Source organism: Streptomyces sp. NPDC015345 (assembly GCF_043078805.1).
Taxonomy (GTDB): domain Bacteria; phylum Actinomycetota; class Actinomycetes; order Streptomycetales; family Streptomycetaceae; genus Streptomyces.
On sequence record NZ_JBIBTX010000005.1, the window covers coordinates 511841 to 627183 of the forward strand.

Sequence of the window (115343 nt, forward strand, 5' to 3'; positions counted from 1 at the left end):
AGGTCAAGGACGGCCACCTGACCGCCGCGCAGCGGAACAAGTACAAGGTGTTCCCGAAGCTCCAGAACCCGCGGTCGAACACCCAGCTGGGCGGCCAGACCGGTTACCTCGTGGACCTGGCCAAGGCTTATGTCATCCGCAACACGGACATCACCGCCGAGCAGCTCCAGCAGGGCGGCTACGAGATCCACACGACCTTCGAGAGGAAGAAGGTCAAGGAACTCGAGAACGCGGTGAACAAGGTCCGCAAGGAGAAGATCAAGCCGAAGCTGCGTCCCGAGAAGGACACGCACGTCCAGTTCGGCGGTGCCTCCGTGGATCCCAAGAGCGGCGCCATCAAGGCCATCTACGGCGGTGAGGACGCGACGAAGCACTTCACCAACAACGCCGACCAGACCGGCGCCCAGGTGGGTTCGACGTACAAGCCGTTCGTGCTGGCCGCCGCCTTCAAGTACGGCGTACGCAACCCTGATGGCCCGGAGGTGCAGAGCAATGCCGAGCGCACTGTGGTCAACCCCAAGAGCCTGTACAGCGGCAAGAACGAGCTGAAGATCAAGAACTACAACCGCAGTGTCTGGACCGACCGCGAGGGCAAGGAGTGGCTCCAGAAGAACGACGGAGACGCGTCCTACAACCCTCCGAGCTACCAGATCGACCTTCGTGAGGCGATGCGGGAGTCGGTCAACTCGGCCTATGTGCAGCTCGGTATGGATGTCGGTCTGGACAAGGTGAAGGAAGCGGCCATTGACGCCGGCCTCAAGGACGACAGCTCCATGGCCAGCGCCAACTACCCCTCCTTCTCGCTCGGCACCTCGTCGCCGAGTGCGATCCGGATGGCCGGGGCCTACTCCACGTTCGCGGCCAGCGGCAAGCAGAACGAGCCGTACTCGGTCAAGGAGGTCGAGTACAAGGGCGACTCTGTCTACGAGCACGAGATGAAGACCAAGCAGGCCTTCACCTCGCAGGTCGCCGACAACGTCACCGACGTGCTGAGGACCGTCGTGGAGAAGGGCACCGGCACCTCGGCCCAGCTGAGCGGCCGCCCGGTCGCGGGCAAGACCGGTACGACGGACGGCAACAAGTCCGCCTGGTTCGTCGGTTACACCCCGCAGCTCTCGACGGCGATCAGCATGTACCGGCTCGACGACGACGAGACCAACAAGAAGCGCGAGTTCCTGGAGATGTTCGGCACGGGTGGCGAGGAGAAGATCCACGGCGCCTCGTTCCCGGCGAAGATCTGGCAGGACTACATGTCGAAGGCGCTCAAGGGCGAGCCCGTGCGGTCCTTCCCGACGCCGGGGCCGATCGGTCAGCTCGTCGGTGAGACACCGCCTCCGCCGCCGAGCCCCACGGCCACCAAGGAGCCGGAGGACGAGCCCTCGTCCCCGACGCCCACGGAGACGGAGACGACCAAGCCCCCCACGACGCAGTCACCCGACCCCGAGGAGTCCTGCAGCCAGTGGGACTGGGAGTGCAACAACGACGGCGGCGCGGACGGCGGTGCCGAGGACGGTGGCGCCAACGGAGACCCGGGTGGGGAATCACCGCCGCCCACGGACGATCCGCCGGGCGACGACCGGGGGAACCAGAACGGCGGAGGGATCTTCGGCGGCCCGAGAGGCTGAGCCGGGGCCTCCCCCGCGGATGTTTCACGTGAAACGAGGGCCGCCACACCGACCGGTGTGGCGGCCCTCGGCGCGTCCCCAGCCGCGTACGGCAGGATGTCGGGCATGCCCAGTGCAGACCCCAGCGCCGGTCCCGGCGCAGAGACGCCGAGCACGAGCGCGTACGAGCCCGTGAGCCCGCAGGAACCGGAGCCGGTGCGGCCGACGAAGGAGGACGAGGTCGCCCGGGCCGGCAGTGAGCTGCTCGGCGGTCCCCTCGGCCGAAGAGCGCTGTCCGTGGCGCAGTGGTGGTCTCCCGTCCGCGTCATCGCGCTCATCGCGATCGGGATGTTCGCGCTGGGCATGGTCCAGAAGCTGCCGTGCTACAACGGCGCGTGGTTCTCCGGGGCGAGCTCGCAGTACACGCGCGCGTGCTACTCCGACATCCCGCATCTGTACGAAGGGCGAGGCTTCGCCGACGGCCTGGTGCCGTACTTCGACAAGCTGCCCGGCGACATGGAGTACCTCGAGTACCCGGTCCTGACCGGCATCTTCATGGAGATGGCCTCCTGGGTGACGCCTGGCAGCGGATCCATCCAGCACCAGGAGAAGATCTACTGGATGGTCAACGCGGGGATACTGATGGTCTGCACGGCCGTCGTCGCCGTCTGTGTGGCACGAACGCATCGGCGTCGCCCTTGGGACGCCCTGCTCGTCGCCCTCGCACCGGCCTTCGCGCTGACGGCCACCATCAACTGGGATCTGCTCGCCGTCGCCCTCACGGCCGCCGCGATGATGATGTGGGCACGCGCGCGTGCCCTCGCCTTCGGCATCCTCCTGGGGCTCGCCACGGCCGCCAAGCTCTATCCCGTGCTGCTGCTGGGGCCGCTGCTGATCCTGTGCTGGCGCGCGGGCCGCTGGCGGGAGTTCGGGGCCGGCCTGCTCGGCGCCGTGGGCACCTGGCTGGCGGTCAACCTCCCGGTGATACTGCTCGCCGGTGAGGGCTGGTCGAAGTTCTACACCTTCAGCCAGGAGCGGGACGTCGACTTCGGGTCGTTCTGGCTGATCCTCAACCAGCGCATGCAGTCACCGCTGCCCGTCGATACCGTCAACACCTTGGCGGTGGCGCTGATGCTCCTGGCCTGCCTGGCCATAGGAGCGCTCGGGCTGACCGCGCCGCGTCGGCCGCGCTTCGCGCAACTCGCCTTCCTGGTCGTGGCCGCCTTCATCCTCACCAACAAGGTCTACTCACCGCAGTACGTCCTGTGGCTGATCCCGCTCGCCGCGCTCGCGAGGCCCCGCTGGCGCGACTTCTTGATCTGGCAGGCGTGCGAGGTCGCGTACTTCCTCGGGATCTGGATGTACCTGGCGTACACGACCAGCGGAGACGCGCACAAAGGCCTGCCCACCGAGGGCTATCAGGTCGCCATCGCCGTCCACTTGCTGGGGACGCTGTACCTGTGCGCGGTGGTCGTACGCGACATCCTGATGCCGGAGCGGGACGTGGTGCGCCGGGGAGGCGACGACGACCCGTCGGGCGGCGCCCTGGACGGCGCGGAGGACGTCTTCGTGCTCGGGCCCGTGGCGCAGCCGGCGCGGCCTGTGGCGCACTCGGCCGAGGGGCCGTTCGTGAAGTGGGGGACGGCGACCGATCTGCCGCGCTGAGCTGTCCCGCCGTCAGGCGCGCGGCGGGTGTTCGCCCTGAGCGAACATGAGGAGAGCGGCGGCGGACAGGGCCGTCATACGGCCGAGGGGGCCCGGACACGACGCATGTCGTGTCCGGGCCCCCTCGGTGTGGTGCGGGGTGCTCCGGCAGTGCCTCAGCGGTCCACCATGCGGTCGAACTGGGTCGTGGTGTGCCGCAGATGGGCCACCAGTTCCTCGCCGACCCTGGGCTCCTGCGCGTCGGAGGGCACGAAGAGGATGGAGACCTGCATGTGCGGGGGCTCCGCGAACCAGCGCTGCTTGCCCGCCCAGACGAACGGCGAGAGGTTGCGGTTGACGGTCGCGAGGCCCGCCCGGGCCACGCCCTTGGCGCGCGGCATCATGCCGTGCAGCGCCTTCGGGGCCTCCAGGCCGACGCCGTGTGAGGTGCCGCCCGCGACCACGACCAGCCAGCCGTCGGACGCGACCTTCTGCTGGCGGTAGCCGAAGCGGTCGCCCTTGGCGACGGCGGTGACGTCCAGGACGGCGCCGCGGTACTCGGTGGCCTCGTGGTCGCCCAGCCAGAGATTCGTGCCGATGCGCGCCCGGAAGCGGGTCTGCGGGAACTGCTGCTGGAGGCGGGCCAGTTCGTTGGCCTTGAGGTGGCTGACGAACATCGTGTGCAGCGGCAGACGGGCGGCGCGCAGGCGGTCCATCCAGCCGATGACCTCCTCGACGGCGTCGGAGCCGTCGGTGCGGTCCAGCGGCAGGTGGAGCGCGAAGCCTTCGAGCCGTACGTCCTCGATGGCGGCGTGCAGTTGCGGGAGCTCCTGCTCGCTGATGCCGTGGCGCTTCATCGAGGACATGACCTCGATGACGACGCGGGCGCCCACCAGGCCGTGCACGCCGTCCAGCGACGACACGGAGCGGACCACGCGGTCGGGCAGCGGCACGGGCTCCTCGCCCCGCCGGAACGGGGTCAGGACCAGCAGGTCACCGCTGAACCAGTCCTTGATCCGGGCCGCCTCGTAGGTGGTACCCACGGCGAGGATGTCGGAGCCGAAGCGCGTGGCTTCCTCGGCCAGGCGCTCATGACCGAAGCCGTAGCCGTTGCCCTTGCAGACCGGGACGATGCCCGGGAACTGCTCCAGCACGTGCTTGTGATGTGCCCGCCAGCGCGCGGTGTCGACATAGAGCGTGAGCGCCATGGCTGGATCCCGGAACCTTTCTCGTGTCTGCGGTGTATCAGAGTTATGAAGCGAAATTGTGCGGGATCAGCGGCGCGACATGTAGATGTCGAGCGCCTTGTGCAGCAGCTTGTTGAGCGGGAAGTCCCACTCGCCGATGTACTCGGCGGCCTCACCACCGGTGCCCACCTTGAACTGGATCAGACCGAAGAGGTGGTCCGTCTCGTCCAGGGAGTCGGAGATGCCGCGCAGGTCATAGACCGTGGCGCCCATGGCGTACGCGTCGCGGAGCATCCGCCACTGCATCGCGTTCGAGGGCCTGACCTCGCGCCCGATGTTGTCCGACGCGCCGTAGGAGTACCAGACGTGCCCGCCGACGACGAGCATCGTGGCGGCCGACAGGTTCACGCCGTTGTGCCGCGCGAAGTACAGCCGCATGCGGTTGGGGTCCTCGGAGTTGAGGGCCTGCCACATCTGCTGGAAGTAACCGAGCGGCCGCGGGCGGAACTTGTCGCGGATTGCCGTGATCTCGTAGAGGCGCTGCCACTCGGCGAGATCCTGGTAGCCGCCCTGGACGACCTCGACGCCGGCCTTCTCGGCCTTCTTGATGTTGCGCCGCCACAGCTGGTTGAAGCCCTTCTGGACCTCGTCCAGAGAGCGGTTGGCCAGCGGCACCTGGAAGACGAACCGGGGCTGTACGTCACCGAAGCCGGCGCCGCCGTCCTCGCCCTGCTGCCAGCCCATCCGGCGCAGCCGGTCGGAGACCTCGAAGGCGCGCGGCTCGATGAACGTCGCCTCGACGTCCCGCAGCCGCTTCACGTCCGGGTTCTGGATGCCGGCCTTGATCGCCGGAGCGTCCCAGCGGCGGATCACGACCGGCGGGCCCATCTTCACGGAGAAAGCGCCCTGCTGCTTGAGGTGCGCCAGCATCGGCTGGAGCCACTCGTCCAGGTTCGGGGCGTACCAGTTGATGACCGGCCCCTCGGGGAGGTACGCGAGATACCGCTTCAGCTTGGGCAGCTGCCGGTAGAGCACCAGGCCCGCACCGACCAGCTCGCCGGTCCTGTCGTCGAACCAGCCCAGGTTCTCCGAGCGCCATTCGCTCTTCACGTCAGCCCATGCCGGGACCTGGCAATGACTCGCCGACGGCAGTGTCTGGATATACGCCAGATGCTGCTCGCGGCTGATGGTCCTCAGGGTCAGACTCATTCGGGGCGCTCCTCGGGCTGGTGTGTCCCCATGGGTTCAGGGGCTCCGGCTCTCGCGCCGAAGCCTACTGCGCCCCGCGAGCGCCCCGACTGGCCGTACGCAACCTCGACCCCCGGCCCCGCCCGGGACCGGGGTGCCGAGGGGCGGTCAGCCGACGATTCCGCCGAAGAGTCCGCCGTGTGCCATGCCCAGGAAGAACCCGATCGCCGCGGCGCCCATGCCCAGGATCAGGCCGAAGCGTTCGCGGGTCGTCGCCGAGATGAACTGGCCGTACGCGCCGGTGAGGATCCCGACCAGGCCCGTCCACGAGCTGAGCAGATGGAGGTTGTGGAACATCGCCGTCACGAACGCGATCGCACCCAGCACCAGCGTCACGCCGACCAGCGTGTCCTGGAGCGGATGGGACTTGCCGTCCGAGGCGAAGAGCGAGGTAGTGGTGTTGTGTCGCACCGTCTGTGCCATGTGAGGCACCTCCTGCGGAGAGCGGCGCATCGTAGCGCCATACACACCCGATGTGTACAGATTCTGCCCGTCCCCCGCCGGATTTCAACCGGAAGCCTCGGTGCGGGTAGTCTGTACCGTCTGCACCCGTGTCTGCCCGGGCCACGGCAGGAGCTCCCGCTCGCGGAAGCCGATTGTCAGTGGCGGCCGATACGGTTGCGTACGCATCACGACCCTCCTGCCACGGAACGACCGTGGCCGCTGAGTCCAAAGGAGGTGGGTTCCACATGCGTCACTACGAAGTGATGGTCATCCTCGACCCCGATCTCGAGGAGCGCGCTGTCTCCCCGCTGATCGAGAACTTCCTCTCCGTCGTCCGTGAGGGCAACGGAAAGGTCGAGAAGGTCGACACCTGGGGCCGTCGTCGTCTGTCCTACGAGATCAAGAAGAAGCCCGAGGGCATCTACTCGGTCATCGACCTCCAGGCCGAGCCTGCGGTCGTCAAGGAGCTCGACCGACAGATGAACCTGAACGAGTCGGTCCTCCGGACCAAGGTCCTCCGTCCCGAGATGCACTGAGCTTTCTAGCTCAGCGGCACCCGGGAATCGAGTAGCAGCAACAAGCAGCCAGCAGCAAACCCGCCGAGAGGTTCCCCCATGGCAGGCGAGACCGTCATCACGGTCGTCGGCAATCTTGTCGACGACCCCGAGCTGCGCTTCACCCCCTCCGGTGCGGCGGTCGCGAAGTTCCGTGTCGCGTCCACCCCCCGCACCTTCGACCGTCAGACGAATGAGTGGAAGGACGGCGAAAGCCTGTTCCTGACCTGCTCGGTCTGGCGTCAGGCGGCGGAGAACGTCGCGGAGTCGCTCCAGCGAGGCATGCGCGTCATCGTGCAGGGCCGACTGAAGCAGCGGTCCTACGAGGACCGTGAGGGCGTCAAGCGCACGGTCTACGAGTTGGACGTCGAGGAAGTCGGCGCCAGCCTGAAGAACGCCACGGCCAAGGTCACCAAGACCACCGGTCGCGGTGGCCAGGGCGGCCAGGGTGGTTACGGCGGCGGTGGCGGCGGCGGCCAGCAGGGCGGCGGCTGGGGCGGTGGCTCCGGCGGCGGTCAGCAGCAGGGCGGCGGCGGTGCTCCCGCCGACGACCCCTGGGCGACCGGTGCTCCGGCCGGCGGCGGCCAGCAGCAGGGCGGCGGCGGTGGCGGCTGGGGCGGAAGCTCCGGCGGCTCCGGTGGCGGCTACTCGGACGAGCCCCCCTTCTAAGCCTCAGGGCTTCTGGCCTTCGGGCCGAGGGTGGGTCGTACCCCCACTTCTTGATCACACAGGAGATACACCATGGCGAAGCCGCCTGTGCGCAAGCCTAAGAAGAAGGTCTGCGCTTTCTGCAAGGACAAGGTCACGTACGTGGACTACAAGGACACGAACATGCTGCGGAAGTTCATTTCCGACCGCGGCAAGATCCGTGCCCGCCGCGTGACCGGCAACTGCACGCAGCACCAGCGTGACGTCGCCACGGCCGTGAAGAACAGCCGTGAGATGGCGCTGCTGCCCTACACGTCCACCGCGCGATAAGGGAAGGGTGACCGACTAATGAAGATCATCCTCACCCACGAGGTCTCCGGCCTCGGTGCCGCCGGCGAGGTCGTAGACGTCAAGGACGGCTACGCCCGCAACTACCTGATCCCGCGGAACTTCGCGATCCGCTGGACCAAGGGTGGCGAGAAGGACGTCGCGCAGATCCGTCGTGCGCGCAAGATCCACGAGATCGCGACGATCGAGCAGGCCAACGAGATCAAGGCGCAGCTCGAGGGCGTCAAGGTCCGTCTGGCCGTCCGCTCCGGCGAGGCCGGTCGCCTCTTCGGTTCCGTCACCCCGGCTGACGTCGCTTCGGCGATCGAGGCTGCCGGTGGCCCGAAGATCGACAAGCGTCGCGTCGAGCTGGGCTCGCCGATCAAGACGCTGGGCGCCCACGCGACGTCCGTGCGTCTGCACCCCGAGGTTGCCGCGAAGGTCAACGTCGAGGTCGTCTCCGCCTAAGCACTGCGCTTGGCTGGACTGAGTGAAGGGGCCGCACCCGCTGGGTGCGGCCCCTTTCTCGTGGGGTGGCCCGTTCTACTCGTGGGGGTGGCCCGTTGTATGCGCTACGTCCGTACCGCCGGTGCCGTGGTTTCACGTGAAACAGCGTGAAGCGTTCAGCGCGTGGCGCCCGTGACGATCCAGCGGCCGGAGCGGGAGCGCAGCCAGAGGGTCAGCATGCGCACCGTCATCATGAGGGTCATCGCTGCCCACAGGGTGGTCAGGCCGCCGCCTAGAGTCGGCACCAGCAGGGCGGCCGGTGTGAACGCCGCGAGCGTGAGCAGCATCGCCCAGGCGAGGTACCGCCCGTCACCGGCGCCCATCAGGACGCCGTCGAGCACGAAGACGATGCCGCAGATCGGCTGGGCGAGCGCCACGACGATGAGAGCGGGCAGTGCCGTGTCCTGGACGGCGGCGTCGCTGGTGAAGAGCGGGATGAAGAGCGGTCGGGCCAGGACGACGAGCAGGCCGAGCGTGACGCCCGAGGCGATGCCCCACTGCACCATGCGTCGGCAGACGGCGCGGGCGCCTTCCGCGTCGTTGGCGCCGAGGTAGCGGGCGATGATCGCCTGCCCGGCGATGGCGATGGCGTCCAGCGCGAAGGCCAGAAAACTCCACAGGGCGAGAATGATCTGGTGAGCGGCCACCTCGGCGTCACCGATGCGTGCCGCCACCGCGGTGGCGATCATCAGGATGGCTCGCAGGGAGAGCGTGCGGACCAGGAGCGGAACCCCCGCTTGTGCGCAGGCCCGGATCCCGGCGGCGTCGGGGCGCAGTGAGGCGCCGTGGCGTCTGGCACCGCGTACGACGACGAAGAGGTAGACCGCTGCCATGCCGCATTGGGCGATGACGGTGCCCCAGGCGGAGCCGGCGATGCCCAGGTCGGCGCCGTAGACGAGGCCGACGTTGAGGACGCCGTTGGCGACGAAGCCGCCGATGGCTACGTAGAGCGGGGTCCTGGTGTTCTGCAGGCCGCGCAGTACACCGGTGGCGGCGAGCACGACGAGCATGGCGGGGATGCCGAGTGAGGAGATCCGCAGATACGTGACCGCGTATCCGGCCGCCGCGTCCGAGGCGCCGAACATCTCCACGAGCGAGGGTGCTGCGGGCAGGACGACGGCGATGACCGCAGCGCCGAGCAGCAGTGCGAGCCAGATGCCGTCCATGCCTTGGCGGATGGCTGCCGACAGGTCGTCGGCGCCGACGCGGCGGGCGACGGCGGCGGTGGTGGCGTAGGCGAGGAAGACGAACACGCTCACCGCGGTGGTGAGGAGGCCCGAGGCGACTCCGAGGCCGGCCAGTTGCGCGGTGCCGAGGTGGCCCACGATGGCGCTGTCGGCCATCACGAAGAGGGGCTCGGCGACCAGCGCGCCGAAGGCGGGGACGGCGAGCGCGATGATCTCTCGGTCGTGCCGGCCGTACCGTTGGCGGTTGTCCTTGGGCGCGGCGGAAGCCTGTGTCATGGGCACCAATCTAATCTTCCACAGGTAAGAGATGCAAGACGCCTGAGACCCTTACCTGGACGGCCGCTGGACGCTGCTTGACGCGCCGTTTGTCGTGATCTTGGTCCGCTGGGGAAAGTTTTTCTTCTGCACAGCCGGTGGACGGGAAAGGTGCAGGTCAGGGCGGGTGTGCGGCGGCAGCTGAGGGCTTGTTCACAAGGCTGTCCACCGGGCCGTGCACAGGTTTGACGGGTTTCTCCACAGCATCGGGCCCGTCATCCACACCGCCTGTGGATAACCAGATTGGCTGACGGTGCCCGCAGGCCTACCGTGGTCCGGCGCCCGCCTCGTCGTACGACCTCGGAAACCCAGGAAAACCGACGCGTCAGAACCGGAGTTGGGCCCCCTGATTTGTCAGTGTCGTGCCGTAGGAAATGGGGCACGGCGAGGTCCGCGCGGCGGACGGGAGGAGGTGGCCCGGTGAGTATCTCCGAGCCTTTGGACGACCCCTGGGCCGACAGCGGTCCCAGTGACCGTCTGCCCGTCTCCCGCCAGCGCCGCGACGGAGGGCGAAGCCGCGACGAGCAGCACGAGCGCGGACGCGAGGGCGGCTGGGACGGCGGGGGCTCCTCCTTCGAACGCGTCCCCCCGCAGGACCTCGACGCCGAGCAGTCGGTGCTCGGCGGCATGCTGCTCTCCAAGGACGCCATCGCCGATGTCGTCGAGGTCCTCAAGGGCCACGACTTCTACCGGCCCGCGCACGAGACGATCTACGCCTCGATCCTCGACCTGTACGCCAAGGGCGAGCCGGCCGACCCGATCACGGTCGCCGCCGAGCTCACCAAGCGCGGCGAGATCACCAAGGTCGGCGGCGCCTCGTATCTTCACACGCTCGTCCAGACGGTCCCGACCGCGGCGAACGCCGAGTACTACGCGGAGATCGTCCACGAGCGCGCGGTGCTGCGCCGCCTCGTCGAGGCCGGCACCCGCATCACCCAGATGGGGTACGCGGCCGACGGCGACGTCGACGAGATCGTCAACAGCGCCCAGGCCGAGATCTACGCGGTCACCGAGCAGCGCACCACCGAGGACTACCTCCCGCTCGGCGACATCATGGAAGGCGCCCTCGACGAGATCGAGGCGATCGGCTCGCGGTCGGGCGAGATGACGGGTGTGCCGACCGGTTTCACCGACCTCGACCAGCTCACCAACGGCCTGCACCCCGGCCAGATGATCATCATCGCGGCCCGTCCCGCCATGGGTAAGTCGACGCTGGCGCTGGACTTCGCACGGGCCTGTTCGATCAAGCACAACATGCCGAGCGTGATCTTCTCCCTCGAAATGGGGCGCAACGAGATCGCGATGCGTCTGCTGTCCGCCGAGGCACGCGTGGCGTTGCACCACATGCGTTCCGGCACGATGACGGACGAGGACTGGACCCGGCTCGCCCGCCGCATGCCGGACGTCTCGGCCGCCCCCCTCTACATCGACGACTCCCCGAACCTGTCGATGATGGAGATCCGCGCCAAGTGCCGCCGCCTCAAGCAGCGCAACGACCTGAAGCTCGTCGTCATCGACTACCTCCAGCTGATGCAGTCCGGCGGCTCCAAGCGGGCCGAGAGCCGACAGCAGGAAGTCTCGGACATGTCGCGAAACCTGAAGCTGCTGGCCAAGGAGCTGGAGCTGCCGGTGATCGCGCTCTCCCAGCTGAACCGTGGCCCAGAGCAGCGTACGGACAAGAAGCCCATGGTCTCCGACCTGCGTGAATCCGGGTCGATCGAGCAGGACGCGGACATGGTGATCCTGCTGCACCGCGAGGACGCGTACGAGAAGGAGTCGCCCCGCGCGGGCGAGGCGGACATCATCGTCGGCAAGCACCGTAACGGCCCGACGGCGACGATCACGGTCGCCTTCCAGGGCCACTACTCGCGTTTCGTGGACATGGCACAGACCTGATCCAGGACGGGTGTAGCGTCCAATTTCTGACGCCATATTCCAGATCGCTGTGACCACCGTCTGACGGATTGGTCGTTGGACTTGGACACTTCATGCCCGCCGAGCCATCCCAAGCGGTGGTTTGGGGCCGCTTCCTGCATCTTGTGCCGTCTGCCGGAGAGCGTTCCCGCGTCAGACGGAGGTCTGGTCTGGCGGGCACAGCTGACCCGCCTGGATCGCGGGGGTACAGCGTGGATCGTGGGGTTGGCACCGTGCTGGTGCAGGTGCGGCGTACGGACGGGGTCCTCGATGAGGAGCTGTCCTGGCCGGCTGGGCAGGCGGAGGCGTTTCAGCCTGCGGCGCCCTGGCGGACGTTCCGCTGGTTCTACGGGCAAAAGCACTACTCGGGCACGTACTGGTCCTCGACCATGAGCGATCACGTGATCTACGAGTCCCGACTCGAGCTGACCCGGCTCCTCTATGCCGACTTCGATCACCAGGTGCGGGCCGTCTACGCCCAGCCGTTCCTGATGAAGACGAAGATCGACGGAAGGATGAGGCGGCACGTCCCCGACTTCCTGCTCCTGCGCGAGGGGAACGTGCCGCTGGTGGTGGACGTCAAGCCCAGGAAGCTCCTGCCGAGACCGAAGGTGAGGTTCTCGCTGGGATGGGCCCGGGACGTGGTGGAGTCCCGGGGCTGGGAGTTCGAGGTCTGGACGGAACCGCCCGCGGACGAGGTCGCGAATCTACGGTTTCTCGCCGGATACCGCCGCGACTGGTTGTTCTCGTCTTCGCTCTTGCGGGAGATCCGCGCGGCCGACCTGGAGGGCAAGACGCTCGGGGAGGCATTTCGCTCGTTGCCCGGCAGGCCGGTGGAGCTGGCTCGTGCCGCAGTGCTGCATCTGCTCTGGCGCCAGCATCTAGTGACGGACCTGACGACGCCACTGTCGGCGCGGCACGTGTTGCGCACCGGGCCTGCGCAGGTGAAGGGGACCGGCACCCGCAGCCTGCCCCCGGTATCGGAGCAACGATCAGACCCGGAGTCCGGCCGGGACGCGGGGCGGCGACCGGTCGTGAGGGTCTCGGGAGGGGGCAGGATGCGCGGGGCCGCTGTCCGCGTCGGGGTGGGCACGCGATTCCACTACGACGGCGAAGTCGTCGTAGTGGAGGAGATGTTCGGAGCCGCCACTGGCAACGAGGTATTGGTACGCGACGGGCGGGACCGCAGATTCCGGCTGTCGCTGAGGGAAGTCCTCGCCTCGGGCCGCGCCAGGGTGATCGCGGATGACCCGGGCCCGTCCGCGGACGATCCGGGAGAAGCCGCCTCGGTGGTTCTGGCCCAGCTGGACGACGACGAGCTGAAGGTGATCAGGGAACGGGCCGCTCATCTCAACGAACTCCTCTACGGCTACCGCTCGGGATCGAGTGAGATCGCCGCACCCGGTGAACCGCGCCCCGAGTACGCTCCTGGACTCCCCAAGATGGCCCGCTACCAGGCGAAAGCCGATGAACTGGAGGTGAGCCTGAGCACGATTCAGCGCTGGGTCAGGGCCTTTCACACCGAGCGGGAGGCCGGCCTGGTCCGCGACCGGCCGGCCGCACCGGAGTCGGGTGGGCTGGGGCGAGCGGATCCGCGCTGGGTGGAGATGGCCCTGGAGGTCATGGCCGAGTACGAGGAGGAGTCCACTCCAGGCAAAGCCCAGGTCATCCGGTCGATCGGTCCGAGGCTGATCGCCCGCTACGGCGAGGGGGAGGTGAAACTGCCGAAGCGGTCCACGGCCTACTCCTGGCTCACGGAGTTGGAGAACCGTCTGCCGACCTTCCGGCTGAGTGCCAAGCGGAACCGGGACATCGCGGCCCGTCCGGGCAGGGCCTACGGAAAGCTGCGGCCCACCCGTCCGGGCGAGTACATGTTGCTGGACACCACGCGGCTGGATGTGTTCGCCCTGGACCCGCTCACGATGCGATGGGTGCAGGCTGAACTGACCGTCGCGATGGACTGGTACTCGCGTTGCATCACCGGTCTGCGGCTGACGCCGGTGTCCACCAAGTCCGTGGACGTCAGCGGAACCCTCTTCCAGGCATATCGCCCGCGCCCGGCGGGCAAGGACTGGCCGGCTCACGCGGTCTGGCCCGATCACGGGATTCCGCACGGGATCGTCCTGGACCGCGATGCCATGGAGGGACCGATGGTGGACGCGGCGACGCCCGAGGGCGTCGCCGGGCCGGCGATGGTGCCGGAGACAATCGTGGTCGATCACGGCAAGCCCTACGTCTCCGAGCACATCACCAGCGTCTGTCAGCGAATGGGCATCTCCATCCAGCCGGCCCGGCTGCGGACGGGCCGGGACAAGGGGCCGATCGAGAGATTCTTCCGGACGCTGCGGGACGGACTGCTTCAGTCCTTGCCGGGCTACAAGGGACCGGACCTCTATGCCCGCGGTCTGAACCCGGAGGGAGAGGCGTTCTTCTTCCTCGACGAACTGGAAGCGATCATCCGGGAATGGGTCGCGGTGGTTTATCACCACCGGCCCCATCGCGGCCTGGTCGACCCGAGGATGCCGGGGCTGGATCTGTCACCAGCGGCGATGTTCGACCACGGGATCGCCCGCGCCGGCTACATCGAGGTCCCCCGCGATGCGGAGTTGGCTTTCGAGTTCCTGAAGACCGAGTGGAAACCGGTCCACCACTACGGAATTGAGATCCGTGGATGCCGCTACAACGGCGACGGCCTCAATGACGTCAGGAACGTGACCAGCCCCTACACCGGGCCGAAGGCGAAGGGCGGCTGGCCGGTCCAGGCCGATCCCGACGACATTCGCTACGTCTACTTCCGTCACCCGAGGACCCGTCGCTGGCACACCTTGGAGTGGGAACACGCTCCGGCCCTGAAGTTCCCGGTCAGCGAGGAGGCCCTCGAGCTCGGCCGGAAGATGGCCGCGGCGAAGTACAGCTACCCCGACGACGAGGTCGCGGTGGCCGAGCTGCTGGAGCGCTGGAACCTGGGCTTGGGCCTCACCCGGACCGAGCGGCGCATGGCACTGCGGCTGGTCCGGGAACAGAGAACGATCGAGGTCCCGGACACCGATGACGATGACGTCACCACCCTGCCCTCCGTCGCACGGGTCCTGGCTCTGCCCGACAGCAGAGCGCCAGAGGCCGAGGACAGGGGCCCGGAGGCGGTTGATCCGGAGGAGCCCGAGGACGTGCTCGCCGGTGACGACGACGAGGAGGACGAACTGGAACCCCAGGACGCCGACGACTTCTACGCCGACGCCTTGGAGGACGCGTGACCCACACCCCCGCCGACAGGCCGGAAGACCTCTATCCCAAGCTGGACAACCTCACGCTCTCCCGCAAGGAGGGGTTCCGGCGAGTGGCCGAGGCGCCGCCCCGCCAGCAGCCGGACTTGCTGACACGGGCGCAGTTGCGGGCCCTGAGCCCTGCGGCCAGAAAGTCGTACGACAAGCTGCGGCGGATCTGGCACGCGAACCTCGGCCCCATCAAGACGCCTCAACTCAAGGCGCTGCAGGAAGACTTGTGGGACATCGTCGACAGCAATCTGCAGGACGGTGACAAGCCGAAGGGCGCGATCGCCGTCGATGCCTTCCCTGGGCTCGGCAAGACCACTGCGGTGCTGAACTTCGCGAAGAAGTTCTACCTGCGTGAGATCGAGGAAGAGGGGGCGTTCACCGAGGCCGGGCACGAACGGTGGCCTGTCGCCCGGGTCGGGCTGACCAGCAACATCGGCATGAAGGACTTCAACCGCGCCCTGCTGGAGTTCTACGCACATCCCGGCCGCACCACCGGCACGGCCACCCAGTTCGTCCAGCGGGCCCTGGACTGCGTTTTGCAGTGCGAGACGAAGCTCCTGGTCATTGATGACCTGCACTTCCTGAAGTGGAAGTTCAAGAACGGCAAAGAGGTCAGCAACCACTTCAAGCACATCGCTAACGAGTTCCCCGTCACCCTGGTCTTCGTCGGCGTCGAGCTCGAGCGACGCGGCCTCTACTCCGAGGCCGACGACAGCGGGGACGTCACCCTCGCGCAGACCGCACGCCGCACCACCCCGCTCGGCATGGACCCCTTCACCGTCAACAACGACCAGCGCCGCCACGACTTCCGCAGCTTCCTCCTGGCGGCTGAGAAGCGGCTCGTGCTCAGCGAGAAGCACCCGGGCATGCTGGCCGACGATCTCGCCGACTACCTCTACATCCGTACTGCCGGACACATCGGCTCGCTGATGACGCTCATCAACCGGGGCTGTCACCGGGCGGTCCGCAGCGGCACCGAACGTCTCGACGAAGACCTGTTGGACGGGGTGAAGCTGGACGCGGCCTCAGAAAAGGTACGCAAGGTCCTGGAAGCCAAGTTCAAGAGCCGGCGGATGACCGCCCGCCCGCGTCCCACACGGAAGCGGAACGCCGCGTGACCACGCTCAGGACCCTGCCGATCCGCATTCCGCCGCTTCCTGGCGAGGCCCTTGACTCCTGGCTGGAGACACAGGCTCACCTTCTTCACACTCCGTTCAGGGATCTGATCCAAGCGCTCGGTCTCGGCACGGAGCAGGACGACCAGCGGTGGCATCCGCGTGACTTGACTATCCGAATCCACCCTCAGCAAGCAGCCGCCGTCGCGACTGTCACCCGCACAGATCCCGACACCATCCTGGCCATGGTGCTGGCCCACTATGACCAGCGGGCGGTGCTGTTCGACCCCGCCACCGGACGAGTGGAGCGACGGCGCCTCTGGGGCCGAGGAAGCGGCTCCCGCTACTGCCCGGAATGCCTCGCTAACAACGGAGGCCGCTGGATGCTGACTTGGCGACTGGGCTGGTCCTACGTCTGCCTCACCCACCGTCGGCTCCTCGCCGACCTCTGCCCCTCCTGCGGACGCCTCCAACGACGCACACCCCACCCGAAGTACGGCATCCCAGCCCCAGGCCGGTGCACCAGCCCCCGTGACGATGCGGTCGCCGGCAGCAAGCCCCGCTGCGGGCACGACCTGATCACTGCCCACCCTCTGCCCCTGCCCGACGGACACCCCGCGGTGACCGGACAGCGAGTCATACTGGAGGCGATCGAGAACGGCGTTGCCGAATTCGGTGCTTACCGCAGTGCCCCGCAGCCGATCGAGGCGGCGCTCGCGGACGTCCGAGTCCTGGCCCACAGGGCGCTGTTCCACGCACTGCCGGCACCGCTCGCCGCCGAGATGCCCACCGATCTCACCAGAGCATGGCGGCACGCGGATGAAGAAGAGTCCAGGCGCCGTGGTCGCAACAACACCCCCACCCGCCCCGGATTCATGGCACCCACCAGGGCGGAAACCACAGCTCTCGCTGTCACTGCGGCCCTGCACATCCTGCGACAGCCCGACACTCGGCGGGCCGCAGCAGAGCTGGAGAAGCTGCTGAATGGAAGCGAGATCACGCCCACCGCTGCCCTGCACTGGGGCAAAGGAATCAGCCCAGTCCTCCGCGCCATCCAACTCAAGGCACTCGCGCCGAGGATGCTGCCGGTCCGTGAACTGCGTTACCGGGCGGCCTCAGACTTCCCCAGGGACCCAGACCCCACCGAATCGATCAGCAGACGCCGGGCCTGCTCGATCCCCTCAACTCTCTGGCCGTCCTGGGCCCTGCGACTGTCTCCTCCGCAAACCCGATACCCACGCATGACATGGCCCGCGCTGTCCTGCCTGCTCATGATCATCGGCAGCCGAATGGAAATCGGAACAGCCGCAGGACACCTTGGCAGCTCTCTCGAAGAGAGCGACTTCATTGCCCGCCTCCCAACCATCCTGAGAGACGAACCCGGGTGGCAGGCCATCCAGAGCGCACTGTTGCGGCTCGCCGACCACCTCGATACTCGTCCCGCCCCGATCGACTACGACCGGCGTCGCGCACTCGATTACACCGAGCTTCTACCGGAGGCCGAATGGCGCAGAATCTGCCGCGAGACTCATACCCGTCCGGGCGGGGAGTGGCGAAGGCGGATCGTCCGCGGTCTGCTCTTCGAACGCATCAGCAGCCTCTCCGCCGATCACGCGCCCGCTGCCTTCGCCTGCTCAGATTCGGGGTTCCGGACCGCGATGGCCGACTTCGTCGTCAGAACCACTCCACACCTGGCCATGGCCCTCGACGAGGTCGCACACTGCTTCCTGCGCGACCGCGGAGTCACGAACGAACCGCTGACCTGGGAGCCGCCACTGGACCTGATCGATGGTCTTCCCCTGCCGGGACCCGACGTGAGGACCGTGGACATCGGCAGGGTCCACGCACTGGCCCGGCAGCGCGACAGCCCACCAGTCGGAACCATCGCCCACGAACTCTGCACCACCATCGAGGTCATCCGCTACGTCCTCAAGCACCACCCGGCTCCAGAGCGAGAACACACAAGACACGAGCTCAGGGCAACCGGCGGAGTGCGCTATCGACTTCGCCAAGCCCTTCCAGCACCCGAGTTCGAAGCCCTCTACGACACGATCCCGCTCGAGGAGATCGCGAGACGCCACGGCGTCAGCCAAGGCGTCGTCAACGCCCTCCGCGAGGAATACGGCATCCCGGTCAAGAGCGCTTCCTGGTGGCGGAATCTCCCGGATCGGGTCTCCCGCGAGTGGTTGACCGAGCAGTACGTCGACCGCCGTCGAACGATCAAAGACATCGCCGTCGAAACCGGCGCGAGCAAGACCACCATCACCCGGTGGGCGAGAGAGTACGGCATCCCTCTTCGCAGCCGCGGAGGAGTGAGCCACGACAGGGCGCTCAAGAGCATCCTGGACGATCAAGCCGTCCCACCCATCCTCAGGCCGGCCACCGGCACTCCAGGCGCCGGCCTTCGGCTCGCCCGCTTTGCCGCCGCCACCCGCTACCCCTCGATCAGATCAGCAGCACACGGCGTCGGCCTGCACTCGCACAACCTCGTCGAACAGATCAACCGGCTTGAACGCGACCTCGGGGCACAGCTCCTCCACCGAGCGCAGAGGAACCACGCCATGAGGCTGACCGAGTTCGGCGAACAGGTCCTTGAAGCAATTGAGGCTCTCGCCGACGTCCTGCCTGAACTGCAGAGCGCGGAAGGCTAGATGACGATTCCCCGCCTAGTCAGTGCCAACGAACGCTCCGTCGACGAGGATGGGGACGACATCGCAAGCGTCTTGCTCTGTCGCGATGGCGACATCGTCTGCATAACCGCTGTTGATGAGCTCTTGGCCCGATGCACAGGCCGCGACAGTGGCGCCCACGTCTGACACGCCGTCGAAAGCCGCGGCCGCGATTGCCGCCTCCGGCGAGAGGTTGCTCCGACCGAATTGGCGCAGTGCGGCGATCACGGATCCGGCGCCGACGAGGTCTTCGAGCGCGGGCCTGAGACTGCCGTCGGGCCAGCGCTCACCCGAGGCAATCACCAGTACTGGTTGCTCGGGTGTTCCATAGCCTCGATCTGCCAGCCATTGGCCGACAGCAGATGCGTTCCTCAGTGCCCCAGCAACCACCGTCGCCTCCCCGGCCGCAACGGCGATGGTCGATCCATTAGGCGAAGGGAGCACCAGCCGCGGAGCGAATGGAGCACGTCGCAGCGCAGCTGGCGACAACGACCACGGTGACGTCTCGCTGGCCATGCTCCGCCCCACGGCCAGTTGGGCCCCCACCTCGGCAGCGAAAGTTTCAGCGGTCTCGTCACGCCAGCGATATGGGAAAACCTGAGTCCCCGCCTCGACCGCAACCGTCACCGACGTCGTGAACGACAACACGTCGACAACGACAAGACAGGCGGTGTCCTGCGCGAGAAGCTCCGCGCCGACTGGTCCCCACTCGAACCGCACGCCATGGTTTGCCTGCACGAACCAATCACCCATGAGCGGGATCATGCCAGAGCTTCCTGATTGGGCTCCCTGAGCGGAGACTGCCCCCTCGACGCCGGGGAACCCCGATGCGGCCACTGATTGGTCAAGCTACTCGGACGTTCGGCCGGTGACATCAACTTGGACGAGAGCTGGAACTCCAGCTCACAGGGCTGAGGTTAGTCAGAAGAGTCGGCTCCCTACAACGGGTATCGGCCGGTTCGGTTCATCGGATCTCGGGTTCCGGGTGACGTGGGCCGCCGGGCGAGGCAGCGCCACGCAGCGCCGCTTCGACTCGGCGGTTGCTGGTCATGGTCGCCGTGACGGCGGTCATGGTGAGGAGGAGGCCTGCGGCGGCGTAGAGCGGGGTGCGTACGTCGTAGGCGGTGGCCAGCCAGCCGCCGAGGAAGGCGCCGAACGGGGCGGCGCACATGGCGAGCATGCGGGAGGTGGAGGCGACCCGGCCCATGAGGTGGGCGGGGACGATGGTCTGCCGGAGGGAGGGCCCGAGCACCATCGTGGCGCCCATACCCGCTCCGCAGACGGCGAGCGCGAATCCGGCGACGTATGGGTTCGGGGCAGCGGCAAGGCCCAGGATGGCGAGTCCCTCGACTGCGGCCGTGCAGGTCAGCGCGGTGCCGGTGCCGAGTCGTCGGCCGAGGAAGGAGGCGATGCCCGCGCCGAGCAGACCGCCGGTGGCCTCCGCCGTGAGGAGCAGGCCGAAGCCGAAGGTGCCGATGCCGAGACGATCGTGCGCGAAGAGGGCGAGGACGGTCTCCACGGCGAGGAAGGCGACGTTCCCGACCGCCGGACGCAGTGCGAGCCCGAGCAGCAACCGATCCCGCAAGACGTACGAGGCCCCGGCCCGCGCCTGCCGCAGCAGCGACTCGCGGGCCTGCGGTACGGGCCGCGGCGCGGCGGGCAGCGACCGTACGAGAGCGGCGGAGAGCGCGAACGACACCGCGTCGGCGAGCAGCGGAACCGCCCGCCCGAGTGCGAGGAGCGCACTGCCCGCGGGCGGCCCCGCGAAGCCGGACGCGGCGGTCTGCGTGCCGCGCAGGCGGGAGTTGGCGCGCTGAAGGAGTGCGGGGTCGCGGCCGAGCAGATCCGGCAGATAGGCCGTGGCGGCCGTGTCGAAGAAGAGTCCGCCGAGGCCGAGAAGGAAGGCGACGGCCGCGAGCAGGGGAACGCTCAGCACGTCGAGCACGGCCGCTGCCGCCGGTATCGCGAGCAGCACCGCACGTGCCGCGTCCGTGACCCACATCGTGCGCCGGCGGTCCCAGCGGTCCACCAGCGCACCGCCGAGCACCCCGAAGAGCAGCCACGGCAGCGTGCCGGCGGCCGTGATGACGGCCAGTGCCATCGGGTCCCGCGTCAACGTCAACGCGAGCAGCGGCAGCGCGGCGTGCGTCACCCCGTCACCGAACGAGGACACCGTCTGCGCGGTCCACAGCCGTCCGAAGCCGGCCGGCAACTTCTCGACAGGCGGCGTCACTCGGAGTCCGCCTCGGCCTGCTCGCGCGGCGTCGGTCTGAACAACGCGAAGGCGAGCGAGGCGTCCGGCAGCGACGGGTCGGACCGCTCCCGGTACTCGTCCGCCAGCGCCTCCAACCGCGCCCCCAGCTCCGCGAACTGCTCATCGGTGAGCCGCAGATGCGCCATCCGTACGTGCCGCTCGCCATCCGCCGGCGCCGCCTCCAGGTCGGCGACCGCGTGCCGCATCAGCACGTCCGGGTGCCCCGCCCCCGGGTCCGGCAGGGTGATCGACCGTGCGGCCATGGCGTAGTACCGCTCGGTGACCCCCCGGACCTTCCGCGTACGTACCACCTTCACCAGGCCGGCCCGTTCGAGCAGCCGCACGTGGTAGCTGGAACTCCCCTTCGCGAGGCCGACCCGCTCGGCGATCTGTGTGATCGTCGCCGGCTCGAAGCGGAGCACGGCCATGATCCGGTGACGCGTGAGATTGGAGACGGCGCGCAGCTGGTCGTCAGTGGTGACGTGAAACGTCTCGGGCAGGTCGTCGGTAGTCATGCGGCCAATGGTCAACGTTCCTTGACCATTGAGCAAGGGGATTATTCCGTGCGCGCAGCCCATGTTCCGAAGTCGTACGTACGTGCCGTCAGGCGGGGGTCACAGGTCGGCCTCGCCACCCCTTGGGGTTCGCGGGCACCCGGTCTCGTCCGCCGGCGGCCTCACTCCGTCACGGGAAGGCACTCGGCGAGGAGGCCGACGATGTCGCTCCAGGCTCGCTGCGCGTGACGTGCGTGGTAGCCGACGCCGGGGAGCACGGTCTGGTCGACCGGCGGGTGGTGGAAGGCGTGCAGGGCGCCGCCGTAGACCACCAGGCGCCAGTCGACGCCGGCGTCCTGCATCTCGGCGGCGAAGGCTTCTCGCTGCTCGGGCGACATGATCGGGTCCTTTGACCCGACCCCGGCCCATACCGGGCAGCGGATGCGCGCCGCCTCGCCCGGCCGGCCCGTGATCGTGGCGTTGACCGTCCCGATCGCGCGCAGGTCGACGCCGTCGCGCCCGAGTTCGAGCGCGATGGCGCCCCCGGTGCCGTAGCCGATGGCGGCGATCCGGTCGGGGTCGGTCCGTGGTTCGGCGGGCAGTACGTCGAGTGCCGCGTGGCCGATGTCCCGCATCCGGTCGGGCGAGGCGAGCAGGGGCGTCGTGTGCGCAAGCATCTCCTGCGGGTCGGTGAACCAGCGTCCGCCGTTGATGTCGAAGGCCAGCGCCACGTAGCCCAGTTCGGCGAGGGCGTCGGCCCGGCGGCGCTGGAAATCGTTCAGGCCAGGTCCCTCGGGCCGATCAGGACCGCGGGCCGGCGGCCGGCGCCGGCGGGGAGCGCGAGGTGTCCGATCATCGTGAGGCCGTCGGCGGGATACGTGACTGTTCGCGTGGTGACCGTCGTCATGAGGCCCGACGGTAGTGATCGTCAGGCGGCCGCGGGCCGGCCTTAGCCGTGGGCAGAACGGCGTGGACGCGGGCCCGGACCCGCGGCTCCCGGCGTGACGGTTGACCCTTCCCCAGAGGCAACCTTTCAGCATGGTCGGCATGACTACGAGAACCAGTGCGATCGAGGTCGTCGGGCTGCGCAAGGCGTTCGGCGGCCGTGAAGTGGTCGCCGGTGTCGACCTGACCGTCCCCGCGGGCACCGTCTATGCCCTGCTCGGGCCGAACGGCGTCGGCAAGACCACGACCGTCCGGATCCTGTCCACGCTCCTGCCCGCGGATGCCGGGGAGGTGCGCGTCGCCGGGTACGACGTGCGCCGGGAAGCCGATCAGGTGCGTGCGTCGATCGGGGTGACCGGGCAGTTCTCCGCCGTCGACGAGTTGTTGACCGGGCGGGAGAATCTGCGGTTGATGGCCGACCTCGGTCACCTCGGCCGCCGTGGCGCGCGGGACATGGTCGGCCAGTTGCTTGAGCGGTTCGGGCTGGTCGAGGCCGCCGACCGGCGTGCGGCGACGTACTCGGGTGGCATGAAACGGCGACTCGATCTGGCGATGACCCTGGTGCCCGGGCCCCGGCTGATCTTCCTCGACGAACCGACCACCGGACTCGATCCGCGCAGCCGCCGCGATCTGTGGGAGATCGTGCGGGAGTTGGTGGCTGACGGCGTCACCGTCTTCCTCACCACCCAGTATCTGGAGGAGGCCGACCAACTGGCCGACCGGATGGGTGTGCTCGACGGCGGCCGGCTGGTCGCCGAGGGCACCGCCGCCGAGCTGAAGCGGCTGGTCCCCGGTGGCCATATCGAGCTTCAGGCCGCCGACAGTGAGGCGGTGGCCGAGCTGGCGCGACGGTTGCCACGGGCGAGTCCGAACCCCGGGGCGCTCACCGTGACCCTGCCGCACGACGGCAGTCTCACCGCGCTGCGGCGGCTGCTCGACGGGATCGACGACCGCGTGGTCACCGGGCTCGCCGTGCACACCCCGGACCTGGACGACGTGTTCATGGCCCTCACCGGCCGCCCCACCACGGACGAACGGGTTTCCGAGGAGGTTCCGGTATGAGCGGGGCCGTCGGTACGTATGCCGTTCGGGACTCGATGACCATGCTTCGGCGCAATCTCAGGCACATGGTCCGGTACCCGTCGATGACACTGGTCCTGATCGGCCAGCCGCTGGTGTTCCTGCTGCTGTTCGTCCACGTCTTCGGCGGCACCATGGGCGCCGGACTGCCGGGGGCACCGACGGGGGGCCGCGGCGACTACCTGACATTCATCACTCCAGGGATCCTGATGATGGCGGTGGCGAGCGTCTCCATCTCCACCGCGGTGTCGGTCTCCACCGACATGACCAACGGTGTCATCGACCGGTTCCGGACGATGGCCATAGCCAAGGTCTCGGTGCTCACCGGGCACGTGCTCGGCGCGATGATCCAGACCGCGCTCGCGCTGGCTCTGGTCTTCGCCGTGGCGTTCCCGCTCGGGCTGCGGAGTGCCGCCTCGGTGACGCAGTGGTGCGGACTGGCCGGACTGCTCGGCCTCGTCTCCTTCGCGATGACCTGGTTCACGGTGGCGCTGGGCCTGGCCTCTCCTAATCCGGAGACCGCGAGCAACTGGCCGATGATTTTCGTGTTGTTGCCGTTCGTCGGCAGCGGGTTCGTGCCGGTCGATTCGATGCCGACCGGGCTGCGGTGGTTCGCGGAGCGTCAGCCATTCACGCCGATCATGGACGGCTTCCGAGGGCTCCTTGCCGGAACACCGGACGGTTCCGACATGTTCTGGGCCATCGGTTGGTGCGTGTTGATCGGCTCGGGCGGATACCTCTGGGCGCGGCGCCTCTACCGGACCCGCGCCGGGCGCTAGGAGACTTGCCTCGTGCTGACCATCGGTGAACTGGCGTCGTACGCCGGAGTGACAGTGCGCGCGGTGAGGCACTACCACGCGAAGGGGCTGCTGCCGGAGCCGGAGCGCGACCACTCCGGGTATCGGCGGTACGACGCCGGGGCCGTGGTCGAACTGATCCGGATCCGGACCCTGGCCAAGGCCGGGGTTCCTCTCGCACGCATCCGTGAGCTGCTCCAGGCGGGCGGGGAGGAGTTCGCCGCGGCGGTCGCCGAGATCGACGAGCGGCTGCGGGCGGAGATCCGGGAGCGGCAGCTGCACCGTGAGCGGATCGCCCGCCTCACCGCCGGGGACAGCCTGGCGCTGCCCCCGGAAGTCGTCGGGTTCCTCGACCGGCTGCGGGCGCTCGGCGTCGACGAACGGATCATCCGGGTCGAACGCGACGGCTGGATCCCGCTGGCCGCCCACTCGCCCGAGCGGGTCCCGGAGTGGGCGGCGCGCAAAGGCGAGCAGCTCGATGATCCGCGGCTCGTCGACTTCTACGTCACCCTGGGCCAGGCGCTGGACGGGGCCGACGACGACCCGCGCCTGGTCGAGCTGGCCGACAGGCTGGCCGCCTACATCACGCGGGTGGCCGAGGAGCAGGGCGAGGATTACGTCGACGACGCCGACATCGAGCCGCCGTTCACCAAGCTGATGGACGCGCTGGCCTTTGACACCGCGCCGCCGGCCCGTCGACTGTTCGAGCTGCTGAAGGAACGGGGCTGGGCGGGCTGGACGAAGCTGGAGCGGGTGGAGCCCGTGCGGCGTCGGTGGTGACGGCGGTGACGGTGGGCGGTGTTCCCGGGCCGAACGGGGCATGGTGCCCGGGGAGGGTTCGGGTCCCGGTGTGCGGGGACAGAAGGCGAATTGGCTCGACGCACCGGCTCCACCCAGGTGAACTGTCCCCATGACAACGCCCCACGAAGAACTGCTCCCCACCACCCGCCGCGCCCTCCTGCACCGCATCGCCACCGCACAGGCGGAAGGCCGGACCCCTTCCCTGGTGGCCGCCGTGGCCAGGGACGGCGAGGTGGTGTGGAGCGGCGCCCGCAGCATGGTGGACGGGCACGCGCCGGATGAGAACGTCCAGTACCGCATCGGGTCGATCACCAAGACCTTCACCGCCGTCCTGGTGATGCGACTGCGGGACGAGGGACTGCTGGACCTGCGGGACCCGCTGGAGAAGCACCTGCCGGGGACGGGCGCGGGGGAGGCCACCATCGCCGAACTCCTCGCGCACACCGGCGGATTGGCGGCCGAGACGCCGGGGGAATGGTGGGAGCGCACGCCCGGGTCGACGCGCCCGGAGCTCACCGACGTCCTCGGTGAGCAGCCCTTCCGGCACCCCGTCGGCCGCCGCTTCCATTACTCCAACCCCGGTTATACGTTGCTCGGTTCGCTGGTGGAGACGGTGCGGGGCGCCTCGTGGGAGGACGTGCTGCGCCGCGAGGTGCTCGAACCGCTGGGGCTGAACCGCACGAGCGCACAGCCGCAGGCTCCGCACGCGGGCGGTTGGGCGGTGCATCCGTGGGCGGACGTGATGATGCCGGAGCCCGCCGAGGATCTGGGGCTGATGGCACCTGCCGGCCAGCTGTGGTCCACGACGGCTGACCTGGCGCGCTTCGCCTGTTTCCTGGCGAAGGGTGACGAGCGGGTCCTGGGCGCTGAGTCCGTCCGGGAGATGCGGACCCCGTCGGCACCGTCGCAGCCGGAGAGCTGGGACAGGTCGTACGGCCTGGGCCTGGACCTGCTGCGGTGGGAGGGACTCAGCCTGGCCGGGCACACGGGTTCGCTGCCGGGCTTCCTCGCCGGTTTGTGGGTGAGCGAGCAGGAGGGGGTGGCCGCGGTCGCGCTGGCCAACTGCACCTCCGGGCCGCTGGTGGCGACGCTGGCAGCGGACCTCGTGAAGATCGTGGCCGAGGCGGAGCCGCGCATCCCCGAGCCGTGGCGGCCGCTCCCCGAAGTCGACGAGAAGGTGCTGGAGCTGGCAGGTCCTTGGTGCTGGGGGACGCAGGTGCTCGCGCTCCGTCTGTCGGCCGACGGAGGCGTCGAGCTCGGCCCGCTGTCCGGCGCGGGACGCCAGGCGCGGTTCCGGTCCAACGGCGACGGCACCTGGACGGGGCTCGACGGCTATTACGCGGGAGAGCTGCTGCGGCCGGTACGGCGGACGGACGGCTCGGTGAGCCATCTCGACCTGGGGTCGTTCGTCTTCACGCGCAAGCCGTACGACGAAGGGGCGCCGGTGCCCGGTGGCGTGGCCCCGGAGGGATGGCGGGGTTTCTGACGGACGGTGACGAGGGGCCAGAGGCGGCGGGTCAGAGGCGACGGGCCAGAGGCGAGGGGCCATGTTTCACGTGAAACATGGCCCCTTCCGCGCCGCCTCAGAGCTGAAGCTTGAAGCCCAGATGCGAAGCGCTGAACCCGAGCCGCTCATAGAAGCGGTGGGCATCGGTGCGGGTGGCGTCGGAGGTCAACTGGACCAACTGGCAGCCTTGGCGGCGGGATTCCTGGATCGCCCACTCGATGAACCGGGTGCCGAGCCCGCTGCCGCGCTCGTCGGCGTGCACGCGTACGCCCTCGATGATCGACCGCGTGGCGCCCTTCCGGGAGAGCCCCGGAACGATCGTGAGCTGAAGCGTGCCGACTACGCGGCCCTCCCGTACGGCGACGACCAGACGCTGGTTGGGATCGTCGGCCAGGCGCTGGAACGCGGCGACGTACGGGGTGAGGTCGTCCGGCGACTCACGCGTGGCTCCCAGGGGGTCGTCGGCGAGCATGGCGACGATGGCGGGCAGGTCGTCGGCTACGGCCGGGCGTATCTCAAGATCTCCCATGGCCGCAGCCTATGCGGGCCACCGCTTCAGGAGCAGGCCTCTCTCCGGACGAGGAGCGGGCAGCCCTAGGCAGGCACGCGCAGTGTCTCGACGGCCTTGACCAGCGGAGCGAGCTCAGGATTCCGGGCGGCCTCGTCGAGGGCCTCGCGCAGGGCCGCGTCATTGGTGGGGCGCGCCTCATTGAGCAACGCGGTGCCGGCCTCGCTCACGTCCGTGTAGATGCCGCGCCGGTCGGTGGGGCACAGGTAGCGCGAGAGCAGCCCGCGGTCCTCCAGGCGGCTGACCAGGCGCGTGGTGGCGCTCTGGCTCAGGACCACGGCGTCCGCGACCTGCTTCATCTGCAGATGGCCGCCCTCGCCGTCGTGCTGGCGGCTGAGCACGTCGAGCAGGGAGTACTCGCGCACGCTCAGCCCGTGCTCGGCCTGAAGGGCGCGCTCGATGTGGCTCTCGATCTGCCCGTGGAGCAGGGAGAGCGCGCACCACCCCTGAGCAAGGGCGGTGAGTGCGGGATCCGTCGCTGTCATGGCTCTTGTTTCCTCCGTCCCGGAGTGACTACGACCCAGGATAGTCCACCCGTGCAATATCCAGCGCTTGCAATTAACCCGCGTCTGCAACTATTGTGGACGCACGTTAAGCGCACCTGCAACCGTCTGGAAGGTAGTCCCATGCCTCTCGCGCTACTGGCCCTCGCGATCGGCGCCTTTGGAATCGGCACCACCGAGTTCGTGATCATGGGGCTGCTCCCCGAGGTCGCGGGTGACTTCGGCGTCTCCATCCCCACGGCCGGCTTCCTCGTGACCGGCTACGCCCTCGGTGTCGTCCTCGGCGCCCCGCTGATGACCGTCCTCGGCACCAAGATCTCGCGCAAGCGGATGCTGATGCTGCTGATGGGCCTGTTCATCGCGGGCAACCTGCTCTCCGCCGTCGCCCCGGTCTTCGGCGTGATGCTGGCGGGCCGTGTCGTCGCGTCCCTCGCCCACGGCGCCTTCTTCGGCATCGGTTCGGTCGTCGCGGCCGAGCTGGTCGCCCCCGAGAAGAAGGCCGGCGCCATCGCCATGATGTTCACGGGCCTGACCGTGGCCAATGTGGTCGGTGTGCCCCTCGGTACCTTCGTCGGGCAGACGCTCGGCTGGCGCATGACCTTCGGACTCGTCGCGGCGCTCGGTGTCGTCGGCCTCGCGGGCATCGCCAGGCTCGTCCCCGACCTGCCCAAGCCCGAAGGTGTCCGGCTGCGCCACGAACTGGCCGCCTTCCGCAACGTACAGGTGCTGCTGGCCATGGCGATGACGGTCCTCGGCTTCGGCGGCGTCTTCGCCGCCGTCACCTACCTGGCGCCGATGATGACGGACGTCGCCGGCTACGCGGACTCCTCCGTCACCTGGCTGCTCGTCCTCTTCGGCCTCGGCATGGTCGCAGGCAACCTGATCGGCGGGAAGTTCGCGGACCGCGCGCTGATGCCGCTGCTGTACATCTCGCTGGGCGCCCTGGCCGTCGTACTCGCCCTCTTCACGCTCACCGCGCACAACAAGATCGCCGCCGCCGTGACCATCACGTTGATCGGCGCGCTGGGATTCGCGACCGTACCGCCGCTCCAGAAGCGCGTCCTCGACCAGGCCTCCGGCGCCCCCACCCTCGCCTCGGCCGTCAACATCGGCGCCTTCAACCTCGGTAACGCCCTCTCGGCCTGGCTCGGCGGGATCGTCATCGCCGCGGGCCTCGGCTACACCGCCCCGAACTGGGTGGGCGCCGTCCTCGCCGGATCGGCTCTCGTCCTGGCCATTCTCTCGGCCGCCCTGGAGCGCCGCTCCGCCGCGGCGGCCCCCAGCCTCGTCGTGACCGGCAAGGCCCCCGCCGAACAGGCCGCGCCCGTACACCACTGACCCTTCTTCCGCCCCTCTCAGTACCGCACCGCAAGGAGAAACACCGTATGAGCCCCGCCACCGCCACCGCCGTAGCCCCGCTGACCATCGAGGACGCCGAAGCGCTCGTCACCGCGGCCCGCCGCGCCGCCGAGGCGGCCGACGTCACCGTCAGCGTCACCGTCCTCGACGCGGGCGGCCACCTCCTGGCCTTCCGGCGCGACGACCGGGCCGTGCTGATCTCCGGTGAGACCAGCACCCGCAAGGCGTACACGGCCCTCCAGCTGAACGCCCCGACCGCCGACCTGGTCGACGCGGTCCAGCCCGGTGGCCTTTTCCACACCCTGCCCACCGCCCTCGACCGGCCGCTGCTCTTCATCGCGGGCGGCGTGCCGGTCCACCGTGACGGTCGCCTGATCGGCGCGATCGGAGTCGGCGGCGGCGCCCCCGAGCAGGACCACGGCTTCGCGACGGAGGCCGTGGAGGCCCTCGCGTAACCCCCGTACGCGACGGAGAGGCCCGCGGGTGCTCTCAGCCCGCCGCTACCGTCAGCGGTGCGAAGCGGCGGGTCCAGTCGCCGGGCAGCTCCGGCGTGCCGTGGGCCATCACGGCGTTGAAGGCGACGGGGGCGAGACCGCTCTCCTTCAGCCAGTCGAGCAGCTCTTCGTGCCGTACGTCGATGTCGGTGCGCAGCGGCCGGTCGGTGTGCGCGCCGAGCGAGGCGATGAGCGCCTTCGCGGTCTCCGTGTCCCGTGCGATGAGCGGGCCGACGACGTGGGTCTCCATGTTCGGCCAGGCGCCCGCGTAGCCGATGATCTCCCCGTCGGCCTCCGCGACCCGGAGCTGGTCGGTGAAGGCGGGCAGCCGGGTGATCACGTGGGTCCGGTCATGCCCGAACACCTCGGTGTCGAGCCGGAGGATGGCGGTCAGGTCCTCCGCGGTGGCCGGGCGGGTCGCGATGCCGGGAAGCGGCCCGGCGGGGACCAGATGGCCGCGGACCATCTCGGCCCGGCCGATCACCTTGAAGCCGAGCTGTTCATAGAGGGGGCGGCCGTTCGGTGTCGCGTGGAGCGTCACCGGGATGGTGGCGGTCTCCTCGATGGCGTACCGCATCAGGCGGCGGCCGATGCCATGGCGGGCGTACCGCTCGGCGACGAGGACCATGCCGATCGCCGCGAGGCCGGGCCGCTCCTGCGGGCCGTACCGGGTCACTACGTAGGCGCCGATGAGGCCGTTGCCGTCGGGGTCGTCGATGCCGTAGCCCGTTCCGGCCGACAGCAGGAGACCCCACTTGTGTTCCTCACGGGGCCAGCCCCTGTCCTCGGACAGGTCGGCGCAGGACGCCAGATCGCGGGGGGTGAGTCGGCGGATGGGCAGTGCGGAGAGGGAAGGTGTCGACACTCGGGTCAGGCTGTCTGACGTATGTCCCCGGCGTCCACCCGTTTGTGGGCAGAAGCACGTTGCTTTTGGCCACGTCGGGTGAGCCCCCAGGGCTTGAGCACCGACAGGACCGTCATGAACAGGTAGGCGCTGAGCGAGATGAGTGGGCCGGCGATCAGGCCGGCCGTGTCGGGTACCGGATTGCCCACGGACACGGTCGCGGCCGACTCGTCGACACCGGGACGCAGCGCGAAGGCCGACGCGAGGGTGGTGGCCAGGGTGAGCCAGAACTTTGTGTAGACCCAGCGGTGCCTGGCGAGGCCCCACTGGGTGCCCAAGGACAGCACCAGTCCACTCACCAGGGTCATCAGGGCGAGCGGGAGAACCAGCCAGTCCGCGAAGACCTTCATCGAGCGGACGGAGGCTTCCACGGCCGCGGGGGCGTCCGTCGTGATCGCGGTGAGGGCGAGGGCGGCGAGCCCGAGCGTGAGCCCGAGCCAGCAGGCTGCGCCGATGACATGGACGACCAGGGTGGCCCGGCGAGCGGGGCGGCTAAGTTTCACGTGAAACACAGTGCCGACCGAGGCGGGGCCAGGGCGTCTGACAGCGGGAGTAACCGCGGGTACTAGCCTCGGCGTACATGGCACGACTGCACCTCTTCGATCTGGATGGGACGCTGCTGCACGGCACGGCGGCGCCCGTAGAGATATCGCGGCAGCTCGGACTGGACGCGGAGATCACGGCGCTGGAGCGGGACTTCGTCGCCGGGCGCATCGACTCGCCGGAGTACGCGGTGCGCGTGTGCTCCCTGTGGGCGGAGCTCACGGACGCGCAGGTGACCGCCGCCTTTGAGGGGGCGCCCTGGCTCTCCGGTGTCCGAGAGACCTGGGCCCGGATCCGCGAGGCCGGTGACTACTGCGCGGTGGTGTCGCTCTCGCCGTCCTTCTTCGTGGAGCGGCTCGTCGAGTGGGGCGCGCATGCCGCGCATGGGTCACTTTTTCCGGCCGTGCCGTTCACCGAGCCCGTCGAACCGGCGGGCATTCTCGACGCCGCGGCCAAGGTGAGGATCGCGGACCGGCTCTGTGAAGAGTTCGGGATACACCGAAGCGATTGCGTCGCGTACGGCGACTCGCTGTCCGACCTGGAGCTCTTCGGCGTCGTACCGGTCTCTGTCGCGGTCAATGCGGACCCACGGCTGGTCAGCCTGGCCACCCACTCTTATGTGGGGCGCGACCTGCGTAAGGCGTACGAATTGGTCCGGCACGCCCGTTAATTGAGGGAATTGGCAGGCGGATGCATTGAATTACCGAGGAAGGGCAGGGGACTTGTATGTCGCGCGGCTGCCGGTATGGTCGACTCCGGTTCGTGCCGGGTGCGCTTCTTCGCATCCTGGGGGGCACGCGCGCAGGTCAACGAAGCCTAACGGGGCAGAGAGATCCAGAGCCGGTACTTCTCGTTATGCAGCCGATGCGGTGACGCCGAATGGGATGCTGCCGTGAGTCACTGCGGCCAATGTCACATTCTCGACCTACTTGTCCGTAGGGCCCGGTAACTCGGGGTTCAATGTGGCCGGATCGGCCATCGAGGCAGAGCGGGGAAAGCAGGCGGCTTCCGACAGGAAGTGCACAGACCGACCGAGAGATGTTCGAGGCGAGGCACAGCATGGACGCTCCGACCACCACGTCGTCGGACGACGGCACTTCCGGCGGCGGGGGTGGCTGGTTCACTCCGCGCAGGCCCCCGAAGCGGCCGGAGGACGGCCACCCGCAGCAGCCCGGCGCCGATGCGCACCAGGCCTCCGAGGGTCGGCGGCCCGCTTCCATACGTCCCCTGGGCCGGCCTGAGGGCCCCGTGCCCGCCGCCGAGCCTGTCGCTGAACCGGGGGAAAGGCCGTCGGACGAGGCGGCGGCCGACTCCGCGGCCGGCTCCGCGGGCAGCTCGGCGGAGGAGCGAATACTGGCTGCCGCTTCGGTCGGCCCGTCCCCCGCAGTTCAGTCCCAGCCCACTCCATCCCCGGCGACACAGTCGGCGCCACCCCCCGTGGTGAAGGACTCCGTGGCCAAGCCGTCCCGACCGGCGTCGCCCGACGCCGCCCTGGTGCAGCGCACGATGGCCGAGATCGGCCCTGTCGCCGACCAGGTCACCTCGTACTTCTACGCGCTGCTCTTCACCCGCCACCCCGACCTGCGCCCGATGTTCCCCGCGGCGATGGACACCCAGCGGGACCGCCTCCTCAAGGCGCTGCTGACAGCGGCCGAGCACATCGACCACACCGACGTACTCGTCTCGTATCTGAAGAACCTCGGCCGGGGGCACCGCAAGTACGGCACCCGCCCCGAGCACTATCCGGCCGTCGGTGAATGCCTGATCGGTTCGCTGAGCCGGTACGCGAGCGCGATCTGGGACGAGGAGACCGAGGCCGCCTGGGTCCGCACATACACGACGATCTCCCAGGTCATGATCGACGCGGCGGCTGAGGACGAACTGCGCGCCCCCGCCTGGTGGTTCGCGGAGGTCGTCTCACACGACCTGCGGACACCGGACATCGCCGTGGTCACGGTCCGCCCGGACCAGCCGTATCCGTTCCTGGCCGGGCAGTACACCAGCCTGGAGACCCCTTGGTGGCCGCGGATCTGGCGGCACTACTCCTTCGCGTCGGCGCCCCGCTCCGACGGGCTGCTCTCCTTCCACGTCAAGGCCGTCCCGGCCGGCTGGGTCTCCAACGCACTCGTGCACCACGCCCGTCCCGGGGACGTCCTGCGGCTGGGCCCGCCGGGAGGCTCGATGACCGTCGACCACACCACCGACAGCGGCCTTCTCTGTCTGGGCGGCGGCACGGGCATCGCGCCGATCAAGGCCTTGGTCGAGGACGTCGCCGAGCACGGCAGGCGGCGCCCGGTGGAGGTGTTCTACGGCGCCCGCACCGATCACGACCTGTACGACATCGACACGATGCTGCGGCTGCAACAGAGCCACCCCTGGCTCTCCGTCCGCCCGGTCGTGGACGAGCGGGCCCAACTGCCGGACGCCGTGCGCGAGTACGGCCCGTGGAACGAGTACGACGCCTATCTCTCGGGTCCGCCCGGCATGATCCGCAGCGGTGTGGACGCGCTGCGAGACGTCGGCATCCCCGAGGCACGCATCCGCCATGACTCCGTGGAGGAGCTGGTGGTCGCGGGGGAGTGACCCACAGCCCGGTTCAGCCCAGATCAGGGGCGTGCATCGCACGTACGCCCTCGATGTTGCCGTCCAGATAGTGCCGCAGCGACAGCGGTACGAGGTGGACCGAGGCGATGCCGACCCGGGTGAAGGGCACGTGCACGATCTCGTACTCGCCGCACGGCTCCTCGATCTCGGGGCCGTGCCGCAGGCCGGTGTCCATGGACTCCAGACGGCAGACGAAGAAGTGCTGCACCTTCACGCCGGTCGCGCCGCCGTCCTCACCGATGTGCTCCACGGTGTCGACGAAGCAGGGCACGACATCGGTGATCTTGGCGCCGAGTTCCTCGTGCACCTCGCGGTGGAGTGCGTCGACGACGGTGGCGTCCTCCGGTTCCACGCCGCCTCCCGGGGTGATCCAGTACGGATCGACGCCGGGCTTGGTCCGCTTGATCAGGATCAGGTCGTCTCCGTCCAGCAGGACGGCGCGCGCGGTGCGTTTGACCACGGGTCGGACGGTCATGGGGGGAATGTGGCCCGGACTGTTCCACGTGAAACATCGCGGCCCACTCGGAACCGCCATCAAGCCCAGTCGCCGACCGTCCCTCAAGACCATTCGGCGGCGGCCCGCAGCAGCCATTCATGCGCCCGAGCGATGTGGGGCATGGCCGGCGTGCCGGTGCGCACGACCAGGAAGTACGTACGCAACGGCGGTACCGGGGGTTCGAGGAGGGCCAGGACATCCCCGCGCTTCAAGGCGTCGGCGCAGAGGTAGCGGGGCAGTACGGCGAGTCCGGCGCCCGAGGCCGCGCAGGCGAGGACCGCCCGCAGGTCCGGCACGATGACGGCGCCGGAGGCGGCCGGGCGGGCGTCGAAGACAGCGGCCCAGTAGCGGGAGACGAACGGCAGCGTCTCGTGCACCTCGACCACCGGCAGGTTCTCCAGCGGCAGCGCTCCCCCGCGGCCCAGTCCCCCGCGGCCGAAACCGCGGGGGCCCGGCCCGCCGGGTCCCGGCCCACCGAGACCGAGACGGGCGGCCCACCGCTCCCCCGCGACCAGGACGTGCTCCTCGTCGCAGAGCGGCGTCGCGGTGAGCAGCGCGCCGCGCGGCCGGGCCGTGGCGATGGCCAGGTCGTGATGTCCGGCCGCGAGCCCCTCCAGGACCTCGTCGGCGGTGCCGAACGAGGCGCGCAGGGCGTACCCGTGGCCGTCCTGTCCGGTCAGGGCGGTGAGCGCGGGCAGGGCACGCTCGGCGGTGAACTCGGGCGGTCCCGCGAGGTGGAGGGTGCGCATGGGCGACTCCTCGTCGGGCCCGGCCTCGGCGATCTCCATGAGCGCGTCCAGGTGCGGGGCGGCCTTGTGGGCGAGTTCGTCGCCGATGGTCGTGGGGGTCACGCCGCGGGCCTGGCGCAGGAAGAGGGGGCGGCCGAGCTGCCGCTCCAGGGTGCGGATCTGGGACGTGACGGCAGGCTGTGAGAGGCCGAGCAGTGCCGCGGCGCGGGTGAAGGAACCGGCCCGGTGCACCGTCACGAAGGTGCGTAACAGGGCCAGATCCATGACGACGTCCCTCCCCTTCGCCCCCAGGGTGCGCACAACTATAAATATGTCGATAGGTCCCTGCCGCTACTGTGATTGGACACTGACACACAGTCAACTAGCCTTGTGAGCGCGGTTCTTCGCACGCGGAACCGGGACGGTCCGAGCCACGAGGGGGGAGGCTCGGACCGTTCGTCGTACGTAGCCCGGGTGTCGTCCGGGGCCGAGGGCGGCGTCGGCGCACAGGAGCGGCCGGGCCGTCGGCAGTTCTCACTCGGCGGACGCGTCCAACGCGCGGAGCACGTCATCCACCAGGTCATGCGGGTCCTCGGCGCCCGCGGAGAAGCGGATGAAGCCCTCCGGGACGTCATCGCCGCCCCAGCGCCCGCGCCGCTCGGCCGTGGACCGCACACCGCCGAAGCTCGTCGCGTCGTCGACGAGACGCAGTGCTTCCAGGAACCGCTCGGCACGCGCCCGGGTGGGCAGCGTGAAGGAGACCACGCACCCGAAGCGCCGCATCTGCCGCGAGGCGATCTTGTACGAGGGGTCGTCGGGCAGCCCGGGGTAGCGCAGCCCCGCCACCTCGGTCCGTTCGCGCAGCGCCTCGGCGAGGGCCAGGGCGTTCGCGTTCTGCCGGTCGGCACGCAGGTGGAGTGTGGCGAGCGAGCGGTGCGCGAGCCAGGCCTCCATGGGGCCGGGGATGGCACCGACGATCTTGCGCCAGCGCCGTACGGAAGCGGTCAGCTCCGCGTCGCGGCAGGTGACGTACCCCAGGAGGATGTCTCCGTGGCCGGTGAGCATCTTCGTGCCGCTGGCCACCGCGAAGTGGGCGCCCAGTTCCAGGGGGCGCTGGCCGAGCGGTGTGGCCAGGGTGTTGTCGACCGCCACCAGGACGCCACGCGCGCGTGCCGCATCGGCGAGGCGACGCACGTCGCACACGTCGAGGCCGGGGTTGGACGGCGTCTCGATCCACAGCATCTTGGCGCCGTCCAGGACGTCGAGCTGGGCGTCACCGGCCGTCGGGGCGGTGCGCACCTCGATGCCGTACGCCGTGAGCTGCTCGCGGACGAGGGGGAGCACTTGGTAGCCGTCGTCCGGCAGGACCACCGCATCCCCGGCGCGCAGCTGGGAGAAGAGCACCGCCGAGATCGCGGCCATGCCGGAGGCGAAGGCGAGCGTCTCGACGTCCGCACCGGCGCCCGGGGCCTCCAGCTCGCCGATGGCGCGTTCCAGGTGCGTCCAGGTGGGGTTCTCGTCGCGTGCGTAGGCGTAGCCGCCGGTGGGGTCACCGGGGAGGTGGAAGTGCGCGGCGAACACCGGGCCGGGCAGCGTGGGTTCGTGCTTCACCGGCTCGGGCAGCCCGGCCCGCACCGCTCGCGTCCCGTCACCGATGCCTGTCGCCGAAGAGTCCGTCATGCCGATCAGTCCTTGTCGTCCGGGAGCACCATGTTCATGGCCCAGGACACGATCGAGATGATCAGGCCGCCCAGGACGGCGGTCCAGAAGCCCTCCACATGGAAGCTGACGTCGAGCTTGTCGGCCAGCCACGAGGTGAGCAGCAGCATCAGGGCGTTGACCACGAGGGTGATCAGTCCGAGGGTCAGGATGAACAACGGGAAGGTGAGGACCTTCACCACCGGCTTGACCAGGAAGTTCACCAGTCCGAAGAGCAGCGCGACGACGATCAGGGTGCCGACCTTCTTGCCGGTGCTGCCGCCGGTCAGCGTGATCTTGTCGAGCAGCCATACGGCTACGGCCAGGGCCGCGGCGTTGGCGATCGTCTTGACTACGAAATTCTTCATGTGTCTGATCGTGGCAGACGTGGACCGGAAGCGGTCGGGTCACGAGACCGGCGGAATCCGCGGGACATCCGCGGACATCCGCGGAACGAGCACCAGCGAGGGGCGTACGAGGGCGATGAAGGCATTCCGGCTGGACGATCTGGAGGCGGAGCGCGCCGCGAACGACGGGGCGTATCTGCAGTTTCTGCGGGAGCGGAACATGTCGGTCGGTCTCTACGCGCTCGACGCGGGGGAGTCCGACCCGCAGCAGCCGCACGGGCAGGACGAGGTCTACATGGTCGTCAGCGGCCGTGCCTCGATCACGGTCGGCATGGAGACCACGTCGGTCGCGCGCGGCAGCGTCGTGTACGTGCCGGCCGGGGTGGCCCACAAGTTCCACCACATCAGCGAGGACCTGCGGGTCCTGGTCGTCTTCTCCCCGCCCGAGGCCTGAGGGCGGGGTCTGACCTCGGGGTTCTCTCAGGGTCGGATCAGGGAAGGACAAGGGCTGCGCGGCCCCCGCAGCGGGCTTTGGCGCTCTAGCATCGAATGCAAGGAGCCGGGAGCCTGCGGACATTCAGGATCCCGCACCGACGTGAAGTGCGCGGAGAGAGGTAAGGACGATGGCGGCGAAGGAGATCTTTGCGGGAATGCCGTGGTGGGTGAAGTGGGTGGCCGTGCCCGTCATCGCCTTGGTCGTGTTCGGCGGTGTGATAGCGACCGTTGTCGGGTTCGTCGTCGGCCTGCTCTTCAAGGCGCTGCTATTCGTCGCCTTGGTCGGTGGACTCATTTATGTCGTACGGAAGTTCATATCCGGCTCGTCCTCGTCCCGCACCGATTGGTGATCGCCGCCGCATACATCGGGCACTGATCACCTGCAACCGTCGCTGAAGTGGTTACTCGCCGATTGGTTACTACCTGGTGGTGACTTTTCGAAACGGGTCCCTCGGCCGAGGGATGTTTCCCCGCAGACGGCCGCAGAGCGGTGGCCAAGGGTTAGAGTCCGAAAACCGACGCGGGGTTGCTCCCCGCGGACGGGCGCATTGCCCTCCCGTGTTTCTCCGGGCACGGGCGGCCCCCCACGCGCTTCGGGAGTGAACCTTGGCCGCGGTCGACGCCTCCACTTCACCGGTCGGTACCCCCACTTCACCGGCCGCCACCTCCACCGCACGGGCCGACGCCACCCCATTACCGGCCGACGCCAGCGCCCTTCCACCGGCGGACGCCACGGCCACGGCCGCCGCCCCCGTCACGCCCACCCTCATCGGCTCCGTGCAGCGGGCCATGCGGCTGCTGGAAGCCGCCTCCACGCACCCGGACGGCGCGCCCGCCAAGCAACTGGCCCGCGAAGCGGGGCTCGCGCTCCCCACCGCCTACCACCTGCTGCGCACGCTGACCCACGAGGGCTATCTGCGCCGCGAGAAAGGAGTGTTCGTACTCGGCGAGGCGGCCGAGCGGCTCAGCAGCAGCGGGGCGCAGCAGAATCGTCGCGGCACGATCGGTGACGCGCTGGCGCACTGCCGGGACGTCATCGGGGTGCCGGTGTACTTCGCGGTCTACCGCGAGGGCGAGATCGAGATCGTGGCGGTCTCCGACACCCCGGGCAATCCCGCGGTCGAGGAATGGGCAGACTTCCGGGAGACGGGTCACGCCCACGCCATCGGGCAGTGCCTGCTCTCCCAACTCGACGACGAGGCCAGGCAGGACCACCTCGACCGCTATCCGGTTCAGTCGATCACGCGTTACTCGGTCCGCGACGACCGCACGTTTCTGCGTCGGCTCGAGGCGATGGAGCGGATGAGGCCCGTGGTGGAGCGACAGGAGTACGCGTTGGGGACGGTCTGCGCGGCGATTCCGATCTTGGCGGGAGACACCGCGGCGACCTTGGCCATTTCCGTGCCCGCAGGTCAGGCGGACAGGCTGCTGCCCGCGGCGGAGAGATTGCAGCGTGAGATCGGAAAGCTACTAGGGACACTCGCCTTCTCTATCAGCATCTGAAAACTCACTCCTTGTGATCTGGTGTGTACTTTAAGCAAGATGCCATGAGTGTCAGGGAGTTGGTTCCTGGCCACTTGAAGGCCAAGTGACGGGGTAGGGCGGCGCGATGGACGAGACGGTTCAGGCAGAGGTCATGATGAGCTTCCTTGTTTCCGAGGAGCTGTCGTTTCGTATCCCGGTGGAGTTGCGCTATGAGACCGGTGATCCTTTTGCCGTGCGGCTGACGTTTCATCTGCCCGGTGACGCTCCGGTGACGTGGGCATTCGGCCGGGAGCTGTTGATCGACGGAGTGGGCCGGCCGTGCGGGGTCGGGGATGTGCGGATCGAGCCCACTGATCCCGAGTTGATGGACGAGGCGCTGATCAGGCTTCAGGTCGGCCCGGATCAGGCGCTGTTCCGGGTGGGCATTCCGCCGCTGCTCGCCTTCCTGGACCGTACGGACAGGTTGGTGCCGCTCGGGCAGGAGCGGACGCTCGCCGACTTCGACGCGCACCTCGACGAGGCGCTCGACCGGATCCTGGCGGAGGAGCAGAACGCGGGCTGACCGCCGACCGGTGGGCAGATATGAATGGCAGATTGGTGCATTTCGCGGCTTCTCCCGGCTCAAAGGGCCGCGCGGGCCCCTCCGGCGTCAGGCCTTGCGGCGGCGGCCCTTCCCGCCACGGGAGGATCGCGGAGCGGGGGTGCCGGTGGCCGCGGCCGGGCCGCCGGGCCCGGTGGTGGCGGAGCGGTCGGCGGAGACCACCAGGGCGGCCAGCGCGGTGGTCACCGGCACCGACGCGACCAGGCCGATCGAGCCGATCAGGGTGCGCACGATCTCCTCGGCGACCAACTCGCTGTTGGCGACCGTGCCCACGCTGGACTGCGCGATCGAGAAGAGCAGCAGCAGGGGCAGCGCGGCGCCCGCGTAGGCGAGGACGAGGGTGTTGACGACCGAGGCGATGTGGTCGCGCCCGATGCGGATGCCCGCGCGGTAGAGGCCGCGCCAGCCCATGGTCGGGTTGGCCTGGTGCAGTTCCCAGACGGCTGAGGTCTGGGTGACCGTCACGTCGTCCAGGACGCCGAGCGAGCCGATGATGACGCCCGCGAGCAGCAGGCCGCTCATGTCGATGGACGGATACAGGCCGTGGATGAGGCCGGTGTTGTCGTCCGTGTTGCCGGTCAGCGCGGCCCAGCCGATGAACAGGGAGCCGAGCAGGCCGATCAGGAGGAGGGAGATGAGGGTGCCGAGCACCGCGACCGAGGTACGGGCCGTGAGGCCATGGCAGAGGTAGAGCGCGACCAGCATGATGGCGCTCGCCCCGATCACCGCCACGACCAGGGGGTTCGACCCCTGGAGGATCGCCGGCAGGATGAAGAAGGTCAGCACCAGGAAGCTGATGGCGAGTGCCACCAGGGCCATCACACCGCGCAGCCTCCCCACCACCACGACGGCGAGCGCGAAGATGCCGGCGAGCAGCGCCATCGGGATCTTGCGGTTCACGTCGGTGACCGAATACTGAAGGCCCTCGGGGGCCTTGGGCTCGTAGGCGACCACCACCTCTTGGCCCTTGCGCAGTTGCCGGGGCGAGTCCGGCTGGATGATCTCGGTGAACGTGCGGCCCTTGTCGTCACCGCTGGTCACCTCGATCAGCGCCTTCTTGCAGGTGCCCTCGGCCCGGGACTGGGCGCTCTGGCCCTCGGGAGTGGAGGTGTCGCCGTTCGGCTGCGGCTGCGAGGGGTTGAGGTCCTTGCAGGGCAGTTCCTGCACCTTGGCGACCGTCGCCGACTGTGTCTGCCGGTCGAAGCCGACGCCGGTGCGTTCATGGCTCGGCGTCCCGCCCGGCCACAGGACCAACAGGCCCACGACGACCGCGGTGGCGAAGGGGATCAGCACCGCCGCGATGACCTTGCGCAGGTGCTGGGAGACGGGCGCGGCGGGGCCGTGGCTGTGCGTATGGCCGTGTCCGTGTCCGTGCCCGGAGCCGTCGGGGGACGGGCCGGAGCGGGGCGGTTGCGAGGGCGGAGGCGGCGGCGGGGGTGTGGTGGTCACGGACCGATCATCGCAAGAACGGGAGGGGCCCTCTGTTCAGCGCGCCCGACATGACGCTAGCGTGGAGCCACCTTTGCAATCGCGGGAGCTCGGAGCACCGGGCTGAGAGGGCGCTGACCTCCGTACGAAACGGCACGAGTCGTGCATGAACGTACGGAATCCGCTGCGTCGACCGCCGAACCTGTTACCGGGTAATGCCGGCGTAGGGAGTAGGTCTCATGACCACATCGGACGCACGCACGCCTGCCTCCAGCAGCGACGAGCACGTTGAGAACGCTGTCGCGGCGGAGGCCGGGAAGTCCATCGGCTGGCACAAGGCGTACATCGAGGGTTCACGCCCCGATCTGCGCGTGCCGGTCCGCCAGGTGCACCTCACCAACGGCAAGGCCGTCACCCTGTACGACACATCGGGTCCGTACACCGACCCGTCCGCCGAGACCGACGTCCGCCGCGGCCTGCCGCCGCTGCGGGAGAACTGGATCATCGCCCGCGGCGACACCGAGGAGTACGTGGGCCGTCCGCCCCGCCCCGAGGACGACGGCATCAAGCACACCTCGCCGCGCGGCGGGCTCAAGAACCTCGACGCGGTCTTCCCCGGCCGCCCCCGCCAGCCACGCCGCGGCCGCCCGGGCCAGGCGGTGACACAGCTCGCGTACGCCCGGCGCGGTGAGATCACGCCCGAGATGGAGTTCATCGGGATCCGCGAGAACATGGACCCCGAGGTCGTGCGGGCCGAAGTCGCCGCGGGCCGCGCCGTGATCCCGGCCAACGTCAACCACCCGGAGATCGAGCCGATGATCATCGGCAAGAAGTTCCTGGTGAAGGTGAACGCCAACATCGGCAACTCCGCGGTCACCTCCTCCATCGAGGAGGAGGTGGACAAGATGACCTGGGCGACCCAGTGGGGCGCCGACACGGTCATGGACCTCTCCACCGGCCGCAACATCCACACCACCCGCGAGTGGGTCCTGCGCAACTCCCCCGTGCCCATCGGCACCGTGCCCCTCTACCAGGCCCTGGAGAAGGTCGACGGCAAGGCCGAGGAGCTGACCTGGGAGATCTACAAGGACACGGTCATCGAACAGGCCGAGCAGGGCGTGGACTACATGACGGTGCACGCCGGTGTGCGCCTGCCGTACGTCCCGCTCACCGCCCGCCGTAAGACCGGCATCGTCTCGCGCGGCGGCTCGATCATGGCCGCCTGGTGCCTCGCGCACCACAAGGAGAGCTTCCTCTACGAGCACTTCGAGGAGCTGTGCGAGATCCTCGCGGCGTACGACGTGACGTACTCGCTCGGCGACGGCCTGCGGCCCGGTTCGATCGCGGACGCCAACGACGAGGCGCAGTTCGCCGAGCTCCGGACCCTCGGGGAACTCAACACGATCGCCAAGAGGCACAATGTACAGACGATGATCGAGGGCCCCGGTCACGTCCCGATGCACAAGATCAAGGAGAACATCGACCTCCAGCAGGAGATCTGCGAGGAGGCGCCGTTCTACACGCTCGGCCCGCTGACCACGGACATCGCGCCCGCCTACGACCACATCACCTCGGGCATCGGCGCCGCGATGATCGGCTGGTGGGGCACGGCCATGCTCTGCTACGTCACGCCGAAGGAGCACCTCGGCCTGCCCAACCGCGACGACGTGAAGACCGGCGTCATCACGTACAAGATCGCGGCGCACGCGGCCGACCTCGCCAAGGGGCATCCGGGCGCGCAGGACTGGGACGACGCGCTCTCGGACGCGCGCTTCGAGTTCCGCTGGGAGGACCAGTTCAACCTGGCCCTCGATCCGGTCACGGCGCGGGAGTTCCACGACGAGACGCTGCCGGCCGAGCCCGCGAAGACAGCGCACTTCTGCTCGATGTGCGGGCCGAAGTTCTGCTCGATGAAGATCTCCCAGGACATCCGCCGCCAGCACGGCGGTGACCTGGCGGAAGGCGAGATCGAGGCGGGCATGGAGCAGAAGTCCAAGGAGTTCGCCGCCGCCGGCAACCGGGTCTATCTGCCGATCGCCGACTGAGCGAAACCTCGTAGGCACGTAGGGGGTGCCCGCAGAGTGTCGCGACGACCGGCTCTGCGGACACCCTTGCCTACTCGGGCTTGTGTTCGGGTCCGCCGAAGTCCGGGCTGGAGAAGTCGGGGCTCGAAAAGCTCGGCCGCGACCCTGTCGCCCGGCCGCCGTCCGGGCTGCTGAACCCGGGCCGGTTGTAGCCGAGTTGCGGCATGCGGCCACCCGCCGCGGCTCCTCCGGCCCCGTGCGACGGCGCGCGGGCCGCGGGAGCCGCGCCCGGATCCGTCAGGGCCTCACGGAGGAACGGCACGACGCCCCGTTCGAGGAGCGCCTGACTCCAGGCTTCCCTGGCTCGGGACACTTCCTCGTACTGCTCGCCGTGGAGTCCCGCCTGGAGCGATGTGGCGCCGTTTCGCAGGGCCGTCAGGAGCAGACCGACCGCGGCGACCAGGATGCCCCCGGCGGTGAGCGCGCCGAACAGCCATCCCGCGGTGAGCAGGGTGTCCGCGAAGGCGGGCTCGGGGTTGAGCATCTTCAGGATGTAGCCGACGAGCAGGAAGATCGCGGCGGCCGTCCCGGCGAGGACGGGGGCGAGGACCGCCACCACGGCGATCGCCCCGGCTCCTGCCGCCGCCGCGGGTTCCGCGACCTCCCCCATCGTCGTGGCGATGCCGATGCCGCCGGAGCCCGACTCCGCGGCGCTGTGTCCACTCCCTTCGCGAATCGAGGTGGAGGACGGTCGAGGTTCGCGCAACTCCTCGCGAACCTTCACGTAGTGCGCGTACTCGGCCGTGGCGGCGGCCGTGATCAGTGCTGTCGCGTTCAGGGCCATGGTGCGCAGTTGTTCGGTGTTGAGCCGCTGGCCCACTGCGGCGAGTTCAGGACGGTCAGGTGCGGTGCGCAGCGCCTCATCGAGGATCCGCTCGTATTCGGGGCGGTCCTCATTGAGCAGGTGTGGAGCGCTGTTCATGTGCATCCCCCGATGCTCCGTAGGGCTAAGGCTCGCATGGCTACGAGCCGTCGGGCAGAAACGGAGGGGAGCCTGCTACGGATAAGCCGATGGTAGAGCCGTGACGGCACGCGGTGACAGGGGGTTTCCAGAATTGGCACCCCCGGTCGGCGTGATCCTGTAAGGGGGCGCCTGCCCAGCGAACGCTCAGATACCCAGGGGGAGTTGGCAGACCAGTAGCTTTCCGGCCATGGTCACTCCACCGTCCATGGCGATGGCCAGGCCGTCGGCGTAGACGTGCGGTCCCTCGATGACCGGTCCGCCACCGTCCGACTCGTCCTCGGAGCCGACGTCACCCAGGAGGTAGGGGATGGGGCTGTGGCCGTGGACGATGCGCGTGCCGCCGTACATGTCCAGCAGCTCGCGTACGGCCGAGGAGCCCGACTCGTCGCGGAAGGCGAAGCGCTTGGTGAACTTGCGGAAGAGGTCCCAGCACTCGTCGGCGTCGTTGCGGGTGAGGGTCTCGCGGATGGTGTCGTTCACTGCCTCGATCGAGTCGCCGTAATCCAGGTAGGCGGTCGTGTCGGAGTGCACGAGCAGGTGGCCGTCGGCCTCCTCCATCGCGTCCAGCCGGGCCATCCACTGGAGGTGGTGGTCCTCCAGGCGCTCCATGTCGGTCTTCTGGCCGCCGTTGAGCAGCCAGGCGGCCTGGAAGGTGGCGGTGCCCGCGCCGGAGTTGACGGGCGTGTCGCCGAAGCGCTTGGCGCCGAGCAGGAGCAGCTCGTGGTTGCCCATGAGCGCCTTGCAGTAGCCGCCGGCGGCCGCGGCCTCGGCGGAGAGCCGCATCACGAGGTCGATGACGCCGATGCCGTCGGGCCCGCGGTCGGTGAAGTCGCCGAGGAACCACAGGCGCGCGTTGCCCGCGGACCAGTTGCCGTCGGCGTCGATGAGGCCCTGCTCCTGGAGGGCCGCGAGGAGCTCGTCCAGATAGCCGTGCACGTCGCCCACGACGAACAGCGGGCCGAGCTCGTCGCCCGGCCTCGGCTGCGGGGGATCCGGCATGACCTGCACCTGGACCGTGTCGCCGCGGTTGATGACCGGCAAGTCACGCTGGGTGGGGGTGTAGCCGTCGTCCGGCAGTCCCCCCGGAGCCGGCGCCGGAGGGCTCACCTCGGCGGGGCCGGTCGTTTCATGGACGTACGCCGGTACGCGGAAGTCGCGCAGCGTCGCCGTCCGCACATCGGGTCCCTGACCGGCCCCCTGAGTCATCGACCCCTCCACCACCATTGCGCCGCATCTGCACCGAGAACGGACTGCCTGGTCGCAGCGGCCCGCGGTGTCGTCCGCCCATCATAGGAATGCGGCTCCCGCTGTGTGGTGCACCAGGGGTGGGGAATCGGTCCCAGACCCCGGTTCACCGAGGTTTTCTCCCGAATTGGGCAGAGGTTTCCCCCCTGGTGGCGGGTTGGTAGCCCACCTCTGCCCGAAATCGTCTGAGTCAGCGTCCGGGTCAGCCCGAGCCCGAGGAGCGTGGCGGACTGACCGTCGTGCGCGGCGGACGTCGCTCGGACGAGGTGCGCACGATCAGTTCGGTCGGTATCACCTGTTCGACGGGCCCGCCCGAGTCGAGCCCCTCGATGGCGTCGATGAGGAGCTGTACGACGGCCGTTCCGATGCGTCTCGGCTTGAGGGAGAGCGTGGTGATGGGCGGTTCCGTGGTGGCGTACACCGTGGACTCGCTGCAACAGACGAGCAGCAGGTCGTCGGGGACCCGCAGGCCGTACCGCCGGGCGGCGGCGAGCAGGTCGGTGCCGTTGGGGTCGAAGAGGCCGTAGACGGCGTCGGGGCGGTCGGGCCTGGCGAGCAGTCGGTCGGCGGCCACGGCGCCCGCGCACGGGTCGTGGGCGGGGTAGGACTCGTAGACCGGGTCCTGTCCGACGCGCTCGCACCAGCGGAGGTACGCGGTCGTGGACAGGTGGGTGTAGGTGTCCGTGGTGTTGCCGGTGAGGAGGCCGATCCGGCGGGCGCCCGCCGCCGCGAGGTGGTCGAGGATCCCGAGGACCGCGGCCTCGTGGTCGTTGTCGACCCAGGCGGTGACGGGCAGCGACCCCGCGGGGCGGCCGTCGGAGACCACCGGCAGGCCCTGTCTGACCAGCTCGCTGACGACCGGGTCGTGGTCGGAGGGGTCGACGACGACGGTGCCGTCGAGCGCGACGTTGGACCACACGTCGACCGGACTGCGGCGCGAGGTGGCCGGGAGGATCACCAGGGCGTAGCCACGGGCGAGGGCGGCGGAGGTGGCGGCTCTGGCCATCTCCGCGAAGTAGGCGAATTCGGTGAAGGTGAAAGGTTCATCCCCGTACGTGGTCACGGTCAGGCCGATGAGGCCGGACTTGCCGGTACGGAGGGTTCGGGCCGCGGCGGAGGGGCGATAGCCCAGCCGCTCAGCGACCTCGCGGACATGGCGTCGGGTGGCGTCGGGCAGCCGCCCCTTGCCGTTGAGGGCATCGGAGACAGTCGTGATCGAGACACCGGCGGCCGCGGCGACGTCTCTGATGCCCGCTCGGTTCTGCCGGTTGCTCCGGCGGGCGGTCTCCGCTCGGCTCACCTGGTGCTTCCCTGCTGCTGTCATGGCGAGCCGATAGTAGGGCTCATCGGGGTGGGTAGCGCGGACGCATATTCACTCGTTGACAGGCACGTTTCTGCATGGCTCCAGCGCGCCAATGACCATGGAACGCAGGGTAGTTGGACGTTGTGAGCGTTAGTTGCCGCTGATCGTCTGGCGCGGTCCTGTCAGATGCGCGAGGTCTCGAAGAGGTCTCAACTCACCTTCACGAGGGATGCGCGCCACGGAGTGAGCCACCGGCGCACGGAACACCGCGGGGCGCTCCCCCTTGCCGCGCGCCTTCCGGAGACGGATCTCCGTAGGCCATTCGCACCAGCCTCGAATCCTCATAAGGTGAGCAGTATTCGAACTGTCGCCGGTACCGGTACGAGGAGGACTGCGGTGAGCGAGACGAGCCCGAGGCTGCGCGCCGAGCTGGAGGGTATCCCCACCTACAAGCCGGGCAAGCCCGCCGCGGCCGACGGTCCGGTGGCCTACAAGCTGTCCTCCAACGAGAACCCCTATCCGCCGCTCCCGGGCGTCATGGAGAGCGCGCTCGCCGCGGCCGGGTCCTTCAACCGTTACCCCGACATGGCCTGCACGGCCCTGATGAGTGAACTGGCCGAGCGCTTCGGCGTGCCGCTCTCGCACATCGCCACCGGCACAGGCTCGGTCGGCGTCGCCCAGCAGCTGCTCCAAGCCACGTCCGGTCCGGGCGACGAGGTCATCTACGCCTGGCGGTCCTTCGAGGCGTACCCGATCATCACCCAGGTCAGCGGCGCGACGTCGGTGCGGGTGCCGCTCACGCGGGGCGAGGTCCACGACCTGGACGCGATGGCCGACGCGATCACCGGACGCACCCGCCTCATCTTTGTCTGCAACCCGAACAATCCCACCGGCACCGTGGTCCGCAGGGCCGAGCTGGAGCGCTTCCTCGACCGGGTGCCGCGTGACGTCCTGGTCGTGCTGGACGAGGCGTACCGCGAGTTCATTCGCGACCCCGAGGTCCCGGACGGCATCGAGATCTACCGCGAGCGGCCGAACGTCTGTGTCCTTCGTACGTTCTCCAAGGCGTACGGCCTCGCGGGTCTGCGCGTGGGTTTCGCGGTCGCCCATGAGCCGGTGGCCGCCGCGCTGCGCAAGACGGCGGTGCCCTTCGGCGTGAGCCAGCTGGCACAGGACGCGGCAGTGGCCTCGCTGCGGGCCGAGGACGAGCTGATGGGCCGCGTCGGCTCGCTGGTCGCCGAGCGCACGCGGGTGGTCGAGGCGCTGCGCGGGCAGGGCTGGACGGTGCCCGAGACGCAGGCGAACTTCGTGTGGCTGCGGCTCGGGGACCGTACGAACGACTTCGCGGCGGCGTGCGAGCGGGCGGGCGTGGTGGTGCGGCCGTTCGCGGGTGAGGGGATGCGGGCCACGATCGGCGAGACCGAGGCCAATGACATCTTCCTCCAGGCGGCGGAGGCGTTCCGCAAGGAGCTGTAGCTCCTGGGCGCCGGCCGGAAGGCCCCGGAGGTACGCCTCCGGGGCCTTCCCGTGCTTCCGGCGGTTTCCGGCGGTTACAGGGGACCCCCCGTTTGGGTGAAGAAACCCAGTACGACATAATGCTTGTGAATGTGAACGCGTTCACAAGCGTGCCCCGGTTCCTCCGGAGATCAGTGGGACAAGCAGGGGCAAATCGCTGCGGTGGCCACGGCCAGCAAGGTGATTGAGGCGAGTAGGCGAGTAAGGAGAGACGCAGTGGACCTGGCTCTGGCGCCGGAGACTCTGGCGCGATGGCAGTTCGGCATCACGACCGTCTACCACTTCCTGTTCGTGCCGCTGACGATCTCGCTGGCCGCCCTCACGGCGATCCTCGAGACGGCATGGGTGCGCACGGGCAAGGAGCACTACCTCCGGGCGACCAAGTTCTGGGGAAAGCTGTTCCTGATCAATATCGCGATGGGTGTCGTCACCGGCATCGTCCAGGAGTTCCAGTTCGGCATGAACTGGTCCGACTACTCGCGCTTCGTCGGTGATGTCTTCGGGGCGCCGCTGGCCTTCGAGGCCCTCATCGCCTTCTTCTTCGAGTCGACCTTCATCGGCCTGTGGATCTTCGGCTGGGACAAGCTGCCGAAGAAGCTGCACTGCGCCACGATCTGGATCGTCTCGATCGGCACGATCCTGTCGGCGTACTTCATCATCGCCGCGAACGCCTTTATGCAGCACCCCGTCGGCTACAAGATCGTGGAGCGGGACGGCGCCAAGCGCGCGGAGCTCACCGACTTCGCCGAGGTGCTCTTCCAGGAGACGACGCTGGTCAACTTCTTCCACGTCATCTCGGCGGCCATCCTGGTCGGCGGCGCCTTCATGACCGGCATCGCCATCGTCCACCTGCGCAAGAAGCAGCACATCCGCACCATGCGCATGTCGCTGCGGCTCGGCCTGGTCACGGCCTTCGTCGGCACCCTGCTCACCGTGGTCAGCGCCGACACGCTCGGCAAGGTCATGTACGAGCAGCAGCCGATGAAGATGTCGGCGGCCGAGGCGCTCTGGGAGACGGAGAAGCCGGCGCCCTTCTCGATCTTCGCGTACGGCGATGTCGCCGAGGGCCACAACAAGGTCGCCATCGAGGTGCCCGGAGTCCTGTCCTTCCTCGCCAAGAACAACTTCAGCGCCGAGATCCCCGGCATCAACGACCTCAACAAGGAGGCGCAGGAGAAGTTCGGGCCCGGTGACTACCGGCCCAACATCCCCACCGCCTACTGGTCGTACCGCTGGATGATCGGCTTCGGCGGCGTCTCGATGGCCCTGTGCACCGCCGGCCTGTGGCTCACGCGGAAGAAGTTCTGGCTCGCCCCCGAGCACCGCACCGGCGCGGACGACATCCCCAAGCTGATGCTCACCAAGAACAAGGAGCTGGCGCCGAAGCTGGGCTCCTGGTGGTGGCGGCTCTCGCAGTGGACGCTGATCTTCCCCCTCATCGGCACCGCCTGGGGCTGGATCTTCACCGAGACGGGCCGTCAGCCCTGGGTGGTCTACGGGGTCCTGCGCACCGAGGACGCGGTCTCCCCCGGTGTCTCGCAGGGCGAGGTGCTCACCTCGCTGATCGGGTTCACGCTCATCTACGCGATCCTCGCCGTCGTCGAGGTGAAGCTGCTGCTCAAGTACATCCGCCTCGGCCCGCCCGAGCTGACGGAGGCGGACCTCAACCCGCCCACCAAGATCGGTGGACCGGGCTCGGGATCCGGCAAGGACTCCGAGGCCGACCCCGATGCCGACGCCGACCGGCCCATGGCCTTCTCGTACTGAAGGAAGGAGCGCTCAGGACATGGAACTCCACGACATCTGGTTCGTACTGATCGCCGTTCTGTGGATCGGCTACTTCTTCCTGGAGGGCTTCGACTTCGGTATCGGCGTCCTGACCAAGCTGCTCGCCCGCGACCGGGTCGAGAAGCGGGTCCTCATCAACACCATCGGCCCCGTGTGGGACGGAAACGAGGTGTGGCTGCTCACGGCGGGCGGCGCGACCTTCGCGGCCTTCCCCGAGTGGTACGCCACGCTCTTCTCCGGCTTCTACCTGCCTCTGCTGATCATCCTGATCTGCCTCATCGTGCGCGGTGTCGCCTTCGAGTACCGCGCGAAGCGGCCCGAGGAGCGGTGGCAGACCAACTGGGAGCACGCGATCTTCTGGACGTCGCTGATCCCGGCGGTGATGTGGGGCGTGGCCTTCGGGAACATCACGCGCGGCGTCAAGATCGACGCCCACAAGGAGTACGTGGGCACCTTCGGGGACCTGCTCAACCCGTACGCGATCCTCGGCGGTCTGGTCACCCTGACGCTGTTCACCTTCCACGGCGCGGTGTTCGCCGCGCTCAAGACGGTGGGCGACATCCGGATGCGGGCGCGGAAGCTGGCCCTTGGCCTCGGGCTCGTCACGGCCGTGCTGGCGCTGGGCTTCCTGACGTGGACCCAGCTGGACAACGGCGACGGCAAGAGCCTGGTCGCGATGGCCGTGGCGGTCGTGGCGCTGCTCGGTGCCATCGTGGCGATCAGGGCGGGGCGCGAGGGCTGGTCGTTCGCACTCTCCGGCATCACGATCGCGGCGACCGTCGCGATGCTCTTCCTGACGCTCTTCCCGAACGTCATGCCGTCGTCGCTGAACGAGGAGTGGAGCCTCACGGTCACCAATGCCTCGTCCAGCCCGTACACCCTGAAGATCATGACCTGGTGCGCGGTGATCGCGGCGCCCGTGGTGATGCTCTACCAGGGGTGGACGTACTGGGTGTTCCGCAAGCGGATCGGTACGCAGCACATCGCGCCCGATCCCGCCCACTGAGCCTCCCCGTGGTTTCCCGGAAGGTGTGTTTCACGTGAAACCGATCGACCCGCGCCTGTTTCGGTACGCCCGTGCCACTCGTCTCTTCCTCGTCGCGGTGGTGGCGCTGGGGTTGGTCGGTGCGGGCCTGGTCATCGGGCAGGCGATGCTCATCGCCGAGATCGTGGTGGGCGCCTTCCAGCAGGGCCTCTCCGCCGGCGATCTGGGCAGGCCGCTGCTGCTGCTCGCCCTGGTCGCGGCCGGACGGGGCCTGGTCTCCTGGCTGACCGAGCTCGCCGCGCACCGGGCGAGCGCGGCGGTCAAGTCCGAGCTGCGCGGGCGGCTCCTGGAACGGGCCGGCGAGCTGGGACCCGGGTGGCTGACCGGGCAGCGGACCGGTTCGCTGGTGTCCCTCGCGACGCGTGGCGTGGACGCGCTCGACGACTACTTCTCGCGCTACCTGCCGCAGCTGGGCCTCGCGGTGGTGGTCCCGGTGGCGGTGCTCGCCCGCATCGTCACCGAGGACTGGGTCTCGGCGGCGATCATCGTCGTGACGCTGCCGCTGATCCCGGTCTTCATGATCCTGATCGGCTGGGCGACGCAGAACCGCATGGACCGTCAGTGGCGCCTGCTCTCAAGGCTCTCGGGACACTTCCTCGACGTCGTGGCGGGCCTGCCCACCCTGAAGGTGTTCGGCCGCGCCAAGGCACAGGCCGAGTCGATCCGGAGGATCACCGGCGAGTACCGGCAGGCGACGATGCGCACACTGCGCATCGCCTTCCTGTCCTCCTTCGCCCTGGAACTGCTCGCCACCATCTCGGTCGCGCTGGTCGCGGTGACCATCGGCCTGCGGCTCGTCCACGGCGAGATGGACTTGTACGTCGGTCTCGTCATCCTCGTCCTCGCGCCCGAGGCCTATCTGCCGCTGCGCCAGGTCGGTGCGCAGTACCACGCGGCGGCGGAGGGCCTGGCCGCCGCCGAGGAGATCTTCGAGGTCCTTGAGACCCCGGTGCCGACCGCCGGGGCGGGGGCCGCGCCCACGGGTGCACTGAGCGTGGAGGGTGTGACGGTCCGCTATCCCGGGCGGGCCACGGACGCGGTCTCCGGGGCGTCCTTCACCGTCGCGCCCGGGGAGACCGTGGCGCTCGTGGGGCCCAGTGGGGTGGGCAAGTCGACCCTCCTGAACGTGGTGCTCGGCTTTGTGCGGCCCACCGAGGGGCGGGTGCGTGTCGGGGACGTCGACCTCGCGGACGTCTCGCCGGAGCGGTGGCGCGAGCGCATCGCGTGGGTGCCGCAGCGGCCGCACCTCTTCGCCGGGACCATCGCGGAGAACGTACGGCTCGCGCGGCCCGATGCCTCCGAGGCGCAGCTGCGGGAGGCCCTGCGGGACGCGGGAGCCCTGGAGTTCGTGGACGCGCTGCCCGCCGGGGCCGAGACCCCGCTCGGGGAGGACGGGGCGGGGCTCTCCGCCGGGCAGCGGCAGCGGCTCGCGCTGGCGCGGGCGTTCCTGGCCGATCGGCCCGTGGTGCTCCTCGACGAGCCGACGGCGGCGCTGGACGGCGGGACCGAGGCCGAGGTCGTCGAGGCCGTCCGGCGGCTGGCCGTCGACCGGACCGTCCTGCTGGTCGTGCACCGGCCGGCGCTGCTGGCCGTCGCGGACCGGGTGGTGCGGTTGGCCGGCACGGATCGGGTGGTGCGGCCGGCTGGTGCGGACCGGATGGTGCGGCTGGGGGCGGGCCGGCCTCCGGGGGCCGGGGCGGCCGAAGCCCTGGTCGATGCCACCGGGGGCGCCGGAGCCTTCGGTGACCCCGTGCCGCCGCTGGACGGCTCGCGGGCGGTCCGGGCCCGGCACGGGGTCCTGGCCCGGGTACGGGAGGCCGCGGGGACCCGGCGCGGGCAGCTGGCGCTCGCGCTGCTCCTCGGCTCGCTCGCGCTCGGCAGCGCGGTGGGGCTCATGGCGACGTCCGGGTGGCTGATCTCGCGGGCCTCGGAGCAGCCGCCGGTGATGTATCTGATGATCGCCGTGACGGCGACCCGTGCCTTCGGCATCGGCCGTGCCGTCTTCCGGTACGCCGAGCGCCTCGTCTCGCACGACGCCGTGCTGCGGATGCTGGCCGACACCCGCGTCGCCGTGTACCGGCGCCTGGAGCGGCTCGCCCCCGCCGGGCTGCGCGCCACCCGCCGGGGCGACCTCCTCTCCCGGCTGGTCGCCGACGTCGACGCCCTTCAGGACTACTGGCTGCGCTGGCTGCTGCCCACGTCCGCCGCGGCCGTGGTGAGCACGGGAGCCGTCGGCTTCACCGCCTGGCTGCTGCCCGAGGCCGGTGCGGTGCTCGCCGTCGGCCTGCTCGCCGCGGGGGTCGGGGTCCCGCTGCTGAGCGGCGCCGTGGCGCGCCGCGCGGAACGGAAGCTGGCTCCCGCGCGCGGGGTGCTCGCCACGCGGGTGGCGGACCTGCTCACCGGCACCGCCGAGTTGACCGTCGCCGGTGCGCTGAAGCGTCGTACGGCCAAGGCCAGGGAAGCCGACGCCGAGCTGACGCGGATCGCCTCCCGGGGCGCCACCGCCACCGCGCTCGGTGACGGGCTCGGCGCGCTCGCCACCGGGCTGACGGTGACCGCGGCCGCGCTCGCCGGTGTGCAGGCGGTGCAGGACGGGCGGCTGAGCGGTGTCGTCCTCGCCGTGGTCGTGCTCACGCCGCTCGCCGCCTTCGAGGCGGTGCTGGGGCTGCCGCTCGCCGTGCAGTACCGCCAGCGGGTCAAGAAGAGTGCCGAGCGCGTCCACGAGGTCCTCGACGCGGCCGAGCCCGTACCGGAGCCCGCCGTGCCCGCCCAGGCGCCCGGCTCGCCCTTCCCGCTGCGCGTCGGAGCACTGCGCGCCCGCCACGAGGGGCAGGCGGGGGACGCGCTCGCGGGCGTCGACCTGACGTTGGAGCGGGGGCGGCGGATCGCCGTGGTCGGCCCCTCCGGTTCCGGCAAGACGACGCTTGCCCAGGTGCTGCTGCGGTTCCTGGGGGCGTACGAAGGGACGTACACGCTCGGTGGTGTGGACGCGGCCACGCTGGACGGCGACACGGTGCGCGGCATGGTCGGGCTGTGCGCCCAGGACGCGCACATCTTCGACAGCTCGGTGCGCGAGAACCTGCTGCTCGCCAAGAAGGACGCCACGGAGGGCGAACTGCGGGACGCCTTGGAGCGGGCGCGGCTCGACGGCTGGGTCGGCTCGCTGCCCGACGGGCTCGACACACTCGTCGGTGAGCACGGCGCGCGGCTCTCCGGAGGGCAGCGTCAGCGGCTCGCGCTGGCCCGCGCGCTGCTCGCGGACTTCCCCGTCCTGGTGCTCGACGAGCCCGCCGAGCACCTTGACCTGCCGACCGCGGACGCCCTCACCGCCGATCTGCTGGCCGCGACGCAGGGGCGTACGACGCTGCTCATCACGCACCGGCTGGCCGGGCTCGACGCGGTCGACGAGGTGATCGTCCTCGACGCGGGGAGGGTCGCGCAGCGCGGCACGTACGCGGAGCTGGCGGCGGTGGAGGGTCCGCTGCGGCGGATGCTGGAGGTGGAGCGAGCGGCGGATCTGCTCACGGTGGGCTGACACGGCAGGTACTGAACCTCGGAAACCTTGGACCGGTGCGCGGGCTGGACCTTGGACCGGAGCTCGGACTGGACCTTGGACCGGCGCGCGGGCTGGACCTTCGCTTCAACTTTCCCCTGCAAATAGGACTAACTAGGCTCAAAGGCATGTCAGTCCCCTCGGCCTCCGCCGACCCCCCTCTCCCCGACGGCCCACCGGACTCGGCGGACTCGGCGGCGCGGGCGCCCCACAGCCTTCAGGGGCTCTCGCCCGAGCTGGCCTCGCGGGTACCGCAGCTCCTCGAAGCCATGCGGTCGGTCGGCACCGGGCTCGAACTCCACACCACCCTGGACCGCATCTGCGAGACCGCCGCCGAGCTGGCGGACGCCCACTACGCCGCGATCGGCGTCGTCTCCGAAGACGGCGACGGGCTCTCCGACTTCGTCTTCCACGGCATCGACGCGCGGACGGCCGAGCGGATCGGGCGGCTGCCCGACGGCCACAAGGGGCTCCTCGGCGCCCTCATCCACCAGCCGAGGACGCTGCGCCTCGCCGATCTCTCCACCGACCCGCGCTCCTGCGGTTTCCCTGCCCACCACCCGCCGATGCGGACCTTCCTCGGCGTCCCCATCCGCGTCCAGGGGGAGATCTTCGGCAACCTCTATCTGACCGAGAAGCGGGACGGAGCCGAGTTCAACGACTACGACGTGCACATGGTGCGCGTCCTGGCCACCGAGGCCGGTATCGCCATCGGCAACGCGCGCCTCTACGAAGCCGCCAAGCAGCGCGAACGCTGGATCGACGGCTCCGTGGCGGTCACCACGGCGCTGCTCTCCGGAAGTGACGCGGACGACGCCCTCGCCGTCGTCGCCGAGCAGGCCAGGCACCTCGCGGACTCGGCCGCCGGAATCGTGCTGCTGCCCGACGACGAGGGCGGCATGGAGGTCGTCGCCGTCTCCTCGGACGAACCCACCGGGGCACTCGGCATGGTCGTCCCCGCGGAGAGCCGCATCGTCTCCCAACTGCTCGAAGGGCAGGCGGTCTTCATCGACGACGCGGCGACCGACCCCCGTACCGTGACGCACCTTGCCGGCCGCTACGGCCCCGTCATGATGCTGCCGTTGCAGAGCGACGGCCGGGTCCTCGGCACCCTAGTGACGCCCCGCGCGCGCGGGGCACGTCCCTTCACCGAGGCCGAGCGGACGCTCGCCGCCCAGTTCGCCTCGCAGGCCGCGCTCGCGCTGATGATGGCCGAGGCGCAGCGGGACCGGGAGCGGCTCGCGGTGTACGAGGACCGCGACCGGATCGCCAGGGACCTGCACGACCTGGTCATCCAGCGGCTCTTCGCCACCGGGATGATGCTGGAGAGCGCCCAGCGCAGGTCTGTCGTGCCGGAGGTGCAGGTCGGCGTCGGCAAGGCGGTCGACGAGCTGGACGTGACGATCCAGGAGATCCGTACGGCGATCTTCGCGCTTCAGCAGGGACCGGCCGAGGCGCCGTCGGGGCTGCGCACCCGAGTGCTCCGGGAGATCAACATGGCCGCCGTCCCGCTCGGCTTCAAGCCCTCGCACCACTTCGTGGGCCCCGTCGACACCGTCGTGGGCGAGCTGACGGGGAAAAACCTCATCGCGGCCCTGCGGGAGGCCCTGTCCAACGCCTTCCGGCACGCGCACGCCGCCCGCATCGACGTCGTCGTCGACTCGACGGTGCTGCTGCCCGGCGACCGGCGGGGCGTGCGGCTGACGGTCGCCGACGACGGGGTGGGCATCGCGGAGGGCGGCCGGCGCAGCGGCCTGAAGAACCTCAAGAGGCGGGCCGAGTCGCTGGGCGGCGACAGCTGGTACGGACCCGGCATCGGAGAGGACGGCGGCGGCACGACGGTGGTCTGGCAGGCGCCGTACTGATCTGCGGCGGGGCGGCACTGGCCGCCGGCCGGGCAGCGCCCCCCGGCAGCCCTGTTCGGCGGTATCTCCGTGGCCCGTACGGGGCACCGTGCCCCCCAAGTGCACGAGTCCAGCCGCGCCCGCGCCACCGCCGCGGGCAACGATCCGTGACATGCGCCAGAGCCACCGTCGTCCGCACCCTCTCCTCAGTGTGTCGGCACTGCTGTGCGCGCTGCTCGGGCCCACCCCGCCCGCTGCCGCCTCCGAGGGGCCAAGTACGAGCGCGGATGTGGCACGCCTCTACGAAGAGGCCTCCCTCGCGACGGCCCGCTACGAAGAGGGCCGACGGGCGGCACACCTCCAGAGGGCGAAGGTTCGGAAACTGAACCGACTCCTCTCCGAGAAACAGCACGACGTCGCGGTGCTCCACGGTGACCTCGGTCGGCTGGCGAGCGCCCAGTACCGCACCGGCGGCGGCCTCCCTTACACCGCGCAGCTGCTCCTGGCCGACAGTCCCGACGCGCTGTTGCGCGGCAAGCAGGTCCAGTTGCAGGCCGACCTCGCCGTCAACAGTGCCGTCATGAAGACGCGCCGCGCCGTGGCCCGCCTCACGGCCGCCAAACGCGAGGCGGACCAGGCCGAGCAAGGCCTGGACCGGCGCCTGACACGCCTGGCGGTGCTGAAGCGTGGCATCGAGCGGAAGCTGGAGTCGGCCCAGTGGGCCCTCCAAGGTGAGGCCGACCGGGCGGTGGCCGCAGGGAAGTGCCGGGGCGCCGTCCGTCTGCGCCAGCCGAAGAAGAAGGCCTCCACGCGCGCGTGGGTCACGCCCGTGAAGACGTACGAACTCTCCGCGGGCTTCGACAGCACCGGGAAACGCTGGGCGCGCCGGCACACCGGGCAGGACTTCGCGGTCGACATCGGGACGCCCGTGCGGTCGGTCGGCGCGGGCCGGGTGGAGAGCGTGTCGTGCGGCGGGGCCTTCGGCATCGAGGTCCTGGTGCGCCACCCCGGCGGGTACTTCACGCAGTACGCGCATCTAGCGGCCGCCGCCGTCGATCAGGGGGACAAGGTGCGCACCGGCCAGTGGATCGGCCAGGCCGGCACGAGCGGCAACTCGACCGGGCCGCATCTGCACTTCGAGACGCGGCTCACCCCGTATCTCGGGTCGGGCGTCGACCCGCGGAAGTGGCTGGCGGAACGGGGCGTCGAACTCTAGGAGTTCCGCTCCCGGCGCTCCGCCACGATCCGCTCGATCACGACGGCGACCCCGTCGTCGTTGTTGGCGACCGTGCGCCCGGAGGCGGCGGCTATGACGTCCGGGTGGGCGTTGCCCATCGCGTACGACGTACCGGCCCAGGTCAGCATCTCGATGTCGTTCGGCATGTCTCCGAAGGCGACGACTTCCTCGGGGGAGATGCCGCGCTCGGCGCAGCACAGCTCCAGTGTGCTGGCCTTGGAGACGCCGGGACCGCTGATCTCCAGGAGCGCGCTGGGGCTGGAGCGGGTGACCGTCGCCCGGTCGCCGATGGCCGCGCGGGCCAGCACCAGGAAGTCGTCGGGCGCGAGTTCGGGGTGGAAGGCGAGGACCTTCAGGACGGGCTGCTCGGCGACGACCGGGTCGCCGGGGTCCTCGGCGAGCAGCTTCTCGGCGGGCGCGACGCTCTCGCCGGGCTCCATGTGCAGCGGCGGATACGTTTCCTCGTGGTGCAGTCCCCCGGTCCGCTCCACCGCGAAGGACGTGCCCGGCGAGGCGGCGCGCAGCCTGCGGACCACGTCCAGCGCGCACGCCCGCTCCAGCTCGCGGGTCTTTACGAAGCTGTGGGTGCCGGGGCCGCCGTGCAGGTCGACCACCGCCGCGCCGTTCCCGCAGATGGCGAGACCGTGGCCGTGGACGTGGGCGCTGACGACGTCCATCCAGCGGGCCGGGCGGCCGGTCACGAAGAAGACCTCGATCCCGGCCTCCTCGGCGGCGGCGAGCGCGGCGACCGTGCGGTCGGAGACCGACTTGTCGTCGCGCAGCAGCGTGCCGTCCAGGTCCGTCGCGATCAGCCGGGTCCGCGGGCGCTGCCCGGCGGGGGCGGGAGCGGCCGGGGCGGTGTCGGCCGGGGGCTGGGGCCCTGGGTTAGCTGAGGTCACGCCGTCGATTCTCCCGCATATGCCGCACGGCCGTGCGCTGGGGCGCACATTTGAGTGCCGTCGGTCTCCCGCCCTGCCCAGGACTGACTCATGGGGTCCCGGTGGCCGCCGGGGCCTGTGCGCGTCACCGTAAGCTCGGAGGCATGAGCCTGCGTCTGAGCACCGTGATCCTTCCCGTCCGTCGCTGGCACGAAGGCGGGCGCGACCAGTGGCTGCGCGCCGAGGAGCTGGGCTTCCACGCCGCGTACACATACGACCACCTGGCCTGGCGCAGTTTCCGTGACGGCCCGTGGTTCGGCGCGGTGCCCACGCTGACCGCCGCGGCGGCGGCCACCGAGCGGCTGCGCCTGGGCACGCTCGTGACCTCGCCCAATTTCCGTCACCCGGTGACCCTCGCCAAGGAACTGATCTCGCTCGACGACATCTCCGGCGGGCGGATCACCCTCGGCATCGGCGCTGGCGGCAACGGCTTCGATGCCACGACGCTCCTCAAGAAGGACCAGGAACCCTGGACGCCGCACGAACGTGCCGACCGGTTCGGTGAGTTCGTCCCGCTGCTCGACCGCCTGCTGACCGAGGACTCGGTGACGTACGAGGGAACCTTCTACTCGGCGACCGAGGCCCGCGACATCCCGGGCTGCGTCCAGCGGCCCCGGCTGCCCTTCGCGGTGGCCGCGACCGGCCCGCGCGGTCTGCGGCTCGCGGCGCGGCACGGCCAGGCGTGGGTGACCACGGGCGACCCGAAGCTCTCCGAGGGGGGTACGCCCGAGCAGTCCCGCGAGGCGATCCAGGGGCAGATCGAGAAGCTCGACAAGGCGTGCGCGGACATCGGGCGTGACGTGGCCGAACTGGACAAGGTCTTGCTGACCGGCTTCACCCCGGACCGCAACCGGCCCCTGGAATCCCTCGACGCCTTCGTCGACTTCGCGGGCAAGCACGTCGAACTGGGCTTCACCGAGATCGTGGTCCACGCCCCGGTCCCCGACTCGGACTTCGCCGCCGACCAGGCCGTCTTCGAGCAGATCGCCACCGAAGCCCTGGCGCAGCTGCGCTGAGCGCGGGCGGTACGGAGGTACGGAGGCACGCGGTACGGACGGTACGCCGCGGAAAGCCCGGACGGCGGGGCTCAGGGCACCCGGCGCCTGGCACCTTGTCTTTCCGGAGGCCTTTTTGGAGGCGCTCGCTCAACGGACCCGGGCGCTGAGCCAGGGCGTGAGGGTGACCATCGGGATGAACTCCTTGTACGTCTCGTCGCCGGGCAGCGGCACGATCAGGCGGTAGCCCGGCGGGAAACGTCTGCCCCTGACGTACGCGAGCCCGCTGAGGACCGACCGTACGAAGGCGGGCACGGAGTCCCGCGGCACGTCCGGGCACTCGACGCCCTCCACGGTGATCAGCGCGTCGGCGTCCCCGTCGTCGTCGGGATAGAGCCGCACCGAGATCCGGGGCGAGCCGCCGAACTGCACGAAGGCCTCGTGCGGCAGCGACCCGTCGGGATCCGCCGTCACGCCGACGCCCGCGGCGGTGCGGCGCGAGGTCTGGTCGGCGCCGATGTCGTGCGAGACCTCGATCTCCCGGCCGTACTCGCGGGCGATCGAGCGCAGGGCGGTGAGGGCGGCCTCGGTGCTGTGCAGATGCTCCATGCAACCGATCATGCCCGCCCGCTCAGTGGGGGCCGGGGAAGCGCAGGCACTCAGGCGGTACGGCGGCCGTGAGCCAGACGCCATTGCCGCTGACCTGGAAGACATGGCCGTCACGGTGCATCGCGCCCGCGTCGACGGACAGGACGACGGGCCGCCCACGCCGGGCACCGACGCGCGTCGCGGTCTCGCGGTCGGCCGAGAGATGCACGGCGTGCCGGTTCATGGGACGCAGCCCTTGCGCACGGATCGCGGCCAGGTGGGCGGCCACGGTGCCGTGGTAGAGGTACGCGGGCGGGGTCGCCGGGGGCAGGCCGAGGTCGACGCCCACGGAGTGTCCCTGCTGAGCGCGGATCCGGCCGCCGTCCACGGCGAAGCGCTGCTTGTCGTTGACGGCCACCACGTGGTCGAGCTCGGCACGGGTGAAGGGGAAACGGTGCGCGGCGGCCGCGGCCAGAAGCGCGTCGATCTCCACCCAGCCGTTCTCGTCGAGGGCGAGCCCGATCCGGTCGGGCTGATGCCGCAGGTGCCTCGACAAATACTTGGACACTTTCACGGTGCGCCGCTCATCGGGGGAGCGCCCCCGCCGGTCCGCCGCGTCATGTCGTGAGTCGGCGTCGGGGGGTCCTTCTTGCATGCCCCAGCGTTCCGCTGATTCGTTCTCCGCGCACTTGATTTTTGTCCACCGACCTTTCATCTATGAATTCGGGCCCGCAGGTTTGATCCACAGCCAAGTGCGGTTATCCACAGGCCAGTTGATAATTCTGTGGACAACCAACAAGCTATAGGCGGGACTTACCCAACAATGTTCTAATTATGGTCAGTTGTCGCAAGTGCGTCCAATGTCCGCGCCTGCACCTCGCGTTCCGTGGCTGCCGCTATGAACGCCGCCGCGTTGCTTTCCCCAACCAGCGCCCGAACCGCGCGCATTGTGGATGCCGGGAGGGCGACGCTTTGCGGCTCCTCGACCGGATCGGCCGCGAGGGCCGGGTCGAGCTGCTGACGCAGGTGGCGGGTCGCGAACAAGCGCATGGCACGAGCGAGTTCGGCGTCCACCGACTGCTGGGCGAGTGGTCTGAGCCTGCGTACGAGCGACGCGGCCTCGGCGGCATCCGCCTCCGTCGGAGGATGGTGACCCAGGTAGCGCGCGAAAACGTGCTCCGTGGTGAAGTCCAGGAAACGGGAAGCTATATGTTCGACCTGCGCCCTCAACTCCCGCAAATGCCCGGCAATCGCCGACAACGGAACGCCCGCCGCATGCAACTCCACTGCCACGGCCAGCTCTTGAGGGCTCGGTACCAGGAACTCGTCCTCGCGTCCCGCCACCGGCTCCAGCACCCCGAGCGAGACCGCGTCGGCCACCGCAGCCTCGTCCGGGACGCCGCCGAACGCGGCGTCGAGCTCCGCGCGCGTGATCCGGTCAGCCTTCTCGTCCGTCCAGGGACCGTCGACCTCCGCGGCCAGGCCGAGCACCCCGCCGAGGCCCCGACCGGTGTCCCAGGCCTCCAGGAGTTCCTTGATGGAGGCCAGGGTGTAGCCACGGTCGAGCAGGTCGGCGATCTGCCGGAGCCGCGCCAGATGGGCCTCCCCGTACACATTGGACCGGCCGCGCCGCTCCGGGCGGGGGAGCAGCCCGCGGTCCTGATAGGCGCGGATCGTGCGCACCGTCGCGCCGCTGTGGTGCGCCAAGTCCTCTATGCGGTACTCCACGCTGACCTTCCTCCCCCGTGCCTCGCTCACAACGGGGGCTCCAACCGGGCTATCGCCCGCAGGGCCTTCGGTGTGAAGCGGGACATGAGATGGGCGCCGCGGGCCTCGGGGGTGACCGGGACGACCGCCTGATTCCCGACGACGGCACGCAGGATGGCGTCGGCGACCTTCTCCGGCGGGTAGTCGCGCAGGCCGTAGAGCCGGGAGGTGCGCTTCTGGCGGCGCTTCTCCTCGACGGCGTCGACACCGACGAAGCGGGCCGTCGCGGTGATGTTCGTGTTCACGAAGCCCGGGCATATCGCGGAGACCCCGATGCCCTGCCCCGCCAGCTCCGCGCGCAGGCACTCGCTGAGCATCAGGACGCCGGCCTTGGATGTGCTGTAGGCGGGCAGCGCCTTGGAGGGCTGGTACGCCGCTGCCGAAGCGGTGTTGACGATATGGCCGCCCTGGCCGCGCTCGGCCATCTGCTTGCCGAACAGACGACAGCCGTGGATGACCCCCCACAGATTGACGTCCAGGACCTTCCGCCAGTCCTCGGTGCTGGTGTCGAGGAAGGAGCCGGAGAGGCCGATGCCCGCGTTGTTCACCAGGACGTCCACGACGCCGTACTCCCTGGCGACCTTCTCGGCGAGCTTCTCCATGGCCTGCTCGTCGCTCACGTCGACCGCCTCGCCCCAGGCTTCGGGAGCACCGATCAGGTGGGACATCTCCGCGGTGCGGGCCGCGCTCTCGGCGTCCCGGTCGACGGCCACCACACGCGCCCCCGCCTCGGCGAACGCGAAGGCGGTGGCCCGCCCGATGCCGCTGCCCGCGCCGGTTACCAGGATGAGTTGGCCGCCGAACCGGTCGGCGTGCTTCCCCGTGGCCCGGCTGTCCTTGGCCGGCATGCCGTCCTCATTGGAGGTCACGAACTCGCTGATCCAGGCCGCCAGTTGGTCGGGGCGGGTGCGCGGCACCCAGTGCTTGGCCGGCAGGGTCCGCCGGGTCAGCCGGGGGGCCCACAGCTCCAGGTCGTCGTAGAGCCGCTCGGACAAGAAGACGTCACCGGAGGGCGTGATGAGCTGCACGGGCGCGTGGGCGTACGCATCGGCGCGGGGCCTGCGCAGCCTCGCGCGGATGTTGTCGCGGTAGAGCCAGGCGCCGTGGGCGGCGTCCTGGGGCAGGGACGGCGTCGGATAGTCGCCCGCCGGAACCTTCTCCACGCGCTCAAGGATCCTGGGCCAGCGCTTGCCGAGCGGGCCGCGCCAGGCGAGCTCCGGGAGCACGGGCGTATGCAGCATGTACACGTACCAGGACTTGGCGCCCTGGCCGAGCAGCTGACCGACCCGGCGCGGGGTGGGCCGGGACATCCGCTTCTTGATCCAGTGCCCGAAATGGTCGAGCGAGGGCCCTGACATCGACGTGAAGGACGCGATCCGCCCCTCGGTCCGCTGGACCGTGACGAACTCCCAGGACTGCACCGAGCCCCAGTCATGCCCCACCACGTGCACCGGCCTGTCCGGGCTGACCGCGTCGATGACCGCCACGAAGTCGTCGGTCAGCTTCTCCAGGGTGAAGCCGCCGCGCAGCGGTCGCGGCGCGGTCGACCTGCCGTGCCCGCGCACGTCGTACAGCACGACGTGGAAGCGGGGGGCGAGTCGCTCGGCGACCTCGGACCACACCTCCTTGGAGTCCGGATAGCCGTGCACGAGCACGACGGTGGGCCGCTCCGGGTCGCCCAGCTCGGCGACGCACAGCTCCACCCCGCCCGTGCGCACCCAGCGCTCGCGCGCGTCCCTCATCTTCTCCGTGTCCGCTCCGGTGGTCATGCGGCGGCCCTCTCCTCAGCCCAGCGCCGCACATGCGGCAGATCGTCGTCCAGCCAGAACGCGCTCTGTTCGGGGTCCTTGGAGTCGGTGACGACCAAGATCTCCTCGAACTTCGCGCCCGTACCCCTGAATCCGAGGTGCGGCTCGACCGCCCAGAGCCCCTTCCGAGGCGGGTGGTCGGAGAACTTGTAGGGGGACCACAGCGGTGACCAGCCCTCCCGGTGGCCCCGGAGGGCGTCGCTCGCCAGGCCCTTGAGCGACTGCGTGCCGAACCCGAAGAGGTGCGGTGACAGGCGACGCTCCTTGACCCGGTCGACCTTGTGCGCGATGACCCCGAAGGGATACGCCCGATGACGGTTGGCATAGCCCTGGCGGACCATGAGGCGGTCCACGTCCTCGTATATCTCGCGCAGCGGCCGGCGCTCGCGCACCTCGCGCAGGATCAGCTCGCGGTGCGCCTCCAGGTCGGCCAACAGCTTGTCGTGCACGGGATTGAGGCCCAGACAGCCGGAGTAGCCGATGTCGGCCGTGAAGCCCTTGTAGACCGGGGCCATGTCGAGGATGAAGGGCATCCCCGGCTCCAGCTCGCGGTGGGTGGGGAAGAACTGCAGCGGTATCCGGAAGTTCGCGAACGCCGTGCGGTCGCCGAACCAGGCGAAGGGCAGGTGGAACCAGTCCCGCACGCCCCGCTCCCGGAGCCACTCGCGCTGCATCCGCGCGGCCCCGCGCTCCGTCACACCCGGCTTGAGCTGGGCCGCGACCGCCTCCGCGCATTCATACGCGAGGCTCTGCACTTCCCTGAACCCCCGCAGTTCCGCGGAGAGTTCGCCTGCAACTGCTGAGGTCATGCCACCGTCCGTCCCGAGCCCGGTCCATCCCGTGTCCGGCTCGTCGCCGTACGCGGTCGTAACTTGACACTGATGAATGTGACAATGCTCGGCGGCTGCGTCAATAGTTCTGCCCGAGCCTGCGGGAGAGGTCCGGAAGTTCCCCCAGGGGTAGACCTCCGTTCGACCCTTACGGGCCCGTAATACTCCAGAGTGAGAGCAGGGCAAGCCCGTGGTCTGACGACTGGTGTGGCCTGCGCCACTACCGTCGAAAACGTGACTGTGATCGCGACCGAAAGCCTGAGCAAGCGGTTCCCGAGGGTGACCGCGCTTGACCGGCTCTCCATGGACATCGAGCCCGGCGTGACCGGACTCGTCGGGTCCAATGGCGCCGGCAAGTCCACTCTGATCAAGATCCTGCTGGGTCTGTCCCCCGCCACGGAGGGCACCGCCGCCGTGCTCGGCCTCGACGTCGCCACCAGCGGCGGCGAGATCCGCGAACGCGTGGGGTACATGCCGGAGCACGACTGCCTGCCACCCGACGTCTCGGCCACCGAGTTCGTCGTCCATATGGCGCGCATGTCGGGGCTCCCGCCCACCGCGGCCCGCGAGCGCACGGCGGACACCCTGCGGCACGTGGGGCTGTACGAGGAGCGTTACCGCCCCATCGGCGGCTATTCGACGGGCATGAAGCAGCGCGTCAAGCTCGCCCAGGCCCTCGTCCACGACCCCCAACTGGTCTTCCTGGACGAGCCGACGAACGGCCTGGACCCGGTCGGACGCGACGAGATGCTCGGCCTGATCCGCCGCGTCCACACCGACTTCGGCATCTCGGTCCTCGTCACCTCGCACCTCCTCGGCGAGCTGGAGCGCACCTGCGACCACGTCGTCGTCATCGACGGCGGCAAGCTCCTGCGGTCCAGCTCCACCACCGACTTCACGCAGACCACCACGACCCTGGCCGTCGAGGTCACGGACACCGACGAACACCCCGACGGCACCGGAGCCTTGCGGGCGGCGCTGACCGGACGCGGCATCGACACCCGGACCGGCGGCGAGCTGCCCGGCGCGGGCCACACGATCCTGCTCACCGCCGAGGGCGAGGAGACGTACGACCTCGTGCGGGACCTCGTCGCCGACCTCGGCCTCGGCCTGGTCCGGATGGAACAACGCAGGCACCACATCGCCGAGGTCTTCAAGGACCAGGACCAGGACGACGACCGGCATCAAGACCGGCATCAGGACCAGCACGCGCGTCCGGAGCCGGGCTCCGAGCACGCCGCCACGTGGGCCGCCACCGCACAGCAGACAGGAGGCGGACGCGATGAGCAGTGAGTCCACCCAGATCCACAACATCGGGTACCGGAACTACGACGGCCCGCGCCTCGGCCGGGCCTACGCCCGCCGCTCCCTCTTCTCCCAGAGCCTGCGCGGCGCGTACGGCCTCGGGCGCTCCGCGAAGTCCAAGGTCCTGCCCATGATCCTCTTCGCGGTGATGTGCCTCCCCGCCGCGATCATGGTGGCGGTCGCCGTAGCCACCAAGGCCAAGGACCTCCCGGTCGACTACACGCGCTACGCGATCGTCCTACAAGCCGTCATCAGCCTCTTCCTCGCCGCCCAGGCGCCCCAGACCGTCTCCCGCGACCTGCGCTTCAAGACCGTGCCGCTCTACTTCTCACGCCCCATCGAGCGCGGTGACTACGTCCTCTCGAAGCTGGCCGCGATGACGTCGGCCCTCTTCATCCTCACGGCCGCCCCGCTGCTCGTGCTCTACGTGGGGGCGCTGCTCGCCAAGCTCGACTTCGCGGACCAGACGAAGGGCTTCGCGCAAGGCCTGGTCTCCGTGGCGCTGCTCTCCCTCCTCTTCTCCGGCATAGCCCTCATCATCTCCGCGATCACGCCCCGCCGCGGCTTCGGCATCGCCGCCGTCATCGCCGTCCTGACCATCACCTACGGCGCGGTGTCCACGGTCCAGGCGATCGCCTACGAACAGGGCAGCACCGGGGCCATCGCCTGGCTGGGCCTCTTCTCGCCGATCACGCTCATCGACGGCGTACAGACCGCCTTCCTCGGCGCGACCTCCGCCTTCCCCGGAGGAGAAGGCCCCTCGTCCGGCGTGGGCGTCGTCTACGTACTCGTCGTCCTCGGCCTCATCGCGGGCTGCTACGGCGCGATGATGCGCCGCTACCGAAAGGTCGGGCTGTGACCACGATCAACATCGACCACACCTCACGCTGGTTCGGGAACGTGGTCGCCGTCAACGACATCACCATGAACATCGGCCCGGGAGTCACGGGGCTCCTCGGTCCGAACGGCGCGGGCAAGTCGACGCTCATCAACATGATGGGTGGCTTCCTCGCCCCTTCCACGGGCAGCGTCACCCTCGACGGCAGGCCGATCTGGCGCAACGAACAGATCTACAAGGAGATCGGCATCGTCCCCGAGCGCGAGGCGATGTACGACTTCCTCACCGGCCGCGAGTTCGTCGTCGCCAACGCCGAGTTGCACGGCCTGGACGAGCGCGCCGCCAAGAAGGCCCTCGCGACGGTCGAGATGGAGTACGCGCAGGACCGGAAGATCTCCACGTACAGCAAGGGCATGCGCCAGCGCGTGAAGATGGCCTCCGCCCTGGTCCACGACCCATCCGTGTTGCTGCTCGACGAGCCCTTCAACGGCATGGACCCGCGCCAGCGCATGCAACTGATGGAACTGTTGCGGACGATGGGCGCCCAGGGCCGCACCGTCCTGTTCTCCTCGCACATCCTCGAAGAGGTCGAGCAACTGGCCTCACACATCGAGGTGATCGTCGCCGGACGGCACGCGGCGAGCGGTGACTTCCGCAGGATCCGCCGGCTGATGACCGACCGGCCCCACCGCTACCTGATCCGTTCCAGCGACGACCGTGCCCTGGCCGCCGCGCTGATCGCCGATCCGTCGACGGCCGGCATCGAAGTCGACCTCAAGGAGGGCGCGTTGCGCATCCAGGCGGTCGACTTCGGCCGGTTCACGGCGCTGCTCCCCCGCGTCGCGCGTGAGCACGGCATCCGGCTTCTGACGGTCTCGCCCTCGGACGAGTCCCTCGAGTCGGTCTTCTCCTACCTCGTCGCGGCCTGAAGGAGCGATCGTGTACGACCCCACAGTCGCCCGGCTCACCTACCGGGCCCTGCTCGGCCGCCGCCGGGCTCTGATCCTCTTCGCCCTGCCCGTCCTGCTGATCGTCATCGCCGGTGCGGTACGCGGCTTCAGCGGCGCCGACGACCAAGTGGCCGTCGACGTCCTCGGCGGTTTCGCGCTCGCCACGATGGTGCCGATCATCGGTGTCATCGCGGGCACGGGCGCCATCGGCCCGGAGATCGACGACGGCTCGGTCGTCTATCTCCTGTCCAAGCCGGTCAAGCGGCCGACGATCATCTTCACCAAGCTGATCGTCGCCATAGCCGTGACCATGGCCTTCTCCGCCATTCCCACGTTCATCGCGGGGATGATCCTCAACGGCAACGGCCAGCAGATCGCCGTGGCGTACACGATCGCGGCGCTGGTCGCCTCCATCACATACGCCGCGATCTTCCTGCTCCTCGGCACGATCACCCGGCACGCCGTGGTCTTCGGACTGGTCTACGCCCTGGTGTGGGAGGCACTCTTCGGGTCGCTGGTCGTGGGTGCGCGGACGCTGAGCGTGCAGCAGTGGTCCCTCGCCGTGGCCCAGAAGGTCGGCGACGGCGACCTGATCACCTCCGACGTCGGCCTGCCGACGGCGACGGCCCTGCTGGTCGTCGTCACCGTGGCCACGACCTGGTTCGCGGGGCAGAAGCTGCGGTCGCTGAAGCTGGCCGGGGAGGAGTAGCGGGTTATTCGGTGGCGGTGAACTCCGGGTGCGGGCACAGTGGTTGATGTCACCGCGCCAGCACCTGGCGCTCACCGTCCGGGAGAGGAGCCGACGTGTCCGTCAGTAGTCCGTCGAGTTCCCGGCAGGGCAGCCCGCGGCAGGCTCCGGAGTAGTTACTCACTCCGTCGAGTTCCGCTCAGGGGGAGATGCCCGGGGCGGCCGCTTCGAGCGCGCAGATCACCTTGCTGCGCGGGCCGCCCACCCGGAGGATTGGCCGAGTGGTAAGGCAGCGGCTTGCTAAGCCGTCGTCAGGGCTGACGCCCTGCGCGCGTTCGATCCGCGCATCCTCCGCGGGACGTTGCACTGGGCTTGGGCGGATATCGGCGCCCGGAACCGGGGGCGGCGCCCGTCACCGGCTCCGCCGAGTTCGTCCTCAAACGCCGGACGGGCTGAAGATGCCGGTCCCGCTCGAGGCCGGTGGGCCTGGGCCAGGAGTGGCCGCCCCGCGCAACACCAGGTGGGCCTGGGCCAGGAGTGGCCGCCCCGCGCAACACCAGGTGGGCCTGGGCCAGAAGTGACCTTTCCGGCCTCAAAGCCGACCGGGCCGGGGACGGCCGTCCGTCGGCTCAAAGCACCGGCCGGGCTGAGGAGGTAACCCGTCCTGCTCAAGAGCCGGGCGAGCCGTAGAGGGCCGTCTGTCCTGCTCAAAGGCCGGGCGAGCTGTAGAGGGCCGTCTGTCCTGCTCCAAGGCCGGGCGAGCTGTAGAGGGCCGTCTGTCCTGCTCAAAGGCCGGGCGAGCTGTAGAGGGCCGTCTGTCCCGCTGAAAGCCGGGCGAGCCGTAGAGGGCCGTCCGTCAGGCTCAGAGCTCCGGTCCGGCTGGAGGTGGCCGGCCCCGAGAGGGCCGTCGCCGTCCCGTTCAACCCAGCAGGCGTTCCAGGACCACCGCGATGCCGTCCGCCTCGTTCGACGTCGTTACCTCGTCGGCTACCGCCTTGAGTTCCTCGTGGGCGTTGGCCATGGCCACGCCGTGGGACGCCCAGGCGAACATCGGGATGTCGTTCGGCATGTCGCCGAAGGCGATCGTGTCCGCGGCCTTCGCGCCCAGGCGGCGGGCCGCAAGGGAGAGGCCCGTGGCCTTGGAGAGGCCGAGCGGGAGGAGTTCGACGACGCCCTCGCCGGCCATGGTCACGCCGACCAGATCGCCCGCCACCTGACGTGCCACGTCGGTGAGCGCGTCGTCGTCGAGGCCGGGGTGCTGGATGTACACCTTGTTCAGCGGGGCGGCCCACAGGTCGGCGATCTCCGTGAAGGGGATGCTCGGCAGGGGGCCGTCCTGCACCGCGTACCCCGGCCCGACCAGGACCTCGCCGTCGATGCCGTCACGGCTCGCCGCCAGGGCGAGCGGGCCGATCTCCGCCTCGATCTTCGCCAGCGCCAGGCCCGCGAGCTGCCGGTCGAGCGTCACCGAGGTGAGCAGCCGGTGCTCCCCCGCGTGGTAGACCTGCGCGCCCTGCCCGCACACCGCTATGCCGTCGTAGCCGAGGTCGTCGAGGATGTGCCGGGTCCAGGGCACGGCACGGCCGGTGACGACGATGTGCGCGGCGCCCGCCGCGGTGGCCGCGGTGAGCGCCTCTCGCGTCCGTATGGAGACCGTGTCGTCGGGCCGCAGCAGCGTCCCGTCGAGGTCGGTCGCGACGAGCTTGTAAGGGAAGGACGGCGTGGCCGGAGCTGGCTGGCTCACTTGGCGATGGGCTCCAGGATCTCTCGTCCGCCGAGGTACGGCCGCAGCACCTCGGGCACCACCACGGAGCCGTCGGCCTGCTGGTGGTTCTCCAGGATCGCCACGATGGTGCGCGGGACGGCGCAGAGCGTGCCGTTCAGCGTCGAGAGCGGCTGCACCTTCTTGCCGTCGCGGTACCGGATGGACAGGCGGCGGGCCTGGAAGCCGTCGCAGTTCGACGCGGAGGTCAGCTCGCGGTACTTGCCCTGGGTGGGGATCCACGCCTCGCAGTCGAACTTGCGCGAGGCCGAGGCGCCAAGGTCACCCGTCGCCACGTCGATCACCTGGAAGGGCAGGCCGAGGCCGGTCAGCCACTGCTTCTCCCACTCGAGGAGCCGCTTGTGCTCGTTCTCGGCGTCGGCCGGGTCGACGTACGAGAACATCTCGACCTTGTCGAACTGGTGGACGCGGAAGATGCCGCGGGTGTCCTTGCCGTATGTGCCGGCCTCGCGGCGGTAGCAGGGCGAGAAGCCCGCGTACCGCAGAGGCAGCTTGTCGGCGTCGATGATCTCGTCCATGTGGTACGCCGCGAGCGGGACCTCGGAGGTGCCGACCAGGTAGTAGTCGTCCTTCTCCAGGTGGTACACGTTCTCCGCGGCCTGACCGAGGAAGCCCGTGCCCTCCATGGCGCGCGGGCGGACCAGGGACGGCGTCAGCATCGGGATGAACCCAGCCTCGGTCGCCTGTGCGATCGCCGCGTTGACGAGGGCCAGCTCGAGGAGGGCGCCGACGCCGGTGAGGTAGTAGAAGCGCGATCCGGAGACCTTCGCGCCGCGCTCGACGTCGATGGCGCCGAGCGCCTCGCCGAGCTCCAGGTGGTCCTTCGGCTCGAAGCCCTCGGCGGCGAAGTCGCGCGGGGTACCGATCGTGTCCAGGACGACGAAGTCCTCCTCGCCGCCCACCGGGACGTCGGGGTGGACGATGTTCCCCAGCTGCTGGAGGAGCAGCTTGGTCTCCTCGTCGGCCTCGTCCTGGGCGGCGTCGGCCGCCTTGACCGCGGCGGAGAGCTCGCCGGCCTTCTTCAGGAGCTCCTGCTTCTCCTCGGGCGAGGCCTTCGGGATCAGCTTGCCGAGCGCCTTCTGCTCGGAGCGCAGCTCGTCGAAGCGGACGCCGGACGACCTGCGCCGCTCGTCGGCGGAGAGCAGGGCGTCGACGAGCGCGACGTCCTCTCCACGGGCGCGCTGGGAGGCGCGAACACGGTCGGGGTCCTCACGGAGCAGGCGAAGGTCAATCACCCCTCAAGGCTACCGTTGCGTGGTTCCGGGCCACGACCCGATATTCCATTGCGTACGTTATGACCGGTTTGCCGGAATAAATCCACGGAGATCAAGCGCGGTAGGCGCGGCCGGAAAAGCGCGTCAGGGCAAACGCGGACGCCCGGTCAATAAAAGGGACGCCACTCCCCGAAAGGGGCAGAGCGCGCCTGCCCTCTTGACCCGACCCCCTTGCGGGAGGCGGGACTTGAGGCCTCTGTCCACGCCGGTTGTCCACAGGAATGACTACCTCCGGGGAGTTATCCACAGGGTGTGCGAAAGATCTGTGGATGCCGGACGTGGCTGTTCCGAAAGCCGCGAGTCCGGCGAAGCATTCCCTTCCCAAACCCACCCCTCACCCACTTTCGAGTGGAAATGGTTCCCCCCAAAGAGTTGATCAATGGAAAAGGGTGGACGAGGGGTGACGTGCGGGACTGTGGACGGACTTGAGGGCTGTGAGCAGATTTGTCGACCATGTCGCGCTTGGTTGTCGACTTGTCCCCAGGTCGAGATGCGCGCCTGTGGATAACTTCTGTGGACGACGTAAATCTGCAGGTAGGAACGGCACCCGGAGGCTTCCCCCGGGTGCCGCAGAGTCATCAGTGCCCCGAAGTGGCTAGAAACGACCGTCCTGGCAGCGCGTCAACCAGTCCGAGGCCGCCGCGAACTCGCCGTCCGACGTACCGGGCCGCAGCGGCCGCGCATCCGCCGGGGTCACCGCGGCCCGCGGGTACGAGCCGAGGAAGCGCACCTGCGGGCAGATCCGCTTGAGCCCCATCAGGGCTTCGCCGACACGGCGGTCCGTGATGTGTCCCTCGGCGTCCATCGAGAAGCAGTAGTTGCCGATGCCCTGACCGGTCGGGCGCGATTCGATCCGCATGAGGTTGACGCCCCGTACGGCGAACTCCTGGAGCAGTTCGAGCAGGGCACCGGGATGGTCGTCGCCCAGCCAGATGACCACGGAGGTCTTGTCGGCGCCGGTCGGCGCGGCGGGGCGGGCCGGGCGGCCGACCAGGACGAAGCGGGTGGCGGCATTGGCCGCGTCGTGGATCTCGCTGACCAGCGGTTCGAGGCCGTACGTGACCGCCGCGAACTCCCCGGCGAAGGCCGCGTCGAAGCGGCCCTCCTGGACCAGGCGCGCACCGTCGGCGTTAGAAGCGGCCGACTCCCACAGGGCGTCGGGAAGGTGGGCGGCCAGCCAGTTGCGGACCTGGGGCTGGGCCACGGGGTGGCCGGTCACCGTCTTGATGTCCTTGAGCTCCGTGCCCGGACGCACGAGCAGCGCGAAGGTGATCGGCAGGACGACCTCGCGGTAGATCATCAGCGGTTCGCCCTTGGCGAGTTCGTCGACCGTGGTGGTGACACCGCCCTCGACCGAGTTCTCGATCGGCACGAGCGCGGCCGCCGCCTGGCCGCTGCGGACCGCGTCCAGCGTGGCCGGGACGGACACCATCGGGACGAGTTCCCGGGCGGCCGCCTCGGGCAGCGTACGGAGAGCGGCCTCGGTGAAGGTGCCTTCGGGGCCGAGATAGGTGTAGCGCGTCGCCGACATACCGTCACCCTAATGGGCCCGACGTGACACGGCTCATGCGTCTCACAAAGCGGCACCCGCACCGCCCGTAAGTCGGCACCGCCCGTAAGCCCCCCGTCCGATGCCGAGGCAGGGCCCTCCCTCACTCCTCCAGCAGCCGCTGCCCCACGTACTCGCCCTTCGCCACTCCGCCCGGCACCGCGAAGAGGCCGCTCGCCTCGTGGCGGATGAACTCCGACAGGGCGTCCCCCCGGTCGAGCTTGCGCTGCACCGGCACGAACCCGCGCATCGGGTCGGCCTGCCAGCAGACGAAGAGCAGACCCGCGTCCGGCTCCCCGTGCGCGTCGAAGCCGTCGTGGTACGAGAACGGCCTGCGCAGCATCGCCGCACCGCCGTTCTGATCGGGGCGGGTGATGCGGGCGTGCGCGTTGAGGGGGATCAGGACCCTGCCGTCCGGGCCCGTCTTCTCCAGGTCCGGGTCGGTCGTCTCCGTGCCGCCAGTCAGCGGCGAGCCGTCCTTCTTGTGCCGCCCGATCACCGCCTCCTGCTCCTTCAGGCCGAGCTTCTCCCAGACGTCGAGGAGCATCCGGATACGGCGTACGACGGCGTAGGAGCCCCCCGCCATCCACGCGGGGTCGCCGTCGGCGGGCACGAAGATCCGCTCGTCGAAGTCCTTGTCCGTCGGCTTCGGGTTGTTCGTGCCGTCGACCTGGCCCATCAGATTGCGTGTCGTCATCGGGTGCGCGGTGGCACCGGGCGAGCGGTTGAAGCCGTTCATCTGCCAGCGCACCCGCGCCACCCCGGCCGCCTCCTTCTGGAGCGCGCGCAGTGCGTGGAAGGCGACGAGCGGGTCGTTCGCACCGATCTGCACCCACAGGTCGCCGTTGCTGCGCGCCTTGTCCAGGTGGTCCGAGGAGAAGTCGGGCAGCGGATCCAGGGCGGCCGGGCGCCGCTTCTCCAGACCCGTGCGGGAGAAGAAGGAGGCGCCGAAGCCGAAGGTGACGGAGAGGGAGGAGGGGCCGGCGTCCCGCGCGACCGCCGTGTCGTCGGAGCCGACCGGCTCGCCCGCCATCAGCCGCTCGGCAGCCGCCGACCAGCGGCGCAGCAGGGCCGCCGCCTCCTTGCGGCTCGCGCCCGAGGTCAGGTCGAAGGCGACCAGATGGCCGCGGGACTGCGGAGGCGTGGTGATGCCGGACTGATGTTTCCCGTGAAACATCACCTCGTCCGCGCCGAGGGACGCCAGGGCGGCCTTCGACGCGCCGGACGCGCCGGACGAGCCCGACCCGGCCGAGGGTGCCGCCGCGTACCCGACGGCGCCACCCGCCGCACCGAGCGCGAGACCGGTGGCACCGGCGGTGCCGAGCAGCCGCCGCCTGGAAATCCCGTTGTCCGTCATGCCTGTTCAGCCGATCTGCGTGTTCTTGTTCAGGGTCACTTGGTCGATGTCGGAGGTCCGCACGGTCACCGCGATCTTCCAGTCGCCCGCCATCGGGATCTGCACCCCGCTCGCCGTCCAGTGTCCGGTGCCGATGTGGCTCGGTGTGACGGGCAGCGGGCCCAGGTCCTTCGACTTGAGGGTGAAGGAGACCTTCACCTCGGGGATGTCGAAGGCGCTGCCGTTGGGCCGCTTCACGTAGACGTGCAGGTCGTTGCTGCCGGTGCGGCCCGGGTCCAGTTCGAGGCGCACGGTGCCCTTGCCGTCCTGGCCACCCGTGTCGAAGGGCACCTTCAGGGTGAGCGGGCCCGAGCGCTGCGCCTCGGCCACGGCGGCGGTGGCCTTGGCGGCCTCCTCCTGCGTGCGGCCCGGCTCGGTGGTCGTCAGGGCCGTCGTGACGGCGAGCAGGACGACGGCGACGCCCGCCTCGGTGAGCACCGAGCGGCGCAGCCCGGAGCGGTGCGGGTCGGCGTCGCGGATGCGCTTCTCGCGCGCGGTGGCCATGGCCGCCCGCTGGCGCGCGAGCTGGGCGGAGCGCTCGGAGTCCCCGGAGTAGTCCTCGGAGTCTTTGGAGTCCTTGGAGCCGCCCGCACCGGCGGTGTCAGCCGCTTCCCCGGCCGGGGCCGTCACCGTGACCGACTTCTTCGCGGCGCGCTGCTCGACCACCGCGGCCGCCGCCGCCTCGGGTGCGACGCCGCCCGCCTCGGAGGTGATCCGGCCGGTCCAGCGCCGCGAGACGGAGGCGACGCCCACCAGGACTGCGACCAGGCCGATTTTGACGAGGAGCAGCTGCCCGTACGACGTACCGGTCAGCGCCGACCACGAGCCGACCTGCCGCCACGACTGGTAGAGCCCGGTCGCGGCCAGTACGACGACGCTGGTGAACGCCACGCGCGAGAACCGCCGCACGGCCGCCGCCTCCACCGAGGACGTGCGGAACAGCGCGACGACCAGCGCCGCGAGCCCGCCGAGCCAGGCGGCGACGGCCAGCAGGTGCAGCACGTCGACGGGCATCGCGATGCCCGCCTGGATCCCGGTCGAGGCGTGCTCCGCCATCGCCCAGGTCGCCGCGATGCCGATGGCGACGACCGTGCCGCCGATGGCGAGCCCGAAGGTGAGGTCCTTCTTCGCGGCGGCCTCGTCCGGCCCGTCGCGCTTCACGTACGCCCCGAAGAGCACCGCGATGAACAGCGCGGCGGCGGCGAGCAGCAGCAGCCGGGAGACCAGGGCCGCGCCGGTCTTGGTGTTGAGCACGTCGCCGAGCGCGCCCATGTCGAAGGCGTCGGCGAGCTTCCCGGAGCCGGTGTAGGGGGCGCGCAGCAGGAGCAGGGCGAGCGTGGCGCCGGTGAGCGTGACCCAGCCGTACGTCACGAGGCGCTGCACGGGCCGTACCCCCGCGCCGCGCGGCCAGCAGCCGAGCACGAAGGCGGCGCCGCCGACGACCAGGATGAACCCGCCGTAGGAGAGGTAGCGCGCGATGTCGTAGAGCACGCCGACGAGGCCACCGCCCGCCTCCTGGTCGGGCAGGGTGGCCTTTGTGGCGGAGGGCGCGCCGATGGAGAAGGTGAAGGCACCGGCGACGGGGTGGCTGTCGGCGGACACGACTTGGTAGGCGACGGTGTAGGTGCCGTCGGACAGGCCCTTGCGGAGCTTCACGCCGTACGTGTTGGCGCCCAGGTCGGTGGTCTTGCCGGTGTCGGCGCGCTTGCCGGACGGGGCGAGCACCCGCACGGAGCCGTCCGCCATGGCGACCTTCTCAGAGAAGGTGAGCTTCACCTGGGCGGGGGCCTCGTCGACCACCGCTCCCTGCTTCGGGTCGCTGCCGGTGAGCGCGGCGTGCGCGGAGGCCGGCGCGGCGCCGGCGAGGAACGCGCCGGTCATGGCGACGAGCACGAGAAGAAGCCGCCAGAGGCGGGGAGCGGCTCCGGCCCGGGGAACGTTCCTGGAGCGGGGAGCGATGGTCTGCATCAACGGTCCGTCCCTCAGTGCGTCGTAAGCGACGTATGCGACATATGAGTGCCGTGCGAGGCGTTCGAGCCGCTGTCGTGCTGCTGCCCGGGGCGGTACGTCGCCTCCTTGACCGGCACCTCGATCGTGATCGGATCCGACTTCTGGAAGCGCAGCGTCATGGCGACCTTCTCGCCCCGCTTCGGCTTGCGCTTGAGCTTTTCGAGCATCAGGTGGTTGCCGCCGCTCGCGAGGACGAGTTCGCCGTCCGCGGGCACGGCGAAGGACTTCTGCTCCTTCATCGCGCCGTCCTTGGTGCTGTGCAGGGTGACGGTGCCCGCGATGTCACTGGTGACGGAGGTGAGCCGGTCGGCGCCGCCCTTGTTCGTGAGCGTGAAGAAGCCGGCCGCCATGTCGTCCATGGTGGGCTCGGGGATGTACGCCCCGCCGACCTCGAGCCGTGGCTTCTTCGCCGTCCCGGCGTCCGGGCCCGAGTCGTCGCCGCAGCCCGCCATGGTGAGCGCCGCCGCCAGCGCCATCGCCCCGCCGAGGAGCGCACGGCGACGGACGGCGGTGCGGACGGCGGTGCCTACTGCGGTGCCGCGGCTCACGGAGTCGCCCCCTTGATGAGCTTCGGGAGGTCCTTGGTGTAGTCGCCCGCGGTGGCCTCCTCGCCGTACAGCACGTACCCCACGTCGGTCTTCGGCGAGAAGGCGATGACCTGCTTGCCGTGCACCGAGACGATCTTGCCGTTCTTGTCCTTCTGGGACGGCTCGATGCTGATGCCGAGCTGGCGGGCCCCGGCCTGGATGGTCGCGAAGTCGCCGGTCAGACCGGTGAAGTCGGCGTCCACGCCCTTGAGCCACTTGCCGAGTTCGGCGGGGGTGTCGCGCTTGGGGTCGGTCGTGACGAAGACGACCTTCAGCTTCTCCTGGTCGGCCTTGGGCAGGGCCTTCTTGGCGACCGCGATGTTGTTCATCGTCAGGGGGCAGACGTCGGGGCAGTGCGTGTAGCCGAAGTAGATCAGCGTCGGCCGGCCCTTCGTCTCCTCGCGCAGGTCGTACTTCTTGCCCCGGGTGTCGGTCAGGACGAGGTCCGGCTTCTCGAACGGCTTGTCCAGAACCGTCGCCGCCTTGCCCGAGTCGGTCTCCATGGAGACGTCGGCGACCGGCTTCTTGTTGTCGTCACCGCCGCCGCAGGCGGTCAGGGTGAAGGCGGCCACGGCCAGCAGGGCAGCGGCGGCGAGCTTCTTCTCGGTGCTCTTGGTGCCCTTGGTGCTCGTGGAGCTCTTCGTGCTCTTCGTGCTCTTCGTGCTCTTCGTGCTCTTCGTGCGCATACGAAAATGTCCCAGATGTGAGGGGGCCGGGGTGCACCGGGGCAGGCGTCGGCCGCCCCGGCGCACCCCGAAGGATGACGGGCCCGGCGGGTCAGCCGGTGGCGCCGCGGCGCTTGGCGAGAAGGCCGAACGCGAGGCCCGCGGCGCCGACGACGATGCCGACGATGCCGAGGACGCGGGCGACGGTGTCACTGCTCTCGGAGGAGTCGGAGGCGGTGCTTTCGGACTTCGCGTCGTCCTTGGCATGGTCCGACTTCGCGTCGTCGGACGCGGTGCCCGAGCCGTGGTGGTCGTCGGACGCGGCCGTCAGCTGGAGGGTGGGCGCGGGGTGCTCCGGCTCCTCCTGGCCCTTCTGCTGCGGCTCGATCCAGCGGACGACTTCCTTGTTGTCGTACGTCTGGACGGCCTTGAACACGAGCTCGTCGGTGTCCTCGGGCAGCTGCCCCATGGAGACCGGGAACTTCTGGAAGGTGCCGGGCCGGATGCCCTTGCCGTCGGCGGTCCAGGTGACCTTGGTGACGGCCTCGTCGATCTTCTTGCCGTGGATCTCCAGCGGCTTGTCAAGCTTGCCCTTGGTGACCTTCGCGGTCCAGCCCGGGACGGGCTGCGTCATCACGGAGGCGAGCGGGTGGTCGCCGGGGAAGGAGACCTCGAGCTTGTTGGTCGAGGCGTCGTCCATCTCGTTCGGCACCTTGAAGTTGACCGTCGCGTAACCGCCCTTGGCGGCCTCACCCTCCGGCGAGACGCTGACGTGCGCGAACGCGGGCGCGCCGAGCACGAGGACGGCGGAGGCGGCGACGGTGCCGACGGCGGCGATGCGGGACATCTTCATCAGGGAAACACTCCACTTTTCGGCAGGTGTGACGAGTACGCGGTGAGCGGCGCGCACGCGGTACGCAAGGTGCGGTACGCAACGTGCGGTACGCAGAGCACAGCGCCCGGTACTCAGTACGAGGGGGATGCGCGCGGCCTGGTTGGCGGGTACGCGCGCGTGCGTGCCGAGCGACCCCTCCGTACCGCTGAGTGGAGTACGTCGCGTCAGGCAGCGAGTTCGATGTCGCGGGCGCCGGCCGGCGGGCCGCGGCGGATCACCGCGTCCTCCAGCGTGACCATGCGCGGCCTCGGTGGCGGGAGCAGCGCGGTGCACGGAGCCTGCGGCCCACTGGTCCCGGGCGCTCCGGGCAGACCGGCCCGCAGGGCGCGTACGAGGGTGAGGGCCGAGCGCAAGGAACGTACGAGCGCCGCCTCGGCGACCCCGTGCGCCCCGTGCGCGAGCCGGACGAGCCGGAGCAGGGCGAGATCGCCACGGCGCAGCAGCCAGCCCGCGGCGACGGCCGCGAGGATGTGGGCGACGAGCATCGGCAGGGAGGGCAGGAGCGCCATGGCGCCCATCGAGCCCGCCGAGTGCGCCGAGCCCACCGAGTGCGCGGCGGCGGCCGACTGTCCATGGTGGTGCACGGCCGAACCGCCCCCTCCCCCGCCCGGGGTGATCCCGGCCGTGGTGAGGATCCGGTGGGCCTGCGCGGGCGTGATCGTCGCCGCGCCCGCCCCGCAGACCAGCCGCGCGGCCCGCTCCACCAGGGAGGGGTCACCGCTCACCGGAGCGGCGGCGGCCGTGCCGTGCTGGCCGAGGCCGAACAGCGCGTGCAGCCCGACCTGGCCCACCGCGAGGAGCGCGGCGATGCCGGGCAGCGAACGGGCCCGCCCGGCGAGCGGCAGCGCGACCGCGAGGACGGCGAGGAAGCCCGCGCCGAGCGTCCACAGCGGGACGGCGACGCAGGAAGCGAGCACATGGCCCCCGGCGGACAGCACGACACAGACCGCGGCGAACATCGCGGCCCTGAGCAGCCAGAGATCGGCGCCGTCACGCGGCTGGCGCTGGTGGGGGGCGTTCATGGCGGGGCCATCATCGCACTGGGCCCACCCGGTGCGTACGGCAGGTCCGGAAGGTCCCGTTCCAGACGATGAGCACGGATGAGCACGGCTGTGCCTGCCTCATGCCCGCGTGGGGCGCCCGCCGAGCCGCCGTCCTACACGAGCCGCGCAAGCCGCGCGTCCGCCGTATGGGCGGCATCACGCCGCCGGGGCGCTTATCCACACGCCCTTGCGGCAATACGTATCGGTATGTCGAGCCGCAGCCAGGAGGCTGGAGCATGAGCATCTGGTGGTCTCTCCATTTGCGGCGCGAAGCTGCGAGCGTTCCGCTCGCCCGCCGCCTGCTGATCGGCACGATGGAGACGGCGGGCGTGGATCCCGACGTCTCCTTCGACCTGTCGCTCGCCCTCAGCGAAGCCTGTGCCAACGCCGTGGAGCACGGCGGCGCGGGTGCCGCGGGCGGGACGGGCGCCTACCGCGTCACGGCCTACCTGGACGGCGAGAAGTGCCGCATCGAGGTCGCCGACTCGGGCCCCGGCTTTCCCGGAGCGTCGCGCGGCTGTCCGACGCAGGCGCCCCGCCCGGCCGCCGCGGAGACGGACGAGCACGGCCGGGGCCTCTGCCTCATCAGGGAACTCGCCGACCACGTGCACCTCGGCAACAAGCCGGGCACGGGTGGCGGCGCGGTGATCAGCTTCGACAAGATGCTCAAGTGGCGCGAGGGCGCACCGCTCATGACGGCCTGACGCGCCCCCCTCCCAAAGGGGAGCGCCAGTCGTGTCCCGCGCCTCTCTCAGCCCTTCTCAGCCCTTGAGCCGCGCCATCCACGCCTCGACCTCGTCCGAACGCCGCGGCAGCGAGTCCGAGAGGTTCCGGTTGCCGTCCTCCGTCACGAGGATGTCGTCCTCGATCCGCACGCCGATGCCGCGGTACTCCTCCGGCACGGTCAGGTCGTCCGCCTGGAAGTACAGGCCGGGCTCGACGGTGAGGCACATGCCGGGCTCCAGCGTGCCGTCGACGTACGACTCACGGCGCGCGGCGGCGCAGTCGTGGACGTCCATGCCGAGCATGTGACCGGTGCCGTGCAGCGTCCAGCGGCGCTGGAGGCCCAGCTCCAGGACGCGCTCGACGGGACCCTCGACGAGGCCCCACTCCACCAGCTTCTCGGCGAGCACACGCTGCGAGGCGTCGTGGAAGTCGCGGAACTTGGCACCCGGCTTCACGGCCGCGATGCCGGCCTCCTGGGCCTCGTACACGGCGTCGTAGATCTTCTTCTGGAGTTCGTTGAAACGGCCGTTGATCGGCAGCGTGCGGGTGACGTCCGCCGTGTAGTACGTGTGCGTCTCCACACCCGCGTCGAGCAGGAGCAGCTCTCCGGAGCGCACGGCTCCGTCGTTGCGCACCCAGTGCAGCGTGGTGGCGTGCGGACCGGCGGCGCAGATGGAGCCGTAGCCGATGTCGTTGCCCTCGACGCGGGCGCGCAGGAAGAACGTGCCCTCGATGTAGCGCTCACTCGTCGCCTCGGCCTTGTCGAGGATCTTGACGACGTCCTCGAAGCCGCGCGCGGTCGAGTCGCAGGCCTTCTGGAGCTCGCCGATCTCGAACTCGTCCTTGACGAGACGGGCCTCGGAGAGGAAGACGCGCAGCTCTTCGTCGCGCTCGGCGGTGACCTTGTCGGTCAGCGCGGCCTCGATGCCGGCGTCGTACCCGCGCACGACACGGACGGGCCCGGTCGCCTCGCGCAGCGCCTCGGGCAGCTCGCGCACGTCGGAGGCGGGGATGCCGTACAGCTTCTCGGCCTCGGTCAGGGAGTGGCGGCGGCCGACCCAGAGCTCGCCCTGGCCGTCGAGCCAGAACTCGCCGTTCTCGCGGTTGGAGCGCGGCAGGAGGTAGATGGTCGCGTCGTGGCCGGTCTTGGTCGGCTCCAGGACGAGGACGCCGTCCTCCGTCTGGTTGCCGGTGAGGTACGCGTACTCGACGGAGGCGCGGAAGGCGTACTCGGTGTCGTTCGAGCGGGTCTTGAGGTTGCCCGCGGGGATCACGAGGCGCTCGCCCGGGAAGCGCGCGGAGAGCGCGGCGCGGCGGGCCGCGGTGTTCTCGGCCTGGGGGATCGGCCGCAGGTCGTGCAGCTCGGTGTCGGCCCAGCCGGACTTCATGCTCTCGGCGAGCTCGTCGGACACGCCGGGGTACAGGCCGTTCTTCCGCTGCTTGATCGGCTCCTCTTCGGTCTCCTCCGGGATCGCCGGGGTCTCCGGGTTGAGAGCGTCCGACACGGTCTGCCTCCTAGGTACGACACTGGGCCACCCTCCATCGTACGGGCGTACGGAAGGGGGCCCAGGGCCGTAAGACCACTTACCGCGCGTGGCCGTGGCCTCACGCGAAGCGGGCCGCGAGGAGCACCACGTCCTCCTCGTCGTCCACGGTGTCGAGCCCGTCCGGGAGGACCGTGCGCAGGACGTGGTCGGCGATGGCGCCCGGGTCGTCCCTGAGGGGTTTGGGCACGCTCGCCGCCGCCGCGTGCAGCCGCGCGAACGCCCGGTCCATCGCCTCCCCGGTGCGGTGGAGCAGGCCGTCGGTATAGAGAAGCACCGTTTCTCCGGGCTCCGGGGAGATCTCCACGCTCGGCGCCTCCCAGCAGGCGAGCATCCCGAGCGGCGCGGACAGGGAGGTCTCCACGAACTCCGTGCGCCGCTCCCCGATGATCAGCGGCGGGCTGTGCCCGGCCCCGGCGAGCACGACCTTGCGCAGGGCGGGCTCGCAGTAGGCGAAGAGGGCGGTGGCGGACCGCGCGGGTTCGGTGAGCCGCAGCAGCAGCTCCAGATCGGAGAGTACGGCGACGGGGTCCTCGCCCTCCATCACGGCGTACGCCCGCAGGGAGGCCCGCAGCCGCCCCATCGCGGCGACGGCGCTGGGCCCCGACCCGGTGACCGACCCCACCGCGAGGCCGAGCGCCGCGTCCGGCAACGGCAGCGCGTCGTGCCAGTCGCCGCCGCCGCGCGGCCCGGTGCGGTGCCGTGCGGCGAGCTGCACCCCGGCGACCCGCGGCAGCCGTGCGGGCATGAGCTCCTCGCGCAGGGTCGCGGTGGTGGCGCGAGCCCGGTCCAGCTCCAGCAGGCGGGCCAGGTGCTCGGTGGCGTAGGCCGCGTAGCGCCCGGCGAGGTGGCGTCTGCGCTCGGCCGGCTCGGCGGGCTCGTCGTACAGCCAGACCACGGCGCCGATCCGGCCCGCCGCCTCGGTGGCCAGGGGCAGCGCGTAGCTCGCGGCGTAGCCGAGGCGGGAGGCGACCTCGCGGTGGCGCGGGTCGAGGCCGTCGTCGGCGAGCAGGTCGGGTTGGACGATCTCGGTGGCGGGGCCGGGGGCGCCGGCCGTCGGGGCGTCCAGGATCCGGCCGTACGACGTCGCGCCGCGCGGCACCGTCTCGATGTGCCCCAGCTCGGCGCGGGTGAGCTCCAGGCCGGTCGTGGTGTCCGGGCCGAGCCCGTCGGCCGGTTCGAGGACGGCGAGGCCGCGCCGGGCGCCGACGAGGGCGGCGCCGGCCCCCAGGAGCTCTCGCAGGGCCTCGCCGAGGGTCTTCGTGCGGGCGAGCCGCTCGGTGAGTTCGTGCAGCGTGGTGAGGTCGGAGACCCAGCCCGCGAGGCGGTCCTGGAGCACGGCGCCGGGGGCGCAGGGGGTGGGGGAGGCCGCCGGTTCGGGCGTGGTGGGCGCGGTGGGCGCGACAGTGTGGGCGGGTGGCGGAACAGTGGAATCGATTCCGGCCACTTTCGGAAGGTGCGGGGCGTTCATGGCTTACGGCTTTCCGGCCGGTGCGTAATGCTCAATAGCATCGCAAACCCCCATGTCATTCTGCGCCGGCAGCAATGTCTCCAGATGTACACGCCCTGGTGAGGGGATGTCCAGCATTGTCCAGCTGGGATTCCTGGTGTCCGTGGGAATTCTGAGCCCAGTAAATGATCTTGTTAAGTTGGCTGAAAACCGCGCCGGGTTATGGCATATTGCGGTCGACTGACGTTGTTCCGCAGAGCGTTGCGGCGGTCGTGCTGGGTACGTACTCAGTGATGACCAGGGGCAGTTGGGACCCGTCCGGAACCTCGCGGAGGAGCCGGACGTCTTAACTCACGACGACCGTGCCCCATCCTCCCGTGGGGGAGGCGGCAAGCAATATCGCGCGACGGCAAACGCCAGGCGCCGCCACCCCACGCCACGTCAACGCTCGGTTCAGAGTGGTTCCCCATGCCGCAGGCTGGGGTCGGATGTGCCAGCTCGTACGTACAGCGAAGTGATCCACACGAAGTGATCGAAGCGATCCACGCATGGTGTAGTGATCCACACTTGGTGTGATGTGGCCCGCAGTCTCCCCGGCGTCACACGCCGGCGTGCAACGGAAAGGAACGAGCGCTCATGCGCGAGATCCTCGGAAGGCGACGCAGGCTCCTGTCCTGGCGAATGGGAAGGAAGCCCGGCCGGAGTACCGGACAGATCGGCGCGGCCCTGACCTTCGCGACCGCGTGGCGGTGGCCCGTCCTGCCGGGCGTCGGTCTCGACCGGCGTGACGGCAGCAGGTGCGCCTGCCCCGACCCCGACTGTGTGGTGCCGGGCGCCCACCCCCTCGACCCGGGGCTGCTCGCCGCCACCACCGATGAGCGAATGGTGCGCTGGTGGTGGACCAACCGCCCGGGTGCCCCGATCGTGCTCGCCACGGGAGGCCGCGCCCCCTGCGCCGTCAGCCTCCCCGTGGACGCGGGCGCGCGCGCCCTCGCCGCGCTCGACGAGGCGGGCATCAGGCTCGGCCCGGTGGTCGCCACGGAGAGCCGCCTCTATGTGCTCGTCGCGCCCTACTCCCTGGCCCAGTTGGGCGAGCTGCTCTACGCCAAGGACTACGTCCCCGGCTCGCTCCGCTTCCACGGCGAGGGCGGCTATCTCGCCCTGCCCCCCTCCGGCACGGGTCAGGGGCCCGTCCGCTGGGAGCGCGCCCCACTGCCCGGCTCAGCCGCCCCCTGGGTGCCCGGCGTCGAGGCGGTCGTGGACGCCGTCGTCGACGCGCTCACTCGTACGGGTGTGAGCGCACCCGAGTTGTAGGCCAATGGGTGCGCGGCGAACGGGCCGCGCGCCCACCTGTCGTTATGTTCGGCCCATGCAACCCCGCCTGATCGTGCTTCTGGGCGTCGTGGCCGTCACGGTTCTCCTTCCGCTCGCCGGCGCGTCCGCGGGGCCGGTCGGCGACGGTGACGCGAAGTCGCCCCTTCCCGCCCCCTCGCCCCTCCCTTCGAACACCCCTCCACCCCCCGCGGAGAAACCGGAACCCTCGCTGCCGGGCCTCTCCGGAGCGAGCGCCGAGGCCCACTGCGGACCCGAACTGTCCTCTCCCGACGGCATCGAGGCCCAGACCTGTGTGCTCACGCAGGGCCACGACACCTGGGCCCGTACCTATTACCGCAATGCCACCGGCGACGACCTGAACGCCGTACTGACCGTGATGGGCCCCGACGGGCGCACCGTGCAGACGCACTGTGCGGTGGGCGCGGGGGACGAGCCGGGAGCCTGTGAGACCCCGCGTGAGCGGTCCGTGGGGGAAGCGGCGGAGTACTCGGCGGTGGCGGAGTTCGCGGCCAGTGAGTCGGCGGCGCTGCTGCTGCGCTCGGGGAGCAACTCGGCGTCGCCTCAAGGCAGTTGAGCCCTGAACCGGACCCGGACATGGAAGGGCCCGGTTGCTGGCGACGGGGGATGCACCAGCAACCGGGCTACCTGAACGGTAACAAGAGATCGGCTCCTGGCAAATTCGATCTCAGTTATCCGGACAGGGATTTACCTGCGAGTACGGGGAGTTGTGACAGGAGTCACGCGTTCCCTACCGACTGACTGGTGGGTCAGCCGCGTGTGACGCGCGGTGCCGACTCAGCGTGACGTGGGCGCGTCGGTCCGGCCGAGGCGTCAGCTGAGCGTGACCTGGCGATTGGTGAGGCCGCCGCGCGCCCTGCGCTCGTCCGGGGTCAGCGGGGCGTCGGAGGCGAGCGCCGACGCCAGCCGCTCGGCGAACTCGGCGGCCGGCTTCTCGACGTCGTCCGCGCCGACGCCGCTCGGCAGGTCCCACACCGGCACGATGACACCGTGCGCGCGGAAGGAGCCGACGAGGCGGGTGCCCTCACCGAGGCTCGACGTACCGGCCGCGTGCAGCCGGGCCAGCGCGTCCAGGAGCTGCTCCTCGGGGTGCGGCATGACCCAGCGCAGGTGGTTCTTCTCCGGGGTCTCGCACCAGTACGCCGCGTCCACGCCCGAGAGCTTCACGGTCGGGATGGCGGCGGCGTTCGCCCGCTCCAGGGAGGCGGTGACCTCCGGCGTCGCGTTCTCCGAGTCCGGTACCCAGAACTCGAAGCCGGCGTGCACCACCGGCTCGAACGGCGCCTCGGTGTCGAGCACGTCCTGGAGGCGCGGCCCGTCGGCGGGAGCGCGGCGGCCCTGCACCGGCGTGCCCGGCTCGGCCTCCAGGGCGCGCCGCAGGGTGTCGGCGAGGTCGCGGCTGATGTCGCCGGACGAGGTGTCGTTCTGCAGCCCGATCAGGACCGAGCCGTCGTCGCGGCGCAGCGCGGGCCACGCCATCGGCAGCACGGTGGCCAGGGTGACCGAGGGAACGCCGTCGGGCAGCCCGTCCCGCAGCGTCAGCTCGGCGGTCGCGGCGGGCACCAGCTCGCGCAGCGCGACCCAGTCGCACTCGCCGGGCAGCCCCTCGAAGGGGCGCTGCACCAGCTCGGCCACCGCCTGCGCGGCGGCCCTGCCGTGACAGGCCTTGTAGCGGCGGCCCGAACCGCAGGGGCAGGGTTCGCGGGCGCCGACGGCCGGATAGCTCTCGTTGGCTCCGCCCTTGAGCGGCTGCTGCTGCTTGCCCTTGGTCTGGGGGCGCTTCTTGGCCATCTTGGGTGTCTCCCGGCTGCGGCTCTCTTGCTCTCTTGCGTACGGGCGCGAGCCTAGCCGTTGGTGCGAGGGCCGCCGGGATTCACTCCGGGGCGCCGGGAGCGTCCGGTGGGCTTCGGTGGTCTGCGGTGTACTCCGGCGGACTCCGGTGGTCCGGTGGGCCTCAGTCCGAGTCGTCGAAGGGATCGGCGAAGGCGAGGTCGGCCAGCGCGGCCGCCGACGGTGCGGCGACGCGCGTAGCGAAATCCTCGGGGCGGTGTCCTGCCTGCACGACGACCCAGACGGTGACCTCGCCGTGCACGTCGTCGCGTACGCCCCATGTATCGGCGAGCGCCGAGATGATGTTGAGCCCCCGGCCGCCGTGCGCCGTGACCGAGGGCGTGGCCGGAACAGGGCGGGTCGGGCCCCCTCCGTCCGTCACCTCGACCGTCAGCCGACCGGTCTTGTCGACGTGCCAGGCCGCTCGTACATCGCCGTCACCGACCATTCCGCGGCCCAGCGGCCTGCCGTGCCGGCAGGCATTGCTGAGCAACTCCGAAAGGATCAGTACGGCATCGTCGATGACCGACTCGGACACTCCGCCGACGCGCAGTTGATCCCGCATCCGGTGTCTTGCTTCCCCCACGCCCGCAGGGCCATGGGGTACGGCCATGCTCGACGACGTGGGCACCTCCCGTGCCACCACCAACGCCACCCCCGAGACCTCCTTTGCCCCACGCCACGGTGTGGATGCCCCAATGGACTGGACCGGAAACCGGCCAATCGCCCTCCGGTGACGCACTCGTAACGATCGAATACGGACCGAACGCGCCGGTGCACTCCCTGTAACGGAAGTTAACGGAGTCCCAGACGATCCAGTTGGGTCAGAACTTGCCTGGGGCGATTGGTGATGATCGCGTCGACACCGAGTTCGGCGCAGAGCTCGACGTCCTCGGGCTCGTTCACCGTCCATACGTGCACCTGGTGTCCCGCGCGTTTCAGCTTGGCCACGTAACCGGGGTGGTTGCGAACGATCCGCAGGGCGGGACCCGCGATGCGTACCCCCGGGGGCAGGCGGCCGTCGCGGTGGCGGGGCGAGACGAACTGCATCAGGTAGACGGTCGGCAGCGTCGGCGAGGCGGCCCGCACGCGGTGCAGCGAACGTGCCGAGAAGCTCATGACCCGTACCGGAGAGGCCCCCTCCGAGGGCGGCGCGTCCAGACCGAAGCGCTTCAGGAGCAGGAGCAGGCGCTCTTCCACCTGGCCCGCCCAGCGGGTGGGGTGCTTCGTCTCGATGGCCAGCCGCACCTGGCGGCCGGAGGCGTTGCTTTCGACAACGAGCTCAAGGAGCCGCTCCAGGGTGAGGACGGAGGTGTCCGCGCCCGCGGAGCCCTCCCAGTCCGGGCCCTCACCTTCCACGGCCTCGTCGTGGTGCCGCTTCCAGGAGCCGAAGTCGAGCGCGGCGAGATCGGAGAGTTCGAGGGCCGAGACGGCCCCGCGGCCGTTCGAGGTGCGGTTGACGCGGCGGTCGTGGACACAGACGAGGTGGCCGTCCGCGGTGAGCCGCACATCGCATTCGAGGGCGTCGGCCCCGTCGTCGACCGCCTTCTTGTACGCGGCCAGCGTGTGCTCGGGGGCCTCCTCGGAGGCTCCGCGGTGGGCGACGACCTGGATCTGGTGCTGTCGTGCGAGGGTCACCGCGTCATGGTGCCATCACGGGGTACCCGCAGGCTCGCCGGAGGGCCGCGTCTCGCAGCGCCGGACACACAGGCTCGGCTTATGGTGCCCTGACAGCCCATGGGAAAAGCTGACTGCATACAGATGCACAGTTGGCACAGCCAGGCCGTGACCGAGAACGCAAGCCACGACAGCATGGACCGAGGAGAAGAGCTGTGAGCACCGAGAACGAGGGCAACGCGGTACCGAAGGCCCCGTCCGCACCTCCCGTGCCGGTGGACGCTCCCGCTGCTTCCGCCGACCCTGCCGGCTCTGCCGACTCCGCTGCTTCTGCCGCCGATCCCCGTGCCGCGGCTGCGGGGTCCGTGCCTTCGGGGGCTGCTGGTGCCGGTACGGCTGGTGCTCATTCCGGGGCTGGAGTGGGTGCCGGTGCCGGTGCCGGAGCCGGTTCCGCGGCCGCAGGCGCCGCGTGGCCGCCTCCGCAGCCGCCGGCCGTTCCGTCGTACGCCGCGGGTGGCGGCTCCGGTTCCGGCTGGGGCGCCTCGTACCAGCCGCAGGAGCCGAAGCCCGGGCGCCGGCGCGGTGGTCTGGTCGCCGCGGTGCTCGCGGCCGCGCTGGTCGCGGGCGGTGTCGGCGGTGGCATCGGCTACTGGGCGGCGGAGCGCAACGACAACGACACCGGCTCGACCACGGTCGCCGCCGCGGACACGCCCGCCGATCTGAAGCGTGAGCCGGGCTCGGTCGCCAGGATCGCGGCCGACGCGCTGCCGAGCGTCGTCACCATCGAGGCCCAGAGCGGCAGCGGCGAGGGCGGCACGGGCACCGGCTTCGTCTATGACAAGCAGGGCCACATCCTCACCAACAACCACGTGGTGGCATCGGCCGCCGAGGGCGGCAAGCTCCAGGTGACGTTCTCCAACGGCAAGAAGTACGCCGCCGAGGTCGTCGGCCGCGCCGAGGGCTACGACGTGGCGGTCATCAAGCTCAAGAACGCCCCGGGCGACCTGAAGCCGCTGGCCCTCGGCAACTCCGACCGCGTGGCCGTCGGCGACTCCACGATCGCGATCGGCGCCCCCTTCGGCCTCTCGAACACCGTCACCACGGGCATCATCAGCGCCAAGAACCGCCCGGTGACCTCCAGCGACGGCGGACAGAGCGGCAAGAGCTCGTACATGAGCGCCTTGCAGACCGACGCCTCCATCAACCCCGGCAACTCCGGCGGCCCGCTCCTGGACGGACGCGGCGCGGTCATCGGCATCAACTCCGCGATCAAGCCGGCCGACAGCGGCGGCCTCGGCGGCTCCGGCCAGTCGGGCTCCATCGGCCTCGGCTTCGCGATCCCGGTGAACCAGGCGAAGAACGTCGCCCAGCAGCTGATCAAGACCGGCCAGCCGGTCTACCCCGTGATCGGTGCCTCGGTCTCGATCCAGCAGGACACCTCGAACGGCGCGATGATCTCCCAGGAGGGCGCGAGCGGTTCGGAAGCGATCACTCCGAACGGACCGGCGGACAAGGCGGGCCTCAAGCCCGGCGACGTCATCACGAAGCTGGACGACATGGTCATCGACAGCGGTCCGACCCTGATCGGCCAGATCTGGACCCACAAGCCGGGCGACACGGTCAAGATCACCTACGAGCGCGACGGCAAGGAGCACACGGTCGACGTGACCCTGGGCCAGCGCAAGGGCGACAGCTGAGCCGCTGTTCCGCCGACGGCCCAACCCGCTAGTCTTGTCCCCGCGCCGTCCCGGTTTCCCGGCGGTCGGCGCGGGGTGGGTTGCCCGAGCGGCCTAAGGGAACGGTCTTGAAAACCGTCGTGGCGCGAGTCACCGTGGGTTCAAATCCCACACCCACCGCAGTGATTGACGGCCCCTGACCAGGCATTCCGGTCGGGGGCCTTCGTCATGGGCGCTTCCTGGCCCTCGGCCTTCCGTCGGCCGGCGCGCACGGGCAGCGCATGGGCGGGGGACCGAAGGGGTGAATGTCCGAGCCCGTTGCTATGGGCACCCTTACTTTGTCTTTCTACGCGGATAGAATAAGAATGGAATCAAAGCTTCCGCACTCACTGGCAGTGATATCGGCCTGTGTAAGAAAAAACTTCCGATCCACAGCCTGAGGATGGCGAAAGGCCAGCTCAGGGTGGGTCTGTGGAATAACTTGTGCGCTCTCGCACCGCATTGTCCACCGATCGGTACACAGATTCCTGCTAGTTGCACACAGTGATAGGCGAGTTATCCACAGAGCCCGCCGACAAGCAGATTGGCGACAGACTCACGCGCTGTCACTATTGCCGCTGACGGGTGGCGTGGTCGCAAAAAGGCGGCCCCCGCTGGCACGGGAGCCGCCCTGACCCCACTTCAGAGAGGTCAGTCATGACGGTACCCACGAACGCCGAAGGCGCGCACTTCAGGAAGTCCCGTACGGTCGGCCCCGTCCTGCCTCTGCCGGACACCGTGCCGGCGCGGAGGCGGAGGCGGGGGCTGCTGATCAGCGGGGTCGTCGCGGTCGGGCTCGGGGTCGTGGCCCTGGTGCTGGCCTTCCCGCGCCTCGCGGCCCCGATCGGCACCGCCGCCGGTGTGGTCGCCGTTCTCGTTCCGCTGGTCCCCAGGGTGGGATACGGCGAGTCGTCCGACAGGGGCAGCGGCGGGTAAGCCGTGGCGCTCCGCGTGGCGGGGCAGCTCGTTCACGCCTGCCCGGTGAGGCGTGCCGCCGAGGCGATCGTCGAGTGGGCCTCGCGGTGCGTGAGGCCCACGCGGAGTGCGGCTTCCGTGAGTTGGGGGGCCAGGGCCTCGCCGATGCCGTTCTCGTAGGCGCGGCAGGCGGCCCAGAAGAGGCGGGTGTTGCGCTGCCCCTCGTGCGCCGCGAGGACGAACTGCACGAGGCCTTGGCCCTGTTGTACGGCAGTGTCGGGGCCGGTCCGTGGGGGCGCCGTGTGAGGGGCGCGCGGTGGAGGCATGAGCAGCCGCAGCAGCGCGGGTGGGCAGGGCGCGGGCGGCAGTCGGGCGGTGCCGGGCACGGTGCCGTAGACGCCGTGTTCGGTACGGGAGCCGGGGCCGACGAGGTAGCCGCCCGCGCCGCGGATGTCGATGCCGGGCGCGAGCCGCCCCGCGGAGTTGGGGACCACGACGTCGGGCGGTCCCGACAGCCAGATGTGGCGGCCGCCGCTCGGCGTGGTCACGACGACGGTCTCGGGGATCGTGAACAGGTGACGCAGCGCCAGTTCCCGCAGCGCCGCGGAGGCGTCCGCGCCGGACTTGGTGTCGAGGTCGACGCCGATCAGATGGTGCGGAGGCAGCCCGCAGGCGATGCCGTATCCGGTGGCCCACGGGGCGGCGGCGAAGAGCTCACGGATGCGCCGCGGGTCGGTCGAGGCGTCGTACACGCCGTGGCCGAGACGGCCGCATTCGCCGTGGCAGGGCGGTGCCGGCCGGGGGGTGTCGTGGCGGGCCCCGGAGTGATCGGGCTCGGAGTGATCGGCCCCGGAGTGATCGGCCTCGGCGTGGTGAGGGGAGCGCAGGGCCGGGAGCTTGGTGCGGGAGAGCGGGATCACCGCGAGGCCCCGCTCGGCGGCGGACAGGGCGTGGGCGAGCGCGAGGGTGGTGACATGGCGGTCGGTGGTGGCCATGGCTACATTTTCGTACGCATGTTCGAGAAAGGGAAGAGGGGCTCCGCTCCACACGTCGCGGGGGGAACGGCCTGGAGGGGGAAGCGCCCCCTTCCTAAGGATGTCGAGGGTTCCGGCGAAACGCTTCGCCTCCTGCGGTGTCTGGGGGAGGCCGGGGTGTGGGTGGCCCGTGGGCGGCGCGCGAGGGGGCGGTGTGGGGCTGAACTGCGGATTCGCGGCGTGAAGCGCGTTTATTGACATGTCCTCACGCTTGCGGGGGAATCGGGACTTCCGGGGTGGTTCGCCGGGGACGGGTGGGCAACTCTGATCCCGCGATGTCGCGCAGCACTCCGGGGCGGTCGGCCGGCCCCCCTGGAGAACCCGTGTTTCCGGTACTCCCGGCTCACCGCCGGCGCGTATCTCCTGCCTTGGAGGAATAGACATGGCACGTATCCGTACGGTCCGAGTCATCGCGGCCGCCGCTGCTCTGCCGCTGGCCGCCGCGCTCTTCTCGGGTGCCGCGACGGCCGACAGCGGCGCGTTTGCGAACGACGGATCGAACGCGGGAGCGGCGACCGTGGACGGCAGCGGCGTCGACGGCAGCAACCACGGCAACTCGGCGACCACGCAGCAGCAGGCCGTCGGCGCCGGTGCCTCGAACCAGGACAACTCCGTCCAGGTGGACGGCTCGGCATTCACGGTGGTCGACCAGTCGAGCGAGGACGTCACGGTGAACTTCACCCCGCTCTGGTGAGCCGACGACCCCCGGAAGCGATGGGGATGGCTTCCAGGGGTCCGCGACGTGGGGTGTGACGGGTCATGTGCGGCGGCGCTTCGGCGCCGCCGCGCTGGCGTGTGCGTGCCCCGGACTTGTCGCGCGGTCCGATCTCTTGACGCGGGGGCCGTACCTGACGGACAGTCAGATTCCGTCGGGAACCGGAAACTTAGCTGGTACGAGATGGAGAGGCCGCCGGCGTGCATCTCGCCCCCACCGAACGCCAACGGAAACTACGTGCCGAGCTACGCGCCTACTTCCGGCGCCTGATGCCCGAGGGGCCACCCGGCGGCGCGGACGGGGCGGGGCAGCGCGAACTGCTGCGGCGCATGGGCGCGGACGGCATGCTGGGGCTCGGCTGGCCCGTCGAGTACGGCGGCCAAGGGCGCGGCGCCGACGAGCAGTTCGTCTTCTTCGACGAGGCGTACCGCGCGGGCGCGCCCGTGTCGATGGTGACCCTGAACACCGTCGGCCCGACCCTCATGAAGTACGGCTCCGAGGAGCAGAAGGCCTTCTTCCTGCCGCGGATCCTCGGCGGCGCGTGCGTCTTCGCCATCGGTTACAGCGAGCCGTCGGCCGGCACGGACCTCGCCTCGCTGCGGACCAGGGCGGTGCGGGAGCGGGGCGGGGCCGGCGGGCCGGGAGGCGGTGGCGGGGGTGAGGGTAAGGGTGGGGGCGGTGGCTGGCTGATCGACGGGCAGAAGATCTTCACCTCGAACGCGCAGAACGCCGACTGGATCTGGCTGGCCTGCCGCACCGACCCCGAGGCGCCCAAGCACCAGGGCATCTCGATCATCCTCGTGCCGACCACCGCCCCCGGTTTCTCCTGGACACCGATCGAGACCGTCGGCGGCCTGACGACGACGGCGACCTATTACGACGGGATCCACGTCCCCGCCGCGAACCTCGTCGGCGAGGAGAACGCCGGCTGGGGCCTCATCACCGACCAGCTCAACCACGAGCGGGTGGCCCTCGCCGCGATCGGCATGCAGGCCGAGGACTTCTACGCGGCGGCGCTGGACCTCGCGCGTACACCCGATCCGGTGACGGGCGAGCGGCGGATTGACGCACCGTGGGTCCGGTCGAGACTGGCCGAGGTGCATGCCCGTCTCGCGGCGACGCGCCTGCTCAACTGGCGTTTGGTGGGCGACGTGGGGGCGGGTCGCCTGGCGCCCGGGGACGCGAGCGGCGTGAAGTTCATGGGAACCGAATCGGCCGTCGAGGTGTACCGGATGTGTCAGGAGATCGCGGGCGAGGCGGGCCTTGTGCGGGCCGGTTCGCCGGGCGGGATCGGGGACGGCGAGCTGGAGCGGATGAACAGGGCCGCGCAGATCAACACGTTCGGGGGCGGGGTGAGCGAGGTGCAGCGCGAGATCGTCGCGACGATGCGGCTCGGTATGCGGAGGGGGCGTCGGTGAACAGCGACAGTGACGGCACGGTGCGGGGCGTGGCGGACGACGAGGCGCGGGGCATCCCGTACGACGCGCGGGGCATCCCGTACGACGCGTTGAAGGCGTTCGAGGGCAGGGTCGCGGCGGAGTCCGGCATCGGCAAGGATCCGGTCAACGCACCCATGATCAGGCATTGGTGCGAGGCGATGGGCGACACCCATCCCGCCTACGCGGGCGCGGATCCGATCGCGCCGCCCACGATGATGCAGGCCTGGACGATGGGTGGCCTCTCCGGGCACGAAGGGCGTTCCGACGCGTACGACGAGCTGTTCGCCCTGCTCGACGGCGCGGGGTACACCTCGGTGGTCGCCACCGACTGCGAGCAGGAGTACGTGCGGGCGTTGCGGCCCGGCGACGAGATCACCTTCGACGCGGTGATCGAGTCGGTTTCGGAGCGCAAGACGACCAAGCTCGGCACGGGCCACTTCGTCACCACGCGGATGGACATCAGGGCCGGTGGCGAGCTCGCCGGGACGCACCGCTTCCGCATCCTCAAGTACGCACCGGCGAGCCGAAAGCCGAAGGGCAGGCGCCCCCGCCCGGTGATCAACCGCGACAACGCGGGGTTCTGGGAGGGCGTCGCCGCACACCGCCTGCTGATCCAGCGCTGCGTCGGCTGCGCGGAGCCGCGCTTTCCCTGGCTGCCCGGTTGCAACGCCTGCGGCTCGCCCGACTGGGACACGGTCGAGGCGAGCGGTGAGGGCACGGTCTATTCGTACGTCGTGATGCACCACCCGCCCTTCCCGGCGTTCGATCCGCCCTACGCGGTGGGCCTCATCGAATTGGCGGAAGGCGTGCGGATCGTCAGCAACGTCATCGGCGTGCCGTACGACAAGGTGCGGATCGGCATGCCGGTGCGGCTCGCGTTCCTGCGGGTGGACGAGGAGCTGGAGCTGCCGTTGTTCCGGGCTCTGGACGACGCGGCGGGGGGCGAGGGCTGACATGGACTTCACGCCCACGGAGGAGCAGGCCGCCGCGCGGGACCTCGCCGCGGAGATCTTCGGCGACCTGGCCACGCCGGAGCGGCTCGCGGCGGCGGGGACCGGTTCGGACGCCGAGTTATGGAAGGCGCTGTGCGCGGCGGGGCTGCCGGGCGCGGTGGAGGATGTCGGGCTGCTCGGCCTCGTTCTGCTGCTCGAGGAACAGGGCCGGACGACGGCACAGGTCCCCTTCGCGGCGAGCTGTGTCTACGGCCTCCTCGCGGTGGCCGCGCACGGCTCGCAGGAGCAGCGGGGCCGGTTGCTGCCCGCCCTGCGCCAGGGCACGGCCGTGGCCACGGGGGCCTTTCCGGCTCGGAGCGCGGTGGAGGCCGAGCCGGACGGGGAGCTGGGCGGGATCCTGAGGGGCGTGGTGCCGTGGGTGCCATGGCTGAGGGATGCCACGCATGTCCTGGTGGCGGTGGCCGACCGCAGCCTGTGGTGGGTGCCGGTGGCGGGCGCGCGCGTGGAGCCGGTCGAGCTGACCGCGCCGTGGTCAGCGGGGCGGCTGACCCTCGACGGGACACCCGGGGAGCGGATCGGCGGGGCCGGCGCGTACGAGGACGTGCGGGCGACCGCGCGGACAGCCTTCGCCGGGCTGCAGGCCGGGGTGTGCGCGGGATCGTTGGCCCGCGCCGTGGCCCATACGAACGAACGCGAGCAGTTCGGCCGCCCGCTCGCCGCCAAGCAGGGCGTCCAACTCCGCGCCGCCGACGCCCACATGGACACCGAGGCGATACGGGTCACGGCGTACGAGGCGGCCTGGCGCCGCGACGCGGGCCTGCCGTACGCCACGCACGCGCTGACGGCGGCCTGGTGGGCATCGGAGGCGGGCAAGCGCGTCGTGCACGCGGGCCAGCATCTCCACGGCGGCGTGGGCGCCGACCTCGACCATCCCGTGCATCGGCACTTTCTCTGGGGGCGGCAGTTGGACGCGTACTTGGGGTGTGGGAGCGAAGTCCTGGAGGAGCTGGGCGCGTTGATCGCGTCGGGGGCGGTGGAAGGGTGATGGAGGGGTGACGCATACGGCAGATGCGGCAGATGCGGCAGATGCGGGAGGTACGACGGCTACGACGGATACGGCAGCTACGACAGCTACGGCGGATACGGCGGCGACAGGAGGTGCCCCAGTGGCGAGCGGGAAGGCGGCGGCGCGCTCGGCGGGGGCCGGCGCGTTCGCGGAGGGTGGGCCGAGTGCCCCGATGCGGGCGGGAGAGGAGCTGCCGCCGCTGGAGATTCCGGTCACCCGCACCCTGATCGTCGCCGGGGCCATCGCGTCCCGCGACTACCAGGACGTGCACCATGACGCGGAGCTCGCGAAGGCAAAGGGCTCCCCCGACATCTTCATGAACATCCTGACGACCAACGGCCTGGTCGGTCGCTACATCACGGACCACTTCGGGCCCACGGCGGTCCTGCGCAAGGTGGCGATACGCCTCGGCGCGCCCAACTACCCGGGGGACACGATGGTGCTGCGCGGCACGGTCGAGACGGTCGGCACCGGCCCCGACGGCGAGACGGCCACGGTCAGGGTCGTCGGCGCCAACGGCATCGGCAAGCACGTCACCGGCACGGTGACCGTGACCCTTCCCCCGGGGGGCGCCGCATGAGCGTCCGTACGCGCGACGGCCTCGGAGGCAGGGCCGCGATCGTCGGCATCGGGGCGACCGAGTTCTCGAAGGACTCCGGACGCAGTGAGCTGAAGCTGGCCGTGGAGGCGGTGCGGGCGGCGCTCGACGACGCCGGGCTGTCCCCCGCCGATGTGGACGGCATGGTCACGTTCACCATGGACACCAACCCGGAGATCACCGTCGCCCAGGCGGCCGGGATCGGGGAGCTCTCCTTCTTCTCCCGCGTCCACTACGGCGGCGGTGCGGCATGCGCCACCGTCCAGCAGGCGGCGCTCGCGGTGGCGACCGGTGTGGCCGAAGTCGTCGTGTGCTACCGCGCGTTCAACGAACGCTCGGGGCGGAGATTCGGCTCCGGGGTGCAGCAGCGCGAACCGTCCGCCGAGGGTGCGGCACTCGGCTGGGCCCTGCCGTTCGGGCTGCTGACCCCCGCGTCCTGGGTGGCGATGGCGGCCCAACGCTATCTCCACACGTACGGCCTGACCCCGGACGCCTTCGGCCACGTGGCCGTGACGGACCGGAAGTACGCGGCGACGAACCCGGCCGCCTACTTCCACGGCAAGCCGATCACGCTCGCCGATCACGCCGCGTCACGCTGGATCGTCGAACCTCTGCGGCTCCTGGACTGCTGCCAAGAGACGGACGGCGGCCAGGCGATCGTCGTCACGGGCGTGGAGCGGGCACGCGACCTCCCGCACCCCCCTGCCGTGATCACGGCGGCGGCCCAGGGGGCCGGCCGGGCGCAGGAGCAGATGACCAGCTTCTACCGCGACGATCTGAGCGGGCTGCCCGAGATGAGCGTCGTGGCCCGCCAGCTGTGGCGCACCTCGGGGCTCGCGCCCTCCGATGTCGATGTCGGCATCCTCTACGACCACTTCACGCCGTTCGTACTGATGCAGCTGGAGGAGTTCGGGTTCTGCGCGCCGGGCGATGCCGCGGGGTTTGTCGCCGAGGAGCGGCTGCCGCTGAACACCCACGGCGGGCAGCTCGGAGAGGCGTATCTCCACGGGATGAACGGCGTGGCTGAAGCCGTCCGGCAGATACGCGGCACTTCCGTGAACCAGATACCGGGCGCCACGCACACGCTGGTCACCGCGGGCACCGGAGTCCCCACATCGGGGCTGATTCTGGGGTCGGACGGATGAACGTGCCGCGTGTCCCGGCTTGAGCCGAGGGGCAGGACCGTTCACTCACCGTATGCGTCACCAAAAGATGATCATTGGACTTGTCCTCGCGCTGGCGACCCTGACCGTCGACCTGACCGCATCGCCACCGGGCGCGGCGGCAACCCCGGGCCCGGCCCGGACAGCAGCGGACCCCGCCCCCGTCGAGGAGTACATGGGGCTCCCCGGGCCCGGTGCCACCGGGTCCACCGCGTGGCCCGCCCGGCTGCCGGCCGGGGTGCGGACCTTCCGTGGGCGGGCGTTCGACACCTGTATCGCCCCGTCCGCGGACACCATGCGGCGCTGGCGGAGTTCGCAGTACCGCGCCGTGGGTGTCTACTACGGGGGCCGCGGCCGGGCCTGCAAGAACCAGCCGCACCTGAGCCGGAGCTGGGCGCGCGCGGTGAGCCGGATGGGGTGGCGGCTGCTGCCGGTGTACGTGGGTTCGCAGTCGCCCTGTGTCATCGCGAGGAACAAGAAGGGAGTACGCATCGGACGGAACCCCTGGAGCCAGGGGAAGCGGGAGGGACGTGACGCGGTCCGCAGGGCCAAGACGGTCGGCATCCAGACGCGCAGCCCGCTCTACCTGGACATGGAGGCGTACGCCTACCGGAAGAAGGCGTGTGCCCGCACCACGCTCTCTTTCGTACGGGCCTGGGACCGCGAGGTGCGCAGATTCGGTTACGTACCCGGCTTCTACAGCAGCGCCGACTCCGGTGTGCGGCACATGGAGCTGTCGCGGCGGGCGGGTGTGCGCGACCTACCGTCGGTGATGTGGTTCGCGCGCTGGCGCGTCCGGCCGCACCTGTACCGCGAGCCCTCGCTGAGCCGAGCCGCCTGGAACCCGGCACGACGCATCCACCAGTACGCGGGGAACGTGAAGGAGCGGCACGGGGGACGCGCGCTGGTGATCGACCGCAATCTGATGCACGCTCCGGTGGCGCGCGTCCGCTAGGCGGCCCTGTCTCCCGGCGCCGTGCGCCGGGGCGGCTCTCAGGGGTTAACCCTCAGGGGTGCGCTGCACCTCCTCCACCTGTAGGAGGTGCAGCCGGCACCCCTCGTACAACCTGAGGCGGACACCGCTTCGGGACTTGGGGCCGATCCGCAGTGGTAGGGGGCGCTTCTAGCGTGGAGCCATGACCGCATCCATGGTGTCCGTGTGCACCAGCGCATCGAAGGCCGCGACGCGGGGCACGGGTCCGACGCGGGCCGCCGGGCCCTTCGCGTACCCGTCGTTCGCGTCCTATGTGCGGGCCCGCCAGCCCGTACTGCTGCGTACCGCCCGCTCGCTGACCGCGAATCCGAGCGATGCCGAGGACCTGCTGCAGACCGCGCTGACCAAGACGTATGTCGCGTGGGACCGGATCGAGGACCATCGCGCGCTCGACGGCTATGTGCGCCGGGCCCTGCTGAACACACGCACGTCGCAGTGGCGCAAGCGCAAGGTCGACGAGTTCGCGTGCGACGAGCTGCCGGAGCCCGACGTGCTGCCGACCGGGGACCCGGCCGAGCAGCAGGTGCTCCGGGACGCGATGTGGCGCGCGATCATGAAGCTGCCGGACCGGCAGCGGGCGATGGTCGTCCTCAGGTACTACGAGGACCTCAGCGAGGCCCAGACCGCCGAGGTGCTCGGGGTCTCGATCGGGACGGTGAAGAGCGCGGTGTCGCGCGCGCTCGGCAAGCTGCGCGACGACCCGGAACTCACCCCGGTCCGCTGATCCGTCCGCTGATCCGTTCGCTGACCCGTCACCAGGACCGGCAGTTGATCGATCATCCCCTGGAGTAGTGACATACCAAGCGGTATGCGCGCAGAATCAGCGCAACCCTTACCGCCGCGTAGGCGATGTCGCCCAGGAGGACGCCGTGCTGAGCACGATGCAGGACGTACCGCTGACCGTCACCCGCATCCTCCGGCACGGCTCGACCGTGCACGGGACGTCGCAGGTCATCACCTGGACCGGGGAGGGCTCCCCGCAGCGCCGCAGCTACCGCGAGATCGGCGAGCGCGCGGCCCGGCTCGCCCACGCGCTGCGCGAGGACCTCGGGGTCACGGACGACGAGCGCGTCGCCACGTTCATGTGGAACAACGCCGAGCACGTAGAGGCGTACTACGCGGTTCCCTGCATGGGCGCCATCCTCCACACCCTCAATCTGCGGCTGCCCGCCGAGCAGCTGACGTGGATCGTGAACCACGCCGCCGACCGCGTCATCATCGTCAACGGCTCCCTCCTCGGCCTGCTCGCACCGCTGCTCCCGCAGATGACGACCGTCGAGCACATCGTGGTCTCGGGGCCAGGCGACCGCTCCCTCCTGGCGGGGGCCCACGTGCGGGTGCACGAGTACGAGGAGCTGCTCGCCGGTAAGCCCACCGCCTACGACTGGCCCGAGCTGGACGAGCGTGCCGCCGCCGCCATGTGTTACACCTCCGGCACCACGGGAGATCCCAAGGGCGTCGTCTACTCCCACCGCTCCATCTATCTGCACTCCATGCAGGTCAACATGACGCAGTCGATGGGCCTGACCGACGCCGACACCAGCTTGGTGGTCGTCCCGCAGTTTCACGTCAACGCCTGGGGGCTGCCGCACGCCACCCTCATGACCGGCGTGAACATGCTGATGCCGGACCGTTTCCTCCAGCCCGCACCGCTCGCCGAGATGATCGAGACGGAGCGGCCCACCCACGCGGCCGCCGTCCCCACCATCTGGCAGGGGCTGCTCGCCGAACTGACCGCGAAGCCGCGGGACGTCAGCTCGCTCGGGCAGGTGACCATCGGCGGCTCGGCCTGCCCGCCGTCCCTGATGGAGGCGTTCGACCGCCTCGGCATGCGGGTCTGCCACGCCTGGGGCATGACCGAGACGTCCCCGCTGGGCACGGTCGCCCGCCCGCCCGCCCACGCGATCGGCACCGAGGAGGAGTTCGGCTACCGGCTCACCCAGGGCCGTTTCCCCGCGTCGGTCGAGGCCCGCCTGGTCGGCCCCGGCGGCGAACACCTGCCCTGGGACGGCGAGTCGGCCGGTGAGCTGGAGGTGCGCGGCCCCTGGATCGCGGGCGCCTACTACGGCGGCGCGGGCGGCGACGTCCTCAGGCCCGAGGACAAGTTCAGCGAGGACGGCTGGCTGAAGACCGGCGATGTCGGTGTGATCAGCTCCGACGGCTTCCTGACCCTCACCGACCGGGCGAAGGACGTCATCAAGTCGGGCGGCGAGTGGATCTCTTCGGTCGAGCTGGAGAACGCCCTGATGGCGCACCCGGACGTCGCCGAGGCCGCGGTGGTGGCGGTGCCCGACGAGAAGTGGGGCGAACGGCCGCTGGCCACGGTCGTGTTGAAGGAGAACGCGAGCGCCGACTACCAGGCCCTGCGCGCCTTCCTCGCCGAGAGCATCGCCAAGTGGCAGCTCCCCGAGCGCTGGGCGATCATCCCCGCCGTCCCGAAGACCTCCGTCGGCAAGTTCGACAAGAAGGTCCTGCGCAGGCAGTACGCCGACGGGGAACTGGACGTCACGCGGCTCTGACGCCGGGGATCTCGCCCGCCGCGGGCGTCAGTTGGTGCCGATCTTCGCCAGCAGGTCCACGATGCGGCTCTGCACCTCGGTGCTCGTGGACCGCTCCGCGAGGAACAGCACCGTCTCGCCCGCGGCGAGGCGCGGCAGTTCCGTCTCGTCGACGGCGGCTGTGTAGACGACCAGTGGGGTGCGGTTCAGCTGCCCGTTCGCGCGGAGCCAGTCGATGATGCCGGCCCTGCGGCGGCGCACCTGGAGCAGGTCCATCACCACGAGGTTCGGCCGCATCTGCGCGGCGAGCGTCACCGCGTCCGCGTCGCCGACGGCCCGCGCGACCTGCATGCCCCGCCGCTCCAGCGTCGAGGTCAGGGCGAGCGCGATCTCCTCGTGTTCCTCGATGAGCAGGACGCGCGGCGGGTGCTGCTCGCTGTCACGCGGTGCGAGGGCCTTCAGGAGTACGGCGGGGTCGGCGCCGTACGCCGCCTCGCGCGTCGCCTGGCCGAGGCCCGCCGTGACAAGGACGGGTACCTCGGCGGCCACCGCGGCCTGACGGAGCGACTGTAGTGCCGTGCGCGTGATCGGCCCGGTCAGCGGGTCCACGAACAGCGCCGCGGGGAACGCCGCGATCTGGGCGTCGACCTCCTCGCGCGAGTGCACGATCACGGGGCGGTAGCCACGGTCGCTGAGCGCCTGCTGGGTGGTGACGTCGGGCGCGGGCCACACCAGGAGGCGGCGCGGGTTGTCCAGCGGCTCGGGCGGCAGTTCGTCGTCCATCGGCTGGGGCTGGGGCCGGTTCGAGACCTCGACCGCGCCGCCCGGGCCGTCCAGCGGCTCCGGACCCTCGTCCGCGTCCTCGTCCGGGGCGCCGATGGCGTACGAACGTCCGGCGCCCTCGGTGGCGGCCGCGATACGCGACTGGGGGTGGCCCGGGGGCGGGGTGTGCGGCTGGGGGTGCGGGCGCGCCGAGGTCTCGGGACGCGCGGCACCCGCGGGTTCGGGCTCGGGAGGCGTGGCGAGGCGACGCCGGCGCCCGGAGCCGCTGGGGGGCTGTGCGTGCGGGGCGGCGGCCGGGGCCGGCCGCGAGGGCTCCCCGGCGGCTTCCGGCACGGGCGATGCCGGGGCCTGCGGCATCGGGCCCGGGCCCGCCGTGGGCTGCTCCGGCTGCGCGGCCTGGGGCGGCAACGGAGGCTGCGATGCCTGCGGCGCCTGTCGGCCCTGCTGCTCGGCGATCTGCTGGCCGAACGGCACGCCCTGTCCGAGCGTACGCACGCTGAAGGCGCGCCCCTGCGTCGAGTTGGGGTCACCGGGTCCGGCCTCGGCGGGCAGCGGCTGGGCCGCCGTACGCGCCTGGGTGCCGCGTTCGGGCGGCAGCGCCGTGCCCGCGGCAGGCGACGGAACGCCCGGCGCGGGGGTGGCCGTGGAGTGCGGGTTGCCCTGCGCGGGCACGCCACGGGCGGGCGTGGCGCTGTCGGGCCACGGCTGCGGTGCGGGCAGCGGCCCGGCTTCGGCAGCCGGGCGGCTCTTCGGGACGCCGGGGGCGGAAGGGGTTCCGTGGGCGGGCGTTCCGTGGGCGGGTGTTCCGTGTGTGGGCGTCCCTTGGGCGGGCGTTCCCTGAGCGGGGGCGGTCGGGGCCGCTGGAGCCGCCGGGGCAGGCGGCATGCCGGGGGCTGCCGGTGCGCTTGGGGCCTGGGGTCCTTGAGGGACTCGGGGGGCCTGCGGAGCCTGCGGGGCTTGCGGAGCCTGTGGGGCTGCCGGGGTCTCCGAAGCCGCCGGGTCCGTGGTGATCGGTCGGCGGGAGCGGCGGCGGCCCGTCGGAGCCTGCGTGGGGTGCGGCTGCGGCGGGGTGTGGTCGTCGGCGGGGCCATGCGGGGCGGTGGCGTGCTGCCCGGTGCCCCCCGGGGCCGCCGGATACCCCTGGTCGAGGGGGCCCGCGACACCGGGCCCCGGGGTCACGGCGCCCTGGCCTACAAGGCCTTGGCCCACAGAGCCTCGGCTCACGGCGGCTTGGTTCACCACGGCCTGGCCGACCTGGCCCTGGCCTGCGGCACTCTGCCCCTGGCCTACGCCACCGGGGTTCATGTCGGAGGGGCCCGTGTCGGCGGGGTTCACGGCCGTCGGGTTCACGCCCGCCGGATTCATGCCGCCCTGGTCCACCATGCCCTGGCCCACGGCCACAGCGCTCTGGTTCAGCACGGAGTGGCCGACGGCGCTCACCGTCTCCTGGGCGCCCGGCTCTTGGCCCGACGTGTCGCGGTCGGCGGCGGCCGGGGGCAGCGCGAAGACACGGCCGGTGTTGGCCTCTTCGGCGGCGGCCCGTTCCTTGGCCGCGGCCAGCGCGCGTCGCGCCCGCCGTCCCGAGGGGCGCGCGGCGTCGCCGTGGCCGGCCTCCACCGCGGCGAGTTCCGTGCCCGGGGTGGTGCCGGAGGCCTCGGACGGGCCCGAAGCCAGCGCGGGCAGCGCGTGCTGCTCACCGGCCCGCCGCGCGCGACGCCCGGTCCCGGCAGCGGGAACCGGTACGCCCTGCGGCGGCACGGTCTGACCCAAAGCCGCGGAACCGGCCGCGTGTTCGGCCGCCGTCACCACGGAGCCCACGGAGCCCACGGAATTCTCGGCGTTCTCGGCGGCACTTGGCCGCCCGCGCCGCCGCCCGGTACCGCCCGAAGCGCCACCGATCGTCTCCTGAGACTGTGCCTGCGGCACCTGCGCGCCGGACCCGCCCACCGCGCCGCTCGCCGGACCGGCCTCCGGCCCAGCCTCGGGGAAACCGCCCCCGAGAGTCTCCGGGTTCCCCGAAGCCGCGCCCGCCGCCTCTGCCGCGCGCCGTCCCCTGCGTCGGCCCGTACCGGTCGGCGCCGCGCCCTCCGTACCGCCGGAGGAATCCGTGGCGCCGGGAACGCCGCTTCCCAGGAAGGAGTCCACAGAGGGACGCCGGGCCCGCCGCCGCCCGCCGCCCGCAGCACCGGCGCCGGAGCTGCCGGACGCCTGCTCGGGCACCGCGACCGCCCCACCGGGGACGGCGACCGCCCCTGAAACGGCACTCTCCGTAGAGCCCACGGAACCGGCAGACCCGGAACCCTCCCCCGACCCCGACCCCGACTCCGACCCCGCCCCCATCGGAACCTCAAGAACGTACGCACTGCCGCTCATACCCGGCACCTCGTGCGTCTGCAGCACGCCTCCGTGGGCCCGCACGATGCCCCGCACGATCGGCTCGTGCACCGGGTCCCCGCCCGCGTAGGGGCCCCGCACCTCGACGCGGACGACCTCGCCGCGCTGTGCCGCGGCCACCACGATGGTCGAGTCGACGTAACCGCCCGCCGTGACGGCACCGGCGTCCGCGCGCGTGTTGCCCGTCGCGTCGATCCCGGCCACGTCGGCGACCAGATGAGCCACCGCGGTGGCGAGCCGCCCCGCGTCGGCCACGATCTCTATCGGCGGCGCGTGCACCGCGAACTGCGCCCGTCCGGGCCCGATCAGCTCGACCGCGCCCTCCACGCCGGCGGCGACGACCGCGTCGAGCATGACCGGCGTACGGGAGAGCTGTTCGTCACCCGCGTCGAGCCGCTGGAAGCCGAGGACGTTGTCGACGAGGGTGGTCATCCGGGCGTACCCGGCGGAGAGGTGATGCAGGACCTGATTGGCCTCGGGCCACAGCTGGCCCGCGTCGTCGGCGGCGAGCGCGGACAGTTCGCGGCGCAGTTCGTCGAGGGGCCCGCGCAGGGACGAGCCGAGGACGGCGAGGAGCTGCTCGTGCCGCGCGGCCAGGCTCTCGTACCGCGTCGTCTCGCGCTCGGCCAGCTCTTCGAAGCGGTCCTTCTCGCGTTCGGCGAGCGCCGCGTACCGCTCCTGTTCGGCGGCGAGTTCCTCCGCGCGCTGCTCCTCGGCGGCCCGGATCTCCTCGGCGCGCCGCTCCTCGGCGGCCTTGACCGCGTCCGCGTGCCGCTCCTCGGCCGCGCGGATCTCCTCGGCGTGGCGGGCGAGGGCGGCCTCGTACTTCTCGGCCAGCTCGTCGTAGGGCCTGCGGTCGGTGAACGTCATCACCGCGCCGACCAGTTGGTCGCCGTCGCGCACCGGGGACGTCGTCAGGTCGACCGGTACCTTGGCGCCGCTCTTGGACCACAGGACCTGCCCGCGCACCCGGTGCTTGCGCCCGGAGCGGAGGGTGTCCGCGAGCGGGGACTCCTCGTAGGGGAAGGGCTCACCGTCGGCGCGCGAGTGCAGCACCAGCGGGTGCAGCTCCTGTCCGCCGAGGTCGCTCGCCCGGAAGCCCAGTATCTGTGCGGCGGCCGGGTTGACGAGGACGACGCGTCCGTCGGTGTCCGTGCCGACGACGCCCTCGGCCGCGGCCCGCAGGATCATCTCGGTCTGCCGCTGCGAACGCGCCAGCTCGGCCTCGGTGTCCACGGTGCCCGAGAGGTCGCGCACGACGAGCATCAGCAGCTCGTCGCCGGTGTAGCCGTGGTTGTCGTACGCGTGCCTGCCGTCTTCCAGCGGGGAGCTGGTGACCTCGACGGGGAACTCGGTGCCGTCCGTGCGCCGCGCCGTCATGCGCGTGGGCTTCGTCCGGCCGCGTTCGTCGATGGTGTCCGGGCGCCGCATCGAGCCGGGGATGAGCCGGGAGTCGAACTCCGGCAGCAGATCGAGCAGACCGCGCCCCACGAGCGCGGTGCCCGGCGTCTCGAACGCCTCCAGCGCGATCGCGTTGGCGTTCACGACGGTGCCGTTGGCGTTGACGAGCACCAGCGCGTCAGGGAGAGCGTCGAGTATGGCTGCGAGGCGAGCAGCGCCTCGGGATGGCCTGCTGCTCACGACGACGCTTCCTCCCTGGTTACCGCTGCTTGCCGACCCGCTCAGGCCATCTTGCCCCTCGGCCCGTGGCGTGTCACGGGAGGGAGTCTACGGGGAGTGGTTGCCCGCGCGACGCCGGATGAGAGGGAGGTCGCACGCAGAAGCTGTGAGTTTTCAGTACTGCCTGGTCACAGGAGGGTAGAGGTCACCGGCCGGAGAACGGCGACGTCACCCTTCATCGTGGGACGACTTCACCCGCCATCACGAGGTGTGGGGGAGCACCGGCGCCATGCGGTCCCAGCGGGAGATCTCGCAGCCGTTGCCGCGGTTGTACGTCGCGTCCACCGGCCGGCCCTGCCAGGTTCCCGTGATGCGCGCGGTGGCGGGGCCGCCGTACTGCATCGTGCACATCCTGTCGGTCGGCACGGGCGCGAACGGGTCGGTCCCATAGACGGTGACCTCGTCCAGCCGCGCGCACGCCTTGGCGGCGGCCGGGTGGGTGCCGCCGGTGGGGTGGCATTTCAGTACGTACGTTCCCTCGCCGTCGCCCCCCGAGTCGGAGACGGTGATGGTCAGCCGGTCGGTCGGGCCGGGGGCAGAGGGATGGGACGGGGCGGCGTGTGCGGCGACGGGGAGGAGGGGAAGGGCGGACAGCGCGGCGACGGAGGCGGCGGCGGTGAGGACGAGACGGCGCAGCATGGGAGCTCCATGGAGGTCGGAGTGGCGGCATGGACGTCTGGGCCCACGGACGGACCCACCGCCTTTAACGCCGTCCGCCGCGTGACGTTGCGGGGCGGGCTGACGCTTTGCTCTGCGGGCCGCGCGACTAGTACCGTGGAGGACGCGATTGGTGACACCCCGCCTGGCTGTGTCATCATCTGCACGCACCCCCGCGCTCGCGCAGGTGTGCAAGCTGGAGGCGTCGCCTAGTCCGGTCTATGGCGCCGCACTGCTAATGCGGTTTGGGCCTTAAAGCCCATCGAGGGTTCAAATCCCTCCGCCTCCGCAGGTTGAACCCGAAGCCCCGGTCGTCCTCGACCGGGGCTTCGGTCGTGTCCGGGGCGGGACGGGCGCCTGCCCAGGCGGCCGGGTGTGGTGGCCCTGAGGGTGTTTGCCCAGCTCAGAGCGGGTGAGGGAAACGGATTTCGCCTCACGGCGCAGGTCATGTAATGTTGTTCTCGCAACGCCGACGGGGCAGAAAAAACCCCGGAAGCACAAGCACTCGTAGCTTAACGGATAGAGCATCTGACTACGGATCAGAAGGTTGCAGGTTCGAATCCTGCCGAGTGCACAGCAGGCGAAAGGCCCCCGGAGATGATCCGGGGGCCTTTCGCGTTGCCCGGTGCCCCAGCGAATACTCACCCCGGGACGTCAGCGGCGGGATCGAGGCGCGTCTGTCATCGCTGCGGCGGGATGACGCTGCCCGCCGGGCATCGCGAGGCCGCAGGCCCGATGTCAGTGGCATGCGGCATCGTGGATCGCCTCTCGGGAGGAGTACGGCGATGGAGTGGCGTTGCGCGGGACTCGGGTGGCCGGGTGGGGGGCCCGTGCTGCGGTGGGCGGGGGGCAGGAGCAGTGCCCTCGCGTACGGGCGGGTGATCGGCTTCCGGGCCGTCGGTGAACGGCGGTGCGTGGGAGCGCGCGGCAACCCGTGCCCCCTGCGGGCCGTGGTGCCGGCGCGGGCCACGCAGGCGCGGTGCCCCGAGTGCGCGCGGCTCGACCGGGCGTTCTCCGTGGCGGCGGACGGGGTGCCGGACGATCCGCGTCCGTACCGGGTGTACCTCGCGTGGTTCGGGGCGGGGTTGCTCAAGGTCGGGATCACGGCCGAGGAGCGGGGTGCCATGCGGCTCCTGGAGCAGGGGGCCGTGGCGTTCTGCTGGTTGGGGCGGGGGCCGCTGATGGCGGCCCGGCGTACGGAGGAGTTGCTGCGGGCGGCCCTCGGGGTGCCGGACCGGGTGCCGTACGCGCGCAAGCGGGCGGTGCGGGGGGCGCTGCCCGGGTGGGCGGAGCGGGCGCGGGAGTTGGAGGGGCTGTACCGGCGGGCGGTCGTGCTGGAGGGGTGGGCCGAGGCACTGGAGCGGGTGGAGTTCGAAGCGGTCGACCACTCCGCGGAGTTCGGCCTGGCGGAAGCGGCGTCCGGCCTGAGGGAAGGGGTGCGTGGCCTGGAGGGGGTGCAAGCGGTGTCCGGCCCCGGGGAAAGGGCGCGCGGGGCCGCTGACGGCGTCGTGCGGGAGGTGGTCGACGGCGGGGTCCTCGCGGGGCGGCTCGTCGCCGCGGCCGGGCCCGATCTGCATCTGGCGGTCGCGGACGGGCGGGTGCTGGTCGTCGATACGCGCGTCCTGGTGGGGTGGCAGCTGGCCGGGGTCGACGCGGGGCCTGGCGCCGAGGTGACCGTCCCGGTGGAAGCGTTGGTAAGCGCCGGGGGTGGGAGTGAGCAGGACGGGCTCTTCTGAGGGGGCGGCGGCCCGCGGTCCTGCCGCGGTTGCTGACCGAATGGTCAAATCCGGGTGACCGGAGGGCAAGGAGTGGCGGCCAAGGGTGGACACCGCGTGGCCGCGCTCCGAGTGTGGGGGGCATGAGTGATCACGTGACGGGGCCGGTCGGGCCCTTCGAACCGCCTTACTACGCCGTCGTCTTCACCTCCGTCCGTGGTGGGGACGGGCAGGGGTACGACGAAACCGCCGAGCGCTTGGACGAGTTGGTCGCCGCCGTGCCGGGATTCCTCGGGATGGAGTCCGCCGGGACGCCGGGCGGACTCGGCATCACCGTCGGGTACTTCCGCGACGAGGAGGCGATCAAGGCCTGGCAGAGCGATCCCGAGCACCGCGTGGCGCAGCGGCGCGGGCGTGCGGAGTGGTACGAGTCGTACGTCCTGCACATCGCCAAGGTGGAGCGGAGCCACGGCTTCGTGCGGGGGTGACGGAAGAGAAGGCCGCGCGGTGTTTCTCAGGGAATTCACAGGTTGACGCAAGAGTGCTCTCAGGGGCGCGGCCCACGCTGTGGGTATGACCACGACCACGCCTCAGGCGCGTACCGAACTGCTCAGGGCGGACGGGAGCCCCGTCCGTGTACTCGTGGTGGACGACGAGGCGTCGCTCACCGAGCTGATGTCCATGGCCCTGCGGTACGAGGGCTGGCAGATCCGCAGCGCGGGCGACGGCGCGGGCGCGGTGCGGGTGGCGCGCGCGTTCCGGCCCGACGCCGTGGTGCTCGGCATGATGCTGCCCGACATGGACGGCCTCTCCCTGCTCGGCAGGCTGCGCCGGGAGCTGCCGGACGTGCCCGTGCTGTTCCTGACCGCGAAGGACGCGGTGGAGGACCGCATCGCCGGGCTCACGGCCGGCGGCGACGACTACGTGACCAAGCCCTTCGGCCTGGAGGAAGTGGTGGCGCGGCTGCGCGGCCTCATCCGGCGGGCCGGGGCCGCGGGCAAGCGCAGTGAGTCCATCCTTGTGGTGGGGGATCTGACCCTCGACGAGGACAGCCATGAGGTGACGCGCGGCGGGGACTCCATCCATCTGACCGCCACCGAGTTCGAACTCCTTCGCTACCTCATGCGCAATCCGCGGCGCGTGCTCAGCAAGGCGCAGATCCTCGACCGGGTGTGGAACTACGACTTCGGGGGCCAGGCCAACGTCGTCGAGCTCTACATCTCGTATCTGCGCAGGAAGATCGACGCCGGACGGGAGCCGATGATCCACACGCGGCGCGGGGCGGGGTATCTGATCAAGCCCGCCGCAGCGCCGGCCGTAACACCCGCCGCACCCACCCCAGCACCCGCCGCCACGCCTTCGTGAGACGCGCCGCCCGCCTCGTGGGACGCCCCGGCGGGCGACGGCAGCGGAAGAGTACCCTCCGCACCCGGCTCCTCCTCTCCGCGGTCGCGCTGATCGCCGTCGTCGGCGCGGTGATCGGCACCGTCACCACCATCGCGCTCAAGTCGCACCTGTACGACCAGCTGGACGGCGCGCTCGGCGACGCCGCCGAGCGGGCCGCCGGGCCCGTCCTCGCGCCCGGTGAGAGCCGGCTGCCGAAGCCCGGCAGCAACCCCGGCACGCACGGTGATGCGCTGGAGTTCGTCTCGCGGGGCCCCCAGGAGATCGGCACCGTCGGCGCGCAGGGGGGCCGGGACGGCTCGGTCGCGTGGGCCCTCGTGAGCACCGAGGCGGACAGCGACAGCGGCAGTCCACTGCCCTGACAGACCACTTGGCGAGTGTCGGCCGCATGCGAACCGGCTCTCTCCCGGGCGTCCTGCCGTCGCGGGACCACCTTCCCGCCGCATGGCGCGACGTGCCCGTCATGGACGTCGTGATCCCCGTCCACAACGAGGAGAAGGATCTCGGGCCGTGCGTCCTGCGGCTGCACGACCACCTCCTGCGCACCTTCCCCTACCCCTTCCGCATCACCGTCGCCGACGACGCGTCCACGGACGGCACCGCGAGCGTCGCCGCCCGCCTGGCCGGTTCCGTGGACGAGGTGCGGCACGTCCGGCTCGACCGGACGTCGACCTGTCCACCGACCTCAACGCGCTGCTGCCGCTGGTCGCCCCGCTGATCTCGGGCCACTCGGACCTCGCGATCGGCACGCGGCTCGCGGGCGGCTCACGGGTGGTGCGCGGGCCCAAGCGGGAGTTCATCTCGCGTACGTACAGCCTCATCGCCTCGTCCCCGATCACGGCGTGGGTCGAGTCGGCCTTCACCAAGGTGACGGCGGGCAGCGCGGCGTTCTACGACCTGACCCGGCCGAAGAAGCAGCGACGCCGCGGCCCCGCTCCCCCTCGGGCCGGATAACGGCTTGTACGCCGTATGGGAGCTGCTCTACGGTGTATGAGTCACGCAGCCTCGTACACCGTAGAACCACCCGAGACCAGGAGCCCCGCATGACGGCGACGACCGCCGAGTCCTCGGCCGCCCCACCCCGGCACCCGCAGCGCTGGCTGATCCTCGGCGTCATCTGCCTCGCCCAGCTCACCGTGCTGCTCGACAACACCGTCCTGAGCGTCGCGATCCCCTCCCTCACCCGGGAGCTGGACGCGTCCACGTCCGACATCCAGTGGATGATCAACGCCTACTCGCTCGTGCAGTCAGGGCTGCTGCTCACCGCGGGCAGCTCCGCCGACCGCTACGGCCGCAAGAAGATGCTGCTCACGGGCCTCGCGCTCTTCGGCATCGGTTCGTGCGTCGCGGCGTTCGCGCAGTCCTCCGCGCAGCTCATCGCCGCCCGCGCGGGCATGGGCGTCGGCGGCGCGCTCCTGATGACCACGACGCTCGCGGTCGTCGTACAGATCTTCGACGAGACCGAGCGCGTGAAGGCGATCGGCCTCTGGTCGACCATCAACTCCCTCGGCTTCGCGGCCGGTCCGCTGCTCGGCGGCTTCATGCTGAACCACTTCTGGTGGGGCTCGATCTTCCTGATCAACCTCCCCGTGGCGCTGCTGGGCCTGCTCGCGGTCGCCAAGCTCGTGCCCGAGTCCAAGAACCCCCGGGGCGACCGCCCCGACCTGCTCGGCGCGCTGCTGTCCACCATCGGCATGGCCTCGGTGGTCTACGCGATCATCTCCGGGCCCGACCACGGCTGGACGTCGTCGCAGGTGCTGGTCTCCGCGACGGTCGGCGTGCTGGTCCTCGGCGCCTTCGTCCTGTGGGAGCTGCGCATCCCGTACCCCATGCTGGACATGCACTTCTTCCGCAACCAGCGGTTCGTCGGCGCGGTGGCGGGCGCGATCCTGGTCGCCTTCGGCCTGAGCGGCTCGCTCTTCCTGCTCACCCAGCACCTCCAGTTCGTCCTCGGGTACGAGCCGCTGGAGGCGGGCCTGCGGACGGCGCCGCTCGCGGTGACCATCGTCGCCCTGAACCTCACCGGCGTCGGCGCGAAGCTCCACGCCAAGCTGGGCACGCCCGCGACGATCCTGTCCGGCATGAGCGCTCTGGCCGCCGGTCTCGCGGTGATAGCGCTGCTCGGCGGCGACGACTACAACGGCATGCTGGCCGGGCTCGTCATCATGGGCGCGGGCATCGCGTTCGCCATGCCCGCCATGGCCAACGCCATCATGAGCGCCATCCCGGTGGAGAAGGCCGGCGTCGGCGCGGGCGTCAACGGCACCCTCGCGGAGTTCGGCAACGGCCTCGGCGTCGCCGTCCTCGGCGCGGTCCTCAACTCCCGCTTCGCCTCCCTCGTGGCGGTCTCCGCGGCGTCCTTCCCGGCGGCCATGGCCGCGGCGAAGTCGCCCGGGGAGCGGGAGCGGATCGCCGACGCGTTCGCCTCAGGACTGGAGACGAGTCAGCTGGTGGGCGCGGTCGCGGTGTTCCTCGGCGGTGTCCTCGCGGCCGCGTTGCTGCGCAGGGCGGAGAGGGCAGACTCCGTGGGGAAGGCGGCGGCATAGCATCGGGGGACCACCACCCGGGCCCCAGGACCAACCAGGAAGGCGCGCCATGGCCAAGGCAGCCGGCGGCACGAAGAACCCGGCGCGGATCAGTGTCTGGCTCCAGGGCAAGGCTCCCCGCGGCGGGGGACGCAGGGGCGACCAGCCCAGCGGCCTCGACCGGGACCGCATCACCGAGGCCTCGGTCCGGCTCCTGGACGCGGAGGGCCTCGCCAAGTTCTCCATGCGCAGGCTCGCCGCGGAGCTGAACGTCACGGCGATGTCCGTCTATTGGTACGTGGACACCAAGGACGACCTCCTGGAGCTCGCCCTCGACGCGGTGTGCGGCGAGATGCGGCTGCCCGACACGGAGGCGGCCGACGTGTCCTGGCGCGACCAGCTCCGGGCCCTCGCCGACGAGTACCGCGCGCTGCTGATCCGCCACCCCTGGGTCTCGCCGCTGGTCGGCAGGTTCCTCAACATCGGGCCGAACTGGCTGGCGTTCGCCGTCGCGGTGCAGCAGACGGTACGCAGGACCGGCCTGCCCCCGCACACGCAGAACGGCGCGATCTCGGCGGTCTTCCAGTTCGTGTACGGCTTCGGGACCATCGAGAGCCACTACGCGGCGCGGTGCGCGGCGGCGGGCATGACCCAGGACGAGTACTACCGGGAGGCGACCGGGACGGTCGAGGACGAACTCTCCTCGCACGGGATCATGGAGAGCGCGAAGGAGCTGCTGGCGGTGCGCGGCGACGCCACGGTGGAGGAACTGTGGCAGCGGGACTTCACGGTGGCCCTCGACCTGATGATCGCCGGGATCGAATCCCTTCTCGAACAAGAGAAACGAGGGGAGCGAGCCGGTCGAGGCGAGACGCCGGACGCCCGCCAGGGACTCTGACGGGCGCCGGGACATCGCGTGGACACATACCCGCGTACGCGGATCAGGCCTGCGGAAGCGCGTCCCCCTGCACGGCCTGGATGTCCAGCTCCACCCGCAGCGTCGTGCCGATCGCCGAGATCCCCGCCTGCACCACCTGGTTGTAGTTCATGGCGAAGTCCTCGCGCCGCAGCTCGGCCGTGGCCCGGAAGGCCGCCCGGGTGCCGCCCCAGGGGTCCGCGCCGGTCCCCAGGTAGCTCAGCTCCAGGTCGACGGGGCGTACGACACCGTGCATGCCCAGCTCCCCGTGGACCGTCCAGCGGTCCGCCCCGGCCGCCGTCAGGCCGCTCGACCGGTAGGTGATCTCCGGGTACTGGTCGACGTCCAGGAAGTCCGGCGACTTCAGGTGCCCGTCGCGCATGCCGTTGCCCGTGTCGATCGATGACGACCGGATGACCGCCTCGACCCGTGACTTCGCCACGTCCTCGGCGATCTCCACGCGCCCCCCGAACTCCGTGAACCGCCCGTGCACGCTGGTGATCCCGAGGTGCTGGGCGACGGCGCCCACGGTGGAGTGCGCCGGGTCGATGGTCCAGGGCCCCGGCGGCGGCAGCTCCGTGCCGCCCTGCCGGGCGAGGACGACGCTGCCGACCTCGGCCCGGCCGCTGGCCGTGACGAGGGCCGTGGAGGCCACGGGCGCGTAGCCGACGGCGGTGACGATGACGGTGTACGGCCCCGGCACCAGGGCCGTGTCATCGCGTACGACGCCCTCCTCGTCGGCCGCCGCGCGCAGCATCTGCGCCCCGGTCATGTCGGTCACCGTGACGACGGCGTGCGGCACGGCCCATCCGTCGCGCGTGCGGATCCGAGCGTTGAGTCCCATCCCGTTTACTCCTTGCCGGGCCCCTGTCAGGAGGCCACAAAAAAGTTCAAGTCCCGTCAGGCCGGGGAACGGACGGCCCCCGGGCGGCGGTGGCCGGCCGTCCCCTGCCGTGAACGCCACCGCCGGCCCGGGGGCCCTTTCCGCGACCGGCCCGTGGCCACGCCTCCGCTCGGGGCGCGGCCACGGGCCGGGGTCGTCACTCGCCCGGGTGGGCGAGCTCGATGTCGTGGCCGTCGACGCCGCTGCCGGTCACCGACAGGCCGGTCGCCACCGGCGGGTAGCCGGTCGCGATGACCGTGTACTCACCGCTGTCGAGATCGGTGAAGGCGTACGCCCCGTCCGCCCCGGTGGTGGCGGTGGCGACGACGTTGCCCGCCGCGTCGACGAGCGTGACCCGCGCGTCGTTCAGCGGCCCGCCGCCCGCACGGACGGTGCCGAGCACCCGGGCGCCGGCGCTGAGCTCGACCTCGACCCGGGTGACCCCGGCCCCGCCGACCTCGACGGGCAGGGCCATGGGCCGGTGTCCTGCGGCGTTCACCGCGATGGTGACGGTGCCGGGGACCAGCTCGGCGAAGGTGAACTCGCCCTGCTCGCCGGAGAGCCCGGTGGCGAGGACGTCACCGCGCACGTCGGTCACGATGACCATGGCACCGGAGACGGGCAGCTTGCTGTCCGCGTCCCGCACCACACCGCTGAGCCCGCTGGTGCCGCTCAGCAGGATGTCGTACGCGAGGGCGTCCTCGCCCACCACGACGGTCGAGGCCTGCGGCTGGAAACCGTCGGCGGAGGCGATGAGCACGTACGACCCGGCGCCGGGGGCGTCGACGGAGTAGGCCCCGTCGCCCTGGGCGACCGCGCGGCCGAGCTGCCGTCCCCCGAGGGAGATCAGCGTGACGGCGGCCTGCGGGACGGGCGCGCTCTCGGCGCCGCGGACATGGCCGTGCACCGGGATGCCGTCGGTGACCGGGGGAAGGCCCCCGGACGCGGCCTCGGCGGCGGACGCCACGGCGGCGAGCCGCTGCGTGCCCTCGGGTCCGGCCTCGGTGCGCGAGGCGACGGAGGCGAGGACGGGCTCCTCGGCGGAGCCGGCCGAAGCAGCCGAAGCGGGAGCCGCGGCGTCCGCGGGGGTGTCCCCGGCGGTGGCCTGGGCCAGCGCGCCGGACGTCCGCAGCGGGACCTCCTTGATGAACAGCGTGATCAGGAAGGCGATCAGCGCCATCGGCGCGGCGATCAGGAAGACGTCGGCGATGCCGTGCCCGTACGCGCTCTCCATCACCGTGCGGAACGGCTCGGGGATCTTGTCCAGGTCAGGGATGCCGCCGCCACCGGTGCCGCCGTGGCCGAACTGCGCGGCGGCCTTCGGGCCGAGGTCGGTGATGCCGTCCTTGACGTAGTCGGTGATCCGCGTGGCCATGATCGCGCCCAGCGCCGAGACACCCATGGCACCGCCGAGGGAGCGGAAGAAGGTGACGACGGAGGAGGCGGCGCCGAGGTCCTGCGGCTCGACCTGGTTCTGGGTGCAGAGCACCAGGTTCTGCATCATCATGCCGATGCCGAGA

Annotated in this window: 98 protein-coding genes, 4 tRNA genes, 2 pseudogenes and 1 riboswitch (2 of these 105 running past the window's edge); of the genes and pseudogenes, 59 read left to right on the forward strand and 45 right to left on the reverse strand. The window is 70.5% G+C overall.

Annotated elements, in window-relative coordinates; all coding sequences use genetic code 11:
• Both ACF062_RS23525 and ACF062_RS23530 read left to right on the forward strand, forming a co-directional pair.
• Positions 1 to 1625, forward strand: the 3' portion of a protein-coding gene (locus tag ACF062_RS23525; RefSeq protein ID WP_392140915.1) for a transglycosylase domain-containing protein. 1138 nt of this gene lie to the left of the window's left edge; 1625 of the gene's 2763 nt are visible here — the last part of the coding sequence; its start codon lies beyond the left edge, outside the window; its stop codon occupies positions 1623 to 1625.
• Positions 1626 to 1721: 96 nt separating this feature from the next.
• Positions 1722 to 3269 (forward strand): glycosyltransferase family 87 protein, encoded by a 1548-nt coding sequence (locus ACF062_RS23530; protein ID WP_392141210.1) that lies wholly within the window; start codon positions 1722 to 1724, stop codon positions 3267 to 3269.
• A gap of 155 nt (positions 3270 to 3424) precedes the next feature.
• Here ACF062_RS23530 and ACF062_RS23535 read toward each other — a convergent pair whose 3' ends face one another.
• The 3 genes from ACF062_RS23535 to ACF062_RS23545 form a co-directional block, all read right to left on the reverse strand.
• On the reverse strand, positions 3425 to 4456 hold the full coding sequence (locus ACF062_RS23535; RefSeq protein WP_223775642.1) for an alanine racemase: 1032 nt from the start codon (positions 4454 to 4456) through the stop codon (positions 3425 to 3427).
• Positions 4457 to 4522: 66 nt separating this feature from the next.
• On the reverse strand, positions 4523 to 5644 hold the full coding sequence (locus tag ACF062_RS23540) for a peptidoglycan bridge formation glycyltransferase FemA/FemB family protein (RefSeq protein WP_223775641.1): 1122 nt from the start codon (positions 5642 to 5644) through the stop codon (positions 4523 to 4525).
• 147 nt (positions 5645 to 5791) lie between these two features.
• Positions 5792 to 6106: a hypothetical protein gene (locus tag ACF062_RS23545; protein ID WP_392140918.1), complete on the reverse strand. Its 315-nt coding sequence runs from the start codon at positions 6104 to 6106 to the stop codon at positions 5792 to 5794.
• A 266-nt stretch (positions 6107 to 6372) separates the two neighbouring features.
• Between ACF062_RS23545 and rpsF the strand changes: the two genes are divergently transcribed.
• The 4 genes from rpsF to rplI all read left to right on the forward strand — a co-directional run bounded on the left by rpsF (position 6373) and on the right by rplI (position 8124).
• A complete protein-coding gene (rpsF, locus tag ACF062_RS23550) occupies positions 6373 to 6663 on the forward strand; it encodes a 30S ribosomal protein S6 (RefSeq protein ID WP_016644628.1) in 291 nt (96 codons plus the stop codon).
• A gap of 78 nt (positions 6664 to 6741) precedes the next feature.
• A complete protein-coding gene (locus tag ACF062_RS23555; protein WP_392140920.1) occupies positions 6742 to 7350 on the forward strand; it encodes a single-stranded DNA-binding protein in 609 nt (202 codons plus the stop codon).
• A 72-nt stretch (positions 7351 to 7422) separates the two neighbouring features.
• Positions 7423 to 7659 carry a 30S ribosomal protein S18 gene (rpsR, locus tag ACF062_RS23560; RefSeq protein ID WP_003949403.1) on the forward strand — a complete coding sequence of 79 codons (237 nt, stop codon included), beginning with the start codon at positions 7423 to 7425 and terminating at the stop codon, positions 7657 to 7659.
• Between the two features lie 18 nt (positions 7660 to 7677).
• Positions 7678 to 8124 (forward strand): 50S ribosomal protein L9, encoded by a 447-nt coding sequence (gene rplI / locus ACF062_RS23565; protein ID WP_392140922.1) that lies wholly within the window; start codon positions 7678 to 7680, stop codon positions 8122 to 8124.
• A gap of 155 nt (positions 8125 to 8279) precedes the next feature.
• Here the strand turns inward: rplI and ACF062_RS23570 are convergent, their stop codons facing one another.
• On the reverse strand, positions 8280 to 9626 hold the full coding sequence (locus tag ACF062_RS23570) for an MATE family efflux transporter (RefSeq protein ID WP_392140924.1): 1347 nt from the start codon (positions 9624 to 9626) through the stop codon (positions 8280 to 8282).
• Between the two features lie 459 nt (positions 9627 to 10085).
• On the opposite strand from ACF062_RS23570, the gene dnaB reads away from it, so the two are divergent.
• From dnaB to ACF062_RS23590, 4 genes are all read left to right on the forward strand, one after another.
• A complete protein-coding gene (gene dnaB / locus ACF062_RS23575; protein WP_205033763.1) occupies positions 10086 to 11561 on the forward strand; it encodes a replicative DNA helicase in 1476 nt (491 codons plus the stop codon).
• A gap of 230 nt (positions 11562 to 11791) precedes the next feature.
• On the forward strand, positions 11792 to 14833 hold the full coding sequence (locus ACF062_RS23580; RefSeq protein ID WP_392140925.1) for a TnsA-like heteromeric transposase endonuclease subunit: 3042 nt from the start codon (positions 11792 to 11794) through the stop codon (positions 14831 to 14833).
• On the forward strand, positions 14830 to 15972 hold the full coding sequence (locus ACF062_RS23585; protein WP_392140926.1) for an ATP-binding protein: 1143 nt from the start codon (positions 14830 to 14832) through the stop codon (positions 15970 to 15972). The genes ACF062_RS23580 and ACF062_RS23585 overlap by 4 nt, the downstream gene beginning before the upstream one ends.
• The gene (locus tag ACF062_RS23590) at positions 15969 to 18620 is read left to right on the forward strand and encodes a TniQ family protein (RefSeq protein ID WP_392140927.1); all 2652 of its coding nucleotides are present in this window, start codon (positions 15969 to 15971) and stop codon (positions 18618 to 18620) included. Before ACF062_RS23585 ends, ACF062_RS23590 begins: the two co-directional genes overlap by 4 nt.
• A gap of 15 nt (positions 18621 to 18635) precedes the next feature.
• Here ACF062_RS23590 and ACF062_RS23595 read toward each other — a convergent pair whose 3' ends face one another.
• From ACF062_RS23595 to ACF062_RS23610, 4 genes and pseudogenes are all read right to left on the reverse strand, one after another.
• Positions 18636 to 19403: a 2-phosphosulfolactate phosphatase gene (locus ACF062_RS23595; protein ID WP_392140929.1), complete on the reverse strand. Its 768-nt coding sequence runs from the start codon at positions 19401 to 19403 to the stop codon at positions 18636 to 18638.
• Positions 19404 to 19602: 199 nt separating this feature from the next.
• Complete coding sequence (locus ACF062_RS23600) at positions 19603 to 20871, reverse strand: MFS transporter (protein WP_392140931.1); 1269 nt, start codon at positions 20869 to 20871, stop codon at positions 19603 to 19605.
• Positions 20868 to 21407, reverse strand: a complete 540-nt coding sequence (locus ACF062_RS23605) for an ArsR/SmtB family transcription factor (protein WP_392140933.1) — start codon at positions 21405 to 21407, stop codon at positions 20868 to 20870. The genes ACF062_RS23600 and ACF062_RS23605 overlap by 4 nt, the downstream gene beginning before the upstream one ends.
• A gap of 161 nt (positions 21408 to 21568) precedes the next feature.
• Positions 21569 to 22293: pseudogene (locus ACF062_RS23610) on the reverse strand (dienelactone hydrolase family protein).
• A 140-nt stretch (positions 22294 to 22433) separates the two neighbouring features.
• Here ACF062_RS23610 and ACF062_RS23615 point away from each other — a divergent pair.
• The 4 genes from ACF062_RS23615 to ACF062_RS23630 all read left to right on the forward strand — a co-directional run bounded on the left by ACF062_RS23615 (position 22434) and on the right by ACF062_RS23630 (position 26495).
• The gene (locus ACF062_RS23615; protein WP_392140934.1) at positions 22434 to 23393 is read left to right on the forward strand and encodes an ATP-binding cassette domain-containing protein; all 960 of its coding nucleotides are present in this window, start codon (positions 22434 to 22436) and stop codon (positions 23391 to 23393) included.
• Entirely contained in the window at positions 23390 to 24190 is an 801-nt protein-coding gene (locus tag ACF062_RS23620; protein WP_392140936.1) for an ABC transporter permease, read from the forward strand. The genes ACF062_RS23615 and ACF062_RS23620 overlap by 4 nt, the downstream gene beginning before the upstream one ends.
• A gap of 12 nt (positions 24191 to 24202) precedes the next feature.
• On the forward strand, positions 24203 to 24988 hold the full coding sequence (locus tag ACF062_RS23625) for a MerR family transcriptional regulator (RefSeq protein ID WP_392140938.1): 786 nt from the start codon (positions 24203 to 24205) through the stop codon (positions 24986 to 24988).
• Between the two features lie 130 nt (positions 24989 to 25118).
• Positions 25119 to 26495: a serine hydrolase domain-containing protein gene (locus ACF062_RS23630; protein ID WP_392140940.1), complete on the forward strand. Its 1377-nt coding sequence runs from the start codon at positions 25119 to 25121 to the stop codon at positions 26493 to 26495.
• A gap of 97 nt (positions 26496 to 26592) precedes the next feature.
• Here ACF062_RS23630 and ACF062_RS23635 read toward each other — a convergent pair whose 3' ends face one another.
• Together ACF062_RS23635 and ACF062_RS23640 are read right to left on the reverse strand one after the other, a co-directional pair.
• Entirely contained in the window at positions 26593 to 27045 is a 453-nt protein-coding gene (locus tag ACF062_RS23635) for a GNAT family N-acetyltransferase (protein ID WP_392140942.1), read from the reverse strand.
• A 65-nt stretch (positions 27046 to 27110) separates the two neighbouring features.
• Positions 27111 to 27569: a MarR family winged helix-turn-helix transcriptional regulator gene (locus tag ACF062_RS23640; RefSeq protein WP_392140944.1), complete on the reverse strand. Its 459-nt coding sequence runs from the start codon at positions 27567 to 27569 to the stop codon at positions 27111 to 27113.
• A 141-nt stretch (positions 27570 to 27710) separates the two neighbouring features.
• On the opposite strand from ACF062_RS23640, the gene ACF062_RS23645 reads away from it, so the two are divergent.
• The gene (locus tag ACF062_RS23645; RefSeq protein ID WP_392140946.1) at positions 27711 to 28925 is read left to right on the forward strand and encodes an MFS transporter; all 1215 of its coding nucleotides are present in this window, start codon (positions 27711 to 27713) and stop codon (positions 28923 to 28925) included.
• 47 nt (positions 28926 to 28972) lie between these two features.
• Complete coding sequence (locus ACF062_RS23650; protein ID WP_392140948.1) at positions 28973 to 29401, forward strand: heme-binding protein; 429 nt, start codon at positions 28973 to 28975, stop codon at positions 29399 to 29401.
• A 34-nt stretch (positions 29402 to 29435) separates the two neighbouring features.
• On the opposite strand, the gene ACF062_RS23655 is transcribed toward ACF062_RS23650, so the two are convergent.
• Together ACF062_RS23655 and ACF062_RS23660 are read right to left on the reverse strand one after the other, a co-directional pair.
• Complete coding sequence (locus tag ACF062_RS23655) at positions 29436 to 30305, reverse strand: GNAT family N-acetyltransferase (protein ID WP_392140950.1); 870 nt, start codon at positions 30303 to 30305, stop codon at positions 29436 to 29438.
• A 5-nt stretch (positions 30306 to 30310) separates the two neighbouring features.
• Positions 30311 to 30847, reverse strand: a complete 537-nt coding sequence (locus ACF062_RS23660; RefSeq protein WP_392140952.1) for a DUF2269 domain-containing protein — start codon at positions 30845 to 30847, stop codon at positions 30311 to 30313.
• Positions 30848 to 30924: 77 nt separating this feature from the next.
• Here ACF062_RS23660 and ACF062_RS23665 point away from each other — a divergent pair, with 77 nt between their 5' ends.
• Both ACF062_RS23665 and ACF062_RS23670 read left to right on the forward strand, forming a co-directional pair.
• Positions 30925 to 31557 (forward strand): HAD family hydrolase, encoded by a 633-nt coding sequence (locus ACF062_RS23665; protein WP_392140954.1) that lies wholly within the window; start codon positions 30925 to 30927, stop codon positions 31555 to 31557.
• Between the two features lie 368 nt (positions 31558 to 31925).
• Positions 31926 to 33470: a globin domain-containing protein gene (locus ACF062_RS23670; protein ID WP_392140956.1), complete on the forward strand. Its 1545-nt coding sequence runs from the start codon at positions 31926 to 31928 to the stop codon at positions 33468 to 33470.
• A 13-nt stretch (positions 33471 to 33483) separates the two neighbouring features.
• On the opposite strand, the gene ACF062_RS23675 is transcribed toward ACF062_RS23670, so the two are convergent.
• The 4 genes from ACF062_RS23675 to ACF062_RS23690 form a co-directional block, all read right to left on the reverse strand.
• A complete protein-coding gene (locus ACF062_RS23675; protein WP_223775622.1) occupies positions 33484 to 33966 on the reverse strand; it encodes an NUDIX domain-containing protein in 483 nt (160 codons plus the stop codon).
• An 83-nt stretch (positions 33967 to 34049) separates the two neighbouring features.
• Positions 34050 to 35000: a LysR family transcriptional regulator gene (locus ACF062_RS23680; RefSeq protein WP_392140958.1), complete on the reverse strand. Its 951-nt coding sequence runs from the start codon at positions 34998 to 35000 to the stop codon at positions 34050 to 34052.
• Positions 35001 to 35249: 249 nt separating this feature from the next.
• Positions 35250 to 36395: a cystathionine gamma-lyase gene (locus ACF062_RS23685; RefSeq protein WP_392140960.1), complete on the reverse strand. Its 1146-nt coding sequence runs from the start codon at positions 36393 to 36395 to the stop codon at positions 35250 to 35252.
• Between the two features lie 5 nt (positions 36396 to 36400).
• Positions 36401 to 36781: a phage holin family protein gene (locus ACF062_RS23690; protein ID WP_392140962.1), complete on the reverse strand. Its 381-nt coding sequence runs from the start codon at positions 36779 to 36781 to the stop codon at positions 36401 to 36403.
• 115 nt (positions 36782 to 36896) lie between these two features.
• Here ACF062_RS23690 and ACF062_RS23695 point away from each other — a divergent pair, with 115 nt between their 5' ends.
• From ACF062_RS23695 to ACF062_RS23710, 4 genes are all read left to right on the forward strand, one after another.
• Positions 36897 to 37214 (forward strand): cupin domain-containing protein, encoded by a 318-nt coding sequence (locus tag ACF062_RS23695; RefSeq protein ID WP_223775619.1) that lies wholly within the window; start codon positions 36897 to 36899, stop codon positions 37212 to 37214.
• Positions 37215 to 37383: 169 nt separating this feature from the next.
• Entirely contained in the window at positions 37384 to 37605 is a 222-nt protein-coding gene (locus tag ACF062_RS23700; protein ID WP_392140964.1) for a DUF5326 family protein, read from the forward strand.
• Positions 37606 to 38044: 439 nt separating this feature from the next.
• Entirely contained in the window at positions 38045 to 38758 is a 714-nt protein-coding gene (locus ACF062_RS23705) for an IclR family transcriptional regulator (protein WP_392141212.1), read from the forward strand.
• Positions 38759 to 38864: 106 nt separating this feature from the next.
• Positions 38865 to 39302 carry an SsgA family sporulation/cell division regulator gene (locus ACF062_RS23710; RefSeq protein ID WP_223775617.1) on the forward strand — a complete coding sequence of 146 codons (438 nt, stop codon included), beginning with the start codon at positions 38865 to 38867 and terminating at the stop codon, positions 39300 to 39302.
• A gap of 87 nt (positions 39303 to 39389) precedes the next feature.
• Here ACF062_RS23710 and ACF062_RS23715 read toward each other — a convergent pair whose 3' ends face one another.
• On the reverse strand, positions 39390 to 40790 hold the full coding sequence (locus ACF062_RS23715; RefSeq protein WP_392140966.1) for a YibE/F family protein: 1401 nt from the start codon (positions 40788 to 40790) through the stop codon (positions 39390 to 39392).
• A 71-nt stretch (positions 40791 to 40861) separates the two neighbouring features.
• Positions 40862 to 41016, forward strand: a riboswitch (TPP riboswitch).
• On the opposite strand from ACF062_RS23715, the gene thiC reads away from it, so the two are divergent.
• On the forward strand, positions 41009 to 42814 hold the full coding sequence (gene thiC / locus ACF062_RS23720; protein ID WP_223775615.1) for a phosphomethylpyrimidine synthase ThiC: 1806 nt from the start codon (positions 41009 to 41011) through the stop codon (positions 42812 to 42814). Its footprint overlaps the riboswitch before it by 8 nt.
• 70 nt (positions 42815 to 42884) lie before the next feature.
• Here the strand turns inward: thiC and ACF062_RS23725 are convergent, their stop codons facing one another.
• The 3 genes from ACF062_RS23725 to ACF062_RS23735 form a co-directional block, all read right to left on the reverse strand.
• On the reverse strand, positions 42885 to 43781 hold the full coding sequence (locus tag ACF062_RS23725; RefSeq protein WP_392140968.1) for a hypothetical protein: 897 nt from the start codon (positions 43779 to 43781) through the stop codon (positions 42885 to 42887).
• Between the two features lie 180 nt (positions 43782 to 43961).
• On the reverse strand, positions 43962 to 45023 hold the full coding sequence (locus tag ACF062_RS23730; RefSeq protein ID WP_223775613.1) for a metallophosphoesterase: 1062 nt from the start codon (positions 45021 to 45023) through the stop codon (positions 43962 to 43964).
• A 241-nt stretch (positions 45024 to 45264) separates the two neighbouring features.
• Positions 45265 to 46386, reverse strand: coding sequence for a LacI family DNA-binding transcriptional regulator (locus ACF062_RS23735; RefSeq protein ID WP_392140970.1), 1122 nt, complete (start codon positions 46384 to 46386; stop codon positions 45265 to 45267).
• A gap of 375 nt (positions 46387 to 46761) precedes the next feature.
• On the opposite strand from ACF062_RS23735, the gene hisC reads away from it, so the two are divergent.
• The 6 genes from hisC to ACF062_RS23765 all read left to right on the forward strand — a co-directional run bounded on the left by hisC (position 46762) and on the right by ACF062_RS23765 (position 57326).
• Positions 46762 to 47841 (forward strand): histidinol-phosphate transaminase, encoded by a 1080-nt coding sequence (gene hisC, locus ACF062_RS23740; protein ID WP_392140972.1) that lies wholly within the window; start codon positions 46762 to 46764, stop codon positions 47839 to 47841.
• A 255-nt stretch (positions 47842 to 48096) separates the two neighbouring features.
• Positions 48097 to 49647, forward strand: a complete 1551-nt coding sequence (locus ACF062_RS23745; protein ID WP_392140973.1) for a cytochrome ubiquinol oxidase subunit I — start codon at positions 48097 to 48099, stop codon at positions 49645 to 49647.
• A gap of 19 nt (positions 49648 to 49666) precedes the next feature.
• Positions 49667 to 50674, forward strand: coding sequence for a cytochrome d ubiquinol oxidase subunit II (gene cydB / locus ACF062_RS23750; RefSeq protein WP_392140975.1), 1008 nt, complete (start codon positions 49667 to 49669; stop codon positions 50672 to 50674).
• Between the two features lie 34 nt (positions 50675 to 50708).
• Positions 50709 to 54248 carry a thiol reductant ABC exporter subunit CydD gene (cydD, locus tag ACF062_RS23755; protein WP_392140977.1) on the forward strand — a complete coding sequence of 1180 codons (3540 nt, stop codon included), beginning with the start codon at positions 50709 to 50711 and terminating at the stop codon, positions 54246 to 54248.
• A 146-nt stretch (positions 54249 to 54394) separates the two neighbouring features.
• Positions 54395 to 56131 (forward strand): GAF domain-containing sensor histidine kinase, encoded by a 1737-nt coding sequence (locus ACF062_RS23760; protein ID WP_392140979.1) that lies wholly within the window; start codon positions 54395 to 54397, stop codon positions 56129 to 56131.
• A 151-nt stretch (positions 56132 to 56282) separates the two neighbouring features.
• On the forward strand, positions 56283 to 57326 hold the full coding sequence (locus ACF062_RS23765; RefSeq protein WP_392140981.1) for a M23 family metallopeptidase: 1044 nt from the start codon (positions 56283 to 56285) through the stop codon (positions 57324 to 57326).
• Here the strand turns inward: ACF062_RS23765 and ACF062_RS23770 are convergent.
• Complete coding sequence (locus ACF062_RS23770) at positions 57323 to 58246, reverse strand: Cof-type HAD-IIB family hydrolase (RefSeq protein WP_392140983.1); 924 nt, start codon at positions 58244 to 58246, stop codon at positions 57323 to 57325. The two genes, ACF062_RS23765 and ACF062_RS23770, sit on opposite strands and share 4 nt — an antisense overlap.
• Positions 58247 to 58389: 143 nt before the next feature.
• On the opposite strand from ACF062_RS23770, the gene ACF062_RS23775 reads away from it, so the two are divergent.
• On the forward strand, positions 58390 to 59301 hold the full coding sequence (locus ACF062_RS23775; protein ID WP_392140985.1) for an LLM class flavin-dependent oxidoreductase: 912 nt from the start codon (positions 58390 to 58392) through the stop codon (positions 59299 to 59301).
• A 129-nt stretch (positions 59302 to 59430) separates the two neighbouring features.
• Here the strand turns inward: ACF062_RS23775 and ACF062_RS23780 are convergent, their stop codons facing one another.
• The 5 genes from ACF062_RS23780 to ACF062_RS23800 all read right to left on the reverse strand — a co-directional run bounded on the left by ACF062_RS23780 (position 59431) and on the right by ACF062_RS23800 (position 64252).
• Entirely contained in the window at positions 59431 to 59889 is a 459-nt protein-coding gene (locus ACF062_RS23780) for a hypothetical protein (RefSeq protein ID WP_392140986.1), read from the reverse strand.
• A 22-nt stretch (positions 59890 to 59911) separates the two neighbouring features.
• On the reverse strand, positions 59912 to 60523 hold the full coding sequence (locus tag ACF062_RS23785; protein ID WP_392140988.1) for an RNA 2'-phosphotransferase: 612 nt from the start codon (positions 60521 to 60523) through the stop codon (positions 59912 to 59914).
• Positions 60524 to 60696: 173 nt separating this feature from the next.
• Positions 60697 to 61596 (reverse strand): MerR family transcriptional regulator, encoded by a 900-nt coding sequence (locus ACF062_RS23790; RefSeq protein WP_392140990.1) that lies wholly within the window; start codon positions 61594 to 61596, stop codon positions 60697 to 60699.
• A gap of 26 nt (positions 61597 to 61622) precedes the next feature.
• A complete protein-coding gene (locus tag ACF062_RS23795) occupies positions 61623 to 63404 on the reverse strand; it encodes an SDR family oxidoreductase (protein WP_392140992.1) in 1782 nt (593 codons plus the stop codon).
• Complete coding sequence (locus ACF062_RS23800; RefSeq protein WP_392140994.1) at positions 63401 to 64252, reverse strand: M24 family metallopeptidase; 852 nt, start codon at positions 64250 to 64252, stop codon at positions 63401 to 63403. The genes ACF062_RS23795 and ACF062_RS23800 overlap by 4 nt, the downstream gene beginning before the upstream one ends.
• 228 nt (positions 64253 to 64480) lie before the next feature.
• Here ACF062_RS23800 and ACF062_RS23805 point away from each other — a divergent pair, with 228 nt between their 5' ends.
• The 5 genes from ACF062_RS23805 (at position 64481) to ACF062_RS23825 (ending at position 68408) form a co-directional block, all read left to right on the forward strand.
• Entirely contained in the window at positions 64481 to 65566 is a 1086-nt protein-coding gene (locus ACF062_RS23805) for an ABC transporter ATP-binding protein (RefSeq protein WP_392140995.1), read from the forward strand.
• Positions 65556 to 66437, forward strand: coding sequence for an ABC transporter permease (locus tag ACF062_RS23810; RefSeq protein ID WP_392140997.1), 882 nt, complete (start codon positions 65556 to 65558; stop codon positions 66435 to 66437). The genes ACF062_RS23805 and ACF062_RS23810 overlap by 11 nt, the downstream gene beginning before the upstream one ends.
• Entirely contained in the window at positions 66434 to 67345 is a 912-nt protein-coding gene (locus ACF062_RS23815) for an ABC transporter ATP-binding protein (RefSeq protein ID WP_320590499.1), read from the forward strand. Before ACF062_RS23810 ends, ACF062_RS23815 begins: the two co-directional genes overlap by 4 nt.
• A gap of 10 nt (positions 67346 to 67355) precedes the next feature.
• Entirely contained in the window at positions 67356 to 68075 is a 720-nt protein-coding gene (locus ACF062_RS23820) for an ABC transporter permease (protein ID WP_392140999.1), read from the forward strand.
• A 246-nt stretch (positions 68076 to 68321) separates the two neighbouring features.
• Positions 68322 to 68408 (forward strand) — tRNA-Ser (locus ACF062_RS23825).
• Between the two features lie 565 nt (positions 68409 to 68973).
• On the opposite strand, the gene ACF062_RS23830 is transcribed toward ACF062_RS23825, so the two are convergent.
• The 9 genes from ACF062_RS23830 to ACF062_RS23870 form a co-directional block, all read right to left on the reverse strand.
• Positions 68974 to 69798: an HAD family hydrolase gene (locus ACF062_RS23830; RefSeq protein WP_392141001.1), complete on the reverse strand. Its 825-nt coding sequence runs from the start codon at positions 69796 to 69798 to the stop codon at positions 68974 to 68976.
• Positions 69795 to 71072, reverse strand: coding sequence for a serine--tRNA ligase (gene serS / locus ACF062_RS23835; RefSeq protein WP_392141002.1), 1278 nt, complete (start codon positions 71070 to 71072; stop codon positions 69795 to 69797). The genes ACF062_RS23830 and serS overlap by 4 nt, the downstream gene beginning before the upstream one ends.
• Positions 71073 to 71706: 634 nt before the next feature.
• Positions 71707 to 72642 (reverse strand): prephenate dehydratase, encoded by a 936-nt coding sequence (gene pheA, locus ACF062_RS23840; protein ID WP_392141004.1) that lies wholly within the window; start codon positions 72640 to 72642, stop codon positions 71707 to 71709.
• Positions 72643 to 72763: 121 nt separating this feature from the next.
• Positions 72764 to 74017, reverse strand: a complete 1254-nt coding sequence (gene efeB / locus ACF062_RS23845; RefSeq protein ID WP_392141006.1) for an iron uptake transporter deferrochelatase/peroxidase subunit — start codon at positions 74015 to 74017, stop codon at positions 72764 to 72766.
• 6 nt (positions 74018 to 74023) lie between these two features.
• On the reverse strand, positions 74024 to 76024 hold the full coding sequence (locus ACF062_RS23850; RefSeq protein WP_392141008.1) for a copper resistance CopC/CopD family protein: 2001 nt from the start codon (positions 76022 to 76024) through the stop codon (positions 74024 to 74026).
• A 14-nt stretch (positions 76025 to 76038) separates the two neighbouring features.
• Positions 76039 to 76542 carry a copper chaperone PCu(A)C gene (locus ACF062_RS23855; protein ID WP_392141214.1) on the reverse strand — a complete coding sequence of 168 codons (504 nt, stop codon included), beginning with the start codon at positions 76540 to 76542 and terminating at the stop codon, positions 76039 to 76041.
• Positions 76543 to 76610: 68 nt separating this feature from the next.
• Positions 76611 to 77339, reverse strand: a complete 729-nt coding sequence (locus tag ACF062_RS23860; RefSeq protein ID WP_392141010.1) for an SCO family protein — start codon at positions 77337 to 77339, stop codon at positions 76611 to 76613.
• A 91-nt stretch (positions 77340 to 77430) separates the two neighbouring features.
• Positions 77431 to 78171, reverse strand: a complete 741-nt coding sequence (locus tag ACF062_RS23865) for a YcnI family protein (protein WP_392141012.1) — start codon at positions 78169 to 78171, stop codon at positions 77431 to 77433.
• 206 nt (positions 78172 to 78377) lie between these two features.
• A complete protein-coding gene (locus ACF062_RS23870; protein ID WP_392141014.1) occupies positions 78378 to 79235 on the reverse strand; it encodes a hypothetical protein in 858 nt (285 codons plus the stop codon).
• A gap of 257 nt (positions 79236 to 79492) precedes the next feature.
• Here ACF062_RS23870 and ACF062_RS23875 point away from each other — a divergent pair, with 257 nt between their 5' ends.
• Positions 79493 to 79960, forward strand: coding sequence for an ATP-binding protein (locus tag ACF062_RS23875; RefSeq protein WP_320590503.1), 468 nt, complete (start codon positions 79493 to 79495; stop codon positions 79958 to 79960).
• A 57-nt stretch (positions 79961 to 80017) separates the two neighbouring features.
• On the opposite strand, the gene ACF062_RS23880 is transcribed toward ACF062_RS23875, so the two are convergent.
• Positions 80018 to 81487 carry an aminopeptidase P family protein gene (locus ACF062_RS23880; protein WP_392141016.1) on the reverse strand — a complete coding sequence of 490 codons (1470 nt, stop codon included), beginning with the start codon at positions 81485 to 81487 and terminating at the stop codon, positions 80018 to 80020.
• Between the two features lie 100 nt (positions 81488 to 81587).
• Positions 81588 to 82997 carry a PP2C family protein-serine/threonine phosphatase gene (locus ACF062_RS23885; protein WP_392141018.1) on the reverse strand — a complete coding sequence of 470 codons (1410 nt, stop codon included), beginning with the start codon at positions 82995 to 82997 and terminating at the stop codon, positions 81588 to 81590.
• A 615-nt stretch (positions 82998 to 83612) separates the two neighbouring features.
• Here ACF062_RS23885 and ACF062_RS23890 point away from each other — a divergent pair.
• Both ACF062_RS23890 and ACF062_RS23895 read left to right on the forward strand, forming a co-directional pair.
• Positions 83613 to 84290 (forward strand): bifunctional DNA primase/polymerase, encoded by a 678-nt coding sequence (locus ACF062_RS23890; protein ID WP_392141020.1) that lies wholly within the window; start codon positions 83613 to 83615, stop codon positions 84288 to 84290.
• 55 nt (positions 84291 to 84345) lie between these two features.
• Positions 84346 to 84885, forward strand: coding sequence for a hypothetical protein (locus tag ACF062_RS23895; RefSeq protein ID WP_392141022.1), 540 nt, complete (start codon positions 84346 to 84348; stop codon positions 84883 to 84885).
• A gap of 257 nt (positions 84886 to 85142) precedes the next feature.
• On the opposite strand, the gene ACF062_RS23900 is transcribed toward ACF062_RS23895, so the two are convergent.
• The 3 genes from ACF062_RS23900 to ACF062_RS23910 form a co-directional block, all read right to left on the reverse strand.
• A complete protein-coding gene (locus tag ACF062_RS23900) occupies positions 85143 to 86120 on the reverse strand; it encodes a DUF5926 family protein (RefSeq protein ID WP_392141024.1) in 978 nt (325 codons plus the stop codon).
• Positions 86121 to 86283: 163 nt separating this feature from the next.
• Positions 86284 to 86901 (reverse strand): ATP-binding protein, encoded by a 618-nt coding sequence (locus tag ACF062_RS23905; protein WP_392141025.1) that lies wholly within the window; start codon positions 86899 to 86901, stop codon positions 86284 to 86286.
• Between the two features lie 53 nt (positions 86902 to 86954).
• Positions 86955 to 87797 (reverse strand): glycerophosphodiester phosphodiesterase, encoded by an 843-nt coding sequence (locus tag ACF062_RS23910; RefSeq protein WP_392141027.1) that lies wholly within the window; start codon positions 87795 to 87797, stop codon positions 86955 to 86957.
• A 194-nt stretch (positions 87798 to 87991) separates the two neighbouring features.
• Between ACF062_RS23910 and ACF062_RS23915 the strand changes: the two genes are divergently transcribed.
• The 3 genes from ACF062_RS23915 (at position 87992) to ACF062_RS23925 (ending at position 90427) form a co-directional block, all read left to right on the forward strand.
• A complete protein-coding gene (locus ACF062_RS23915; protein WP_392141028.1) occupies positions 87992 to 89473 on the forward strand; it encodes a S1C family serine protease in 1482 nt (493 codons plus the stop codon).
• A 74-nt stretch (positions 89474 to 89547) separates the two neighbouring features.
• Positions 89548 to 89632 (forward strand) — tRNA-Ser (locus tag ACF062_RS23920).
• Between the two features lie 516 nt (positions 89633 to 90148).
• The gene (locus ACF062_RS23925; protein ID WP_392141030.1) at positions 90149 to 90427 is read left to right on the forward strand and encodes a hypothetical protein; all 279 of its coding nucleotides are present in this window, start codon (positions 90149 to 90151) and stop codon (positions 90425 to 90427) included.
• A gap of 32 nt (positions 90428 to 90459) precedes the next feature.
• Here the strand turns inward: ACF062_RS23925 and ACF062_RS23930 are convergent, their stop codons facing one another.
• On the reverse strand, positions 90460 to 91401 hold the full coding sequence (locus ACF062_RS23930; RefSeq protein WP_392141031.1) for a bifunctional DNA primase/polymerase: 942 nt from the start codon (positions 91399 to 91401) through the stop codon (positions 90460 to 90462).
• A 421-nt stretch (positions 91402 to 91822) separates the two neighbouring features.
• On the opposite strand from ACF062_RS23930, the gene ACF062_RS23935 reads away from it, so the two are divergent.
• The 9 genes from ACF062_RS23935 (at position 91823) to ACF062_RS23975 (ending at position 100887) form a co-directional block, all read left to right on the forward strand.
• Positions 91823 to 92134, forward strand: a complete 312-nt coding sequence (locus tag ACF062_RS23935) for a hypothetical protein (protein WP_392141033.1) — start codon at positions 91823 to 91825, stop codon at positions 92132 to 92134.
• A gap of 221 nt (positions 92135 to 92355) precedes the next feature.
• The gene (locus ACF062_RS23940; protein WP_392141035.1) at positions 92356 to 93573 is read left to right on the forward strand and encodes an acyl-CoA dehydrogenase family protein; all 1218 of its coding nucleotides are present in this window, start codon (positions 92356 to 92358) and stop codon (positions 93571 to 93573) included.
• A 53-nt stretch (positions 93574 to 93626) separates the two neighbouring features.
• The gene (locus tag ACF062_RS23945) at positions 93627 to 94547 is read left to right on the forward strand and encodes a bifunctional MaoC family dehydratase N-terminal/OB-fold nucleic acid binding domain-containing protein (protein ID WP_392141216.1); all 921 of its coding nucleotides are present in this window, start codon (positions 93627 to 93629) and stop codon (positions 94545 to 94547) included.
• Position 94548: 1 nt separating this feature from the next.
• Positions 94549 to 95592, forward strand: a complete 1044-nt coding sequence (locus ACF062_RS23950) for an acyl-CoA dehydrogenase family protein (protein WP_392141037.1) — start codon at positions 94549 to 94551, stop codon at positions 95590 to 95592.
• Between the two features lie 193 nt (positions 95593 to 95785).
• Positions 95786 to 96193, forward strand: coding sequence for a MaoC family dehydratase (locus ACF062_RS23955; RefSeq protein WP_356576968.1), 408 nt, complete (start codon positions 95786 to 95788; stop codon positions 96191 to 96193).
• Positions 96190 to 97356 carry a lipid-transfer protein gene (locus ACF062_RS23960; RefSeq protein ID WP_392141039.1) on the forward strand — a complete coding sequence of 389 codons (1167 nt, stop codon included), beginning with the start codon at positions 96190 to 96192 and terminating at the stop codon, positions 97354 to 97356. The genes ACF062_RS23955 and ACF062_RS23960 overlap by 4 nt, the downstream gene beginning before the upstream one ends.
• A gap of 67 nt (positions 97357 to 97423) precedes the next feature.
• Positions 97424 to 98329, forward strand: a complete 906-nt coding sequence (locus ACF062_RS23965) for a DUF1906 domain-containing protein (RefSeq protein WP_392141040.1) — start codon at positions 97424 to 97426, stop codon at positions 98327 to 98329.
• 181 nt (positions 98330 to 98510) lie between these two features.
• Positions 98511 to 99092 carry a SigE family RNA polymerase sigma factor gene (locus tag ACF062_RS23970; protein ID WP_223775574.1) on the forward strand — a complete coding sequence of 194 codons (582 nt, stop codon included), beginning with the start codon at positions 98511 to 98513 and terminating at the stop codon, positions 99090 to 99092.
• A 145-nt stretch (positions 99093 to 99237) separates the two neighbouring features.
• Positions 99238 to 100887 (forward strand): long-chain fatty acid--CoA ligase, encoded by a 1650-nt coding sequence (locus ACF062_RS23975; RefSeq protein WP_392141042.1) that lies wholly within the window; start codon positions 99238 to 99240, stop codon positions 100885 to 100887.
• 27 nt (positions 100888 to 100914) lie between these two features.
• Here the strand turns inward: ACF062_RS23975 and ACF062_RS23980 are convergent, their stop codons facing one another.
• Together ACF062_RS23980 and ACF062_RS23985 are read right to left on the reverse strand one after the other, a co-directional pair.
• The gene (locus ACF062_RS23980) at positions 100915 to 105684 is read right to left on the reverse strand and encodes a PAS domain-containing protein (RefSeq protein WP_392141044.1); all 4770 of its coding nucleotides are present in this window, start codon (positions 105682 to 105684) and stop codon (positions 100915 to 100917) included.
• A gap of 240 nt (positions 105685 to 105924) precedes the next feature.
• Positions 105925 to 106362: an SSI family serine proteinase inhibitor gene (locus ACF062_RS23985; RefSeq protein WP_392141046.1), complete on the reverse strand. Its 438-nt coding sequence runs from the start codon at positions 106360 to 106362 to the stop codon at positions 105925 to 105927.
• A gap of 216 nt (positions 106363 to 106578) precedes the next feature.
• Here ACF062_RS23985 and ACF062_RS23990 point away from each other — a divergent pair.
• From ACF062_RS23990 to ACF062_RS24030, 9 genes and pseudogenes are all read left to right on the forward strand, one after another.
• Positions 106579 to 106669: transfer RNA gene (locus ACF062_RS23990), tRNA-Ser, on the forward strand.
• A 212-nt stretch (positions 106670 to 106881) separates the two neighbouring features.
• Positions 106882 to 106954, forward strand: a tRNA-Arg gene (locus ACF062_RS23995).
• Between the two features lie 211 nt (positions 106955 to 107165).
• Positions 107166 to 108116: a DUF2797 domain-containing protein gene (locus ACF062_RS24000; protein ID WP_392141048.1), complete on the forward strand. Its 951-nt coding sequence runs from the start codon at positions 107166 to 107168 to the stop codon at positions 108114 to 108116.
• A gap of 122 nt (positions 108117 to 108238) precedes the next feature.
• The gene (locus ACF062_RS24005) at positions 108239 to 108583 is read left to right on the forward strand and encodes an antibiotic biosynthesis monooxygenase family protein (RefSeq protein ID WP_392141049.1); all 345 of its coding nucleotides are present in this window, start codon (positions 108239 to 108241) and stop codon (positions 108581 to 108583) included.
• Between the two features lie 85 nt (positions 108584 to 108668).
• The gene (locus ACF062_RS24010) at positions 108669 to 109460 is read left to right on the forward strand and encodes a response regulator transcription factor (protein WP_392141051.1); all 792 of its coding nucleotides are present in this window, start codon (positions 108669 to 108671) and stop codon (positions 109458 to 109460) included.
• The gene (locus tag ACF062_RS24015; protein ID WP_392141053.1) at positions 109457 to 109861 is read left to right on the forward strand and encodes a hypothetical protein; all 405 of its coding nucleotides are present in this window, start codon (positions 109457 to 109459) and stop codon (positions 109859 to 109861) included. Before ACF062_RS24010 ends, ACF062_RS24015 begins: the two co-directional genes overlap by 4 nt.
• A gap of 26 nt (positions 109862 to 109887) precedes the next feature.
• Positions 109888 to 110342, forward strand: a pseudogene (locus tag ACF062_RS24020) (glycosyltransferase); the annotation flags it as partial.
• Positions 110343 to 110542: 200 nt separating this feature from the next.
• On the forward strand, positions 110543 to 112045 hold the full coding sequence (locus ACF062_RS24025; protein ID WP_392141055.1) for an MFS transporter: 1503 nt from the start codon (positions 110543 to 110545) through the stop codon (positions 112043 to 112045).
• 49 nt (positions 112046 to 112094) lie between these two features.
• Positions 112095 to 112922, forward strand: coding sequence for a TetR/AcrR family transcriptional regulator (locus ACF062_RS24030; protein WP_392141057.1), 828 nt, complete (start codon positions 112095 to 112097; stop codon positions 112920 to 112922).
• A gap of 43 nt (positions 112923 to 112965) precedes the next feature.
• Here ACF062_RS24030 and ACF062_RS24035 read toward each other — a convergent pair whose 3' ends face one another.
• A complete protein-coding gene (locus ACF062_RS24035) occupies positions 112966 to 113784 on the reverse strand; it encodes a YceI family protein (protein WP_392141059.1) in 819 nt (272 codons plus the stop codon).
• Between the two features lie 196 nt (positions 113785 to 113980).
• Positions 113981 to 115343, reverse strand: the 3' portion of a protein-coding gene (locus ACF062_RS24040) for an MFS transporter (RefSeq protein ID WP_392141061.1). The gene runs 1184 nt beyond the window's last position; 1363 of the gene's 2547 nt are visible here — the last part of the coding sequence; its start codon lies off the right edge, out of view; it ends in the stop codon at positions 113981 to 113983.

Coding starts and splice junctions, on each gene's coding strand:
- ACF062_RS23530 (WP_392141210.1), top strand. CDS start 1,722: ATGTCGGGCATGCCCAGTGCAGACCCCAGCGCCGGTCCCGGCGCAGAG.
- ACF062_RS23535 (WP_223775642.1), bottom strand. CDS start 4,456: ATGGCGCTCACGCTCTATGTCGACACCGCGCGCTGGCGGGCACATCAC.
- ACF062_RS23540 (WP_223775641.1), bottom strand. CDS start 5,644: ATGAGTCTGACCCTGAGGACCATCAGCCGCGAGCAGCATCTGGCGTAT.
- ACF062_RS23545 (WP_392140918.1), bottom strand. CDS start 6,106: ATGGCACAGACGGTGCGACACAACACCACTACCTCGCTCTTCGCCTCG.
- rpsF (WP_016644628.1), top strand. CDS start 6,373: ATGCGTCACTACGAAGTGATGGTCATCCTCGACCCCGATCTCGAGGAG.
- ACF062_RS23555 (WP_392140920.1), top strand. CDS start 6,742: ATGGCAGGCGAGACCGTCATCACGGTCGTCGGCAATCTTGTCGACGAC.
- rpsR (WP_003949403.1), top strand. CDS start 7,423: ATGGCGAAGCCGCCTGTGCGCAAGCCTAAGAAGAAGGTCTGCGCTTTC.
- rplI (WP_392140922.1), top strand. CDS start 7,678: ATGAAGATCATCCTCACCCACGAGGTCTCCGGCCTCGGTGCCGCCGGC.
- ACF062_RS23570 (WP_392140924.1), bottom strand. CDS start 9,626: ATGACACAGGCTTCCGCCGCGCCCAAGGACAACCGCCAACGGTACGGC.
- ACF062_RS23595 (WP_392140929.1), bottom strand. CDS start 19,403: ATGATCCCGCTCATGGGTGATTGGTTCGTGCAGGCAAACCATGGCGTG.
- ACF062_RS23605 (WP_392140933.1), bottom strand. CDS start 21,407: ATGACTACCGACGACCTGCCCGAGACGTTTCACGTCACCACTGACGAC.
- ACF062_RS23615 (WP_392140934.1), top strand. CDS start 22,434: ATGACTACGAGAACCAGTGCGATCGAGGTCGTCGGGCTGCGCAAGGCG.
- ACF062_RS23620 (WP_392140936.1), top strand. CDS start 23,390: ATGAGCGGGGCCGTCGGTACGTATGCCGTTCGGGACTCGATGACCATG.
- ACF062_RS23630 (WP_392140940.1), top strand. CDS start 25,119: ATGACAACGCCCCACGAAGAACTGCTCCCCACCACCCGCCGCGCCCTC.
- ACF062_RS23635 (WP_392140942.1), bottom strand. CDS start 27,045: ATGGGAGATCTTGAGATACGCCCGGCCGTAGCCGACGACCTGCCCGCC.
- ACF062_RS23640 (WP_392140944.1), bottom strand. CDS start 27,569: ATGACAGCGACGGATCCCGCACTCACCGCCCTTGCTCAGGGGTGGTGC.
- ACF062_RS23645 (WP_392140946.1), top strand. CDS start 27,711: ATGCCTCTCGCGCTACTGGCCCTCGCGATCGGCGCCTTTGGAATCGGC.
- ACF062_RS23650 (WP_392140948.1), top strand. CDS start 28,973: ATGAGCCCCGCCACCGCCACCGCCGTAGCCCCGCTGACCATCGAGGAC.
- ACF062_RS23665 (WP_392140954.1), top strand. CDS start 30,925: ATGGCACGACTGCACCTCTTCGATCTGGATGGGACGCTGCTGCACGGC.
- ACF062_RS23670 (WP_392140956.1), top strand. CDS start 31,926: ATGTTCGAGGCGAGGCACAGCATGGACGCTCCGACCACCACGTCGTCG.
- ACF062_RS23675 (WP_223775622.1), bottom strand. CDS start 33,966: ATGACCGTCCGACCCGTGGTCAAACGCACCGCGCGCGCCGTCCTGCTG.
- ACF062_RS23680 (WP_392140958.1), bottom strand. CDS start 35,000: ATGGATCTGGCCCTGTTACGCACCTTCGTGACGGTGCACCGGGCCGGT.
- ACF062_RS23685 (WP_392140960.1), bottom strand. CDS start 36,395: ATGACGGACTCTTCGGCGACAGGCATCGGTGACGGGACGCGAGCGGTG.
- ACF062_RS23690 (WP_392140962.1), bottom strand. CDS start 36,781: ATGAAGAATTTCGTAGTCAAGACGATCGCCAACGCCGCGGCCCTGGCC.
- ACF062_RS23695 (WP_223775619.1), top strand. CDS start 36,897: ATGAAGGCATTCCGGCTGGACGATCTGGAGGCGGAGCGCGCCGCGAAC.
- ACF062_RS23700 (WP_392140964.1), top strand. CDS start 37,384: ATGGCGGCGAAGGAGATCTTTGCGGGAATGCCGTGGTGGGTGAAGTGG.
- ACF062_RS23705 (WP_392141212.1), top strand. CDS start 38,045: ATGCGGCTGCTGGAAGCCGCCTCCACGCACCCGGACGGCGCGCCCGCC.
- ACF062_RS23710 (WP_223775617.1), top strand. CDS start 38,865: ATGGACGAGACGGTTCAGGCAGAGGTCATGATGAGCTTCCTTGTTTCC.
- thiC (WP_223775615.1), top strand. CDS start 41,009: ATGACCACATCGGACGCACGCACGCCTGCCTCCAGCAGCGACGAGCAC.
- ACF062_RS23725 (WP_392140968.1), bottom strand. CDS start 43,781: ATGCACATGAACAGCGCTCCACACCTGCTCAATGAGGACCGCCCCGAA.
- ACF062_RS23730 (WP_223775613.1), bottom strand. CDS start 45,023: ATGACTCAGGGGGCCGGTCAGGGACCCGATGTGCGGACGGCGACGCTG.
- ACF062_RS23735 (WP_392140970.1), bottom strand. CDS start 46,386: ATGACAGCAGCAGGGAAGCACCAGGTGAGCCGAGCGGAGACCGCCCGC.
- cydB (WP_392140975.1), top strand. CDS start 49,667: ATGGAACTCCACGACATCTGGTTCGTACTGATCGCCGTTCTGTGGATC.
- ACF062_RS23760 (WP_392140979.1), top strand. CDS start 54,395: ATGTCAGTCCCCTCGGCCTCCGCCGACCCCCCTCTCCCCGACGGCCCA.
- ACF062_RS23765 (WP_392140981.1), top strand. CDS start 56,283: ATGCGCCAGAGCCACCGTCGTCCGCACCCTCTCCTCAGTGTGTCGGCA.
- ACF062_RS23775 (WP_392140985.1), top strand. CDS start 58,390: ATGAGCCTGCGTCTGAGCACCGTGATCCTTCCCGTCCGTCGCTGGCAC.
- ACF062_RS23780 (WP_392140986.1), bottom strand. CDS start 59,889: ATGGAGCATCTGCACAGCACCGAGGCCGCCCTCACCGCCCTGCGCTCG.
- ACF062_RS23785 (WP_392140988.1), bottom strand. CDS start 60,523: ATGCAAGAAGGACCCCCCGACGCCGACTCACGACATGACGCGGCGGAC.
- ACF062_RS23795 (WP_392140992.1), bottom strand. CDS start 63,404: ATGACCACCGGAGCGGACACGGAGAAGATGAGGGACGCGCGCGAGCGC.
- ACF062_RS23800 (WP_392140994.1), bottom strand. CDS start 64,252: ATGACCTCAGCAGTTGCAGGCGAACTCTCCGCGGAACTGCGGGGGTTC.
- ACF062_RS23810 (WP_392140997.1), top strand. CDS start 65,556: ATGAGCAGTGAGTCCACCCAGATCCACAACATCGGGTACCGGAACTAC.
- pheA (WP_392141004.1), bottom strand. CDS start 72,642: ATGTCGGCGACGCGCTACACCTATCTCGGCCCCGAAGGCACCTTCACC.
- efeB (WP_392141006.1), bottom strand. CDS start 74,017: ATGACGGACAACGGGATTTCCAGGCGGCGGCTGCTCGGCACCGCCGGT.
- ACF062_RS23850 (WP_392141008.1), bottom strand. CDS start 76,024: ATGCAGACCATCGCTCCCCGCTCCAGGAACGTTCCCCGGGCCGGAGCC.
- ACF062_RS23855 (WP_392141214.1), bottom strand. CDS start 76,542: ATGGCGCTGGCGGCGGCGCTCACCATGGCGGGCTGCGGCGACGACTCG.
- ACF062_RS23860 (WP_392141010.1), bottom strand. CDS start 77,339: ATGCGCACGAAGAGCACGAAGAGCACGAAGAGCACGAAGAGCACGAAG.
- ACF062_RS23865 (WP_392141012.1), bottom strand. CDS start 78,171: ATGAAGATGTCCCGCATCGCCGCCGTCGGCACCGTCGCCGCCTCCGCC.
- ACF062_RS23870 (WP_392141014.1), bottom strand. CDS start 79,235: ATGAACGCCCCCCACCAGCGCCAGCCGCGTGACGGCGCCGATCTCTGG.
- ACF062_RS23875 (WP_320590503.1), top strand. CDS start 79,493: ATGAGCATCTGGTGGTCTCTCCATTTGCGGCGCGAAGCTGCGAGCGTT.
- ACF062_RS23885 (WP_392141018.1), bottom strand. CDS start 82,997: ATGAACGCCCCGCACCTTCCGAAAGTGGCCGGAATCGATTCCACTGTT.
- ACF062_RS23890 (WP_392141020.1), top strand. CDS start 83,613: ATGCGCGAGATCCTCGGAAGGCGACGCAGGCTCCTGTCCTGGCGAATG.
- ACF062_RS23895 (WP_392141022.1), top strand. CDS start 84,346: ATGCAACCCCGCCTGATCGTGCTTCTGGGCGTCGTGGCCGTCACGGTT.
- ACF062_RS23900 (WP_392141024.1), bottom strand. CDS start 86,120: ATGGCCAAGAAGCGCCCCCAGACCAAGGGCAAGCAGCAGCAGCCGCTC.
- ACF062_RS23925 (WP_392141030.1), top strand. CDS start 90,149: ATGACGGTACCCACGAACGCCGAAGGCGCGCACTTCAGGAAGTCCCGT.
- ACF062_RS23930 (WP_392141031.1), bottom strand. CDS start 91,401: ATGGCCACCACCGACCGCCATGTCACCACCCTCGCGCTCGCCCACGCC.
- ACF062_RS23935 (WP_392141033.1), top strand. CDS start 91,823: ATGGCACGTATCCGTACGGTCCGAGTCATCGCGGCCGCCGCTGCTCTG.
- ACF062_RS23950 (WP_392141037.1), top strand. CDS start 94,549: ATGGACTTCACGCCCACGGAGGAGCAGGCCGCCGCGCGGGACCTCGCC.
- ACF062_RS23955 (WP_356576968.1), top strand. CDS start 95,786: ATGCGGGCGGGAGAGGAGCTGCCGCCGCTGGAGATTCCGGTCACCCGC.
- ACF062_RS23960 (WP_392141039.1), top strand. CDS start 96,190: ATGAGCGTCCGTACGCGCGACGGCCTCGGAGGCAGGGCCGCGATCGTC.
- ACF062_RS23965 (WP_392141040.1), top strand. CDS start 97,424: ATGATCATTGGACTTGTCCTCGCGCTGGCGACCCTGACCGTCGACCTG.
- ACF062_RS23970 (WP_223775574.1), top strand. CDS start 98,511: ATGACCGCATCCATGGTGTCCGTGTGCACCAGCGCATCGAAGGCCGCG.
- ACF062_RS23985 (WP_392141046.1), bottom strand. CDS start 106,362: ATGCTGCGCCGTCTCGTCCTCACCGCCGCCGCCTCCGTCGCCGCGCTG.
- ACF062_RS24000 (WP_392141048.1), top strand. CDS start 107,166: ATGGAGTGGCGTTGCGCGGGACTCGGGTGGCCGGGTGGGGGGCCCGTG.
- ACF062_RS24005 (WP_392141049.1), top strand. CDS start 108,239: ATGAGTGATCACGTGACGGGGCCGGTCGGGCCCTTCGAACCGCCTTAC.
- ACF062_RS24010 (WP_392141051.1), top strand. CDS start 108,669: ATGACCACGACCACGCCTCAGGCGCGTACCGAACTGCTCAGGGCGGAC.
- ACF062_RS24025 (WP_392141055.1), top strand. CDS start 110,543: ATGACGGCGACGACCGCCGAGTCCTCGGCCGCCCCACCCCGGCACCCG.
- ACF062_RS24030 (WP_392141057.1), top strand. CDS start 112,095: ATGGCCAAGGCAGCCGGCGGCACGAAGAACCCGGCGCGGATCAGTGTC.
- ACF062_RS24035 (WP_392141059.1), bottom strand. CDS start 113,784: ATGGGACTCAACGCTCGGATCCGCACGCGCGACGGATGGGCCGTGCCG.